This is a genomic window from Mesorhizobium cantuariense (genome assembly GCF_042647205.1).
GTDB lineage: Bacteria > Pseudomonadota > Alphaproteobacteria > Rhizobiales > Rhizobiaceae > Mesorhizobium > Mesorhizobium cantuariense.
This window is the reverse complement of record NZ_JBHRVD010000001.1, coordinates 6,294,829-6,405,156: the sequence shown is the minus strand read 5'-3', so window position 1 is coordinate 6,405,156 and position 110,328 is coordinate 6,294,829. Positions and strand designations below refer to the sequence as shown.

The 110,328-nt window shown below is 60.3% G+C and carries 117 protein-coding genes, 1 tRNA gene and 12 pseudogenes (3 of these 130 running past the window's edge); 93 read left to right on the top strand and 37 right to left on the bottom strand.

The genetic code is table 11. The features are described from left to right. Positions 1-4 carry the 3' portion of a tyrosine-type recombinase/integrase gene (locus ACFOJ9_RS31415; protein WP_378984906.1) on the top strand. 1,148 nt of this gene lie to the left of the window's left edge, so 4 of the gene's 1,152 nt are visible here — the last part of the coding sequence; its start codon lies beyond the left edge, outside the window; it ends in the stop codon at positions 2-4. Here ACFOJ9_RS31415 and ACFOJ9_RS31410 read toward each other — a convergent pair. Next, positions 1-545, bottom strand: the 5' portion of a protein-coding gene (locus ACFOJ9_RS31410) for a hypothetical protein (RefSeq protein WP_378984904.1). The gene continues 43 nt to the left of window position 1, outside the view; 545 of the gene's 588 nt are visible here — the first part of the coding sequence; its start codon is at positions 543-545; its stop codon lies off the left edge, out of view. The genes ACFOJ9_RS31415 and ACFOJ9_RS31410 overlap by 47 nt on opposite strands. Positions 546-669: 124 nt before the next feature. Here ACFOJ9_RS31410 and ACFOJ9_RS31405 point away from each other — a divergent pair, with 124 nt between their 5' ends. From ACFOJ9_RS31405 to ACFOJ9_RS31395, 3 genes are all read left to right on the top strand, one after another. Continuing rightward, on the top strand, positions 670-879 hold the full coding sequence (locus tag ACFOJ9_RS31405; protein WP_378984902.1) for a helix-turn-helix transcriptional regulator: 210 nt from the start codon (positions 670-672) through the stop codon (positions 877-879). After that, complete coding sequence (locus ACFOJ9_RS31400) at positions 876-1,154, top strand: hypothetical protein (protein WP_378984900.1); 279 nt, start codon at positions 876-878, stop codon at positions 1,152-1,154. The genes ACFOJ9_RS31405 and ACFOJ9_RS31400 overlap by 4 nt, the downstream gene beginning before the upstream one ends. Positions 1,155-1,279: 125 nt before the next feature. After that, on the top strand, positions 1,280-1,672 hold the full coding sequence (locus tag ACFOJ9_RS31395) for a hypothetical protein (RefSeq protein ID WP_378984898.1): 393 nt from the start codon (positions 1,280-1,282) through the stop codon (positions 1,670-1,672). A gap of 798 nt (positions 1,673-2,470) precedes the next feature. Here the strand turns inward: ACFOJ9_RS31395 and ACFOJ9_RS31390 are convergent. Further along, positions 2,471-2,779, bottom strand: coding sequence for a YegP family protein (locus tag ACFOJ9_RS31390; RefSeq protein WP_378984896.1), 309 nt, complete (start codon positions 2,777-2,779; stop codon positions 2,471-2,473). Between the two features lie 144 nt (positions 2,780-2,923). On the opposite strand from ACFOJ9_RS31390, the gene ACFOJ9_RS31385 reads away from it, so the two are divergent. The 25 genes from ACFOJ9_RS31385 (at position 2,924) to ACFOJ9_RS31265 (ending at position 22,561) form a co-directional block, all read left to right on the top strand. Beyond that, entirely contained in the window at positions 2,924-3,229 is a 306-nt protein-coding gene (locus tag ACFOJ9_RS31385) for an HNH endonuclease (protein WP_378984894.1), read from the top strand. 104 nt (positions 3,230-3,333) lie between these two features. Further along, a complete protein-coding gene (locus ACFOJ9_RS31380; protein ID WP_378984892.1) occupies positions 3,334-3,720 on the top strand; it encodes a hypothetical protein in 387 nt (128 codons plus the stop codon). A gap of 7 nt (positions 3,721-3,727) precedes the next feature. Further along, a complete protein-coding gene (locus tag ACFOJ9_RS31375) occupies positions 3,728-5,581 on the top strand; it encodes a terminase large subunit (RefSeq protein ID WP_378984890.1) in 1,854 nt (617 codons plus the stop codon). Between the two features lie 12 nt (positions 5,582-5,593). Beyond that, positions 5,594-6,892, top strand: a complete 1,299-nt coding sequence (locus ACFOJ9_RS31370) for a phage portal protein (protein WP_378984888.1) — start codon at positions 5,594-5,596, stop codon at positions 6,890-6,892. Then, the gene (locus tag ACFOJ9_RS31365) at positions 6,889-7,527 is read left to right on the top strand and encodes an HK97 family phage prohead protease (protein WP_378984886.1); all 639 of its coding nucleotides are present in this window, start codon (positions 6,889-6,891) and stop codon (positions 7,525-7,527) included. Before ACFOJ9_RS31370 ends, ACFOJ9_RS31365 begins: the two co-directional genes overlap by 4 nt. Positions 7,528-7,625: 98 nt before the next feature. Then, positions 7,626-8,903, top strand: coding sequence for a phage major capsid protein (locus ACFOJ9_RS31360; protein WP_378984884.1), 1,278 nt, complete (start codon positions 7,626-7,628; stop codon positions 8,901-8,903). Between the two features lie 51 nt (positions 8,904-8,954). Then, complete coding sequence (locus ACFOJ9_RS31355; RefSeq protein WP_378984882.1) at positions 8,955-9,182, top strand: hypothetical protein; 228 nt, start codon at positions 8,955-8,957, stop codon at positions 9,180-9,182. Between the two features lie 11 nt (positions 9,183-9,193). Then, complete coding sequence (locus ACFOJ9_RS31350) at positions 9,194-9,409, top strand: hypothetical protein (RefSeq protein ID WP_378988356.1); 216 nt, start codon at positions 9,194-9,196, stop codon at positions 9,407-9,409. After that, positions 9,372-9,902 carry a head-tail connector protein gene (locus tag ACFOJ9_RS31345; RefSeq protein WP_378984880.1) on the top strand — a complete coding sequence of 177 codons (531 nt, stop codon included), beginning with the start codon at positions 9,372-9,374 and terminating at the stop codon, positions 9,900-9,902. The genes ACFOJ9_RS31350 and ACFOJ9_RS31345 overlap by 38 nt, the downstream gene beginning before the upstream one ends. 39 nt (positions 9,903-9,941) lie before the next feature. Beyond that, positions 9,942-10,349, top strand: a complete 408-nt coding sequence (locus ACFOJ9_RS31340; RefSeq protein WP_378984878.1) for a hypothetical protein — start codon at positions 9,942-9,944, stop codon at positions 10,347-10,349. A 163-nt stretch (positions 10,350-10,512) separates the two neighbouring features. Continuing rightward, complete coding sequence (locus ACFOJ9_RS31335; protein WP_378984876.1) at positions 10,513-10,893, top strand: head-tail adaptor protein; 381 nt, start codon at positions 10,513-10,515, stop codon at positions 10,891-10,893. After that, on the top strand, positions 10,893-11,321 hold the full coding sequence (locus ACFOJ9_RS31330; protein ID WP_378984874.1) for a DUF3168 domain-containing protein: 429 nt from the start codon (positions 10,893-10,895) through the stop codon (positions 11,319-11,321). The genes ACFOJ9_RS31335 and ACFOJ9_RS31330 overlap by 1 nt, the downstream gene beginning before the upstream one ends. A gap of 65 nt (positions 11,322-11,386) precedes the next feature. Beyond that, positions 11,387-11,821 (top strand): phage tail tube protein, encoded by a 435-nt coding sequence (locus ACFOJ9_RS31325; protein WP_378984872.1) that lies wholly within the window; start codon positions 11,387-11,389, stop codon positions 11,819-11,821. 4 nt (positions 11,822-11,825) lie between these two features. Then, a complete protein-coding gene (locus ACFOJ9_RS31320; protein ID WP_378984870.1) occupies positions 11,826-12,164 on the top strand; it encodes a hypothetical protein in 339 nt (112 codons plus the stop codon). Continuing rightward, the gene (locus ACFOJ9_RS31315; protein ID WP_378988165.1) at positions 12,161-12,376 is read left to right on the top strand and encodes a phage tail assembly chaperone; all 216 of its coding nucleotides are present in this window, start codon (positions 12,161-12,163) and stop codon (positions 12,374-12,376) included. Before ACFOJ9_RS31320 ends, ACFOJ9_RS31315 begins: the two co-directional genes overlap by 4 nt. After that, positions 12,363-12,764 (top strand): HK97-gp10 family putative phage morphogenesis protein, encoded by a 402-nt coding sequence (locus ACFOJ9_RS31310; RefSeq protein WP_378984868.1) that lies wholly within the window; start codon positions 12,363-12,365, stop codon positions 12,762-12,764. The genes ACFOJ9_RS31315 and ACFOJ9_RS31310 overlap by 14 nt, the downstream gene beginning before the upstream one ends. After that, complete coding sequence (locus ACFOJ9_RS31305) at positions 12,754-14,682, top strand: hypothetical protein (RefSeq protein ID WP_378984866.1); 1,929 nt, start codon at positions 12,754-12,756, stop codon at positions 14,680-14,682. The genes ACFOJ9_RS31310 and ACFOJ9_RS31305 overlap by 11 nt, the downstream gene beginning before the upstream one ends. After that, positions 14,682-15,290: a hypothetical protein gene (locus ACFOJ9_RS31300; RefSeq protein WP_378984864.1), complete on the top strand. Its 609-nt coding sequence runs from the start codon at positions 14,682-14,684 to the stop codon at positions 15,288-15,290. The genes ACFOJ9_RS31305 and ACFOJ9_RS31300 overlap by 1 nt, the downstream gene beginning before the upstream one ends. 22 nt (positions 15,291-15,312) lie before the next feature. Further along, positions 15,313-15,876 carry a hypothetical protein gene (locus ACFOJ9_RS31295; protein WP_378984862.1) on the top strand — a complete coding sequence of 188 codons (564 nt, stop codon included), beginning with the start codon at positions 15,313-15,315 and terminating at the stop codon, positions 15,874-15,876. 17 nt (positions 15,877-15,893) lie between these two features. Further along, positions 15,894-16,316 carry a DUF6950 family protein gene (locus tag ACFOJ9_RS31290; protein WP_378984860.1) on the top strand — a complete coding sequence of 141 codons (423 nt, stop codon included), beginning with the start codon at positions 15,894-15,896 and terminating at the stop codon, positions 16,314-16,316. A 16-nt stretch (positions 16,317-16,332) separates the two neighbouring features. After that, positions 16,333-18,969, top strand: a complete 2,637-nt coding sequence (locus ACFOJ9_RS31285) for a phage tail protein (protein WP_378984858.1) — start codon at positions 16,333-16,335, stop codon at positions 18,967-18,969. Next, positions 18,966-20,561 (top strand): hypothetical protein, encoded by a 1,596-nt coding sequence (locus ACFOJ9_RS31280; RefSeq protein WP_378984856.1) that lies wholly within the window; start codon positions 18,966-18,968, stop codon positions 20,559-20,561. Before ACFOJ9_RS31285 ends, ACFOJ9_RS31280 begins: the two co-directional genes overlap by 4 nt. 64 nt (positions 20,562-20,625) lie before the next feature. After that, positions 20,626-20,844 (top strand): hypothetical protein, encoded by a 219-nt coding sequence (locus ACFOJ9_RS31275; RefSeq protein WP_378984854.1) that lies wholly within the window; start codon positions 20,626-20,628, stop codon positions 20,842-20,844. Positions 20,845-20,846: 2 nt separating this feature from the next. Then, on the top strand, positions 20,847-22,151 hold the full coding sequence (locus ACFOJ9_RS31270) for a hypothetical protein (RefSeq protein WP_378984852.1): 1,305 nt from the start codon (positions 20,847-20,849) through the stop codon (positions 22,149-22,151). Then, entirely contained in the window at positions 22,148-22,561 is a 414-nt protein-coding gene (locus tag ACFOJ9_RS31265; protein ID WP_378984850.1) for a hypothetical protein, read from the top strand. The genes ACFOJ9_RS31270 and ACFOJ9_RS31265 overlap by 4 nt, the downstream gene beginning before the upstream one ends. Positions 22,562-22,594: 33 nt before the next feature. Here the strand turns inward: ACFOJ9_RS31265 and ACFOJ9_RS31260 are convergent, their stop codons facing one another. After that, complete coding sequence (locus ACFOJ9_RS31260; protein ID WP_378984848.1) at positions 22,595-22,747, bottom strand: hypothetical protein; 153 nt, start codon at positions 22,745-22,747, stop codon at positions 22,595-22,597. Between the two features lie 210 nt (positions 22,748-22,957). Continuing rightward, complete coding sequence (locus tag ACFOJ9_RS31255) at positions 22,958-23,143, bottom strand: hypothetical protein (RefSeq protein WP_378984846.1); 186 nt, start codon at positions 23,141-23,143, stop codon at positions 22,958-22,960. A gap of 79 nt (positions 23,144-23,222) precedes the next feature. Between ACFOJ9_RS31255 and ACFOJ9_RS31250 the strand changes: the two genes are divergently transcribed. From ACFOJ9_RS31250 to ACFOJ9_RS31220, 7 genes are all read left to right on the top strand, one after another. Next, positions 23,223-23,723: a TIGR02594 family protein gene (locus ACFOJ9_RS31250; RefSeq protein WP_378984844.1), complete on the top strand. Its 501-nt coding sequence runs from the start codon at positions 23,223-23,225 to the stop codon at positions 23,721-23,723. Then, on the top strand, positions 23,713-24,012 hold the full coding sequence (locus ACFOJ9_RS31245) for a hypothetical protein (protein ID WP_378984842.1): 300 nt from the start codon (positions 23,713-23,715) through the stop codon (positions 24,010-24,012). Before ACFOJ9_RS31250 ends, ACFOJ9_RS31245 begins: the two co-directional genes overlap by 11 nt. Then, positions 24,009-24,383, top strand: a complete 375-nt coding sequence (locus ACFOJ9_RS31240) for a hypothetical protein (RefSeq protein ID WP_378984840.1) — start codon at positions 24,009-24,011, stop codon at positions 24,381-24,383. Before ACFOJ9_RS31245 ends, ACFOJ9_RS31240 begins: the two co-directional genes overlap by 4 nt. After that, positions 24,304-24,609, top strand: coding sequence for a dehydrogenase (locus ACFOJ9_RS31235; protein ID WP_378984838.1), 306 nt, complete (start codon positions 24,304-24,306; stop codon positions 24,607-24,609). Before ACFOJ9_RS31240 ends, ACFOJ9_RS31235 begins: the two co-directional genes overlap by 80 nt. 114 nt (positions 24,610-24,723) lie before the next feature. Continuing rightward, the gene (locus ACFOJ9_RS31230; RefSeq protein ID WP_378984836.1) at positions 24,724-25,059 is read left to right on the top strand and encodes a hypothetical protein; all 336 of its coding nucleotides are present in this window, start codon (positions 24,724-24,726) and stop codon (positions 25,057-25,059) included. Between the two features lie 139 nt (positions 25,060-25,198). Beyond that, positions 25,199-25,330, top strand: a complete 132-nt coding sequence (locus ACFOJ9_RS31225) for a hypothetical protein (protein WP_378984834.1) — start codon at positions 25,199-25,201, stop codon at positions 25,328-25,330. Between the two features lie 86 nt (positions 25,331-25,416). After that, positions 25,417-25,650 (top strand): hypothetical protein, encoded by a 234-nt coding sequence (locus ACFOJ9_RS31220; protein ID WP_378984832.1) that lies wholly within the window; start codon positions 25,417-25,419, stop codon positions 25,648-25,650. Here ACFOJ9_RS31220 and ACFOJ9_RS31215 read toward each other — a convergent pair. Next, positions 25,642-25,833, bottom strand: coding sequence for a hypothetical protein (locus tag ACFOJ9_RS31215; RefSeq protein WP_378984830.1), 192 nt, complete (start codon positions 25,831-25,833; stop codon positions 25,642-25,644). The genes ACFOJ9_RS31220 and ACFOJ9_RS31215 overlap by 9 nt on opposite strands. An 85-nt stretch (positions 25,834-25,918) precedes the next feature. On the opposite strand from ACFOJ9_RS31215, the gene ACFOJ9_RS31210 reads away from it, so the two are divergent. The 3 genes from ACFOJ9_RS31210 (at position 25,919) to ACFOJ9_RS31200 (ending at position 27,803) form a co-directional block, all read left to right on the top strand. Beyond that, positions 25,919-26,776 (top strand): ATP-dependent DNA ligase, encoded by an 858-nt coding sequence (locus tag ACFOJ9_RS31210; protein WP_378984828.1) that lies wholly within the window; start codon positions 25,919-25,921, stop codon positions 26,774-26,776. Positions 26,777-27,372: 596 nt separating this feature from the next. After that, the gene (locus ACFOJ9_RS31205; RefSeq protein WP_378984826.1) at positions 27,373-27,594 is read left to right on the top strand and encodes a DUF768 domain-containing protein; all 222 of its coding nucleotides are present in this window, start codon (positions 27,373-27,375) and stop codon (positions 27,592-27,594) included. Next, positions 27,591-27,803, top strand: coding sequence for a DUF768 domain-containing protein (locus tag ACFOJ9_RS31200; protein WP_378984824.1), 213 nt, complete (start codon positions 27,591-27,593; stop codon positions 27,801-27,803). Before ACFOJ9_RS31205 ends, ACFOJ9_RS31200 begins: the two co-directional genes overlap by 4 nt. Positions 27,804-28,181: 378 nt before the next feature. Here the strand turns inward: ACFOJ9_RS31200 and ACFOJ9_RS31195 are convergent, their stop codons facing one another. Genes ACFOJ9_RS31195 through ACFOJ9_RS31180 form a run of 4 tightly spaced genes read right to left on the bottom strand, consistent with a single transcriptional unit; the run spans position 28,182 to position 30,061 of the window. Beyond that, entirely contained in the window at positions 28,182-28,373 is a 192-nt protein-coding gene (locus ACFOJ9_RS31195; RefSeq protein WP_378984822.1) for a hypothetical protein, read from the bottom strand. 8 nt (positions 28,374-28,381) lie between these two features. Next, entirely contained in the window at positions 28,382-29,086 is a 705-nt protein-coding gene (locus ACFOJ9_RS31190; protein WP_378984820.1) for an SOS response-associated peptidase, read from the bottom strand. Between the two features lie 10 nt (positions 29,087-29,096). Then, on the bottom strand, positions 29,097-29,477 hold the full coding sequence (locus ACFOJ9_RS31185; RefSeq protein ID WP_378984818.1) for a hypothetical protein: 381 nt from the start codon (positions 29,475-29,477) through the stop codon (positions 29,097-29,099). Then, complete coding sequence (locus ACFOJ9_RS31180) at positions 29,477-30,061, bottom strand: hypothetical protein (protein WP_378984816.1); 585 nt, start codon at positions 30,059-30,061, stop codon at positions 29,477-29,479. The genes ACFOJ9_RS31185 and ACFOJ9_RS31180 overlap by 1 nt, the downstream gene beginning before the upstream one ends. 147 nt (positions 30,062-30,208) lie before the next feature. Between ACFOJ9_RS31180 and ACFOJ9_RS31175 the strand changes: the two genes are divergently transcribed. Continuing rightward, the gene (locus ACFOJ9_RS31175) at positions 30,209-30,478 is read left to right on the top strand and encodes a hypothetical protein (RefSeq protein ID WP_378984814.1); all 270 of its coding nucleotides are present in this window, start codon (positions 30,209-30,211) and stop codon (positions 30,476-30,478) included. A 104-nt stretch (positions 30,479-30,582) separates the two neighbouring features. On the opposite strand, the gene ACFOJ9_RS31170 is transcribed toward ACFOJ9_RS31175, so the two are convergent. From ACFOJ9_RS31170 to ACFOJ9_RS31155, 4 genes are all read right to left on the bottom strand, one after another. Then, entirely contained in the window at positions 30,583-31,023 is a 441-nt protein-coding gene (locus tag ACFOJ9_RS31170; protein WP_378984812.1) for a hypothetical protein, read from the bottom strand. A 49-nt stretch (positions 31,024-31,072) separates the two neighbouring features. Continuing rightward, positions 31,073-31,516, bottom strand: a complete 444-nt coding sequence (locus tag ACFOJ9_RS31165; RefSeq protein WP_378984810.1) for a hypothetical protein — start codon at positions 31,514-31,516, stop codon at positions 31,073-31,075. After that, on the bottom strand, positions 31,513-32,079 hold the full coding sequence (locus ACFOJ9_RS31160; RefSeq protein ID WP_378984808.1) for a hypothetical protein: 567 nt from the start codon (positions 32,077-32,079) through the stop codon (positions 31,513-31,515). Before ACFOJ9_RS31160 ends, ACFOJ9_RS31165 begins: the two co-directional genes overlap by 4 nt. A gap of 94 nt (positions 32,080-32,173) precedes the next feature. Beyond that, positions 32,174-32,362, bottom strand: coding sequence for a helix-turn-helix domain-containing protein (locus ACFOJ9_RS31155; protein WP_378984806.1), 189 nt, complete (start codon positions 32,360-32,362; stop codon positions 32,174-32,176). A 123-nt stretch (positions 32,363-32,485) separates the two neighbouring features. Here ACFOJ9_RS31155 and ACFOJ9_RS31150 point away from each other — a divergent pair, with 123 nt between their 5' ends. After that, positions 32,486-32,749 (top strand): hypothetical protein, encoded by a 264-nt coding sequence (locus tag ACFOJ9_RS31150; protein WP_378984804.1) that lies wholly within the window; start codon positions 32,486-32,488, stop codon positions 32,747-32,749. 91 nt (positions 32,750-32,840) lie between these two features. On the opposite strand, the gene ACFOJ9_RS31145 is transcribed toward ACFOJ9_RS31150, so the two are convergent. Continuing rightward, a tRNA-Ser gene (locus tag ACFOJ9_RS31145) sits at positions 32,841-32,930 on the bottom strand. 400 nt (positions 32,931-33,330) lie between these two features. Between ACFOJ9_RS31145 and ACFOJ9_RS31140 the strand changes: the two genes are divergently transcribed. The 3 genes from ACFOJ9_RS31140 (at position 33,331) to ACFOJ9_RS31130 (ending at position 35,088) form a co-directional block, all read left to right on the top strand. Next, positions 33,331-34,014: a 50S ribosomal protein L21 gene (locus tag ACFOJ9_RS31140; RefSeq protein ID WP_378984802.1), complete on the top strand. Its 684-nt coding sequence runs from the start codon at positions 33,331-33,333 to the stop codon at positions 34,012-34,014. A 98-nt stretch (positions 34,015-34,112) separates the two neighbouring features. Further along, positions 34,113-34,382, top strand: a complete 270-nt coding sequence (rpmA, locus tag ACFOJ9_RS31135) for a 50S ribosomal protein L27 (protein WP_091578900.1) — start codon at positions 34,113-34,115, stop codon at positions 34,380-34,382. Between the two features lie 118 nt (positions 34,383-34,500). Further along, positions 34,501-35,088, top strand: coding sequence for a GNAT family N-acetyltransferase (locus tag ACFOJ9_RS31130; protein WP_378984800.1), 588 nt, complete (start codon positions 34,501-34,503; stop codon positions 35,086-35,088). Positions 35,089-35,289: 201 nt separating this feature from the next. Here the strand turns inward: ACFOJ9_RS31130 and ACFOJ9_RS31125 are convergent, their stop codons facing one another. Then, a complete protein-coding gene (locus ACFOJ9_RS31125) occupies positions 35,290-36,159 on the bottom strand; it encodes an endonuclease/exonuclease/phosphatase family protein (protein ID WP_378984798.1) in 870 nt (289 codons plus the stop codon). Between the two features lie 134 nt (positions 36,160-36,293). Here ACFOJ9_RS31125 and obgE point away from each other — a divergent pair, with 134 nt between their 5' ends. From obgE to ACFOJ9_RS31100, 5 genes are all read left to right on the top strand, one after another. Further along, positions 36,294-37,325 (top strand): GTPase ObgE, encoded by a 1,032-nt coding sequence (obgE, locus tag ACFOJ9_RS31120; protein ID WP_127260464.1) that lies wholly within the window; start codon positions 36,294-36,296, stop codon positions 37,323-37,325. A gap of 4 nt (positions 37,326-37,329) precedes the next feature. Continuing rightward, the gene (proB, locus tag ACFOJ9_RS31115) at positions 37,330-38,523 is read left to right on the top strand and encodes a glutamate 5-kinase (RefSeq protein ID WP_378984794.1); all 1,194 of its coding nucleotides are present in this window, start codon (positions 37,330-37,332) and stop codon (positions 38,521-38,523) included. A 3-nt stretch (positions 38,524-38,526) separates the two neighbouring features. Further along, on the top strand, positions 38,527-39,813 hold the full coding sequence (locus tag ACFOJ9_RS31110; RefSeq protein ID WP_378984791.1) for a glutamate-5-semialdehyde dehydrogenase: 1,287 nt from the start codon (positions 38,527-38,529) through the stop codon (positions 39,811-39,813). A gap of 205 nt (positions 39,814-40,018) precedes the next feature. Next, a complete protein-coding gene (locus ACFOJ9_RS31105) occupies positions 40,019-40,651 on the top strand; it encodes a nicotinate-nucleotide adenylyltransferase (RefSeq protein WP_378984789.1) in 633 nt (210 codons plus the stop codon). A 68-nt stretch (positions 40,652-40,719) separates the two neighbouring features. Then, the gene (locus ACFOJ9_RS31100) at positions 40,720-42,009 is read left to right on the top strand and encodes an MFS transporter (RefSeq protein WP_378984787.1); all 1,290 of its coding nucleotides are present in this window, start codon (positions 40,720-40,722) and stop codon (positions 42,007-42,009) included. A gap of 4 nt (positions 42,010-42,013) precedes the next feature. Here ACFOJ9_RS31100 and ACFOJ9_RS31095 read toward each other — a convergent pair whose 3' ends face one another. After that, on the bottom strand, positions 42,014-42,865 hold the full coding sequence (locus tag ACFOJ9_RS31095) for a mechanosensitive ion channel family protein (protein WP_378984785.1): 852 nt from the start codon (positions 42,863-42,865) through the stop codon (positions 42,014-42,016). A gap of 242 nt (positions 42,866-43,107) precedes the next feature. Between ACFOJ9_RS31095 and rsfS the strand changes: the two genes are divergently transcribed. The 10 genes from rsfS (at position 43,108) to ACFOJ9_RS31045 (ending at position 52,778) form a co-directional block, all read left to right on the top strand. Next, a complete protein-coding gene (gene rsfS, locus ACFOJ9_RS31090) occupies positions 43,108-43,485 on the top strand; it encodes a ribosome silencing factor (RefSeq protein WP_013529073.1) in 378 nt (125 codons plus the stop codon). Positions 43,486-43,568: 83 nt separating this feature from the next. Further along, positions 43,569-44,051: a 23S rRNA (pseudouridine(1915)-N(3))-methyltransferase RlmH gene (gene rlmH / locus ACFOJ9_RS31085; RefSeq protein WP_378984782.1), complete on the top strand. Its 483-nt coding sequence runs from the start codon at positions 43,569-43,571 to the stop codon at positions 44,049-44,051. Between the two features lie 182 nt (positions 44,052-44,233). After that, positions 44,234-45,571: a murein hydrolase activator EnvC family protein gene (locus tag ACFOJ9_RS31080; RefSeq protein WP_378984780.1), complete on the top strand. Its 1,338-nt coding sequence runs from the start codon at positions 44,234-44,236 to the stop codon at positions 45,569-45,571. Continuing rightward, a complete protein-coding gene (locus ACFOJ9_RS31075; protein WP_378988162.1) occupies positions 45,572-46,903 on the top strand; it encodes a S41 family peptidase in 1,332 nt (443 codons plus the stop codon). Positions 46,904-47,186: 283 nt separating this feature from the next. After that, entirely contained in the window at positions 47,187-48,383 is a 1,197-nt protein-coding gene (locus tag ACFOJ9_RS31070) for a divergent polysaccharide deacetylase family protein (protein WP_378984778.1), read from the top strand. 30 nt (positions 48,384-48,413) lie between these two features. Beyond that, positions 48,414-48,935, top strand: coding sequence for an RNA pyrophosphohydrolase (locus tag ACFOJ9_RS31065; RefSeq protein WP_378984776.1), 522 nt, complete (start codon positions 48,414-48,416; stop codon positions 48,933-48,935). A gap of 78 nt (positions 48,936-49,013) precedes the next feature. Beyond that, positions 49,014-50,153, top strand: coding sequence for an alanine racemase (alr, locus tag ACFOJ9_RS31060; RefSeq protein ID WP_378984774.1), 1,140 nt, complete (start codon positions 49,014-49,016; stop codon positions 50,151-50,153). Positions 50,154-50,426: 273 nt separating this feature from the next. After that, complete coding sequence (gene rnk / locus ACFOJ9_RS31055; RefSeq protein ID WP_378984772.1) at positions 50,427-50,840, top strand: nucleoside diphosphate kinase regulator; 414 nt, start codon at positions 50,427-50,429, stop codon at positions 50,838-50,840. 2 nt (positions 50,841-50,842) lie between these two features. Continuing rightward, complete coding sequence (locus ACFOJ9_RS31050) at positions 50,843-51,400, top strand: nucleoside-diphosphate kinase (protein WP_378984770.1); 558 nt, start codon at positions 50,843-50,845, stop codon at positions 51,398-51,400. A 121-nt stretch (positions 51,401-51,521) separates the two neighbouring features. Next, positions 51,522-52,778: a D-amino acid dehydrogenase gene (locus ACFOJ9_RS31045; protein WP_378984768.1), complete on the top strand. Its 1,257-nt coding sequence runs from the start codon at positions 51,522-51,524 to the stop codon at positions 52,776-52,778. 12 nt (positions 52,779-52,790) lie between these two features. Here ACFOJ9_RS31045 and ACFOJ9_RS31040 read toward each other — a convergent pair whose 3' ends face one another. From ACFOJ9_RS31040 to ACFOJ9_RS31030, 3 genes are all read right to left on the bottom strand, one after another. Then, positions 52,791-54,815 carry a phospholipase D-like domain-containing protein gene (locus ACFOJ9_RS31040; RefSeq protein WP_378988159.1) on the bottom strand — a complete coding sequence of 675 codons (2,025 nt, stop codon included), beginning with the start codon at positions 54,813-54,815 and terminating at the stop codon, positions 52,791-52,793. A gap of 128 nt (positions 54,816-54,943) precedes the next feature. Next, positions 54,944-55,387, bottom strand: coding sequence for a hypothetical protein (locus ACFOJ9_RS31035; RefSeq protein ID WP_378984766.1), 444 nt, complete (start codon positions 55,385-55,387; stop codon positions 54,944-54,946). Between the two features lie 195 nt (positions 55,388-55,582). Next, positions 55,583-56,464, bottom strand: a complete 882-nt coding sequence (locus tag ACFOJ9_RS31030; protein WP_378988157.1) for a LysR family transcriptional regulator — start codon at positions 56,462-56,464, stop codon at positions 55,583-55,585. 378 nt (positions 56,465-56,842) lie between these two features. Here ACFOJ9_RS31030 and ACFOJ9_RS31025 point away from each other — a divergent pair, with 378 nt between their 5' ends. Together ACFOJ9_RS31025 and ACFOJ9_RS31020 are read left to right on the top strand one after the other, a co-directional pair. Further along, on the top strand, positions 56,843-58,339 hold the full coding sequence (locus ACFOJ9_RS31025) for a CoA-acylating methylmalonate-semialdehyde dehydrogenase (protein ID WP_378984764.1): 1,497 nt from the start codon (positions 56,843-56,845) through the stop codon (positions 58,337-58,339). A 332-nt stretch (positions 58,340-58,671) separates the two neighbouring features. Then, positions 58,672-58,989 (top strand): hypothetical protein, encoded by a 318-nt coding sequence (locus ACFOJ9_RS31020; protein WP_378984762.1) that lies wholly within the window; start codon positions 58,672-58,674, stop codon positions 58,987-58,989. 9 nt (positions 58,990-58,998) lie between these two features. Here ACFOJ9_RS31020 and ACFOJ9_RS31015 read toward each other — a convergent pair whose 3' ends face one another. Continuing rightward, positions 58,999-59,649, bottom strand: a complete 651-nt coding sequence (locus ACFOJ9_RS31015) for a GntR family transcriptional regulator (RefSeq protein ID WP_378984760.1) — start codon at positions 59,647-59,649, stop codon at positions 58,999-59,001. Positions 59,650-59,760: 111 nt separating this feature from the next. Here ACFOJ9_RS31015 and ACFOJ9_RS31010 point away from each other — a divergent pair, with 111 nt between their 5' ends. The 14 genes and pseudogenes from ACFOJ9_RS31010 to ACFOJ9_RS30945 form a co-directional block, all read left to right on the top strand. Further along, positions 59,761-60,654, top strand: coding sequence for a dihydrodipicolinate synthase family protein (locus tag ACFOJ9_RS31010; RefSeq protein ID WP_378984758.1), 894 nt, complete (start codon positions 59,761-59,763; stop codon positions 60,652-60,654). A 10-nt stretch (positions 60,655-60,664) separates the two neighbouring features. Beyond that, on the top strand, positions 60,665-61,114 hold the full coding sequence (locus ACFOJ9_RS31005; protein WP_378984756.1) for a GNAT family N-acetyltransferase: 450 nt from the start codon (positions 60,665-60,667) through the stop codon (positions 61,112-61,114). After that, complete coding sequence (locus ACFOJ9_RS31000; protein WP_378984754.1) at positions 61,111-62,364, top strand: NAD(P)/FAD-dependent oxidoreductase; 1,254 nt, start codon at positions 61,111-61,113, stop codon at positions 62,362-62,364. The genes ACFOJ9_RS31005 and ACFOJ9_RS31000 overlap by 4 nt, the downstream gene beginning before the upstream one ends. Positions 62,365-62,394: 30 nt before the next feature. Continuing rightward, positions 62,395-63,396 carry a 4-hydroxyproline epimerase gene (locus ACFOJ9_RS30995; RefSeq protein ID WP_378984752.1) on the top strand — a complete coding sequence of 334 codons (1,002 nt, stop codon included), beginning with the start codon at positions 62,395-62,397 and terminating at the stop codon, positions 63,394-63,396. Positions 63,397-63,730: 334 nt separating this feature from the next. Continuing rightward, complete coding sequence (locus ACFOJ9_RS30990) at positions 63,731-64,633, top strand: branched-chain amino acid ABC transporter permease (RefSeq protein WP_378984750.1); 903 nt, start codon at positions 63,731-63,733, stop codon at positions 64,631-64,633. 97 nt (positions 64,634-64,730) lie between these two features. Continuing rightward, a pseudogene (livM, locus tag ACFOJ9_RS30985) lies at positions 64,731-66,233 on the top strand (high-affinity branched-chain amino acid ABC transporter permease LivM); the annotation flags it as partial. Then, entirely contained in the window at positions 66,233-67,792 is a 1,560-nt protein-coding gene (locus tag ACFOJ9_RS30980) for an ATP-binding cassette domain-containing protein (RefSeq protein ID WP_378984746.1), read from the top strand. The pseudogene livM and the gene ACFOJ9_RS30980, both read left to right, overlap by 1 nt. Further along, the gene (locus ACFOJ9_RS30975; protein WP_378984744.1) at positions 67,792-68,520 is read left to right on the top strand and encodes an ABC transporter ATP-binding protein; all 729 of its coding nucleotides are present in this window, start codon (positions 67,792-67,794) and stop codon (positions 68,518-68,520) included. Before ACFOJ9_RS30980 ends, ACFOJ9_RS30975 begins: the two co-directional genes overlap by 1 nt. 111 nt (positions 68,521-68,631) lie before the next feature. Then, positions 68,632-68,979, top strand: coding sequence for a DUF6867 family protein (locus ACFOJ9_RS30970; RefSeq protein ID WP_378984742.1), 348 nt, complete (start codon positions 68,632-68,634; stop codon positions 68,977-68,979). Between the two features lie 137 nt (positions 68,980-69,116). Beyond that, positions 69,117-70,235, top strand: coding sequence for a branched-chain amino acid ABC transporter substrate-binding protein (locus tag ACFOJ9_RS30965; protein ID WP_378984740.1), 1,119 nt, complete (start codon positions 69,117-69,119; stop codon positions 70,233-70,235). Between the two features lie 299 nt (positions 70,236-70,534). Further along, positions 70,535-73,993, top strand: a complete 3,459-nt coding sequence (pyc, locus tag ACFOJ9_RS30960; protein WP_378984738.1) for a pyruvate carboxylase — start codon at positions 70,535-70,537, stop codon at positions 73,991-73,993. A 160-nt stretch (positions 73,994-74,153) separates the two neighbouring features. Further along, on the top strand, positions 74,154-74,330 hold the full coding sequence (locus ACFOJ9_RS30955; protein ID WP_378984736.1) for a GapR family DNA-binding domain-containing protein: 177 nt from the start codon (positions 74,154-74,156) through the stop codon (positions 74,328-74,330). A gap of 78 nt (positions 74,331-74,408) precedes the next feature. Then, positions 74,409-74,669: a DUF2312 domain-containing protein gene (locus ACFOJ9_RS30950; protein WP_378984734.1), complete on the top strand. Its 261-nt coding sequence runs from the start codon at positions 74,409-74,411 to the stop codon at positions 74,667-74,669. A gap of 229 nt (positions 74,670-74,898) precedes the next feature. Continuing rightward, positions 74,899-75,027, top strand: a pseudogene (locus ACFOJ9_RS30945) (IS630 family transposase); the annotation flags it as partial. Positions 75,028-76,046: 1,019 nt separating this feature from the next. Here the strand turns inward: ACFOJ9_RS30945 and ACFOJ9_RS30940 are convergent. After that, a complete protein-coding gene (locus ACFOJ9_RS30940; RefSeq protein ID WP_378984732.1) occupies positions 76,047-76,301 on the bottom strand; it encodes a helix-turn-helix domain-containing protein in 255 nt (84 codons plus the stop codon). A gap of 169 nt (positions 76,302-76,470) precedes the next feature. Between ACFOJ9_RS30940 and ACFOJ9_RS30935 the strand changes: the two genes are divergently transcribed. The 4 genes from ACFOJ9_RS30935 to ACFOJ9_RS30920 all read left to right on the top strand — a co-directional run bounded on the left by ACFOJ9_RS30935 (position 76,471) and on the right by ACFOJ9_RS30920 (position 80,849). Beyond that, a complete protein-coding gene (locus ACFOJ9_RS30935) occupies positions 76,471-76,863 on the top strand; it encodes a DUF6634 family protein (protein WP_378984730.1) in 393 nt (130 codons plus the stop codon). 162 nt (positions 76,864-77,025) lie between these two features. Then, positions 77,026-77,970: a metallophosphoesterase gene (locus ACFOJ9_RS30930; RefSeq protein ID WP_378984728.1), complete on the top strand. Its 945-nt coding sequence runs from the start codon at positions 77,026-77,028 to the stop codon at positions 77,968-77,970. A 12-nt stretch (positions 77,971-77,982) separates the two neighbouring features. Continuing rightward, the gene (locus tag ACFOJ9_RS30925; RefSeq protein ID WP_378984726.1) at positions 77,983-80,058 is read left to right on the top strand and encodes an AAA family ATPase; all 2,076 of its coding nucleotides are present in this window, start codon (positions 77,983-77,985) and stop codon (positions 80,056-80,058) included. Between the two features lie 26 nt (positions 80,059-80,084). Beyond that, positions 80,085-80,849: a metallophosphoesterase gene (locus tag ACFOJ9_RS30920; RefSeq protein ID WP_378984724.1), complete on the top strand. Its 765-nt coding sequence runs from the start codon at positions 80,085-80,087 to the stop codon at positions 80,847-80,849. A gap of 260 nt (positions 80,850-81,109) precedes the next feature. Here ACFOJ9_RS30920 and ACFOJ9_RS30915 read toward each other — a convergent pair whose 3' ends face one another. Continuing rightward, on the bottom strand, positions 81,110-82,495 hold the full coding sequence (locus ACFOJ9_RS30915) for a DNA cytosine methyltransferase (protein ID WP_378984722.1): 1,386 nt from the start codon (positions 82,493-82,495) through the stop codon (positions 81,110-81,112). 179 nt (positions 82,496-82,674) lie between these two features. Between ACFOJ9_RS30915 and ACFOJ9_RS30910 the strand changes: the two genes are divergently transcribed. The 4 genes from ACFOJ9_RS30910 to ACFOJ9_RS30895 are packed head-to-tail and all read left to right on the top strand — an operon-like array spanning position 82,675 to position 88,401. Beyond that, the gene (locus tag ACFOJ9_RS30910) at positions 82,675-84,138 is read left to right on the top strand and encodes a hypothetical protein (RefSeq protein ID WP_378984720.1); all 1,464 of its coding nucleotides are present in this window, start codon (positions 82,675-82,677) and stop codon (positions 84,136-84,138) included. A 45-nt stretch (positions 84,139-84,183) separates the two neighbouring features. Beyond that, positions 84,184-86,544, top strand: a complete 2,361-nt coding sequence (locus ACFOJ9_RS30905; RefSeq protein ID WP_378984718.1) for a VPA1269 family protein — start codon at positions 84,184-84,186, stop codon at positions 86,542-86,544. A gap of 37 nt (positions 86,545-86,581) precedes the next feature. Next, positions 86,582-87,616: a hypothetical protein gene (locus ACFOJ9_RS30900; protein ID WP_378984716.1), complete on the top strand. Its 1,035-nt coding sequence runs from the start codon at positions 86,582-86,584 to the stop codon at positions 87,614-87,616. Further along, the gene (locus tag ACFOJ9_RS30895) at positions 87,613-88,401 is read left to right on the top strand and encodes a hypothetical protein (protein WP_378984714.1); all 789 of its coding nucleotides are present in this window, start codon (positions 87,613-87,615) and stop codon (positions 88,399-88,401) included. Before ACFOJ9_RS30900 ends, ACFOJ9_RS30895 begins: the two co-directional genes overlap by 4 nt. Before the next feature lie 316 nt (positions 88,402-88,717). On the opposite strand, the gene ACFOJ9_RS30890 is transcribed toward ACFOJ9_RS30895, so the two are convergent. Then, the gene (locus ACFOJ9_RS30890; RefSeq protein ID WP_378984712.1) at positions 88,718-90,136 is read right to left on the bottom strand and encodes a peptidoglycan recognition protein family protein; all 1,419 of its coding nucleotides are present in this window, start codon (positions 90,134-90,136) and stop codon (positions 88,718-88,720) included. A 180-nt stretch (positions 90,137-90,316) separates the two neighbouring features. On the opposite strand from ACFOJ9_RS30890, the gene ACFOJ9_RS30885 reads away from it, so the two are divergent. Together ACFOJ9_RS30885 and ACFOJ9_RS30880 are read left to right on the top strand one after the other, a co-directional pair. After that, positions 90,317-91,942, top strand: a complete 1,626-nt coding sequence (locus tag ACFOJ9_RS30885; RefSeq protein WP_378984710.1) for a S8/S53 family peptidase — start codon at positions 90,317-90,319, stop codon at positions 91,940-91,942. A 26-nt stretch (positions 91,943-91,968) separates the two neighbouring features. Further along, positions 91,969-92,445 (top strand): annotated as a pseudogene (locus tag ACFOJ9_RS30880) (transposase); the annotation flags it as partial. 71 nt (positions 92,446-92,516) lie between these two features. Here the strand turns inward: ACFOJ9_RS30880 and istB are convergent. Beyond that, a complete protein-coding gene (gene istB / locus ACFOJ9_RS30875) occupies positions 92,517-93,287 on the bottom strand; it encodes an IS21-like element helper ATPase IstB (protein ID WP_095203403.1) in 771 nt (256 codons plus the stop codon). A gap of 22 nt (positions 93,288-93,309) precedes the next feature. Then, positions 93,310-94,847, bottom strand: a pseudogene (gene istA, locus ACFOJ9_RS30870) (IS21 family transposase). Positions 94,848-94,997: 150 nt separating this feature from the next. Between istA and ACFOJ9_RS30865 the strand changes: the two are divergent. Together ACFOJ9_RS30865 and ACFOJ9_RS30860 are read left to right on the top strand one after the other, a co-directional pair. Then, positions 94,998-95,252, top strand: a pseudogene (locus tag ACFOJ9_RS30865) (IS110 family transposase); the annotation flags it as partial. Positions 95,253-95,585: 333 nt separating this feature from the next. Beyond that, a pseudogene (locus tag ACFOJ9_RS30860) lies at positions 95,586-96,616 on the top strand (IS110 family transposase). 304 nt (positions 96,617-96,920) lie between these two features. On the opposite strand, the pseudogene ACFOJ9_RS30855 reads toward ACFOJ9_RS30860, so the two are convergent. Both ACFOJ9_RS30855 and ACFOJ9_RS30850 read right to left on the bottom strand, forming a co-directional pair. Then, positions 96,921-97,181 (bottom strand): annotated as a pseudogene (locus ACFOJ9_RS30855) (integrase core domain-containing protein); the annotation flags it as partial. Beyond that, positions 97,182-97,451, bottom strand: coding sequence for a hypothetical protein (locus ACFOJ9_RS30850; protein ID WP_378984706.1), 270 nt, complete (start codon positions 97,449-97,451; stop codon positions 97,182-97,184). It lies immediately after the preceding pseudogene. A gap of 324 nt (positions 97,452-97,775) precedes the next feature. Here ACFOJ9_RS30850 and ACFOJ9_RS30845 point away from each other — a divergent pair. Further along, positions 97,776-98,289: pseudogene (locus tag ACFOJ9_RS30845) on the top strand (transposase); the annotation flags it as partial. 62 nt (positions 98,290-98,351) lie between these two features. Here ACFOJ9_RS30845 and ACFOJ9_RS30840 read toward each other — a convergent pair. Beyond that, complete coding sequence (locus ACFOJ9_RS30840) at positions 98,352-98,849, bottom strand: Lrp/AsnC family transcriptional regulator (RefSeq protein ID WP_378984704.1); 498 nt, start codon at positions 98,847-98,849, stop codon at positions 98,352-98,354. Positions 98,850-99,500: 651 nt separating this feature from the next. Between ACFOJ9_RS30840 and ACFOJ9_RS30835 the strand changes: the two genes are divergently transcribed. Next, positions 99,501-100,703: an acyclic terpene utilization AtuA family protein gene (locus ACFOJ9_RS30835; protein WP_378984702.1), complete on the top strand. Its 1,203-nt coding sequence runs from the start codon at positions 99,501-99,503 to the stop codon at positions 100,701-100,703. Positions 100,704-100,854: 151 nt separating this feature from the next. Here the strand turns inward: ACFOJ9_RS30835 and ACFOJ9_RS30830 are convergent, their stop codons facing one another. Beyond that, positions 100,855-102,063 carry an ATP-grasp domain-containing protein gene (locus ACFOJ9_RS30830; RefSeq protein WP_378984700.1) on the bottom strand — a complete coding sequence of 403 codons (1,209 nt, stop codon included), beginning with the start codon at positions 102,061-102,063 and terminating at the stop codon, positions 100,855-100,857. Positions 102,064-102,385: 322 nt separating this feature from the next. After that, positions 102,386-102,946: a hypothetical protein gene (locus tag ACFOJ9_RS30825; protein WP_378984698.1), complete on the bottom strand. Its 561-nt coding sequence runs from the start codon at positions 102,944-102,946 to the stop codon at positions 102,386-102,388. A 101-nt stretch (positions 102,947-103,047) separates the two neighbouring features. Between ACFOJ9_RS30825 and ACFOJ9_RS30820 the strand changes: the two are divergent. The 3 genes and pseudogenes from ACFOJ9_RS30820 to ACFOJ9_RS30810 all read left to right on the top strand — a co-directional run. Next, positions 103,048-103,490: pseudogene (locus tag ACFOJ9_RS30820) on the top strand (IS66 family transposase); the annotation flags it as partial. Positions 103,491-103,497: 7 nt separating this feature from the next. Beyond that, positions 103,498-103,734, top strand: a complete 237-nt coding sequence (locus tag ACFOJ9_RS30815) for a hypothetical protein (RefSeq protein WP_378984696.1) — start codon at positions 103,498-103,500, stop codon at positions 103,732-103,734. A gap of 44 nt (positions 103,735-103,778) precedes the next feature. Then, positions 103,779-103,913, top strand: a complete 135-nt coding sequence (locus tag ACFOJ9_RS30810) for a hypothetical protein (protein ID WP_378984694.1) — start codon at positions 103,779-103,781, stop codon at positions 103,911-103,913. A 43-nt stretch (positions 103,914-103,956) separates the two neighbouring features. On the opposite strand, the pseudogene ACFOJ9_RS30805 reads toward ACFOJ9_RS30810, so the two are convergent. From ACFOJ9_RS30805 to ACFOJ9_RS30795, 3 genes and pseudogenes are all read right to left on the bottom strand, one after another. Beyond that, positions 103,957-104,085: pseudogene (locus ACFOJ9_RS30805) on the bottom strand (IS110 family transposase); the annotation flags it as partial. Between the two features lie 362 nt (positions 104,086-104,447). Then, positions 104,448-106,334 carry an IucA/IucC family protein gene (locus tag ACFOJ9_RS30800; RefSeq protein WP_378984692.1) on the bottom strand — a complete coding sequence of 629 codons (1,887 nt, stop codon included), beginning with the start codon at positions 106,332-106,334 and terminating at the stop codon, positions 104,448-104,450. A gap of 690 nt (positions 106,335-107,024) precedes the next feature. Beyond that, positions 107,025-107,159 (bottom strand): annotated as a pseudogene (locus ACFOJ9_RS30795) (transposase); the annotation flags it as partial. Positions 107,160-107,349: 190 nt separating this feature from the next. On the opposite strand from ACFOJ9_RS30795, the pseudogene ACFOJ9_RS30790 reads away from it, so the two are divergent. Continuing rightward, positions 107,350-107,616, top strand: a pseudogene (locus ACFOJ9_RS30790) (transposase); the annotation flags it as partial. Positions 107,617-107,926: 310 nt separating this feature from the next. Here the strand turns inward: ACFOJ9_RS30790 and ACFOJ9_RS30785 are convergent. From ACFOJ9_RS30785 to ectB, 4 genes are all read right to left on the bottom strand, one after another. Then, on the bottom strand, positions 107,927-108,064 hold the full coding sequence (locus tag ACFOJ9_RS30785; RefSeq protein WP_378984690.1) for a hypothetical protein: 138 nt from the start codon (positions 108,062-108,064) through the stop codon (positions 107,927-107,929). A 161-nt stretch (positions 108,065-108,225) separates the two neighbouring features. After that, complete coding sequence (locus tag ACFOJ9_RS30780; RefSeq protein ID WP_378984688.1) at positions 108,226-109,584, bottom strand: MmgE/PrpD family protein; 1,359 nt, start codon at positions 109,582-109,584, stop codon at positions 108,226-108,228. Between the two features lie 275 nt (positions 109,585-109,859). Beyond that, on the bottom strand, positions 109,860-110,222 hold the full coding sequence (locus ACFOJ9_RS30775) for a hypothetical protein (RefSeq protein ID WP_378984687.1): 363 nt from the start codon (positions 110,220-110,222) through the stop codon (positions 109,860-109,862). Positions 110,223-110,273: 51 nt separating this feature from the next. Beyond that, on the bottom strand, positions 110,274-110,328 hold the 3' portion of the coding sequence (gene ectB / locus ACFOJ9_RS30770; protein ID WP_378984685.1) for a diaminobutyrate--2-oxoglutarate transaminase. It continues 1,244 nt past the right edge of the window; the window shows 55 of its 1,299 coding nt (coding positions 1,245-1,299); its start codon lies off the right edge, out of view; its stop codon occupies positions 110,274-110,276.

Here is a 110,328-nt window from a genome sequence, read left to right as displayed (position 1 = left end):
ATAGCCTCGCCCACGAATCCCAGCGTGATCTGCGAAAAATGCACGGTCCGTTGCAGGTCTCCAGGCTTGCTAAACATTGGGCCGAACTCGAACGTCGACACCCCCACGGCCCGAACCAGTACGATCTCGGCGCGCGGATCCGGACCATAGAGAATAACCTGAGCAGACATGTGGTTTGGTGCATCTTCGTGTGCGCTGAATTCTTCTCTGGAGGCCGCCACAGATTCGATCATGTTCGCCAACGCCATGCCGAATGTATCGCCTAGCCCGCAGGCGGACACAAATGCGCTTTCCGCCACCCGCCTGGCGGCAAGGCTACGGTAGCCAGTTACCTGCTGAACGGCATCCTTCGGCCCGCCGCCGAGTGCTGTTGCAATGATCAGGTTCGCAGCGTCTTGGTACGTCATCGGCGTGTAGCCGCGACCGCGCTTTGCTCGCGTCCGCAAGCCGGCCTCTGCCAGAAAACGGTCGATCACGGTGACAGACTCGATGGGAACGCCCATCTGCTCTGCCACCACCTGCACAAGTTCCTTTTGACCGGCCATTCTGCACTCCTTCAGAAAAATCATAACGTTTTTCAATAATGTGCGCAATGCGCTATTGCAAATAAAATTTAATGCGCTATATGCATTATAACGGCAATGACGCCGGCTACGAGGGGAGCACCCAATGCAGAACGATAATGACAATCTACCACGACTGATGGCGCCCAAGGACGCAGCCATCGCCACCAGTCTCTCCAGGCCGCTCCTTTCGCTGATGGCGGAGGCTGGCGAGTTTTGCAAACCGGTCAAACTGGGGGCACGTCGAATCGCATACGTCCGCGCGGAGGTCGAAAGTTGGATTGATGCACGCATCGCGATGAGGTCGGCCGCATGAGCGAATATCTCAGACGCATCGAAGCAATGGACGGATTCCGTATTGAGAAGGAATCGCCAATTCTCGATTTACGACCGGGTTCGTCATTCGATAGCCGTGCATCGGATTGGCTCAATGCGGCTCAGCACTTGCTTGACTTCGCAATCGCTGACGAGCGCGATGAAGACGGCAGGGGCGGCGAGGAACTACATTTGGTTTTGACTGCTCGACAGGCCGACCATCTTGCCATGGGGCTCGGCATCATGGCAGCGCACTTTAGGAGGCCCGCAGCATAAATAACACCGCGAGCGATACTACATCCGGTGTCTTTTCCCTGAGCTGACGCCTATATACACGTAGCAAACCCTAGAACTTGAGCCCTGAGCCGCAGCGCACCACTGGTGCGCGCAAGGAGTCCGTTTTGACTAAATTCAAACCGACTTTTGATTTCAAAGCCTGCCGTGTGATTTCTTATGAGTGGTCCGACTTGCCTGATTTCTACTCAAGCGTTCGGTTCCTATGTGCCCCTGTGAGGAAACCCGCAAAGCGGTTTTATTTGGAGTTCGTTGTTCGTGACGACGATCCGGATTCAGTTTCCGAGCGCTACAAGAACTTCGTTCGCTCTGCTCGCGCCACTGGCCTGGACGACATCGGCGGCCGTTATTTCGCAGTGATGAACGGCGGCAACTCGGCCGACGACTTCGGCACGCTGGAATATGCCTCGGCCTGCCTTCAGTGTGACCGCGAGCGGTTCATGGGTGGGGCAATCTATTCCGCGCAATGCGCCATAGAGGAAGCTGCTCATGCAGATTGAGCCTCTGGTACGCTCCATCCGTCCAACCGGGGAAGAACCCTCGCCGAAGGGGTTCCAGAGAATCGCCAACTTCGATTTGGTGTTGGGCCCATTGGTGACCCTGAACAATCTACGCCTAGTCAAGACACCTTCTGGGGGCGTGCATGCTCATGCGCAACAAGGCGTCTGAGCGAGCAGAGACTAAACACGGCGTGCCCACCAACACCTCCGATGCAATCGACAATCTGTCGCTACCGAAGCCGCTATTCACACAGACAGTTCGGCCGAAATAGCTCGTGCGCACGACGCGCACGACGTTTGATATAATGAATCAGGATCAAAAATTGCGGGTGGCGGAGACGCCGCCCGTTTTGCGTTTCGGTGCGCCCAACTCTGTGGTGACCGACCCGTCGCGAGTGATCAGCGGCGGGAAACAATCATTGCCGCATCGCGCGTTTCCCGCTGCGTTGTGGCATTCGCTTAGCCGTTGGAGCGGTGCTGGCGTAGCCGGCAGGACGGTCGGCGCGGTGCAAGGCCGCGGACAATTGCTTATCAGCCGTTAGGTGGCCCGTCCAAAGATACGTCAGCCCATCCCTCATGAAGCACGTGGGTAAGTGTAAGCTTCATCATGAAACCGGTGTCTAATCTCTTCAACGTAACACCGGCTGCGTCAAAAGCACCAGCGAGTTTGGCTGCATCGCCAGATATGCGTCCCCGAACAGCACCGTTGGGTTCCTCATCTAAATTGAAGCTGACCCTTCCCCGCTCTTCACCACCGACAAATAGGAGCCCGGTTCCGGAATGGTTGCGAGGCATAACTCAGTCCTTGCCTATGTAAGAAGGAGCATTCGCAGCACCCTGCAAAAGAGCGATGCCATGTTTAGCATCGTCAAAGTTATTGTAGCCTTCACCGCTATCCGCGATGATCTTGTAATTGGATGCCAGGAAGCGCCAACGCCAAGAGCCGCGATCATCGATATATAATTCGAAGCATGGATAAACGCGGGTCGGCTTCGCAACCATACCCCCGAGTAGGCTCAACCCAAGAGTGGGTTGCTGTGGCAGGCGGCCCAGCCCATTTGCAGGCAAGTCGCTAAGCAAGCCACCGAGTCCAAACAATCCAGACATAGCCGTATCCTCGAATCGCAACATCGCTAAGGTGAACGGTACCATAGCACGGCCGAGGAGTCCATCTCGTGTCTCTATAGGTGGTGTCCGGATAGCGGAACAGAGCGAAAACGAGCCACTACATGTTGTGTTCGAAAGTCGTTGATGCCCTCTATCGCCCGATCAACGAAAGCCACAGAATATCGCCGCCTCTACTCAACTGCACGATGGCGCCAGTTGCGACTGGCCAAGCTTGCACAAGACCCGTTGTGCGAGTGGTGTATCGAGCGAGAGGTGATCGAGCCTGCTACCGAGGTGCACCACGCTGATGGTGGTCACAAAGGCGACGTCACCAAGTTCTGGTTTGGCCCATTCATCAGTACATGCAAGCCGTGCCACGCGAGCCGCGGCCAGCGAGAAGACAACGGGCAGCAGGTGATCACGTTCTCAGCGGACGGCTGGCCGATCTGACGGGCGGGGGGGTGGATCGGAAGCCTCGGCCGTCGACTCCAGTAACCGGTGCCCCCGCTTTCTGTGCGCGTCCACAATTGAGAATATGACCCCAAGGAAGTGCCATGGCGAGGCCAAGAACGCCTCTCGCCAAAGCGGCGGTTGAGGCTAGCGACAAGAAGAACCCGAAACGGTTCAAGCAGCGTAGAGAGCCAAAAGCTGGTGGCCCGCTAGGCACTCCGCCGAAGTGGCTGACCGACACCGATGCGAGCAAGGCGAAATCGGCCTGGCTGCTTTTTCAGCATGAGATTCCTTGGCTGACGCAGTCCCATCGAATGCTTGTCGGCATGGCCGCCAATATTCAGGGTCGGATCATGGCGGGTCAGGACGTCGGTGTTCAGGCAATGAATCTGCTTAGGCAGTGCCTCGGGCAGATGGGCGCGTCGCCAGCCGATGCCAGTAAAATTACGGTGCCAGATGACGAGGGAGAGAAAGACGACCTCCTCGACTGAGGTAGCGTTGGCCCGTGTTAGCCAATATGCCGAAGACGTCCTAGCCGGAGATACGATAGCCGGGCCGCATGTACGGAATGCCTGCAAGCGTCACTTCGCCGATTTAGCTCGTGGACGCGAGCGAGGTCTTTCGTGGGATGATGAAGCGGCCAATCGGGTATTCCGTTTTTTCGAGGAGCGGCTGAAGCTCTCCGAGGGCCAATTCGACGGCAAGCCGTTCCTGCTGCATCCATCTCAAGCGTTCAAACTCGGCTCGATCTTTGGATGGAAAAAGGCGGACGGTACTCGCCGATTCCGAACTGTGTACATCGAGGAAGGCAAAGGGAACGGTAAGTCTCCGTTTGCTGGCGGCGTTGGTCTCTATGGCCTCACCGCGGACAGGGAATCGGGAGCGCAGATTTACGCTGCGGCTGCCAAGAAAGACCAGGCGACAATCCTGTTTCAGGATGCCTGCAAGATGGTCAGGCAAGCGCCGGCACTAAGAGAACGTGTAAAATTCAGCGGCGGCCTAGGCAAAGAATTCAATATTGCCCACCACAAATCCGGTTCGTTTTTCCGGCCGATTTCCAAAGAGGCAGGCAAGACCGGCTCAGGCCCTCGTCCTCACTTCGCGCTCTGCGATGAGGTACATGAGCACCCCGATCGTAGCATTATGGAGATGTTGCAGCGCGGCTTTAAGTTTCGGCAAAACCCGCTTCTGTTGATGATCACCAACAGCGGCAGCGATCGCAATTCCGTCTGTTGGGAAGAGCGCGATCGTGCCGTCAAGGTGCTCGCAGGGACGCAAACCCCCGACGAAGATTTCACATTCGTGGGTGAGGTGTGGGACGGCAGCGATAGCGTTTTCGCTTATGTTTGCTCGCTGGACAAAGACGACGATCCGATGACGGATCCGACTTGCTGGATTAAGGCAAATCCGCTTCTCGGCACGATCCTGACAGAAGAGTACCTTGCCGGCGTCGTTGCCGAGGCGCGAGCCGTACCCGGCAAATTGAACAACGTCCTCCGCTTGCACTTTTGTGTGTGGACCGACGCCGATAAGGCATGGATGGCACGCGCGACGGTCGATGGCGTTATGTCGGATTGGCCATTGCCAGAAGGCGGCCCGCTCTTTCTCGGAATTGATTTATCCGGGACCAAGGACATGACCGTCGTTGCATGTGTGCAGCCCACAGGATTTAGGGAAGTCACGCGCGACGATGGTGTGGCAGTTAGCCTGCCCACATACGACGCTTGGATTGAGGCGTGGACGCCAGGCGATACTCTTGCCGCGCGCGTAATGGCCGATAAGCAGCCGTATGATATTTGGGTACGTGATGGATACTTGAACGCACCTGAAGGACCGCGGATTCGGTTCGACATCGTTGCGGCACGAGTGGCCGAGCTAGACCGCATTTATGAGATCCAGTCGATCGCATACGACAACTATGCCTATGCGGCGTTCCGGGACGAACTGGACGTTTTCGGCGTAGACGCTGAGCAGTTGCCTCACCCGCAGGGTGGTAAGGTAAGGGCACGACCATCCGAAGCGAAGATCAAAGCCGCCAAGGCGGCCGGCGAAAAGCCGCCACTCGGCTTGTGGATGCCTGGATCCGTGACCGAGGTGGAAAACCTCATCATCGACGGACGGATTAGACTGAGGAAGAGCCCTGTTTTGATGTCGGCTCTTATGGGCGCGACCTTCAATCATCCACCTGACCCGCACGGCAACCGATGGTTCGTTAAGACGCGCGCATCGGTCCGTATAGATTCTGCAGTAGCCATCGCGATGGCTTGCGGCGCCGCCGCTGACAAGCCGGCGATCAAGCCGCCGACCTCACCGTGGGACGACCCTGATTTTTCGTTGGCCGCAGCGGCCTGAATTGGCGGAACAATGAACATTTTAGGTCTCGATATCCGCCGCAAATCGACAAGAACTGCCACCAACGCGCTGGAATCGCGGGCAACCATCGAAAACCCTACAATCCCGCTGAGTGCCGAGAATTTCTTGGCCTTCTTCGGCGTCCAGTCGGCTAATTTGCCGGCTGTCACGATTGATCGGGCGTTAGCGGTGCCTGCTGTGTGGGCCGCCGTAGCGTTTCTCTCAAGGACCCTCGCGGCACTCCCGCGGCACGCGTATCGAGACACCAAGGACGGCGCCAAGCGCGTCGGCGGTCGGCTGGAAACGGTTGTCAATGCCGCTCCCAATGACGGCATTGGCTCGTTTGCGTTCTGGCAATGGTTCTGGCAGCAGGTTTTCACCGGCGGTCGCGGCCTGGCCTACATTGAGCGGACGCCTGGGGGCATTGACTCGCTGTGGCCAATGGATCCCGCAAAAACGACGATCAAGCGGGTTGGGCTAAAAGTCAGTTACGAATACGGCGGCAAGGCTTACGACGCAGCAGATGTGATCGATGTGCCTTTCATGCGACGTAGCTGCGGTCTCAGACACTATGGCCCGATCGCGCAGGCATCTAAAGCAATCCAGCTTGCGATTGCTATGAACGACTACGGCAGCAACTTCTTCGCAGGTGGTGGTGTCCCCCCCCTGGCGCTAGAAGGGCCGCTGCCGGCTGGCGCCGATGCGATGAAGCGTGCGCAAGCCGACATCAAGAGGTCGGTCGACGCCGCCAAGAATGCCAACGAACCGGTGTTTCCCATTCCGGCGGGCTACAAACTTACGCCGGTCGGCATCGACCCCGCCAAGGGGCAGATGGTTGAAGCACGGCGATTCCAAGTGGAAGAGATCGCACGCACATATCAATTGCCAACGGTGTTTCTTCAGGATCTCACCCACGGCACAATGGCGAACACCGAGCAGCAGAATCTGATGCTCGTGCAGCATCTCATTGGTCAATGGGCTAAGGCGCTTGAAGACGAGATCAATCTGAAATTCTTCGGCCGCTCGTCAGGCAACCGGTACGTGTCGCATGTGCTGGACGGGCTGCTCCGTGGCGACTTCGCATCTCGCATGGAAGGCTTGGCGAAGGCCGTCCAAAACGCGTTGATGACACCCAACGAGGCTCGCGCTCTCGAAAACCGGCCGGCTATGCCCCACGGCGATGAGTTGTTCTTGCAGGGTGCCACGGCGCCGTTGGGAACCGCAACCTACGGCCAGCAAAACAAGGTCGGTGCTGCGCCGGCCAACGACAACGCTCAATCCGACGACAAAGATGAGGCCGAGGCGGCATGACTGAGATTGAGAAACGTGGCGGCTCGCTCGGCGTAGAGACGCGTGCCGTTGACGGCAAGCGCACTCTGGTTGGGTATGCCATTGTCTACAACAGCCCCACCATCATAGGTGACCCGGAATGGGGATTTGAGGAGACGATGGCACCCGGTTTTGCCGATGAGGCAATACGCGGCGATGTCATGGCACTCCATTCCCATGATTTTGGTCGCGTGGTCGGTCGCACCAAGAGCGGCACCTTGCGCCTTACGAGTGACGCCAAAGGGGTATTGGCAGAGATCGATGTGCCGGACACTTCAAACGGCAACGATCTATGGGAGCTTGTTGAGCGTGGAGACATTTCTGGCATGTCGTTTTCCTTCAGGGCCACAAAGCAGGAGTGGGACGACACAGTGACGCCACCGCGGCGAAGAGTACTTAAGGCCGAGGTTTATGAAGTCTCGGCCGTGGCCTTTCCGGCCTATGCAGACACGACACTGGCGAAGCGCAGCCTAGAAGCGGCCAGAGCCGAAGTAGAGCAGGCCAAGAAGGACGCCGAAAAGCGCGCCGCCGACGCGGCTGCCGCCAAGAGGCGAGTATCCGAGCGGGAAGCCGTTCAGGAAATGAGAATTCGGGGCATCCAGCAGGGCGCCACGTAGCTACCCGGCAAAACCGGAGGGCGGACGACACGTCCTGCCATTCAACCCAGACAGGCTCGCTTCGGCGGGCCTTTTTTATTGCCCGAAAGGCTGACAAAATGACTCTCAAGGAATTGAACGAAAAGCGCGGCTCTCTCGTCGCGCAGGCGCGCGAAGCGCTCGACGCTATCAAGAAGAATACCGACGAAGCCCGCGCCGCTGAACTCGACGCTCGTCACGATGCGATTATGTCCGACTTCGATAAGATCGAAGCGACGATCGCCCGCGAAGAGCGCATGGCCTCTGCTGAGGCTCGCCTGAATGCACGCGCGGATGAAGAGCGCCGCAATCGTCGTCCGAACGGCTCTGACGCAGAACAGCGCGGCCAGGACGAGGGCGAGGCGCTCGAGTACCGCCATGTCTTCCACAAGTTCATTGCATCCGGCGGTGATCTCTCTGAGTTGAACGGCGAGGAACGCTCAGTTCTTCGTGCGGGTGTCGTGTCGAAGGACGTGGAAAAGCGCATCCAGACTGCCGGTACAACGACTGCTGGTGGCTACACGGTCCCCGTGGAACTGGCCAACGTCATCATCGAATCGATGAAGGCATGGGGTCCGATGTATGACGAGGACATCTGTACCGTCATGAGCACGGCCTCGGGCAACCAGATCAACCTGCCGACCGTTGACGACACCGCCGTTCCCGCCGTGAAGCACACGGAAGGCACGCCGCTTACGGATGACGGCGGCTCCGATGCCACCTTCGGCCAGAAGCGCCTTGACGCTTATCTGTATGACACCGAATTCGTTCGGTTCTCGTACGAACTGGCGCAGGATTCGATCTTCAATATGGAGTCTCTGCTCGGCGGTCTGCTGGGCAAACGCCTCGGGCGCATCGCGAACAACGAACTGACTGTCGGCGACGGCAGCGGCGATCCGAACGGTATCGTGACCGCATCCAGCCTCGGTAAGACCGCAGCGGCAGTTGCCGCAGTGACCTATGACGAGATCATAGATCTGGTCCACTCGGTGGACCCGGCCTATCGCCAGTCCCCGAAAGTGCGGTTCATGTTCAATGATCTGACACTTGGCGCCCTTCGGAAATTGAAAGATGGGGAGGGCCGATATATTTGGACGATGGGGGACGTGACGACTGGCGTTCCAGGCAACATCCTCGGCTATCGCTACTCGATCAACCAGGCCATGGCGAACCTCGCCACCGGCAACAAGACCATGATCTTCGGTGACTTCGGCGCCTACTTTGTCCGCAAGGTCGGTTCGCCGGTTATCGGCGTACTTCGCGAACGCTTTTGGCCTGATCTTGGCATCGCAGGGCTCATTCGCTTCGATGGTGAGCTTGGCGATCAGGCAGCCGTGAAGCACCTCATCCAGGCTTGATTGGACTAGGGCGGTCGCAAATGGCCGCCCCTCCCACGGAAAGAAAACAAGATGTCCGATTTTAGCGCAAAAGTTCACAATGCCCTTGGCGGCGACACTCTCGTCGTTGAATCCGGCGGCGCAATTCAGATCAAAACGGGCGGCAAGATAGTCCCAAACAGTGGCACGCAGGCCGCAGCCATTGCCAACATTACTCCGGCGACTGACGGTACGGCGGCAGGAACGGCGCTTAACTTGGTGCTCGCAGCCCTCCGCGGCGCCGGAATTCTCGCGCCATAATGCTAGTCCGCATGCTCGTCGACTTGTCCGGTACGGCCTATTCGTTGGGGCCTGGTGACGAGCGCGACTTCCCGCAGGATGAGGCGTTGCGCCTTATCGCTGCGGAGTTTGCAATCCCTGTGGCAGAACAAAAGATTGAGCGCGCAATTGCCGTGCCGATTGCTGAGAGGCGCGGGAGGCGCGGCAAGAATGTGGTTTCCACCTACGGTGACGGTAGCTCCAACTAGTGAGCCGGTCACGCTTGCAGAGGCAAGGCGGCAAGTTAAAGTCGATTTCACTGACGACGATACGTACCTTACGGACCTGATAGCCGTGGCGCGCAATCACGTTGAAAAATACTGCGGCCAGGTACTTGCAGGGCAGACCGTAGAGGTCGAGACGGACTCGTGGTGCGACATGCGCCATTTGTCGGTTGGGCTCGTGCAGTCCATAACGTCGATCGCTTACACGGACACCACAGGCGCACCGCAAACGCTGCCTGATACGGTTTACGAACTGCGCGGCGATGCGATCGTATTGAAGTACAGGCAGTCTTGGCCGAGCGTGCAACCGCGGTCGCTTATTACTGTCTCCGCAGTCGTCGGCCCTTCGAGCATTGAGCCTTCCGTCAAGCACGCAATGCTTGTTCGAATTGCAGACCTCTATGAGAGCCGCGAGAACCAAGACGAGTCCGGATGGACCACGTTCGACTCGCTGTTGAGCAATCACCGATATTACTGACAGCGGCCTAGGCCGCCAAAACAATCTTAGGAGGTCACCTTGACCGCACTTTCGATCACCGCAGCCAACGTGTTGGCTGGCGCGAACTCCACGCGCGATAATGGCACGGCGGGCGCTGCGGTAACTGCCGGCCAGCCAGTGTATAAGGCGGCTGACAACACCTACAAACTGGCTGACACCAACGATGCCTCCGCACTCGTGCGAAAGCCGAAAGGCATTGCCCTGCATGCAGCCGCAACCGGGCAGCCTCTTGCCGTACACCAGAAAGGCCCAATCACGATCGGCGCTGCGGTGACTCCAGGCGTCGCGTATTACCTCGGTGGGACGCCTGGAACGATCGTACCTGTTGGTGATCTTACGACCGGAGACCATCCGGCGCTTATCGGCATGGCAACCAGCGCTACCGAAATTTATGTCGACATCCAGACACCCGACGCCGCGCTCTAATGTGGGTGCGCTTTAGCGAGCCATGGGACTGGCGCTTGCCGTCGTCCACCGTGGCGTACAACGCGGCCGACTACAACGTGCCAGCGGCATGCGCCGAACTGGCCATTGCCGCTGGCGTTGCCGTTAGGTTGCGGAAAGCAACTAAAGACGAGGAGCCGACCGAATGGCCGTACGATCTGGTGCAGGCTCCCTCAACGCCAGAGTGACGTTTCAACGGCGCGGGACTACTTTGGATACATACCAAAATCCCGTCCTCGGCCCATTCGAGGACGTATTCACCATTTCCGCTCGTCTCCAGCCTAAGTTCGGCGGCGACGTTGAAGCCGTCACGGCGGCCCGTCTGGCAGCCCTACAGCCCTACAACCTTATTGTGCGTAGTTGCTCCGACACCCGCGACGTAACGCCTGCGTGGCGCGTCTACGATGCCCGCAAGGGGATGGTGGATGGGGTGCCTGTTCGGCTGTTCAATATCAAAACCAGCGTCAATCCGGATGAGCGCTCGCAGTATGTCGAGATGTTGGTGGTTGAGGGGGAAAGCTCCTAATGGCGGCACCTGCACACGAGCTTGTTGGCGTTGCGACCGCACGCTTGCGAGGCTATACGCCACTAACCGCATTTGTGGCGTATAGCCGTATATTCTACCGGCCACCAGCATCGCTCTCGCCGCCATACATCACGGTTGACGACGTCTCGACGCAGCGAGGTGGCATGGCTTGCGTAGATAGCCACACAGCCAATATGACGATCCATGTTTGGACCGACGACAGCAACCCGCTACCGGATGGCGCAGGCACTCTGCAAGATGCCCGCGCGATTGCGTGGGAAGTTGTGAACGCATTGCATCATTACCCGCTTGCACTGCCAAATAATCGCCTTGTCACATTGGCGCACACGGGCGAGCGAGTCTTCTACGACGCGGACGGCACGACCGGCCACGGCGTTGTCGACTTCGAGGCGATAATCGAAGCCTAGCCAACCCCGCCAACACACTTAAACTCACTGCCCGCCATGTGCGGGCTTTTTTTATGGAGCCTCACATGGCAGTTACACCAGGCCAGCAGACTGGCCGTCTTTTGCTCATCCAGATCGGCGACGGCGGCGGTCCGGAAGTTTTTACTAACCTCTGCGGCATCCAGACCCGCAGTTTCAATATGTCGGCGAATGACGTCGACACCACGATTCCTGATTGCCTCAATCCCGGCAACACGCCACAGAAGACTGGCGTTCCGGGCATCAAGAACCGCACGTTTACCGGATCCGGTAAGTTCGTTGCAGGTTCTGATCAGACCTCCTTCATGGCCTATGTGACTAACGCGACGGTTTTCAACGCGAAGGTAATTGTTCCCGGCTTGGGCACATTCACTGGCGCCTGGTACGTGACTGACTTCACGCTGAATGGCGAGCAGGAGGGCACGATGGGCTTCGACGCCACCTTCATGGCTGGCGGCGCCCTTACGTTTGTGGCGGAGTAATTAGATGGCATTGGAGGTCAACGGCGCACGAGGGGAAGTCGCACTTAAGGTGGGCGGCGTTGACCTCGTTATTGCGGCAACCATGGCTGGACTTGCCGCGGTGAGCACGCGGCTAGAGTGCAAGTCCCTTGCGGATTTGTTCGTGCGGCTGTCTGGCGTGGAGCCTGCGGCAACAATGGCGGCAATCGAACTGCTTACCGTGCGCGGCGATAAGTTCGCGGCGGTGGCGGCTCTGAAGTTGAAAGACTTCAGTGCTTGCTCGGAAGCGTTCGCGCTCGCGCTGGGCCATCACTTCGACGGTGAGCCAAAAAACGACGAGGCCGCTCCGGCAGCGGCGGAATAGAAAAGCCGTTTCCGTGGCGCGATTGGATGAAGGGCGCGTTTGGTGTCCTTCATTGGACGCCGGAAGTGTTCTGGAAATCGACCGTCACTGAGTACACGCTCGCCATTGAAGGCTTCAACGAAGCTAACAGCAGCAAGAAAGACGAAGGCCCGAGCGACGATGAAATGTCGGCACTGCTGGAGCGGTATGGGGGCGGCATTGGCAATCAATAACGGCCTCGCCGATCTGCAACGTCGCCTGGCAGCCATTCCCAAGGCCATTAAGGCTGGCGTGCAGCCAGCGCTAGACCAAGGCGCTAACGAGCTTGTCACCGCGCAGCGCGCCGTGGCTCCGCGCGATAGCGGCAAGCTAAAAGCTAGCATTAAGTGGTCAGTCACAGGTGATCTTTCCCGCCAGGTAACCGCAGGCGGCGAGACAACAACGAGACCTGCGCGTTCTGGGCAAGGCGAGTACGACTACGCACTAGGCGCGGAGTTTGGCACCAGGCAGTCTCCTGCGCAGCCATACTTCTGGCCTGGCTACAGGCTCGTCCGGAAAAGAATTCGATCGCGCATCAAGCGCGCCATCTCAAAGTCTGTAAAGGCCAGCTATGGCAAGTGATGATCCGCGCTTAGTCGTAAACCTCGAAGCGAGGATTAACGACTTCGAACGTCAGATGGCGAAGGCCAATAAGATCGCAGCCAGGGATATGGCGGCGATCGAAGGCCGCGCGTCGCAAATGACGTCGCGCCTGAACGCTTCCTTCAGTGGAATTGGTAGTAACGCCCTAACCTTCTTCAAGGGACTTGGTGCCGGTGCACTGGCTGCGATGGGACCAATTGCGCTATTCCAGCAGGCTCTGGGGGCCATCGACAACGCATCTCACCTAGTCGATACCGCCGACCGTATTGGGCTTACCACTACGGCACTGCAGGAACTTGGCTTCGGCTTTTCGCAGGCCGGCGTAGAAGCATCTGAATTTGAATCCGCAATGGAAAAATTCAGTAAGAATATCGGCGAAGCCGCGGTTAGTGGGAACTATCTCGGCAAGATACTGAAGGCCAATGGGATCGCGGTACGCGACCAAAACGGCCATATCAAAACGTCCGAACAACTTTTAGCCGACTACGCCGATCTGGTTAAAAACGCGACGTCCGAACAAGAAAAAATGCTGCTTGTTACCACGGCATTTGGCCGCGGTGGCGCAGACATGCTTGTTGGCCTCAATGACGGCGCGCAAGGCATCCTGAACATGAAGAAGGCCGCCGCTGATGCGGGCGGTGTTATCGATGAGCAACTGCTCCGCCGTGCGGAGGATATGGGCGACCGCTGGGATGCGGCATGGCGCCGTTTTGCGGTTAGTTCGCAGTCGGCGATCCTTACTGTGCTTGAGGGCATGGATGCCCTATCCGCACAGCTGAACAAGTTCCTTGTTCAGCGGCAAGCCGTTGAGATGGGCGACCTTGCCGGCTCGCTTGTTGGCAAACCTGGCGACGTTCTGACTGGCCCCGGCAAAGGGGGGAGGAACCTGGACCCCATCGATGCGCGCATTGCTGGCGCATTCGGTGGCCAAATCACCAAGGCAGATGACGCGTTGGTTGCGCAGCTTAAGGCGCGATACGGCGAGGCCGCGCATAAGGCAACAGTGGTGCCATCCAGTGGCAGCGCACCCAAGTCGCGCGGACCCAGAAAGACAACCGACGACCGCTTCGCCGAAGACCTTCAAGGCATCAAGGACCGCACAGCAGCCCTGAACGAAGAGTTCAACAGCCTCGGCCTAACCTTCGAAGCCCAAACCAAACGCAAAGTCAGCCTAGACCTCGAGCAAGAGGCGCTAAAGCAGGTCCGCGAGGAGGCCCGCAAAAAAGGCGACCAGGACTGGCAGAACGCGCAGCTTTCGCCGGCACAGGTTGCCGCGATCGACCAAGTATCGGACGCCTACGCCAAACAGGCGGACGAGCTCCGCAAGGCGCAGGACATGCAGGATCTTCAGCGCGACGTGCTGAAGGGTGTTTTTGATGACCTGCGGTCTGCCTTGGATGACGGCAAGTTGGACTGGCAGGACTTCGGGAAAATTGCCGAAGACGTACTCGACAAGATCATCGACAAGATCGAAAACGATTTGGTCGACTCCATTCTGCAAGCCGGTTCGGCGGGTGGCGGTGGCGGTGGGTTCCTTGGCAGCATTCTTGGTGCTCTGACTGGTGGCGGCGGCAGTGATCCTGGCATCATTTCCGCGCTTGGCTTGCGCGCCAACGGCGGGCCGGTCACGGCCGGCAAGCCCTACATTGTAGGCGAGAAACGCCCGGAATTGTTCGTGCCCAACTCGAGTGGGACAATCGTGCCGCGTGTGCCGTCGTTCGATGCTGGCGTCGGTGGCGGGCAGACAAACGTTACGTTCGCGCCGACCATCAACATGCCAAACGCCCAACAGGGCGCGGGCGAGGAAGTCACCAAGGCGCTCAAGAAGTTCGAGAAGGAATTCACACCGCGCGTGCTGAAATCTCTTCGCGACGCCAAAACAACGGGCATGATTTGATGGCTATCAGTCTTCCGGCAGTGCCCTTTCTGATTAGCTACCCGCAACTGGTGGAATCGGTGTCCGTGTCACGCAGCGGCACGCGGGCAATGTCCTTTGTCGAGTACGCAGACGCCTACTGGACCGTTCAAATGAAGACTGTGCCGCTTACGGCGGCGCAGCGCCTTCTTGTGGAGGCATTCAAGGACGCATCACGCGGCGGGCTTGTGACGGTCACCTACACGCCCAAGCACATGTGCATACCGCGTGCATATTGGGGTGACGCAGCCAACACCAAACTGACGAATACCGGCAATTTGGTTTCCATCACCGGTAACTCGCTGGTGATCAACGGCGTTGACAATGGTCTTACGCTTGCTGCTGGCGACCTAATCAGCCTGACGACGGGCAGCTATAACTCGTTGTTCCGGGTCCAGACCGGCGCCGTTGCTTCCGGCAACGCCTTGACAATCACAGTCGAGCCGACAGTGCCTTCGTACATCACGACAAGCGCCGTTGTGACGTTCAAGAATCCTGTCGCCAACATGCGCGTTATGCCTGGTTCGTTTTCGATCCCGGATGACTTCCTGCCGTCCGCGACATTTACGCTGGTTGAGATTCCGAAGTAGGCCACAAGCCACAAGGCGACACATGACCTTCCCAACAAGACTGCAGGACGTCCTCACGGAGGGGCGGGCCGTAATTCGTTCCGGCATCAAGATCGTATGCGGCACGGGCACCTATGGCTTCTGGAACGGCAAGGGCGACATCACGGTTGACGGTCTCGTCTATTGGCCGAACACGCTTATTGAGGTGTCTGAGCCGGTTTACGGGCTTGGCACGGCAGCGTCGACATTTACGCTAAGCCTTGTCGCGAAGCGCGACTCCGGCCTTACGCCCGATAAACTCCTGCTTGTCGAAAACGAGACATACAAGGACGCGCCGGTCACGGTTTTCGACTTCTATTTCGACCCCGATGATCGGACCTTCCTGCATGCCGAACCTGGCGCGTATGGCTTCATCGATACGATCGACCATTCGCGCGACAATGGCGAGAAGAAGCTTGTCGCCAACGTTCGTTCCGGCGCCATCGCCAATCACCGCGACGGCTATCGAACGGCGAGCCACGAAGACCAACAGTTGGTTTCGTCCGGCGATATGTTCTTTCAGTACGCGTCAAAAGTGCAGCACGAAACTTTCGATATCAGTTTCTAACCACCACTAGGACGCACATGCTCGAGCTAACCCGATTGAAAGACTGGGACCGACGCCTTGCGCGCTTGGTTTCCAGCATCACAGACGCGCCTGGTGTGTGGGGCGAGACGGATTGCCTGCTTACCGCAGCAGCCGCGATTGAGGCCGTTACAGGCCAAGACATCATGGCTCCGTGGCGCGGTCGCTATAAGAGCGAGGCTGGCGCAGCACGCCTTATGCGCAAAGAAGGCTGTGAGAACGTCGAGGACGTGCTCGGCACGTTCTTTGGGCTACCAACCATCGGCAGGCTCTTAGCCAGGCGAGGCGACGTCGGCGTTGTCGAGCAAAACGGCGTTCTTTGCGCGGGCTTTGTCTGCGACCGCGGCTTTCTGTGCCGCACTGAGTCCGCCCGCATCTTCCTTCCACAGACAGCAATGAAGACGGCCTACCGGGTCGGCTAAACGGGTGGGCTAATTTATGGGTTTTCTAGTCCCGCTGTTTGTCAGCATCGGCTCGGCAATTACGGGCGCATTTTCTCTTCTGGGTGGATCGACTATCTTGGCGGGCTTGGCCCGCTTTGGATTGGGTCTTGCCGCCAAGTATGCGCTTGGCGCGATGCTTGCGCCTAAGGCGCAGTCGCAGGCTTCACAGCTTGATACGACTTATGGCGAGGATCTCGCGCGCGCTGTCGCAATGGGCAAGGTCGGCACAGCAGGCCATCTCATTTATCGCAACGCCTACAGTTCCGGCAATCGCCGCGTGCAGGATGTTTACATCCTCTCAAACTTCCAAATTAATGATATCACGCGCGTTCGTTACAAGGGCGAATGGAAGATGCTTGGTGGCACGGTCGATGCCACGAAGGGCCGCCGAATCCAAGGCATCGATGCTGAAGTCTGGGTTAAACTCTACAAAGGCATGATGGACCAGACGGCGGATGCCGGTCTGATCGCCAAGGCCAATCCGAATGGACGCTGGACTACCGATCATCGCGGCGCAGGTATTGCCTACGCTATTGTCACTAACGTACTCGATCGCGAACACCTTACCCAGCCTTGGGAAGCGTTCTTTGAGATCGAAGGTGCGCCGCTTTACGACTGGCGGCTAGACACCTCAGTAGGCGGCTCTGGCTCGCATCGCTGGAATGATCAGACGACATGGGCGTTTAGCGAAAACCCCGTGCTGATGGCATACGCGCTCGAGCGCGGCATCTTCAACGGCACGGAAATGATGGTAGGCAAGGGCGCCTCGGCGTCCAGATTGCCGCTCGCCAACTGGTCGCAGGCGGCCAACATCTGCGATGAAAATGTCGGCAGTGGCGCTCGATACTCTGCGGCCCTGATTGCCGCAGCGGGTTCAGGCATCACCCACGATCAGAATTTGCAGCCACTGCTTGAAGCTAGTGCGGCGTCATGGATTGAGGACTCAGCCGGAGAATATCCCATTGCTGGCGCGGCGCAATCCATCGCCCTGACCTTCACAGATGACGATATCATGGTCGACGAGGCTTTCCGCTTCTCCACCAAGCGCACCAAGTCGGAACTGATCAACACGCTCGCCGGCACTTATCTGGAGCCAGAGAATTTCTACGAACAGACGCCGCTGGCGGTACGCATTGATGATCCGGCGTTGTCTGTTGATGGCGAGCGTCTTGCGGTGTCGGTGCCATATGGAGCGGTTAATCGCTCTGAGGTTGCCGATCGTCTTGCTGATATAGCCTTCAAGGCTAGCCGCTACCAAGGCAATGCCGACATTACGATTCATCCAAAGTACCTTGCCGACGCAAACGCAGGGCGCTGGATTGAGTGGGATTCTGCAGAATATGGAACCGTAACGTTCCAGATTCTGGAGAAGCGTCTGGGGCCTCTTGGTGACAAGGGTGCCCGCAACATCACGCTCACGCTGCAGGAAGTCAGCGACGGCATTTTTGATCCGACAGCTTATGAGACCGCTCCGCCCGATGCCATTGTGCCTGGTGTTGGCGACTATCAGAGCGAACTGCTAAATTTCCAAGTCGCCGGCATCGTGTCGACTTCCTCCACTGGTTCTAAAAGAGCAGGCATCCGGGCAACGTGGAACGATATCGAAGATGTCACGATCACCTTCGTTGATATCGAATATGGGCCGATCGCTGTAACCGGCGACGTTCCTACAGAGAGGGCACACAGTTCCGCGCTGGCCAACCAGACCGATCAGGATATGTGGGAAGGCGTTATGTCATCCTCGCTGTGGGCGGTGCGCTATATCCTGCGCTCGTCGCCGCCGCGGACGTTCTTTCCATCCGCATGGTTTGAAGTCGACACGCTTGAAGCGCGTCTCGGCGATGCCGACGTCTATTTGCCCGGCCTCGCCGACCAGATCAACCAGGCGACCGCCGCCCAGCTCGCCCCGCTCAATGTCAACATCCGGGACGTGATCAGTGACGCCCGCCGGGTCGCACGTGAGGCGTCGAACCAGGATGCCGGGCAATATCTGGACCGGTTGCAGTCGCTGACACAGGTCAAGTCGGTCTATCAAACGGTCACGGCCGACTACCAGCTGCTGGTGACGGCCGCGACCGGACCGGGGTCGGCGATCGTGCAGCGATTGGAAACGCTCGAGGCGACAATACCGGGGCTGGCGACTGTCTTGGCGGTCAATTCGGTCCAGCTTAGTGTGAGCACTCTCGGCACAACTGTCGATGCGCAGGGTAACACGATCGCATCACAGGGCGCCACGATCACAGCGCAGGGCGTGTCAATCTCTGGGCTCTCCGCTTCCGTTGGCAACATCTCGGCGTCCAGCCTGTTCCGCACCGCAGTCGTAGCGACCGAGACCGGCGCGCTTGCCACGGTTGGTGTCAGTGTGGCGGCGACTGCCGGCGGGGCGACGTCAACGGCAGCGTTGTTGCTCTCGGCGCTTGCCGGCGGCGACAGCATGCTTGGCCTCGTCGCCAGCAAGATTTACATGACCGACGGGACCAACAAGTTCTCACCCTTCGTGTTCACTGCCGGTGTTCTCTATCTCGAAAACATCGTCGTCGGCACGCTGAAATTCAACCAACTATCGTCCAACAACGGCAAGCTGGTCATTCGCGGCTCTGGCTCGCTGGCAGACATATCGATTTTCGTATGACACGCTTCTTTGCAGGAAATAAATCCGGCAGCGGTCCGGTCGTTAAGATCATGAAAAATGATGCCGACGATCCGTTAGCGATACCCAATGCGAACGTCGGCAAATTCGCATTCAATTCCGAGATCCAAACTATCGGCTACATCAAGGACATTTTCGCCGTCGATGTGAACTTCACGACGTATCCCGCCACGGGCGGGACGGCCAGCTCCCCCAACATCTACTATCTGCCATCTGGAGCGAATCGGGAAAACTGTCAAGTTAGAATCCGCAGCTGGATATTCAGTGGCAACAGCTTCCAGGTCTATGAATACTATGAGGCATACTTCGCCGCCACCTATGGCTTCACGTTCTTTCCGTTGTGCGAGGTTCGAGCCGCTCTCGACTACACGACGAACAAGTTTCGCGGTCCCTACGTCGATCTGCACGAGGGGGCAGCATCCGGGAAGGGTCAGGTCTACTCCTACACAGGTTATGGGAGTAGTACCTATAGTGTGCTCAACAGCGGATATGTCGGCGGAAGCACATTCAACCGTCCCTGCGTAACTGCATCCGCGACAAGCTCTGGCGCCACAATCTCCATCGCTCGCACGCTGGTTACTGTCTGGGATCTCCCCATGAGGGAAGAGGCGATCCCGACCTTCGTCGCGACGCCCGTGGCTGGGCAGGAGCCTATCCGCATCAACAGTAGCATGTGCAGGGTCGCGCGCCCTGGCTACACGATCGCAGATACAAATCTCGATCACTACATCCTTCACGAGAACAAGATCCCGGCGAAGATCCTGGCCGCCGGCGAGATCACCGTACCGACCGGTGGCACGGCGACCATCACCACGCGGCTACCGGTGACGAGTCAGACCTACATGGACTTTGTCGCCCGTCGTCAGTCGGAAACGACGTTCTGGCATCCGCCCTACATCAGCAGCATGAACGAGAGTCAGTCGCTCGACTTTACCTATGTCGTCTCCGGAAGCACCGTCGTCATCACCAGCGCATCCCAGTATAATCTTGTCGTTCGATACATCATCTGCGCCAACTCCGGCGCAGCGCCGACAACCGGCGGGTCCAACATCGGATGGCGAGGAACCGACGGGGTTGGCGCCTTCTACCAGGTGAAGCGCCCTGGATCGCACGACACTGCGTACAATTTAGATGACATCATGCTGGACACCCGCCTGGTCTACATGCCCATCCTTGCCGAGGGATTTCTCAACTGGTCCGGAGACTTTCCAACCGCGCTCTCCGGCGGCGACCGGTTCAAGGGTGTGCGCAAGACCAACATCACGGTCGCCAATCCAGATGGCCTCCTGCTCTTCCCGAAGGTGGGCGCGGTCTACAACGCACCACCAAATGCGAGCGACTACAATGAGCCCAGCGCCGTATGGGGAAAGCATGTCGTCTTCGTCAACGACTCGACGTGGGCAGGGCAGTCGACCGGAGAGTCGACCTGGATCAATATGCTGAGTGAGACCAGTGTCGACATCTTTGCATCGAACAACAATCCCTACCTGATCGCCGACAGTGGTGTCAGCTATCACAACGCTCAACTGAAGGGCGTCCGCTACTACATCTTCGGCATTCCGACCAGCCTCTAGTCCTCGCGCTCTTTTCATCATTCGCCCTGCACCCAGCGGGGTTTCCAGTCATGGAGAAACACCAATGTCCGACCCGAATCAGGTGAAGGTCCACCCGCTTGCAGCCCTGTCCGAGGCGAGCTTCGACAATGAGGTCCACCGCAACCGCCGCCTCGTGCTCGCCAGCGACGTCTACACCCTGACCCAGATGGTTGCGGAGCGTGACGAGAGGATCAAGGCGATCGAGGCGGAACTGGCTGACTATCGGGCCGATTCCGCGGTCCTCGCCGGCGAGACCAAATAGCCATGGCCGTTCCAATCTATAGCGTCGGCACGGCCACGCTGACCGCGGGGTCAGCCGCCATGGTCGGCCAGGGCACGCTCTGGCTCGGCAATGTTCGGCCCTACGACATGGTCATTGGCAACGACGGCAAGATCAATCTTGTCCTCACCGTCAACAGTAACACGAGCATCACGCTGCTCTTCAATTGGGGCGGCACGACGCAGACGGCACAGCCATATCGGATCCTCTACACCGCCGACGATCCGTTCACGCAGACGCTGGTGCGACAGGTCATGCAGACCTTGGCGGCCAGCGCATTGATCGCGCTTGGTGGGCTGACACCGACACCGCGACAGGGCGTGTACTTCGATCAGACTTCAGCTGCGGCGCTGTTCAGCCTGACAGATGCCGGCCGCGCGCTGCTGGACGATGCCGACGCGCCGGCACAGCTGACGACGCTAGGCTTCTCGGCATACTTCAAGACCTTGGTGGCGGCTGCCTCGTCGAGCGCGCTTCAGCCGTTGTTAGGTGTGCGCGAAGTCCCCACCACGAGCCGCACCTACTTTGTGCGCCCAGACGGCAACGACGCTATCAACAACGGGCTGACCAACACTGCTGGCGGCGCATTCCAAACGCTGCAGAAGGCGTGGAACACACTCGCCGGGCTAGATCTGGCGGCGCAGGCTGGCTTTATCGTAGTGGCCGACGGAACCTATGCTCCCCTCAACATGACGACTATGCCCATTGGCGGCACAGGGATCACCATCACAGGCAACACGACGACGCCTGCCAACTGTCACATCAGCACGACGGGAACGTGCATCCAGATCAACGCGCCGCTGCCATGCCCAATGACAATCACCGGCTTCAAGATGACGTTTGCTGGCGCCAGCCAGTCCGCGATCAAGATCAATGCGCCCGGTACAGTGACTTGCTCCAACATCAATCTGGCGGGAGGCAGCACAGGCTTTTCCGGTGCGTACTACGCAGGCGAGCGTGGATCCCGAATCATCATCATCGCCCTCGGCCAGGTTGTATCCGGCAGCATGTCGTGTTTCTGCCAGACAAATGGCGGGGTCATTCAGTTCGCCGGAAACTTTGCCGCCGCGCCGATAGTGCTCACCGGAACACCAGCCTGGTCCTGGGTCGGAGTGCTCGCGAACTCGGGCGGTGTGCTGGAGGCTAATGGCGTCGTGTTCTCCGGGACCGCAACGGGACAACGATATGCTGCGCAGGCCGGTGGAGGCATCAACACTAGCGGTGGGGGAGCCTCCTACTTCCCCGGAAATGTCGCGGGGACAGTGAGTAGCGGAGGATGGTACGCATGACGGAATATAATCCCTTCAGCTGGCACTGGATTATCGGTGGCGACGAGAGCAGCTTTTGGTCCAGCGCAAGCGGTGCCTACGTTGCCGCATTGCCAGACGACGCGGGCGTGACGCGCATCGCAAGCGAACAAGAGTTAAACGACGTTCTTGCACCCTATGGGTTGCCAGGACCTGTCACGCGTGTGCCGGTGTCAGTATCTGCACGACAGTTCAAGCTTCAGTTGCTTGCGGCTGGCTTGCTTGATCAGGTGGAAGGCTTCATCGCGTCTCAAGGCGAGGCGGTGCAGATCGCATATGACAACAGCGGCTCTTTCGTCCGCACTGAACCGATGATGGCCGCCGGCTTTGCCGCATTGGAGTTCAGCGAAGCCGAGGTCGACGCATTCTTTGTAGCGGCCGCAACGCTCTAGCGGGAAGGGTCTTTGCTGAGCGCTCCCCATGCTTCAGTACCCCAAGAGGTACCGCAATCCCACAATCGGCAGGTAGACCGTCCAGATACAGCCAAGCAGGGCAGCCAGGCAGATGCTCAAAAACGGCGCCCATTCCCGCCATGCCTTGAGCAGCCGCGACGTGTGGACTTCGAAGAACGTGTTCATTGCGCCCCCTCGGCGTAGACATAGAACCGCGTCAAACGCTTCGCTCCTCTGCGCCGACAATAGCCAGAATCGAACATGGGACAAGAGCCCGCAGGTCGACCAGAACTGAGATCAAGCCGTTTCGTCGACAGTGCGTGCCCTCCTAGTTCGGCCTGCGCTGCACATTCAGGATCATGTCGGCATCGTGATCGCCGTTCTCGGATCGCGCTCTCAGTGATACTCGGTTGTATGACCGCACTCGTCGGTGACGCGTATCCAGATCTTCCCCGGCTCGCGTCCGCTTGCGACCGTCCTACCCGTCGCTGACATCGCCGCCTCGATCGCGCTCGATGCGTCGATCTTGGTGTGCCTGAACACGGCGTTTCCGTTCAACTCATCCACGACATAGGCGGCCATCGGGTTCCTCCTGATCTCGCCACGGTATCCCGAAACTTCAACTGTCACAGACTGCCCGCGAGGGCGGAAAGGCAAACCCATGTCAGAACCACGCTGGCTCGCGAGAGCACGCGCGTACATCGGTACGCGCGAACTTCCGGGGCCGAAGACAAGCTCCATCATCACACGATGGCTGGAGGCGCTAAAGGCTCCGTTTCGCGATGACGAAACTGCCTGGTGCGGAACGTTCGTTGGTGCGGTTGTCAGTGAGTCCGGTCTGCCGCCTATCGCCAATCCATGGGGCGCGCGCCGCTGGCTTGCTTGGGGCTTGCCGATTAAGAGGCCGGTGCCAGGCGCTGTCGTTGTCTTCTGGCGCGGCTCGCCTTCAGGCTGGTCTGGTCACGTCGGTTTTGTGGTCGGCAAGGATCGCTCCAGCAACCTGATGGTCTTGGGCGGGAACCAAGGCGACATGGTGTCAATCAAGCCGTTCGCTCCAGCCCGAGTGCTTGGCTACCGCTGGCCATCTTCGGTGCCTCTGCCTGCGAACGATAACCTTCCGCTGGTCTTGAGTGACGGGAAGGTGAGCGCCAATGAAGCGTAGTGGTCTGCCAGCGAAGAGCAGCCGCACATTCAGCAAGCGCATGGTCTGCATCAACAGCGCGCTCGCCTGGGCAGTTCTTGTCTATTCGATCTATTCACAACAGGCCGCGGCAGTAGCGGTAAGCGCGTTTGGCTTTATCGCCACGCTCGGCGCCACCTATATGGGCGTCGGTCACATGGACCTTCGCCAGTTACTTTTCTTGCTCGCGCCAACGGGCGGCTACGGCATGCCGGTGGATCCGCCTTTGGGAGCGGAGCCGCATGAGCCGCCCAAGGATTTTGCGGGATGAAATGGCTTAACCTCATTACGGGCGGCTGGGGGTCGGTAATTGTGTGCGGCTTGGTGGCATTGGCAATCGCCACATCCTACGGCTGGACGTACCACGCGGGTAGTGCGGCCAGCACCGCCCGCTGGCAACTTAAATACGACCAGCGCGAAGTGGAGATCGTCGCCGCAACGAACGCTGAAATCTCCCGCATCTTTGAAGCCAACGCGCGGGCCAAGGCTCTCGAGGCCAAGCGTTTGGCCGATCTTTTGGCCGATAATGAAGCCTTAGAAAAACACATCAAGGAACTCTCAGATGAAGCGAACGCTGACCCTGATCGTGATCGCGTTTGCCTGTCTGACGGCAGCGGGTTGCGTATCGATTCCGTCCGATAGATTTATTGCCACGCCGCCAGTTTTGTCGGACCCAGACCGATCACTGCTGATTGCCTGCCTTGGTCCGGTTCGTTTGCCGAAAGGTGAGTTGAAACAAACGGACGTTGAGCGGCTTTGGATTTCTGACCGCAAGTCGTTGATTGAGTGCGGTCGGCGCTTGAAGGCGTTGCGTGATTTCTATCATGACCGCGATGCGGCCATCCGTGGCAAGGTGGCCGCAAAGTGATTGACGAGCGCCTAACCACCGGCATCGCAGCTGCTGCCACCACGAACGTTCTTTGGCTTCCATACATACAGGATGGCGCGTCTCTCACGCTTACCTTCCTCGGCATCGTGTGGCTTGCCGTACAAATCTATTACAAAGTTCGCGGCAAGTAGCGCACCCGAAATCATACCCAGAAATACCCAAGCCCGTCAGCCGAAAGGTTGGCGGGCTAGCGCCATTGTGCCCATGGTGAGAATTTTTGAAGTTGTTCATGGAAATTCCTCCGGTTTGAAGGAAGAAGACCGCGCAGGCATGATGAACTTTTTCCGAAGAGCGAAGTTGTTGGAACAAGCTGCCTCTCTGGCGGCCAGCCGAGCATCGGTGAAGAAGGGCGACATCTTCGCCCGGGTCGTCGAGCGCCGACGTGTTGCCGTTTCCCTAAACTCAAGATCGAGCAAAAATGCTGGTTGATCCCAGCACACTCCAGACACCAACCCCTCCGCCGCTCGTTGACCTATGCCCGCCCGAATGGGGCGGGCGGGCGAGGTTGCGATCATCCGAAACCAATGCAAAAAAGCCAGCGCTGAACCAGTCATGATCGCAAGCCGGCATGAAGACCATGAAATCCGAGGCGGAATTCAAGGCCGCATGGATGGCCATGAAGGAATGTGGCGACGAGGCTATCGCGAAGACCCATGACAATTTCTGCAAGATGACCAAGCAGCTCGGCGGCGCGAACTAATCGCCTAGCTACGCCATAAGCCCGCTGCCTCACGGTGGCGGGCTTTTTTGTTTGTCCGTGGAACCGGGCACCAGGCGGAAAGTTGGATGAAAAGCAGCGTCCCTTCCCTGGGTAGCGCTGCTGGCCAGGACGTTACAGCCTTGGTCGGCCCGCCACTGCTTCCTCAGTGGCGGGCTTTTTGTTTTCAGGCGTGGTACGACATCAGCAGAATGGAGCGGGGAGGGGAGCGCATGCCGGTCTTTGTCATCGCATTCGCCGTCCTGCTGTTCATGGCTGTCAGCTTTTGGGTAACCGTCGAGCTGGTAACACGATCAGCCTGAAACCAGACGTGGGCCGAGCGGTTTGTGCCCCGGCACCTCATGCCAGACGACTTGCCGCAAATCACGCATATCGACCTTTTGGCCGCATTGGGGGCAATTGTAGAAATGGTCGCGTTCGTCCGCTGGCGGTGTGCCGTGCCGCTTGCCGGGGATCGGCGGCCCAAGGTCGGATAGCTTCGTCATGCGGCGGCAACTCTGCGCCACGGCAAAAGTTCCGGAGTCACTTCAGCTCGCGCTAATTGAATCGCGGGTTTGGGATTGTCAGTTCATGCGATTGAAGTTTGTCGAGCCTCTGTTGCCGACCTTGGTAGAGAAGCCTCCCGAAGGCGACGAGTGGGTTCACGAGGTAAAATTCGACGGCTATCGATCGCAGATCGTCATTGACGACGATGTCCGTATCTTCACCCGAAACGGGCTCAACTGGACGACCAAGTATCGCAATCTGGTCGGCGCGGCCAAACGCCTTGGGCTCGACAGCGCAATCATCGATGGTGAAATCGTTGTCCTCAACGAGGCTGGCCTGTCCGACTTTGCCGCGCTGCGCAAAGCAATTACGCGCCGTCAGCAAGACCTCTATTTCGTCGCTTTCGACCTCCTGCACCTCGAAGGTCACGATCTGCGCGACATGGACCTGGAGGACAGGCGAGAGATTCTGGAAGGCATCATCGAGCCGGACAGTCAGATCCAGTTCAGCCAGGCGTTGCCGGGTGATGCCAAAGCGATTTTCGAGTTGATCGACAAAGCCGGCATTGAGGGCATGGTCTCGAAGCGCCGCGATAGCAAATATCGCAGCGGCCGGTCGACCAACTGGCTCAAGATCAAAAGCTATGCCGTCGAGGAATATGACATCCTCGGCGTCGAGCGCGAAATGGGCAAGCCGGCTTTCGCCTTGATGGCCGATCGCGCGACCGGGAAGTATGTCGGCTCGGCATTCATCAACTCGCGTGGCGCAATCCGCGACCGGCTATGGAAGCGTGTCCAGGAACACGCGGGGCCGGCGCCCCAAGGCATGAAGCGGCCGGCGACACAGTGGGTCAAGCCGGGTCTTGTCGGTCGCGTGAAGCATCTGCGTGGCGAGGCAGATTTGCGGCACGCTTCACTGCAGGATTTCCGGGAGGAAAGCTAGTTGCCATAGGGGCGTTATGGTCTGAAAGCGCCTGCTTTAAATTCTCAACGCCGGTATAGCCGGACGTGAAAAGCGTGAAGATGCGGATGGCCAGGTTCTGGCGATCTAGGCTATCCGCCTCAATGCCGCGGGCCTTGCAATGCTCGTCTAGAATGGTGGTCAAAAACGCGAGTTCGTCGGGTTCTACAACGCCATTGTGCATGTTTTTCGCTCTCCCTTGAAAGAGGAAAACGCCAAAATAATCCCAGTCAAGACCGCTCGCAATAACGTGTCGGATTCGTACCAAACGCTGGGACAAAAAGGTCGCTCGCCTTCAAAACCTAAAGGATGCATGACGTCTGGCCCCGCAATAAAAAATGATGTCCGGCATCAGGAAATTTTTCCGGAAACATTTCTTCAAGTCGGCACTTTTTGGCGCATCAGCCAAGGAGGCCACAATGAAGACAAGAAAGGTGGATCGGGAAAAACTCGAACGAGCGAACCGTGAATGCAGGCTGGTCCTCGACGCCGAGCGGAAGGCAGCTGAGGGCGTTACGGCTACAAGGGAGGCCGGACAATTCGCCGGAACTCATTGCACGATCCGAGCTTGAAATCTAATGAGCGCTCGCGGCCTAAATTTCGTCGATCAATGGATTGCCAACAACATCCCAGAGTCGACCAAGGCCGACGTCATCTCGGTCGACGAACTTACCCATAAGCTCTTTGCCGATGCGAAGGCCATCGGCATCAAGAGAGAGGAGATCAGCGAAGAGGTCGACAGCCTCTATCGCACTATCCTCGATGCCATCGTGCACTACGATGCTGGCGTGCCAGAATGAGCGCTCGCGGCCGCAAGTTCCTCGACGAGTGGATTGCAAATCATCTGCCGATTGCCACCACGGGCGACCCCATCGCTGCCAGCGACCTGGCCGACCAGATGATGAAAGCCGCCGGCGAGGTTGGAATTAAACCCGACGAGATCAATGACGAGGTCTGGAGCGTCTTCGAAGTGATTTTCGAGGCTATGCACCGCCAACGGCAACCCTAGCCGCCGAACCCATCGGGCCTCTTGGAAACCGACTTTCGACTCGGGATAAGCGGGCACGAACCGGCTTGACGGAACATTAGCCGTCTCTAAAAGTTGGTGCGTGCGGCAGGTGATGCCCTCCATCGCCTGCTGAAGATCGGGCCTCCGATCGGCCCGCGCTGCCCGCAAGCGGCGCGGGCTTTCCCGCCTAACGCGGTAGGTAGGCATCACCATCGGCTCTGTGCGCAAAACAGAACCAGTGCGGCGGCTGTCTTGGCTTGCTGAATCCCCAGCCTGCGACCTTTCCACAGCCTTGATGCTCGCACACATGGCCAAGGACACCGCCATGTTCACGTGGCGCCGGCGTCATGCCTTCGGCAAGCCTGGCGGGCTCGTCACTCATCCGTAACGCTTGCCGAGTGGTGGCGCTTTTAGCGCGTCAAGCTGATCCTGAAGGCGGCCATTCAGCACCATCATTTCCTTCAGCGCCTTCATGACATTGCCCTTATGGAGAGCGACGAACTTGTCGGCGACGGCCTGCAATGCCGCCTCTTGCCTGCTGTCCAGGCTGACTATTTGGTCCATGGTCATGCCCTCCTTTAAAACAGGGAGCCTTGCGCCGGCGCCGGTATCGGAAATTTGATTTGCGTTGCCGGCTTGTCGACAATCACCAGCGCATCATCCGGAGCCGTCCGTTGAAGCTTTTTGGCCTCGGACCACGGCGCCGTAAGCCAGGTCTCGATTTCGTCCTGGCGGGTCAAGATCACCGGCATCGCCTTTTCATGGATCGGCGCAATGAGGGCGTTCGGCTTCGTGGTCATGAAGCCATAAACCTCGTGATCGCCCGGACCTTCCTTGACTTTGCGCACGCCATGCCAAGGCGTCCACAGGCCAGCGAAGAAGAACAGCGGCCGGTCCTGGTTGAGTGCGAACCAGTAGTTTCGCTGGATGCCAGTTTCGGGATCTTTGTCGCCGGGCGTAGGCGAGGGCTCCGCGAAGCTGGTCACGGCCACGACGCAGCGATTTTCGACGCCAACAAAGGATTGCCAGTGGCCATATTGTGGATTGCGGATGTTGGTGGTGCCAGAGTCAGCGTTGCCCTTGACGCGTTCGAGCGGCGTCGGCATTCCCCAGCGCAGATTGGCGAGCTCGCGCTGACCGTCCGCCGCATTGCGCACCACGGGGCCGAATTGGTTGGGGTAGAGGTCCAGCGACGGCTCAAGGTTGCCGAAGATGTCGCGTATCGTCCGCGTTAGCTGCCGGATCGCTTCCTGGCTGGTAGTGATGTTGTAGAGGTTGCACATCTCGTTGCCCCTAGTTTCGGAGGATATCCGGCACGCTCAGCGGCCCTAGCTCCAGAATGCGTTCATAGTCACCCGACCGGCGCCAGACACCCATGGCTCGGCCGTTCTCCCGGTCCTTCCTCGGATCGAACATGACGCCGCAGAAGTGGTCAAGGAACACCTTGGCGGCCGCGCGATCGGCAAAGCAGTGCAGCCGCCAATTTTCATATTTGCCGCATGACCAGATCGCCTGCACCTGCCGGGTTTGGATTTTGACGCCAAGGGCATCGCAGAATTTCGCGATGATTGCGAAGTTCCGGTCAGTGCAAATGTCATCCGGCAATGCGACCTGGTGCGGCCAATCCCGATCGATGGCCGTCGGTGTCGGGATGGATCGACCGCGCTGGCCCATCAATGCGACGTTTGTTTTTCGGTCGCAGCCTCAATTGCATCGATCGCTGCCAGCACGGCCAGCCTTTTCGGCTCGATAGGCTCCTCGGGATGGAAATGAGCGTGTTTCAGGCGGGTGAAAGCTACCGTTACGTCTGACACTAGGTCGCGCATCTTTATCGATTCGAAATCGGCGGCGACTCTCCATGCCAAGATGGCATCGTTGCCGTCAAAGACTTCCTTCCTGGCGTCGTCATCAACATAGTCGCGCAGCATCCTGAGCGCCGTTGCACGGTCGGCAAGCTGCGTTTCCGGATCGATCAGCAAATCCAATGACATGTTTGTAGGCATGCGGGCTTCCGGCCATCCGGCGCAGCAGGCATTTCTGGCTGCGGTGTAAGCATCAGACCAAGCCTGGGCAGCATCGCCTTCATCTCCTGTCAGATCATCATCTGGGTCGGCACTATCCCAGCCTTCCATCGCAAAGAACCCATCAGCCGCTTCCTCTGCTGTGAAGCCGGCATTCTCCAATGCGGCCTCCGCCGCAGCGATGCCGCGCGAAATTTCCTCGGACGTTGCGCCCGGAACGGTCAAAAGCAGGTTCATATCTGCCTCCAGTTGCTCCTAAGCGCCGCAGTGAACAAAAAGAGAACACAAGAGTCAAGGGCCTCTTGACCGAGAGGAATATGTTCCTCATTTCAAAGCATGCCCGATCAACCGGAAAGGTGGCACAAGGGTGCGCCATGGACCTTGATGCATGCCCACGATGCGGGGCAGGTGGCGCTTGTCCGTTGTCGGCATTGCAACATTAAGCGCTATTTCAAGCCGGGCGAACTGAGGGAAGTTTACGGCAACGTGCCGATCGAGGCGCTACGTGGCAAAATGCGCTGTCAGAAATGCCGGAATACCGAACACATCGACGCGGAACTCCTCCACCTCGTCGGGCTGGAGGCGGTGCAAGTCCGCTATAGGCGCCTGGCCGAAATCCGATTTGTGCGGCGGGTCATCTGGCGCGACGAGTAGAAGCTAGATCCAGCCCATCCACTGGCAAAACCCTACCGCGCCTAAGATGACGACGCCGAACGGCAGAAGACGGAGGATGAGCTTGGTATCTCCGGGGAAGCGGGTCATGCAGGCGCCTTCTTCTCAGGCGACCTTGGGGTCGGGGTTTTTGGCGTCACGACAGCAGCGACTGGCGGCGCGGGCGGCGAACAGTCGTATTGAACCTCAAACTGCGGCTGAACGATCAGGAAAGCCTTCTTTGATACGCATGTCCGTCCCGTCGATGCCAGATATTCAACAGCGGCCTGCTCGAAAAGAATTTCCGGGGGTGTCGTGTTCATCATCGTTAATCCGGTCAGCGCGCCTTGCCCCATGGCGTTGGCGATCGATGACGTGATCATCAGGCGGCTTTCGGCCGGTTTGTCATAGACTAGATATGACGTCTTCTGCGTCGGGCTGGTGTAGCTCAGTGGCTTGATGCCGGTGTAATTATCCATCGCGTACTTCATGCCAGCACAGCCCGATAGTCCAGCAGCGACCAATATTAGTGACAGCTTGTACTTCATCGTCCCCTCCCAAAACCCCGCATCAACTGGCGCGCGACGGTAAGAGAAGTCAACGGGCTTTTCTGGCTTCGATTTCGGCTCGCTTCTTGGCTCGATACTCCGCTATCGCCTTTAGCTTCTCGGGATCGTCGGTACCAAAGTCCCGCTCGACAACGTCTACCCCATCGCCGCGAAGCCGCTCCTCCTTGTCGACCCTATTTTCGATAAGCTTGCCGAGCCACACTTTTTCCTTGCCGTCTGGTCTGGCCATCGCGAATCCGGCTGTGACGCCGAAATAGTGGGCATAGAACTTCTTCACCAACGGAACGGGACGACCTTGGTGGAAAGAATCCCAACGCGGGAACCCTTTGTGTTCAAGAGCAGGAAGGACTTCGCGCTTCCACCGTGAGGCGTTCTGCTTTCCGACGATGGCGACAGCTATTTCTAGGTCGGTGGCGAAGAGCGGAAGCTTATCGAGTGCGGCGTTGGTGACTGTGGCGGGCTCGGTGGTCATTTGGTGGGCGTCCATTCCTGCATTCGTGCAACACGCTCTTGCCGCAGTAGTTTCTTGCGGTCTTCGGTCCAGTAGGCCGGGTCGCGGTTTTTGTGGTCTAGCGGCTCTGCCTCCGCGGTGGCGCGTTGAACGTCCTTGACCTCCTCCAGCGCAGCGGCGCGCTTTGCGGATCTCGATGCAACTTTGTCCCGCGATGCCTGGCGCGTTGCCTCCAGGCGGCGCTCGCGTTCGGCTGTCTCGCGCTCCTTCCGCAGGCGTCGCTTTTCGTCGCGTTTTCGTTGCTCTGTTCGCAGAATATCCTTGTAGGAGGCATCCGATGTGTAGAACGCGATCGCGCTCGCGCTCGCGCTGGCGCGCTTAGTCGCAGTAGCTGGCGCTCGCATGATCTGCCAAATGTCGAGGAGATCCTGCTCTGAGAACAGCGCGTTTCGACCATTCATGGAGCAACAGCCATACCGCTTTCCGAGCGTTATCACGCCGCGTTGCGTCATCCTCAGTCGGATGGCCGCTTCCTTCGCGGTGTAGATCGTTCCTAAAAGTGTTGCTGCAGGGATGTTGGTCATCGGCGTGACGCTATCGCCGCAGCGATCGGTGGCAATCGTCGGGACAAGATAAAAAGCAAGGGAGCGGTCTACAGCTGCGAGTTTTCCACAACTCTTATGTCCGCAGTTTCACGCCGGTGCCGTTGATGAACTCGATACCAGCCGCCTCGAGGGCGATGCGGATGGCGGCGACCGTGCGAGGCTGCAGATCTTCGCCGCGCTCCAGTCGGGTAATGGTGTTTGTGGATACGTGGGCGGCCTCGGCCAGTTCTCGTACGCCGATTTGAAGGGCGGCACGGGCCATTCTGCACTGCACAGGTGACAAATTCGCTACTCCGTTGCGATTTCGCCTTGACGTGGCGAATATGCGTTATAATGTGGACACAGTAGCGATTTCGCCACTGCAACGCAACAAGGAGCCACGCACATGCTTAATGAGGATACGTTCAAATTCGAAATCGGTGCCTGGGTGACGCACGTGGACCATCCGATGCCGTCGCTGGTTATGGAGCGGCAAATGGGTAGGCCGAAGCGCGGCGACCCGATCGAAGTCTATGGCGTACGCTCGTTCGCGTTCGAAGATCAGAACCGCGACCGGCTTATGTTGGGTCAGTTTCTCAAGCCGATCGACAGGGCGGCTTGGGATGTCTGCTTATTCAACACCGGCTCGGATGTTGACGAACCGGCCTGATCAGCCGGACCAACGCCTCGCGCGGGCTTTTTCGTGTCGGTTAGGTCAAGCGGACACATCGGCCCGAAAAATGTAACAAAATCAATGGCATTGGCGGAGAGGGAGGGATTCGAACCCCCGATGGGCTTGCACCCATGCCGCATTTCGAGTGCGGTGCATTCGACCACTCTGCCACCTCTCCGCGGTCATGGTCGGCCGTTGCCGGCGCGGCGCACTAGATAACGGCTGAACGGGCAGGTTACAAGGCCAATCCGTGAGTTATTTGGCTTGCCGGACAAGCGGCGGATTCGCGGCGGGTCCGGTGCAGGGAGACTGAAGCAGATTGTCGGCCTGCCACGCATCCTCATGCCAGACGACAGCGCGGTGCGGTGCTGCCGACATGGGGCCAGTGCTGCCCGCCAATAACAGTCCGGCGCGGCTGTTTGCCTTGACTCGCACCCAACCTTGGGTTACGGACGGCGCGCAATCGGCGTGGAGGGTTCTTCCGCGCCGCTTGTTTTTTGAACCCGCAGACTGACAAAAAGACGGCTGAACCGCCAGAGGCGGTTCATCAAGGCCGACCGAACAGCGAAAGGCAAAAAATGTTCGCAGTCATTAAAACGGGTGGCAAGCAGTATCGCGTTGCCGCCAACGATCTCCTGAAGATCGAAAAAGTCGAAGCCAATGTCGGCGATATGGTCGAGATCGGCCATGTTCTCGCGCATGGCGAGGGCGAAAATGTCACGTTCGGCGCGCCGTTCGCCGACGGCGCGGTGGTCACCGCCGAAGTCGTCGAGCAGGGCAAGAACCGCACCGTCATCGCCTTCAAGAAGCGCCGCCGGCAGAATTCGCGCCGCAAGATCGGCCATCGCCAGCTTCTGACCACCGTGCGGATCTCCGAGATCCTGCTGGGTGGCGCCAAGCCGACGAAGACGGCGGCGGTCAAGGCACCGAAGAAGGAAGCCAAGGCAGAGGCCGCCACGGAAGCGAAGGCGGAAGCCGCGCCGAAGAAGGAGCCCAAGGCCAAGGCAGCCGAGACAAAGGCAGCCGAGACCGCGGCAGCACCGCTGTTCAAGGCACCGAAGGGTGAGCCGGACGATCTGACCGTGATCAAGGGCATCGGCCCGGTCGCAGCCAAGGACCTCAACGAGCAGGGCATCATCACCTTCGCGCAGCTCGCCAAGCTGACCGACAAGGATGTCGCCAAGATCGACGAGCACATGCCCTTCAGCGCCGACCAGATCAAGGACTGGCGCGAGCAGGCCAAGGAATTGGCGGCGAAGTAATTTTTCTGGCGATTGGGTCGCCGGATCGGACTTGAAACGGAACGCGAACGCGTTCATAAGGCCTTTTAGGCGCCTTACGGCGCAACGGAGTTAGTTAGATGGCACACAAGAAAGCTGGCGGCTCGTCGCGCAACGGTCGCGACTCGCATTCCAAGCGTCTGGGCGTGAAGAAGTTCGGCGGCGAAGCCGTCATCCCGGGCAACATCATCATTCGTCAACGCGGCACCACGTGGCATCCCGGCGTCAATGTCGGCATCGGCACGGATCATACCCTTTTTGCGCTCGAAGCCGGCGCCGTGATGTTCAACAAAAAAGCCAACGGCCGAACCTACGTATCGGTCAACCCGATTACCAAAGCCGCGGAGTAGCCGGTTCCGCACTAGAACACCGGCGCCCATCTCGGGACCGGTGTCTGGCAAAGCCAGGAAAAGGATCAGGGGAGATGGGTTTCCATCTCCCCTTTTTCTTGTGCCTGGAGGACTTCAAATGGTTGCCGAAGCGGAAGACTCAGAAGACGAAAGTTACGCGATAGACTGCCCGGTGCTGGTCACCGAGCGACTGGTGATGCGGGCGCCCCATGAAGGCGACATCGCGCAACTGGCCGAGCTAGCCGACAACCGTCATGTCGCCGAAATGCTGGCCCGCATGCCGCACCCCTATGGCGAGGCCGAGGCGCGCGCCTTCCTCGCCATGGCCAAGTCGCGCCGGGCCGGCATCGCCTATGCCTTGACGCTGGCCGGTACCGACACTTTCGTCGGTTGCGCCGGCCTCAACACCACCGATCGCGGGCTGGAGCTCGGCTACTGGATCGGCGAGCCCTACTGGAAGAAGGGCTATGCGACGGAAGCAGCGCATGCGCTGGTCGATCTCGCCTTCCAGAGGACGTCTATCCAGGTGCTGCATGCCTCGACGCGGGTCATCAACCCGGCCTCGCGCCGTGTCATCCACAAATGCGGGTTCCAGTATGCCGGCCAGGGCATGCTGAACTCGATCGTCGCCGGCCAGGTGCCGGTCGAGCGCTACCGGCTCGACAGGAAGACGTGGACGAGCCTGCGGAACTGGGTGCATTTTTGATGTGTGCCGATATTCAGGTGAGGCCGGCCTGCAAACGCTGATTTTCTGCGCTTCCGGTGCTCACGTACTTTAAGTACGCTCCGCTCCGGTTCTCGAAAACCAGCGTTTTCGGCTCGGCCTGACCTGAATCTCGACACACCTCGGCGCTGAGCTTTGGTCAAAGTCAAAGGTTGGGAAAAAGATTGCAGGACAAATCTGGGGTCAGCCCAGTTCGACCCAGATCGGCAGGTGATCCGAACCGACCGCTTGCCGGTCGACCCATAGACGCTGCAGGGATCTGGCAAGCGAAGCGCTGGTGAAGATGTAGTCGATGCGCTTGTGGCGATCGGGATTTGTGGGTTGTTTGGGATCGACCCAGCTGACGAGATCGTCGCCGGTAACATTGAGGCGCACAGCGGCATCGACGGCAAAGTCGGCGGTCAGCGGCATGCCGAATTCGTGGTCCGGCCGGCCGGCGAGTTCGACATATTCGGGCGATCCGGCCAGCATGTTGAAATCGCCCATGCCGACAAAGGCTTCGGGATGCGGCAATTCCGGCAGGCCGATCTCGGCGACGCCGGACAGTGCGCCGCCTTCGAGCGCATAGTTCAACATGCGTTGGCGCAGGAACTGGATCTGGCTGGTGCGTTCGACGGGGCTGCGGTGATCGAGATGGATGGAATAGAAGCGGATGAAACCAAGCGGCGTCTCGATCAGCGCTTCCAACGCACCACGCTGGAAGTTCATCATCTCGAAGCTGCGGCTACGCGGCAAAAGCAGGTTGCGCGACAGATGAATGGGCGTTTTCGACAGCACCATGTTGCCGAGCTGGAAGGTTTTCGTGACGGCGCGGCCGTTGTCGATGTGAGAGCCGATATTGGCCTCGAAATTGCTGCCATAGACGGCGAAATAGTCTGGCAGCGCCTCGCCGATCTCGGCGACCATGTCGCGGCCGCCGTTCCTGGGATTGTTGCGGGTCACTTCCTGCAGAGCGATCACGTCGGCCCCGCGCACGGCGTCAGCGATGCGCCCGACATCGTATTGCCCGTCGAGACCGATGCCGTACTGTATGTTGTAGGTTACAAGCTTCATTCCGACGTCTCTCTGGCCAACCCCACATGGCCATTGTCACAAAACGGCCTCGCCCTTCGCCGCGCCTTGGTTTAGAGCAAGGCCCAAGGTTTAGAGCAATGCCGCAAAGCCACTAGTAGAAACTGTACAATCCCATGAAATTTCTCGATCAAGCCAAGGTCTACATCCGCTCCGGTGACGGCGGTGCCGGTTCGGTGTCGTTCCGGCGCGAAAAATTCATCGAGTTCGGCGGACCGGACGGCGGCGATGGCGGCCGTGGCGGCGATGTCTGGCTGGAGGCGGTCAACGGGCTGAACACGCTGATCGACTACCGCTATCAACAGCATTTCAAGGCCAAGACCGGCGTCCATGGCATGGGCCGCAACATGACCGGCGCCAAGGGCGCCGATGTCACGCTGAAGGTGCCGGCGGGAACGCAGGTGTTCGAAGAAGACAACGAGACGCTGATCTGCGACCTGACCGTGGTCGGCCAGCGCTTTCTCCTGGCCAAGGGCGGCAATGGCGGTTTCGGCAACCAGCATTTCAAGACCTCGACCAACCAGGCGCCGCGCCGCGCCAACCCCGGCCTGCCGGGCGAAGAGCTCAACATCTGGCTGCGGCTGAAGCTGATCGCCGATGCCGGGCTGGTCGGGCTGCCGAATGCCGGCAAGTCGACATTCCTCGCCGCCGTCACCGCGGCCAAGCCGAAGATCGCCGACTATCCGTTCACGACGCTGCATCCCGGCCTCGGCGTCGCCCGCATCGACGCGCGCGAATTCGTCATCGCCGACATTCCGGGCCTCATCGAAGGTGCGCATGAGGGCGTCGGCATCGGCGACCGTTTCCTTGGCCATGTCGAGCGCACGCGCGTGCTGCTGCATCTGGTTTCGGCGCAGGAGGAGAATCCGGGCAAGGCCTACAAGACCGTGCGCGCCGAACTGGAGGCCTATGGCAACGGTCTGACCGACAAGGTCGAGATCGTCGCGCTTTCCCAGGTCGACACGCTCGACGCCGAGGCGCGCAAGAAGAAGGTCGCCTCGTTGAAACGTGCCGCCGGCCGCGCACCGATGCTGTTGTCGGCCGTCACCGGCGAAGGCGTCGAGGCGGTGTTGCGGGCGCTGATGTCGGTGGTGGCCGAGGCGCGCGCGCAGATCGCTGCCCCGGTCGAGACACGCTGGGACAGATAGGACGATGCAGTCGCTGAAAAAATATCGGCGCATCACCGTCAAGATCGGCTCGGCGCTGCTTGTCGACCGCACGACGGGCCTCAAGCGCGACTGGCTGGCCTCGCTCGCCGACGACATTGCCGTGCTGGCCCAGGGCGGCGCTGAAATCCTCGTCGTGTCGTCAGGCGCCATCGCGCTTGGCCGCACCATCCTTGGCCTCGGCAAGCGGGCCCTGAAGCTCGAGGAAAGCCAGGCGGCGGCAGCCGTCGGGCAGATCGCGCTGGCCGGCGCCTGGTCGGATGCGCTCGGCAAGGGCAGCCTGAAATCGGGCCAGATCCTGCTGACGCTCGGCGACACCGAGGAGCGCCGCCGCTATCTCAACGCGCGGGCGACGATCTCGACGCTGCTCAAGATGAAGGCGGTGCCGGTCATCAACGAGAACGACACGGTGGCGACGTCCGAAATCCGCTATGGCGACAATGACCGGCTGGCGGCTCGTGTCGCCACCATGATGGGCGCTGATCTCCTGGTGCTGCTCTCCGACATCGACGGCCTCTACACGGCGCCGCCGGCGCGCGACCCCAACGCCAAATTCATTCCGGTGGTCGATCGCATTACGCCCGACATAGAGGCAATGGCGGGCGCCGCCGCTTCCGAGCTGTCTCGCGGCGGTATGCGCACGAAGCTCGATGCCGGCAAGATCGCCACCGCCGCCGGCACGGCCATGATCATCACGTCGGGCACGCGGCTGTCGCCGCTGATGGCGATCGAACGCGGCGAACGCGCCACCTTCTTCCGGCCCAGCTCCAATCCGGTCAAGGGTTACAAGACCTGGATCGCCGGCCAGCTCGAACCGGCCGGCCGGCTGACGGTCGATGCCGGCGCCATCGGCGCGCTTCTATCGGGCAAGTCGCTGCTGCCGGCCGGCGTTAAGCTGGTCAGCGGCAATTTCTCGCGCGGCGATACGGTGGCGATCCTGTCGCCCGAGGGCCGCGAGATCGCGCGCGGGCTGGTTGCCTATGATGCCGCCGATGCCGTAAGGATCGCAGGCCTGAAGACGGCCGAGATCGAAACGGTGCTCGGTTACGAGGCGCGTTCGGCTATGATCCACCGCGACGACCTTGTGGTGAGCCATTCCGGCGACCAAGTACGGGCCAGCGACCAAGTAGGGGTCAGCGACCAAATAGGGGCCGGTGACCAGGTAACCAGCGGAGGATGAGCCATGCTGAAATTGCATGAAAAATCCGGGGACGACACCGTGGCAACGATGGCCGATATCGGCCGCCGCGCCCGCGCTGCCGCCCGACCGCTGGCCATTGCCACGACCGCCGCCAAGAACGCCGCACTCCTCGCCATGGCAGAGGCGATCGTCGCTCGTGAGCCGGATATTCTCGACGCCAACGCCATCGACATCTCGAATGGCCAGGAATCCGGGCTTTCCGCCTCCTTCATGGATCGGCTGAAGCTCAATCCGGCGCGCATTCGCGCCATGGCTGACGGCATCAGGGAAATCGCGGCGCTGCGCGATCCGGTCGGCGACGTGATCGCGCAATGGGACCGGCCGAATGGCCTGCATATCGAGCGCGTGCGCACGCCGCTTGGCGTCGTCGGCGTCATCTATGAGAGTCGCCCGAACGTCACGGCGGATGCCGGCGCGCTGTGCCTGAAGGCCGGCAATCCGGTGATCCTGCGCGGCGGCTCGGATTCGCTCAATTCCTCGGCCGCTATCCATGCCTGCCTGGTCGAAGGGCTGAAGGAAGCCGGCCTGCCGGAAGACGCCATCCAGCTGGTGCCGACCACCGATCGCGCCGCCGTCGGCGAGATGCTGAAGGGCTTAAGCGGTACGCTGGACGTCATCATCCCGCGCGGCGGCAAAAGCCTCGTCGGCCGGGTGCAGAACGAGGCGCGGGTGCCGGTCTTCGCGCATCTCGAAGGCATCTGCCATCTCTACATCGACCGCTCGGCCGATCTCGACATGGCGGTGAGGATTGCGGTCAACGCCAAGATGCGGCGCACCGGCGTCTGTGGTGCCGCCGAGACGCTGCTGGTCGACCGCACGGTTGCCTCCACGCATCTGGTGCCGATCCTCGACGCCCTGCGCGCCGCTGGCTGCGAAATCCATGCCGATGCCGACGTGCTGAAAGTGTTTTTCGATGCCAAGCCGGCGACCGATTCCGACTGGGTGACCGAATATCTCGATGCCATCATCGCGGTGAAGCTGGTCGACGGTATCGGTGGTGCGATCGAACACATCGAAACCTTTTCCTCGCATCACACCGAAGCGATCGTCGCCGAGGATGCGCAAGCGGTCGAAAAATTCTTCAACGAGATCGATTCGGCGATCCTGCTGCACAACGCCTCGACGCAGTTTGCCGACGGCGGCGAGTTCGGCATGGGCGCCGAGATCGGCATCGCCACCGGCAAGATGCATGCGCGCGGACCGGTCGGCGTCGAGCAGCTGACTTCGTTCAAATACCGCGTGCGCGGGTCGGGACAGGTGAGGCCTTGAAGCTTTTCGTCGATAGAGCCTGAGGCCTTGCGCCAAGCTACCCCCCTCTGTCCTGCCGGACATCTCCCCCGCAAGGGGGGAGATTGGCTGATATTTCTGATTTCGCCAATCCTCAACGCTGCAAGATTTACGCCTTCGGCGAAATTGCTGATCTCCCCCCTTGCGGGGGAGATGCCCGGTAGGGCAGAGGGGGGTGCCTAGCGCAATGCTATCTCCTTCCCCACCCGTCGCCCCATCCCACTATCTCAAAATGCCGCATGCCGAGAAAGGGCTGGCCGTCGGCCTGTTCGGCGGTTCGTTCAATCCGCCGCATGCCGGCCACGCGCTGGTCGCCGAGATTGCGCTGCGACGCCTGGCACTCGACCAGCTGTGGTGGATGGTGACGCCGGGCAATCCGCTGAAGAACACCAGGGAATTGGCGCCGCTCGGCGAGCGGCTGCAGCTGTCCGAACAGATCGCCAAGAATCCGAAGATCAAGGTCACCGCCTTCGAAGCCGCCCATCACGTCCGCTACACCGCCGACACGCTGGCGCTGGTCAAGGCGCGCAATCCGGGCGTCGATTTCGTCTGGATCATGGGTGCCGATAGTTTGCGTGATTTCCACCGCTGGCAGCGCTGGCGCGAGATCGTCATGACCTTCCCGATCGCCGTCATCGACCGCCCGGGAGCGACGCTGTCGTTCCTGTCGTCGGTCGTCGCCAAGACCTTCGACTATGCCCGCGTCGACGAGGGCGATGCGCCGCGGCTGGCCCGCATGAAGGCGCCGGCCTGGACCTTCATCCACGGCCCGCGTTCGCCGCTGTCGTCGAGTGCGATCCGCAAGCTGGCGAAGGGGTGAGCCCACTCGCCCGGCCATGTCGCTTTTATCGCTCCCTTTGCCCGTTTCATGGGCAATCCTGAGCAGGCATGTCGATTCCCAGGAAAAACCGCAGCGAAGCCGAGCAGGGCGCCGAGCCCACGCCGCTGATCGCGATTGCCAGCGTCATCGTGTCGATGGCGCTGATTGCTGTCGGCAACGGGCTGATGTTTGCCTATATCCCGGTCCGGCTCGGCGCCGAGGGCTTCGATCCGACCTGGGCCGGGCTGATCATCACCGGACTTTCAGCGGGCGGCCTCGCCGGCTGTATCCTGACCGGACCGCTGGTGCGAAGGGTTGGCCATGCCCGTGCCTTCATGGTGCTGTCGGCGCTGATCGCGCTGGCCAATGCCGCTGTCGGCGCCGGGGTCCATCCGCTGCTGTGGATCGCCGCCCGCGCGCTCTACGGCTTTGCCATATGCGGCCTGTTCATCGTCGCCCAGAGCTGGCTCAACGATGCCATTGCCAACGCCATCCGCGGCCGGGTGATGGCTTTCTTCTACGTTGCCTATGTCGCCGGGCTTGGCGTCGGCTATGCGACGCTGGCGCTGGTCGATATCAGGACGGCGGATGCGCCGCTGATCGGTATCGTCTTCACGGCGCTGTCGATCCTCCCCGTGGGGATGACGCGGCTGGCCCAGCCGCCGGCACCGCAGGCGGCCTCGGTGGCGCTGCGCCGGGCCTGGCGGATTTCGCCGGTCGGCGTTGCCGGCATGCTGGCGGTTGGCGGCCTGTCGATGTCGATCGCCGGCTTTGCGCCGATCCATGCCACGGCCAAGGGCTACAGCCAGGCTGACGTCGCGCTTCTGCTTTCGGCGATGCCGGTCGGCACGCTGATCCTACAGATCCCGCTTGGCTGGATTTCCGACCGCACAGACCGCCGCTATGTGCTGATCGTCGCATCCGCGCTTGCCATGGTCGCCGGCCTGTTTGCGCTTGGGTTCGATGGCGGCGCGCTGGCGGCGCTGGTGGTAATTTATATCGTTTGGGATGGCGCCTCGGAATCGATCTATTCGCTTTCCAGCGCGCATGCCTCCGACCGCGCCGGCAAGGAGGACATGGTGGCACTGTCCAGCTCGCTTTTGTTCGCGTGGTCGCTTTCTGGCTTCATCGTGCCCGGCATCGTGACTGCGCTTTCGGCCGTCTTTGGCACGCAGGCGTTCATCTATGTGGCGATCCTCATCGCCGCTGCCTTCTGCCTGTTCGTGCTTCTGCGCGTGTTCACGACGCGTCCGGTTCCCGCCGGTGAAACCGGCAGTTTCGCGCCGATGACGGCGCAAGCGCCTTTGCCGGTCGAACTTGCGTTCGCGCCGGACGAGCAAGATCGGCGCAAGGGCTAATGGATCATTGCCGCCGGGCTTCCGGCGATGGCGCTTCCGGTGGCGGCAGCGGGATCGATATGCCTTCCGAGTCGAATTCCTGCTTGGCGCGCTTGGTGAGATCGGCCTGGGTGGCGAAGAAATCCGCCGACGATGTCCAGTAGCGCAAGGCAATCGAAACGGTGCTTTCGCCCAGTGTCGCAACGAAAGTGATAGGGGCCGGCTCACGCTTCACCCGCCGCTCGGCGCCGGCAATGGCAAGCAAAGTCTTCTGAGCGCGGTCGATGTCGTTCCAGGAGCCGATGCTGAGCGTGATGTCGCTGCGGCGCACGCCGTTGCGCGAGTAGTTGCGTACCGGCTGGTTCCACAGCGTCGAATTGGGCGCCAGGATGTAGACGCCGTCGGCGGTCCTGAGCATGGTCGCGAACAGGCCGATCTCCTCGATCGAGCCGGCAATCGAACCGACCTCGACGGATTCGCCAATGCGGAACGGCCGCAGCGCCAGAAGCATGATGCCGGCGGCGATGTTCTGCAGCGTGCCTTGCAACGCCAGGCCGATGGCAAGGCCGATGGCACCGATCGCGGCAATGATCGACGCCGTCTGCACACCGAATTGGCCGAGAACCATGATGGTGACGAGGATCAGGATGGCGTAGCGGACGATCTTGGAGAAGAAATGCCGCAACGTTGCGTCGAAACCATGGATGTGGCCGAGACCGGCAAAGATCGAACGTTCGGCAAGGCCGGCGACGATGTACCCGACAACCAAAAGGATGACGGCACCGATGGCCGAGAAGGAGTAGGAAACGATCAGCGTGCTCAGCTGTGCGAGGCCGGCCTGGACGATGAGGAGGGCGTTTTGCGGGTCGATCGGCATGACAAAATTCCGGTTGGTCGGTGAGCCGATAACCCGTGCGGGCGGCGTGGGTTCCGATCTTTTCCGGCGTGCGGCGGAACCACAGGACTAACAATACGTTCGTGCGAGGCAGGGTTCCGTCTTGAAACTGTCAGGGAACTCTGCCTATCTAAGTGGTGTCACCTGCTTTTGAGGGTGATTTGGTTGTTCTTGCTGCGAAAGGAAATACACTGAGAACAGCACTGCGGAAGAAGGCCGATATCATGCCTTCGCCGGCCAGGATCAGCGTAGACGACGCCGTGTCCCGCGCCATCAAGACAGTCCTTGCCAGTCTGGAAGACTCCAAGGCCGAAAACATTGTCTCCATCGACATCCAGGGGAAATCGAGCCTCGGCGACTACATGGTCGTCGCGTCAGGCCGATCGCACCGTCATGTCGCGGCTGTCGCCGATCACCTTCTCAAAGCGATCAAGGATGCCGGTCTCGGCACTGCGCGCGTCGAGGGGCTGTCCGGCGCCGACTGGGTCCTGATCGATTCTGGCGACATCATCGTCCATGTCTTCCGTCCCGAAGTCCGCGAATTCTACAATCTCGAAAAGATGTGGCAGGCGCCGGATCTCGAGGAAGAGACACTCCACTAAGCCGTCGTTGTTTTGATGCATGTCGTTGCCCCAAAACCGGTTCCTACTTTGGTGACATGCATTAGCGGCTTATAGGGGCGAGGATGAAGATATCAGTTCACGCCGTGGGCCGGATGAAAGCCGGCCCCGAGAAGCTGCTCGCCGACCGTTATTTCGAGCGTTTCGCAAAGAGCGGCCCGGCGGTGGGGCTTGAATTTGCCGGCATTGCCGAGATCGCCGAGGGGCGCGGCCAGACCGCCAACGAACGGCGGCGCGAGGAGGGCCAGAAGCTGCAAACGCAGTTGCAGCCCGGCACCGCGCTGATCCTGCTCGACGAACGCGGCAAAAGCTTTTCCTCGGAAGACTTCGCCGGGCGCCTCGGCCTGTTGCGTGACGGTGGCCGCAAGGCGCTGGTCATCGCCATCGGCGGCGCCGACGGCCACGATCAATCGCTGCGCGATCAGGCCGAACTGGTGATGTCGTTCGGATTGCTGACCTGGCCGCACCAATTGGTGCGCGTGATGCTGGGTGAGCAGCTTTATCGGGTGGCCACTATCCTCTCGGGACACCCCTACCATCGCTCGTAAACCGGTAAATTGGTGCGACCTGCCCGGATTTCCGCCCCAATGCCGCGCAAGATTGGACCTTTGGTTTTATGCATGTCGTTTTCCCAAACCCGGGACCACCTTTGGGCGACATGCATTCGGGAACGGCCGTTCAAACATGGTTGATGGTTCGTTAACGAAGCCGCAGATAGAGTCGACGCCGGATGTCTGAAGGCTGGAAATCGAGAACGGGCTCATGGCGCGCGCGCTGCGGCATCGCGGCGGCGGCGCTTGTGCTGTCGCTGCATGCGGGGCGGGCCGAAAACACGCTCGATATGGCTCCCGATCCGGACCAGAGCCGGGCCGAATACGAACGGGTCTCGAAGGAGATCACGCTGTCGTCCGAACGGTTGGCCAAGCTCTCCGCCGACATCGCGACGATCAAGAAGGATCACGCCTCGATCACAGCCGCATTGATCCAGTCGGCGATGACCGAGCAGAAGCTCGGCCAGGACATCGAGGACATCGGCGCCAAGCTGGAAGGGCTGAAGGGCCAGGAACAGAAAATCCGCGCCTCGCTGGTGGCGCGGCGTGACGTGCTGGCCGAAGTGCTGGGCGCGCTGCAGCGCATGGGGCTGAACCCGCCGCCGGCGATCCTGGTCAAGCCGGAGGACGCGCTGTCGTCGGTGCGCAGTGCCATCCTGCTCGGCGCGGTGGTGCCGGAACTGCGTCAGCAGACCGATATCTTGCTCGCCGATCTCAAGGAGCAGTCGCGGGTCACGGCCTCGATCGAGGCCGAACGGGCTCGGCTGACGGCTGCGGTTGGGGACCAGACGGCGGAAAAGAAGCGGCTCGGCATGCTGCTGGAAGCCAAGCAGAAGCTCGAAGCCGACACACAAACGCAAATGGCCGCTGAAAAGCAGCGCTCCGAGGCGCTGGCCGCCAAGGCCGGCAGCCTGAAGGAGTTGATCGCCTCGCTCGAAGCGCAGGCCGACAAGACCCGCAAGGCTGCCGATGCGGCCAGGGCCGCCGAGCAGAAGACGGCGGATGGCGACAAGACATCAGCGCCGGCGGAACTGGCGTCGTTGCCCGTGCCGGAAGGCAACCAACTTGCCGCCGCGGCGCCCTTTTCGGCGCTGCAGGGACAGATCGCGCTGCCGGTGACCGGGCGCATCAAGCGGCGATTCGGCGCCGATGACGGTAACGGCGCGGTGATGCTTGGCGACATGGTTGCGACACAATCGGGAGCCATCGTTACCGCGCCGGCGGATGGGAATGTGCTTTATGCGGGGCCGTTTCGCTCTTATGGTCAACTCTTGATCCTTAACGCAGGCGACGGCTATCATGTCGTTTTAGCGGGGATGAGCAGAATCAGCGTCGCGACCGGCCAATCAGTGCTCGCAGGAGAGCCGATCGGCGCGATGGGTGAGGCCCGGGTGGCGAGCACCTCGGTTTCGAAGAATGGAAATGCCACGCCGGAGCTCTATGTCGAGTTCCGCAAGGATGGAAAACCCGTCGATCCGGCCCCATGGTGGGCGGACCGTTTTTCTGGAAGGACGTGAATAATGCGGAAACTGTCGCTTCTGTTTGCCGGTGCGCTGATGGGCGCGTCCGCCATGAGCCTTGTTTATGGCACACCCGGCTCGGCAGCGAACGCTGCAGGGTCGGAGACCTACAAGCAACTGGCGATCTTCGGCGATATCTTCGAGCGGGTGCGGGCACAGTATGTGACACCGCCCGACGACAAGTCGCTGGTCGAGAACGCCATCAACGGCATGCTTGCCTCGCTTGACCCGCACTCCTCCTACATGAACGCCGAGCAGGCGCAGGATATGCGCGTCCAGACCAAGGGCGAGTTCGGCGGCCTCGGCATCGAGGTCACCATGGAGAACGATCTGGTCAAGGTGATCACGCCGATCGACGACACGCCGGCCGCCAAGGCAGGTGTGCTGGCCGGCGACTATATCGCCAAGATCGACGGCGAAGAGGTTCGCGGTCTGACCCTCAACGACGCGGTCGACAAGATGCGCGGCCTGGTCAACACGCCGATCAAGCTCACCATCCTGCGCCAGGGCGCCGACAAGCCGATCGAACTGACGGTCGTGCGCGATATCATCAAGGTCAAGGCAGTCAAGTTCCGGGTCGAGAACGACATCGGCTACATGAAGATCACCTCCTTCACCGAAAAGACCTATGACGACCTCGAGAACGCCATCGACACCATCAAGAAGCAGATTCCAGACGACAAGCTCAAGGGCTACGTTCTGGATCTGCGCCTCAATCCGGGTGGTCTGCTCGACCAGGCGGTGAGCGTGTCCGATGCCTTCCTCAACCGCGGCGAGATCGTCTCGACGCGCGGCCGTGATCCCAAGGACGTCACTCGCTTCGACGCCAAGCCCAAGCAGGTTGACGACATCAACGGCAAGCCGATGATCGTTCTGGTCAATGGCGGTTCTGCCAGTGCGTCGGAAATCGTCGCCGGCGCGCTGCAGGATCTGCGCCGTGTCACGGTGGTCGGCACGCAGTCCTTCGGCAAGGGTTCGGTGCAGACCATCATTCCGCTCGGCGAGAATGGCGCGCTGCGGCTGACGACGGCGCTCTATTACACGCCGTCCGGCAAGTCGATCCAGGGCAAGGGCATCACGCCCGACATCAAGGTCGACCAGCCGCTGCCGCCGGAACTGCAGGGCAGGGACCTGACGCGCGGTGAATCCGATCTCAAGGGCCATATCAAGGGCGCCGACGAGAGCACGACCGGTTCGGGGTCGGCGGCCTATGTGCCGCCGGATCCGAAGGACGACCTGCAGCTCATCTATGCCGAGCAGCTGCTGCGCGGCCAGAAGACCGATCCGTCCTTCCCGCCCAATCCGCAAAAGGCCGTTCTCAACCAGTAAGGGCCTAGAGCGGCGCATGCGCCGCTCTATCTTTTTGTTTAAGCATCGGGTTTTCCCAAAACCGGATTCCACTTTTGGGCCCGATGCTCCGGTGACCGACAACAGGTCTGGCCGCCTGATGGAAGCAATGCGATGCTGCCGGGACCGAAAGGTTCCGGCAGTTTGATTCGGGGGCAAGGCGAAGCCCTCAAACACGGCGCCAGGGGTGCGCCAGGATTGAAGAATTCGCGCATGTCTTTTCGAAGCGGTTTCGTCTTCGAAGCCATGCGCCCGGGGATTAGGCTTGGCTGATATCGGCAAGGACATTGAACGCCCGCTCGGACAGGCTGTCCGGTCGCCGCGCGCCGCCGGCAAGGTCAGCGGCGGTGCGATCATGGCGACCGCGGTCGTGCTGGTGGTGGTTGGCGTCTCCGGCGCGATCGCTCTGAGAGAGAAACCGTTTCGAAAGCCGCAAGAGGTTGCCGTTTCAACACCGAAAGTGACAGCGGCGGCCGAGCCTGCCGCCGTGCCGTCCGCTTTGGCCCCGGTGGCGGCACCGAAGCCGGAGGCTCCGGCCAAGGAGACGTCGACAAAGACAGGTGGGCCGCAGATCATCCATGTGCAGACGGAGGAGGGCGATGGCCCGCCCAGGGCAGCGATCGTCATTCGCGATCCGTCGACCATCGGCCAGAACCTGAAGATCGCGCATATTCCAGACAAGGCGCTGATCGAAGCCAGTGAAACCGGGCCTTTGCCCGTGCGTGCCGCCGATGGCCGACGGCCGTTCGACGTTTATGCGCGGCCCTGGTCGGGCGGTCGCGGCGCGCGCGTAGCGATCGTCATCGGCGGGCTTTCGGTTTCGCAGACAGGCACCCAGGCGGCCATCGCCAAGCTGCCGGCGGAAGTGACGCTGGCCTTCGCGCCACAAGGCAACAGCATCGGCCGCTGGATGCAGGCAGCCAGGCAAAGCGGACACGAGATCGTCATGCAGGTGCCGCTCGAGCCGTTCGACTACCCGAAGGTCAACCCTGGCCGCAACACGCTGACGGTGGCGGCGAGCGCGGACGAGAATTTGAAGAACCTGCACTGGGCGCTGTCGCGGACGACGAACTACACCGGCGTCATGAACTATATGGGCGCCCGCTTTTCCGCCGACGCGGCGGCGATGGAGCCGTTCATGGCCGAGCTCGGCAAACGCGGCCTCGCCTATATCGACGACGGCTCGTCGGCGCGCAGCCTGGCGCCGGACCTGGCGCTGAAGGACGGCGTGCCCTTCGTCGCCGGCGACACGGCGATCGATGCGGTACAGGATCGCGGCGAAATCCTGAAGAAACTGGACAGTCTCGAAGCGACCGCGCGGGCCAAAGGCACTGCCGTCGGCATTGGCTCGGCCTTCGACCTGACGGTCGACACCGTGTCGTCCTGGGTGGCCGAGGCCAAGAAGCGCGGCATCGAGATCGTGCCGATCTCAGCGGTGGCCATCGATCCGCAAAAAGGCTAGCCATCGGAAAACAGATTGGAAGATTGACCGATGGCAAAGACAAAGAAAGTCGACCGCGAAACGCTGCCTTATCGGCCCTGTGTCGGGCTGATGATCCTCAATGCCGAAGGCCTGGTCTGGGTCGGGCATCGCATTGCCGAGCCGGACAGCGAATTTGCCGGCACGACGCAGCTTTGGCAGATGCCGCAGGGCGGCATCGACAAGGGCGAGGAGCCGTTGCAGGCGGCCGAGCGCGAGCTCTATGAGGAGACCGGCATGCGTGGCGTCTCGCTGCTGGCCGAAGCGCCCAACTGGATCAACTATGATTTGCCGGACCATCTCGTCGGCATTGCCTTCAAGGGCCGGTATCGCGGCCAGACGCAGAAATGGTTCGCCTTTCGCTTCCACGGCGACGTCAGCGAGATCCAGATCAACCCGCCGCCCGGCGGTCACACCGCCGAGTTCGACAAATGGGCATGGCGGCCGATGCAGGATCTGCCCGACCTAGTCGTGCCGTTCAAGCGCCATGTCTATGAGGACGTGGTGGCGGCATTCCGGCATCTGGTGCAATAGCTGCGACACAACAACCGCGGTTGCCGCGCCGACCCGGCGGTCCTATTGATGTGTCTATACACTATGCGAAGGGTCGCCATGAACGACGCCCCCACAAGGTCGCTGCCCGAAGAGGTCACCGCTACAAGCGAAGTGGCGGCTGGGGCTGTCCTCACCATCGATCTCGGTGCGATCCGTGAAAACTATCGGCGGCTGAAAGCGCGGTTGGGCGATGTTCGCTGCGCTGGCGTGCTCAAGGCGGACGGCTACGGCGTTGGCGCCAGCCAGGTCGCGGCGGCGCTGCTGCGCGAAGGGTGCGATACCTTCTTTGTCGCGCTTCTGGGCGAAGGCGTCGCCTTGCGCCGCTCGATCGGGCCCGGCCCCGCCATTTTCGTGTTGAACGGCATTCCGCCTGGTGCCGAGCCGGACGCCGTGGCCGCAGACCTTTGCGCCGTCATCAACAGCGTGGGGCAACTGGCGGCTTGGCGTGTGGCGGCTAGCCGCGCCGGCCGAAAACTGCCGGCCGCGATCCAGGTCGACAGCGGCATGTCGCGGCTCGGCATGGCGCCCCGGGATGTGGAACGCGTTGCCGCCGATCCGCATGCCTTCGACGGCATCGACATCCGCTTGGTGATGAGCCATCTTGCCTGCGCCGACGAGCCGGAGCATCCGGCCAATGAGCGGCAGCGACTGGCATTCGAGCGGCTGCGCAAGATGTTGCCGGAGGCGCCGGCCTCGCTCACCAATTCGTCCGGCATCTTTCTTGGGGCACGCTTTCACTACGATCTCGCACGCCCCGGTGCCGCGCTCTACGGCATCAATCCGACGCCGGCCAGGCCGAACCCGATGCTGCCGGTGGTACGGCTGGAGGCCAAGATCGTCCAGACGCGCATGCTGGAGGCTGGCGTTGGTGTCGGCTACGGCCACATTTTCCACACGACGGCTCCGCTCGCTGCCGCGACGATCTCGCTGGGCTATGCCGATGGCTGGCACCGACGCGCGGCGTCCGCAGCCTGGTTCGAGGGCGCGCGCCTGCCCTTCCTCGGACGGGTGTCGATGGATTCGATCATTCTCGACATCTCCGCCTTGCCGCCCGGCAAGCTCCGCGAGGGTGATCTCGTCGAACTGCTCGGTCCCTCACAAAGCGTCGAAGACGCTGCCGGCCATGCCGGCACCATCGGCTACGAGATCCTGACCAGCCTCGGCCCGCGCTTTCATCGGCGCTATGTCGGCGGTTGAGCGGTTTGGCCGCGCTTGACAAGCGGACGCCTGTCGGCAAGGCTCCGGGCATGAGCAACCTCGCTTATATCAGAACCTTGTTCAGGGTCTGCCCGATCGCGGGATCGTAGCCCCGGCGCGGTCGCCTTTTGGCGCCTGTCCGAACCGGGGCATTTCTACCTGACATCATCATTCTCAAGCCACACAGCCCTCGCGGCTGCCGGCTTTCATCGCCGCCGTCCAGCACGGCGGCAGGCGCGCATCTGTTCGATGCGCCAATTCACGAGGTTTGCCATGCAACATGCAACTGGATTGCGTCCACCGAGCCGGCTTCTGGTCAGCGATGCCGACCACAACAGGCTGACGGGCCTGGCGCGGGCGTCGCTCGACCGCGTGCCCGAGACGGCCGAAGAGCTGCTTTCGGAGATGGACCGGGCCATCACGGCGGCAGCTTCCATGCCGGCCAACGTGGTGCGGATGGGCTCGACGGTGACAATCCGCGGCGATGGCGGGGAGCGCATCACGCTGGTTTATCCCGGCGATGCCGACATCACTGAAAACAGGATCTCGGTGCTGACGCCGATGGGGACGGCGCTCATCGGCGCCACCATCGGGCAGACAGTGCGCTGGAGCAGTCGTGGCGGCCGGGAAATGTCGTTGATTGTCGAAGCCGTCGACACGCCCGCGTCCGGCCAGCAGCGGTCCTGATCATGGAGGCGGTGATGACAGGCACGAATTGTCGGCTGACGACGAAGGACTTCGCCGTCCTCGAGATCATGCTGGAGCGTCGGCGGGCTTTCGCGGATCCGATCGTTCCTATGCTTGCAGACAAGCTCTCCAACGCCGATGTCGTTTCGATCGATTCGGTCGAAGCCGATATCGTGACGCTGAACAGCAGGGTGGTGTTTCGTATCGATGCCTGTCCTGCCGAGACCCGAACCCTGGTGCAAAACGAGGTGCGCGGGCCGGTCGGCTCCAGCCTGCCGATCACGACCAGGCGGGGGCTCTGCATGCTTGGCATGGCAGAGGGCCAGACGGCATCGATCGAACAGGCCGACGGCAGGCGGGAGTCGATCCTGATCGCGGCCGTGCTTTACCAGCCGGAGGCCGCGCGGCGGGCCGTCAGGGAGAAATCCCAAGCCGAGGGGCGACGACCGCATGGGCTCACCCTCGTCTACAGCGCCGCAGCCGATTGGCGGCCTCTTGGCGAGAGGGCCGGAATGCGGCAGACAGAGGGGGATGACGACCCCGGTCCCACGGCGGCGTGAACGGGCAACAGTGCATGGCCTTGAAAATCGGCATCGATTTTCGCCGGGATCATGCGCAAATCGGAAATGCGGCCGCGTCCACGGCGTCCTCAAGGACGCGCGGCGCGGCAAGGAGTGAACGATGAAGATCATGGTGCTGGGCGGTGGCGTCATCGGGGTGACCACGGCGTACTTTCTTGCCGAGGCCGGCCACGAGGTGACGGTTCTCGACCGCCAGAAAGGCCCGGCGCTGGAAACCAGCTTCGCCAATGCCGGCGAGATATCGCCCGGCTACGCCTCGCCCTGGGCCGGACCCGGCATTCCGCTGAAGGCGATCAAATGGCTGCTGATGAAGCATGGCCCGCTTGTGGTGCGTCCGGCCTTCGACCCGCATATGTGGACATGGCTCATCAAGATGCTGCGCAACTGCACGGCCGAGCGCTATGCGATCAACAAGGCGCGCATGGTGCCGCTGGCCGAATACAGCCGCGACACGCTGAAAGCGCTGCGCGAAGCGACCGGCATCGCCTATGACGAGCGTACCCAGGGTACGCTGCAGTTGTTTCGCACGCAAAAGCAGCTCGACGGCACCGGCGGCGATGTCGAGGTGCTGAAGAAGTATGGCGTCCCCTACGAGATCCTCGATCAGGACGGTTGCATCGCGGCGGAGCCGGGCCTGGCCGGGGTGCGCGAAAAGTTCGTCGGCGGCCTCAGGCTGCCGCACGACGAGACCGGTGACTGCAAGATGTTCACCGACAGGCTGGCCGAACTCTGTGTGGCGCGCGGCGTCAAGTTCGAATACGACGTGACGATCTGGCGTATCATCCGCAGCCGTAACCGCATTGCCAATCTCAGCACCAGCAAGGGCTGGAAAGCCGCCGACGCCTATGTGATGGCGCTGGGCAGTTATTCGGCAGGGTTCATGCGCCGGGTGAAGCGGCCGATCCCGGTCTATCCGGTCAAGGGCTATTCGATCACCGTGCCGATCAAGGATGCCGCCGCGGCACCCGTGTCGACGGTGATGGACGAGACCTACAAGGTGGCGATCACGCGGCTTGGGAACCGCATCCGGGTTGGCGGCACCGCCGAGATTTCCGGTTTCGACCTCAGGCTGCACGAATCGCGGCGGCGCACGCTGGAACACTCGGTCGGCGATCTCTTTCCGGGCGCCGGCGCGATGCGGGACGCGACCTTCTGGTGCGGGCTGCGGCCGATGACACCGGATGGTCCGCCGCTGATCGGCCGCACCGAGCTTTCCAATCTCTATCTCAACACCGGCCACGGCACGCTCGGCTGGACCATGGCCTGCGGCTCGGGCAAGGTTCTGGCCGACATCATCTCCAGCCGGGTGCCTGATATCGATGTCCGCGACCTCGCGCAGGAGCGCTATTTTCGGTAGGGCATGTGTTGGTCAGAATGCTTGTCTGACCCAGTCCTCGTCGAACAGCAGCCGATAGGCCCACGGGATCGTCACATTGGTGGCGACCGGGTTCGAGTGAGCGACATAGTCGTCATAGATCGGCTTCATCCTGGTGTAGAAGGCCGGATCGAGCACCATCATGCCGTTCTCCGAGTCGTGGAAGAAGCTGCGGTTGTTGAGGTTGACCGACGAAATGGCGACCAGCCTTTCGTCGATCATCATGATCTTGGAATGCAGCACGACATCCGGCGCCTTGAACTCGCGGATGTTGATGCGGTCGCCATATTTCTCGACGAACAGCCTGTTGAGCGCGGTGAGGAACTTGCCGCCGATATCGCCCTTGAGATCGATGCGGCCGACAATGTCGATCCTGACGCCGCGGGCGAGCGCCCGGTCCGCAGCCTGAGCAAGTTTGGGCGTCAGGTTGAGGTAGGGATTGACGATCTGGATATGGTGCTGGGCGGCGTCGACCAGCTCGACGAAATAATCCTCCAGCGCATGGCCATCCTCGTAGGGCACCGAAATGAAGTGCCGCGCCGTGCCTGACGGGCGGGCGCCGTTGGACCGGACCGGAATGGAGAAGGGACGCGCCAGATTGGTGTCGGCGTCGCGCAGCCACACTGTCGAAAGATGCGCGGCGAGTGTCTCGACCGTGGCCGGATCGGCGAACTCGATGTCGAAATCGCTCCAGTTCGAATAGTAGTTCAGCGAGAACCCGTCGGTCTTGCCGTATTGCTCAAGATCGGGATAGCGCGACAGATCGATCGGCTGGTGGAACAGGAAGCCGTCATGGATGTTGCGGCCACCGATGATGGCGCGCGACCGCCGTGGATCGTCGGCAAGCGTCGCCAGCATCTTGACATGATGGACCTTGTGCAATTGCGAGATCTGCTCGTCGATCGGCGCGCCCCGGTCCGCCCGCCATCGATATTCCTGCAGCTCGACATTGGGGAATTCGGCGGCCAGCCGGTGCAGCATGGCGTCGTCCTTGTCGCGCTCCAGCACGTCGGTGACCATGATGCGCACCTTGGTGCCAAGCGCTGCATGATGGCGGATCAGCCGTTCGATGATGCGGCCGGAGAAGTCGGCCTTGAACTCCAGCGACGACAGATAGATCAGTTTGAGTTTTGGGGCATTGGAGAAGTCAAGCGGCAGCTCCGGGTCGCCCTTGTCGATGGCGCTGTCGGACAGCGGCGCTCCCATCAGCGCCTCGACCTTGGCGTTGAAGCCGTCGCGCGACTTACGCAGCAGGCGCGGCTTTCCGATCGACAACGCACAGGTCTGCGACAGCCAGCGGCTGGCGTAGAAGGCGCGGCTGAGCGGATCGAGGCCGGTGGGGTCGGGCGTTGGACAACGCTCGTAACGACTGTCGAAGGCAGCAAGCGCCGGGTCGGCGGTCTCTTCGCGCCGGATGGTGAGCGGTGCGCCGGCCGGGACAAGGCTGGAGCGGATTCTTGCCGTGCAGCGGTTCAGGCCGTCACTCGGGAACAGGCTGACCGTGCCGTCCTCGCCGGACAGGCGAAAGCGGAATGCCGTGCCCGTGGCAATGGTGCGTGAACCGCCGCCGGCACGGATCGCCAGCGTGCCGTCGCAGGTGCCCTCGATGTCGGCCGGTTGCTTTCCGGCCTGGCGCAGCACGATCTCGACGCTGCGCGCCTGCAGGCCGGAGAAATCGAAGATCCTGGGCGCCGAAGGCCGCGCTGCTGCATCGATGTAGAGTGTCTGCCGCGACACCCGCCAGCGTCCGTCGAAGTGGCCCTCGCCGCTGCTGGCGCCGGCCGGCGGCAGATGCGTTTCGGCAACCGGCCCGGCCAGTTGCTGCAATGTCCGGTAGCTCGCCTGGAAATCGCTGTTGCGGATGTCGTGGCGATCATGACCGAAAGGGCCGGTGCCGTTGGCGCGGTCCATCGCGCCGAGCTGGTGGTGGGCGAGCAGCGCCAGGAACCGCTTTTCGTAGTCGCTTGTGCCGGCGTCGCCGAAAAACTGCGCGGCGGCGACTTGCGGCCCGGGCGTCATGGCTGACAGCGAGGGTCGCGTACAGGCCGTCTGGCCTTGCAGGAGATCGCAGGCATTGCGGCCAGCGCCGGCACAACCGGCAAGGGCGGCCAGTCCGAACAGAGTGGCGATGACGAATGCGGGGTCTCTCACCCGGCCGCTCCGGCCTTCAGGGCGCTCAGTTGCGCCGGGTCGCGCGGCGGCATGAAGCCCTGCGGGAAGACCTTGCAGACGGGAAGGGCGAAGGTGGCGATCAGTAGTTCGGCCTCGCCGCGCATTTTGCGCGGCGCTGTTTTGTCGTTGCGGATCGCCTTTGCCGAGGCGACGAGGGCGCTGTCGCAGTCGCAATGGTTGTGGCGGGCGATGTAGCAGGCGTCATGCGTCCGGCAGGCAGCATCGAGGCGGTTGACCGGCCGGGCCGACAGATCGCCGGTGCGGGTGCCAGGGCCGCAATAATTGCCGAAGACGAAAGGCGAAGGCCGCGCCATGGCATTGCGGATCGGTTTGGGCAGTTCGGCCTCCGGAACCTTCGTCCACGGATTGGCGCAAGCGGAAACGAAAAGCAGCGGCAGGATGGCAAGAACGGCTCGCATGTCTATCCGCGCCAGCTTTCTGAAAGATGTCCCTACGCGGCGACCGCGCGCCTGATGCCACACTCGCCGGTTTTGTGGCAAGGAAAAGGCGGCACGGCTAAAGCGCAGCGCGTTTGAACGGATTCATGCGATGCGCTTTAGCGTCTTTGTGCATGTCGTTCTCCCAAAACCGAGATCACTTTTGGGCGACATGCATCAGACAAACAGGTTTCGCTCCCGCTCCACCGCCTTGGTGATGAAGCTGGCGACGATCTGGACGCGGCGCAGGGGTCTCACCGATTCATGATAGACCAGCCAGTAGGCACGGCGGATGGGCGCGACAACATCGACGGACACAAGTTCCGGCATCGAGCGGGCGACGAAGGTGTGCAGGATGCCGATGCCGGCGCCCGACCGCACCGCTTCGGCCTGGCCGAGCGCCGAGGAGATGGCGAAGCTGGTGCGCCAGTCGGCGCTGAACTCCGCCGCGTAGTCGAGCGAGGGACTGACGATGAGGTCCGGCACATAGCCGATCAATGTGTGCTGGCCAAGCTCGGCGGCGGTTTGCGGCAAACCATGCACGTCAGCATAAGCGCGCGAGGCAAACAGGCCGAGCGAGTAGTCGACCAGCTTACCCGCCACCAGCCGGCCCTCCGTCGGCCGCTCGACGGTGATGGCGATGTCCGCCTCGCGCCGCGACAGCGAAAAGGAGCGCGGCACCGGCACCAGCTGGATCGTCAGTTCGCGGTGTAGCGCGGTCAGCGCGCCGAGGCGCTTGGCCAGGAAGGCGACACCAAAACCGTCCGGCGCGCCGATGCGTACCGTGCCGGAGACATCGTCGCCTTCGCCGGCAACGGTCGAACGTGCGGCGATCATGTCGCCTTCCATGCGCTCGGCAATGTCGAGAAAGCGCTCGCCGGCAGGCGTCAGCTCGCTGCCGGTGGTCAACCGGCGAAACAGCTTTGTCCGCAGCGCATCCTCGAGTGCGGCGATGCGGCGCGAGACAGTGGCGTGGTTGAGCTCCAGCCGTTTGGCCGCGCCAAGGATCTGGCCGGCGCGCGCCACGGCAAGGAAGATGCGGACGTCATCCCAGTTCATGGGGATGGTCCGGATGATAGTCATCGACGTTGCGTTCCGTGGCGCCCCCCTCTGTCCTGCCGGACATCTCCCCCTCAAGGGGGGAGATTGGCAGCTTCGCAGGCAGCTCTTCGCTAACGGCCTCGATGATTGGCGAAGCCGAAGATGACGGCGGAATCTCCCCCCTAGAGGGGGAGATGTCCGGCAGGACAGAGGGGGGCGCGAAGGAACTCAATCTCACAATCCGAATAGCGGAAATCGCATACCACCATTTGCGGGAATTGATGCTCGCCCGTCAATCGTTATCTACTTTCCGCACAACGGTTGCGTTCTCCGTCGCGTTGCCATCCGCCGGCCAAAGGCGGACAATGCGGCATCACAAACAAAGGGAGAGAAATCATGATCGACTACGGTCATTTCATCGGCGGCAAGCATGTCGCCGGGACCAGCGGCCGCAAGCAGGATGTCATGCAGCCGATGGACGGCTCCGTGCGCGGCACGGTGGCGCTGGCTTCGCAGGCGGAATTGCGCGCGGCTGTCGAGAATGCCAAGGCAGCACAGCCGAAGTGGGCGGCAACCAACCCGCAGCGCCGCGTGCGCGTGCTGATGAAATTCCTCGACCTGGTCGCCCGCGACTATGACGAACTGGCCGATATCCTGGCGCGTGAGCATGGCAAGACGATTGCCGACGCCAAGGGCGACATCCAGCGCGGCCTCGAAGTGGTCGAGGTCTGCATCGGCGCGCCGCACATGATGAAGGGTGAGTTCACCGACGGCGCCGGCCCCGGCATCGACGTCTATTCGATGCGCCAGCCGCTCGGCGTCGTCGCCGGCATCACGCCGTTCAACTTCCCGGCGATGATCCCGCTGTGGAAGATCGCGCCGGCCATCGCCTGCGGCAACGCCTTCATCCTGAAGCCGTCGGAGCGCGACCCGGGCGTGCCGATGCGCATTGCCGAACTGTTCCTCGAGGCCGGCCTGCCGGCGGGCATCCTCAATGTCGTCAACGGCGACAAGGACGTCGTCGACGCCATCCTCGACGATCCCGACATCAAGGCCATCGGCTTTGTCGGCTCGACGCCGATCGCCCACTACATCTATTCGCGCGGCACGGCCGCTGGCAAGCGCGTGCAGTGCTTCGGCGGCGCCAAGAACCACATGATCATCATGCCCGACGCCGACATGGACCAGACCGTCGACGCGCTGATCGGCGCCGGCTACGGCTCGGCCGGCGAGCGCTGCATGGCGATCTCGGTCGCCGTCCCGGTCGGCAACGACACCGCCAACCGGCTGATGGAAAAGCTGATCCCGCGCGTCGAAAGCCTGAAGGTCGGTCCTTCGACCGACTCTTCCGCCGATTTCGGCCCGCTGGTGACGGCGCAGGCACTGGAGCGGGTCAAGGGCTATGTCGACACCGGGGTCAAGGAAGGCGCCAAGCTGGTCGTCGACGGCCGCGGCTTCTCCATGCAGGGCTACGAGGATGGCTACTATATGGGCGGCTGCCTGTTCGACAACGTCACCGCGGACATGCGCATCTACAAGGAAGAGATCTTTGGGCCGGTGCTCTCGGTGGTGCGCGCGCCGACCTATGAGAGCGCGATCAAGCTCGCCAACGACCACGAGATGGGCAATGGCGTCGCCATCTTCACCCGTGACGGCGATGCCGCACGAGACTTCGCCTCGCGGGTCCAGGTCGGCATGGTCGGCATCAACGTGCCGATCCCGGTGCCGATCGCCTACTACACGTTCGGCGGCTGGAAGGCGTCATCCTTCGGCGACCTCAACCAGCACGGCCCGGACGCGTTCCGCTTCTACACCAAGACCAAGACGGTGACCTCGCGCTGGCCGTCCGGCATCAAGGACGGTGCGGAGTTCGTCATCCCGACGATGAACTAGCCGGACGATTTCTCGGCTGCGCGTCCTCGCCTTTGGCTGCGGGCACGCGGCGGGCCAATAACCGGAACAGGAACGGGCGCTCAGTGGCGCTCGTTTTTGCATTGGGCGCCACTGATGATGTCGAGGTCGGTGGAGGCTGAACGGGTGCTTGTTTTCAGATCGGGACCTCACCATATCGACTCCAGGGAATGCGATAAAATTCCCTGATGACAGACCGGAAACCAGAAGGAGTGACGTGATGAAGACGTCGAATCCGGCCTGGATCGTCCCGGCATATTGAGGCTGCCGATGTGCCTCCCTTTGCCGGAACGCCAAGGCGAAGGAGGTGCCAGATGGCACACAAATTTTCGTTTCGATGGATCAGGATAGCTGCGATCGGCGCTGCGCTGGCGCTGTCGACGCTATCCGCGCAGGCGCAATTTATCTGCGGCGGCCACAGTGATCTTGTCGCGGGACTGGCGCAGGCCTTTCAACAGAAGCAGATTGGCTACGGTGTGATCGGGCAAGCTGCCATCGTCGAGATCTATGTTTCGGCAAGCGGGACATGGACCATGCTGGTAACCGACGTGCAGGGCCAAAGCTGCATCTTTGCGACCGGTGACGGATGGGAGAATACCGCCACCGTCACCGCGACGGCGCAAGGGATCTGAACCGCCCGCTCAGCGCGTTGCCGCCACCTCGGCGTGGCCGCGCAGCAGCGACATCAGGCGCTTGGCGTCCTTGGCCGCGGCCTCCTCGTCGCCGTCGAGGATCGAGCGGATCAGCGCGACATGGTGCTCGGCGGATTCGGCAAGGCCGGTGTCGGCCTTGTAGCGGAACCAGAAGCGGCGGCTGTGGGTCTGCAAGGGCGCGGCCAGGCGGGCGGCGAACGGGTTGTCGGCGGCCAGCGCCAAGGCTTCGTCGAGTGCCTTGTCGGCCTGGATGAAGGCAAGCACGTTGCCCGAGATCACCGCCTTCTGCATGGCGAGCGCTGCTTCGTGAAACAGGTCGGCGGCCTCGCGGGTGACGAAGCGGGCGGCCGAGCGGGCCAGCACCACCTCGACGCCCCGGCGCGCGTCGAGCACGCGCAGCCAGTCTCCGGGATGGAGCGGCGCGATCGCGATGCCGGCGCGCGGCCTGATGTCAAGCAGCCCTTCCCAGGCCAACCGCTGGATCGCCTCGCGCACCGGTGTCCTGCCAAGCCCGAGCCTGTCGATCAGGGCGCCCTCGGTGACGAAGCTTGCCGGAGCCAGTTCGAGCGTGACGATCATGTGCTCGAGCACATGGTAGGCCCTTGTCGCGGCGGGCTCGGTTGGGATGCTTGCTTCCATGGATATCAAACGCACTCTCCTGATATATCTTGAATATATCATAACGGAATCCGCATTGACAGGCAGTTTCTTAACAGATATATGGCTGATATATCAGATGGAGCAATGATCATGTGGACCGGAGTTTTTCCTGCCGTCACGACCAAATTCACCGCGGATGATCGTCTCGATCATGCCGAGATGGAGCGCTGCTTTAACCTGCAGATGGAGGCCGGCTGCGACGGCATCATCGTCTGCGGATCGCTCGGCGAAGGGCCGATGCTGTCGCCCGACGAGAAGCTCGAAGTGCTGAAGACCGCGCAGAAGGTCGCCGGCAAGAAGCCCGTACTGCTGACCGTAAACGAGGCCGGCACGCGTGAAGCTGCCAGCATCGCCCGGCGCGCCGCCAAGGAAGGCGCCAACGGCCTGATGGTGGTACCGAGCCCGATCTACCACACCAATGCGGAAGAGACGGTCGCGGCCCTGCGCGCCGTCGCCGAAGCCGGCGACCTGCCGGTCATGATCTACTCCAACCGGCTCGCCTACCGGGTCGACGTCACCGTCGACCAGATGGAGGAGTTGGCGTCGGACAAGCGCTTTGTCGCGATCAAGGAATCCTCGGACGACATCCGCCGTTCGACCGAGATCATCAATCGTTTCGGCGACCGCTATGATTTGTTCACCGGCGTCGACAATCTCGCTTTCGAGGCGCTGTCGGTCGGCGCCATCGGCTGGGTGGCCGGACTGGTCACCGCGTTTCCGCGGGAGACCGTCGCCATCTACCAGCTGATGAAGCAGGGCCGCCGCGAGGAGGCGCTCGCCATCTACCGCTGGTTCCGGCCGCTGCTCGATCTCGATGTCTCGACCTATCTGGTACAAAACATCAAGCTTGCCGAAGTGTTCGCGATCGACACAAATGACCGCGTGCGCATGCCGCGCCAGCCGCTGTCGGGCGAGCGCCGCAAGGCCGTCGAGAAGATCGTCAAGGATGCGCTCGCGGTGCGGCCGAAGCTGCCGCAATTCTGAGGAAGGTTATATGCCGCATCGGATCCATCTCAAGCGCGTCGAAAGCGATGGGGATTGGGCGGCATATCACCATATTCGCAAGCGCGTTCTTTGGGAGGACCGGGGTTTGGATGGCTATGACGAACGGCATCCCGACGACCGTCTTGCGGGCAATCATCCATTGCTCCTCATACGCGACGGCGTGCCGGTAGGGACCGCGAGGCTGGACGTTGCCGGTCCGGGCCTCGGCATTGTCAGGCTTGTTGCCATCGAACCGGATCTGCAGCGGCGTGGCCTCGGCCGGATTCTTATGCAGGAAGTCGAGACCTACGCAGACCGCCTTGGCTTGGAGCAGCTTGAAGTCAATGCCGCCAAGGAGGCAGAAGGGTTTTATCAAACCCTTGGTTGGGCGGTCGCCCAGTCCGACCGGAAAAACCCTCTGATGACAAAAGCCCTCAGCTCTGGAGACATCCGGTCGTGACGGCGCCAACCGAGACATTGGACATCGCCATCATCGGTGGCGGCATCATTGGCATCTGCGCCGCCGCCTCTCTCGCCGAGGCCGGACGCAAGGTCACGATCTTCGATCGCACGGGCATCTGCGAGGAGACGAGCTCGGGCAATGCCGCTGCCTTTGCCTTTTCCGATGTGCTGCCGCTGGCCCACAAAGGCATGATGCGGCAATTGCCGAAATGGCTGGCCGATCCGCTCGGACCGCTCAGCATCCCGCCCGCTTATCTGCCGAAGCTTCTGCCCTGGCTGATCCGCTTTTGGCGCGCCGGTGCGCCGCGAAAATACGAGGCGAGCCTTGCCGCTCAAGCCGGCATGATGAAGCTCGCCGAAGCGGAATGGATGGGCTTGCTCGATCGTTCCGGCACGCGGTCGATGCTGCGCGAGGACGGTTCACTGGAGCTCTACGAAAGTGAAGCCGAGTTTCGGGCCGGGCTGCCCGGCTGGGCGGCGCGTGAACGTTTCGGCATCGGCTTTCGCCATGTCGAAGGCGAGGAACTGGCTGCCTTGCAGCCGGGGCTGTCGCCGCGCTTCGTCAAGGGCACGTTCGTGCCGGGATGGAAGACGGTCGCCGACCCAAAACTGCTCGGCAAGGCGGTATGGGCCTATGCAGAGGGGCTGGGTGCCCGCTTTGAAAAAGCTCGGATTGAGCGCGTCACGACGGATCGGGACGGAGCGACGCTGATGCTTGCCGACGGCACGACCAGGCAAGCTCGACACCTCGTCGTCGCCGCCGGCGCCTGGTCGCATCTGCTGGCCAGGCAACTCGGCGATCGCATTCCGCTGGAAACCGAGCGCGGTTACAACACGACACTGCCGACGACCGCCTTCGACGTGAAGCGGCAGTTGATCTTCTCCGGCCATGGCTTCGTCATCACGCCGCTCGAAACGGGCCTGCGCGTCGGCGGCGCCGTCGAACTCGGTGGCATCGAGCGGCCGCCCAACTATAACAGGTCGAAGGCGCTGCTGCAGAAGGCACAGAAATTCCTGCCGGGGCTCGATCCCTCGGGCGGGCGCGAATGGATGGGGTTCCGTCCCTCGTTGCCGGATTCAGTGCCCGTCATCGGTCATGCACCGGGAAGCAGATCGGTGGTCTATGCCTTCGGCCATGGCCATCTCGGCCTGACCCAGGCGGCAGCCACCGGACGGTTGATCCGCGAGCTCGTCCTGGGGCAGACTCCGCCGATCGATCTGGCCCCCTTCAGCCCACAACGATTTTGATTTTTCGGGTTTGATTTTTCGAGGAGCGTCATGGCCAAGAAATCCTTCTTCTGCATAGACGGCCACACCTGCGGCAATCCGGTGCGGCTGGTCGCCGGCGGCGGCCCGCTGCTGCAGGGCTCGACGATGATGGAGCGGCGCGCACATTTTCTGGCCGAGTATGACTGGATCCGAACCGGGCTGATGTTCGAGCCGCGCGGCCATGACGTGATGTCCGGCTCGATCCTCTATCCGCCGACGCGCGAGGATTGCGACATCGCCATCCTGTTCATCGAAACCTCCGGCTGTCTGCCGATGTGCGGTCACGGCACGATCGGTACGGTGACGATGGCCATCGAGCATGGGTTGATCAAGCCGAAGACGCCGGGCGTGCTCAGGCTCGACACGCCCGCCGGCCTGGTCATCGCCGAATACAAACAGGTCGGCGACTATGTCGAAGAGGTGCGTATCACCAATGTGCCGTCCTTCCTCTACGCCGAGGGCTTAACGGTCGAGTGCCCGCAGCTCGGCGAAATCACCGTCGATGTCGCCTATGGCGGCAACTTCTACGCCATCGTCGAACCGCAGGAGAACTATCGCGACATGGCCGACTATTCGGCGGGCGACTTCATTGCCTGGAGCCCGGTGGTGCGGCAGCGGCTCAACGAGAAATATTCCTTCGTGCATCCCGAGAACCCAGGCATCAACCGGCTGTCGCACATGCTGTGGACCGGTGCGGCGACCAATCCTGAGGCCGACGCCCGCAATGCCGTGTTCTACGGCGACAAGGCGATCGACCGCTCACCCTGCGGCACCGGCACCTCGGCGCGCATGGCGCAGCTTCATGCCAAGGGCAAGCTCAAGGCCGGCGACAATTTCGTCCATGAATCGATCATCGGTTCGCTGTTCAAGGGCAAGGTCGAAAAGGACGTTACCGTCGCCGGCAAACCGGCCATCATTCCCTCGATCGGCGGCTGGGCGCGGATGACCGGATTGAACACCATCTTCATCGACGACCGCGATCCGTTCGCGCATGGTTTTGTGGTCAAGTGAAGGGCAACCTGACCCAAGGGAAAGAAACGGAACGAAAAACGGACCGTGTCAGTAACGCAACGATTCCTCTCATCACCTAATTTTGACGACGATTTCTTCGAAATGGGGTGCATGATGTGATCGAATCGTCAAAGACATTGCGTTATGCCAATGGTAGGGTCCGCGATAGTCCAGGGGCCGGATGGGGAAAAACGGGCAATCGGGCGGCGTGTCGGCAAAACACGCAAGACGATTGAAAAATGACGTTGCAATCCGGGCTCGAAACTTTACGACTAGGGGAAATACGAAAAGGAATGCGTCTGCATGGGCGACATTCCAGGGGAGCCATGTACACATGCAGTATTTTGTCCAGCAGCTTATCAACGGGCTGACGCTGGGATCGATCTATGGGCTGATCGCGATCGGCTACACGATGGTCTACGGCATCATCGGCATGATCAACTTCGCCCATGGCGATATCTTCATGGTGGGTGCCTTCACGGCGCTGATCGTCTTCCTCGCACTTGGCGCGCTGTTCTATTCGGTGCCGGTGGTGGTGGCGCTGCTGGTCATGATGATCGTGGCGATGCTGCTCACGAGCCTCTACAACTGGACGATCGAGAAGGTCGCCTACCGGCCGCTGCGCGGTTCGTTCCGGCTGGCCCCGCTGATCACCGCGATCGGCATGTCGATCGCGCTGTCGAATTTCGTCCAGGTAACGCAGGGGCCGCGCAACAAGCCGATCCCGCCGATGGTCAGCCAAGTCTACAACATCAACGGTATCAGCGTGTCGCTGAAGCAGATCATCATCGTCGTCGTCACGGCGCTGCTGCTGGCGCTGTTCTGGTATCTGGTCAACAGGACTTCGCTTGGGCGGGCGCAACGGGCCTGTGAGCAGGATCGCAAGATGGCGGCGCTGCTCGGCATCGATGTCGATCGCACCATCTCGATCACCTTCATCATGGGTGCGGCCCTTGCCGCCGTCGCCGGTACGCTGTTCCTGATGTATTACGGCGTCATTGCCTTCTCGGACGGCTTCACGCCTGGTGTGAAAGCCTTCACGGCGGCGGTGCTGGGCGGCATCGGTTCGCTGCCGGGTGCGGTGCTCGGCGGGCTGATGATCGGCTTCATCGAGAGCATGTGGTCGGCCTATTTCTCGATCGATTACAAGGACGTCGCGGCGTTCTCGATCCTGGCGATCGTGCTGATCTTCCTGCCTTCCGGCATATTGGGCCGGCCAGAAGTCGAAAAGGTCTGAGACCATGGCCGTCACCGTATCTCCGGAGCGCGACAGCGTCGCCACCCCCGTGCAGCGCGCCACGCGCGAGGCACTTTATGCCGGCGCCATATCGTTCGGCCTGTTCGTGCTGTTCATCGGCCTGAAGACGGGTCAGAATATTTCCAATGAACTGGTCCTGACGACGCGCTGGGGCCTGCTTGCCGCCGTGGTGATCGCCACGGCTGTCGGGCGGTTTCTTTATGTCGCTTATGGCCAGCCCTTTCTGGCCAACCAGAAGATCACCGACGTCGCCACCGGCCTGCTGCCGGCCAGCGTGGCGTCACGCTTCTTCCAGTTGCCGGCCTTCATCGTGGCCATCATCGCCGCGGTGCTACTGCTCGTGTTCAACAACTCTCTCGCCGGATGGGTGGGAGCTGAGCCGGCCGGCTATCTGCAATTCCTGCGCGCCCTGGCGATCATCTATGTGCTGGCTTGCGTGATCTATTATTTCAGGGCGTTCATCCATGCCAACTTCACCAAACTCGGCATTGCCGCGCTGGTGCTGTACCCGATCCTCGTGGTCGCGATGCTGTCGCTGAACGCCTGGTCCATAACCGGCGGGCTGCAGGGTTCGCTGAAATGGGTCGACAATTTCGGCATCCAGATCCTGATCTATGTGATGCTGGCCTGGGGCCTGAACATCGTCGTCGGCCTCGCCGGCCTGCTCGATCTCGGCTACGTCGCCTTTTATGCAATTGGCGCCTATGCGTATGCGTTGCTCGGCACCCAATACGGCCTGTCGTTCTGGATCCTACTGCCGGCAGCGGGTGCCATGGCCGCCTTCTGGGGTGTGCTGCTCGGCTTCCCGGTGCTGCGCCTGCGCGGCGACTATCTGGCGATCGTCACGCTGGCTTTCGGCGAGATCATCCGCCTGGTGCTGATCAACTGGCGCGAGGTCACCAACGGGTCGGCCGGTATCTCCGGCATTCCCAAGGTCAGCTTCTTCGGCTTGATGTCGTTCAACGTGTCAGACCCGAACTACATCGCCAAGGTGTTGGGCATCGCCCAGTCGGGCGCGTATTACAAGATTTTCCTCTATTACCTGATCCTGGGCCTGTGCTTGCTCACCGCCTTCGTCACCATCCGGCTGCGGCGCCTGCCGGTCGGCCGCGCATGGGAAGCGCTGCGCGAGGACGAGATCGCCTGCCGGTCTCTGGGCATCAACACGACGACAACCAAGCTCACGGCTTTCGCCACAGGCGCCATGTTCGGTGGCTTCGCCGGCTCCTTCTTCGCCGCGCGGCAAGGCTTCGTCAGCCCGGAATCCTTCGTCTTCCTGGAATCGGCCATTATCCTCGCCATCGTCGTGCTCGGCGGCATGGGCTCGCTGGTCGGCATAGCGGTTGCCGCAATGGTGATGATCGGTGGCACCGAGGCGCTGCGTGAACTCGACTTCCTCAAGCAGATCTTCGGGCCAGACTTCACCCCGGAACTCTACCGCATGCTGCTGTTCGGCATGGCCATGGTCATCGTCATGCTGTGGAAGCCGCGCGGCTTCGTCGGCAGTCGCGAACCAACCGCCTTCCTCAAGGTGCGAAGAGCTGTCTCTGGCTCCTTCACTAAGGAAGGACACGGCTGATGAATGCGAGCACGATTCAGGGGACCAATCCGGGCATGAACGACGCCATCCTGCAGGTCGACCACCTGTCGATGAAGTTCGGCGGCCTGGTCGCCATCGGCGACCTGTCCTTCACCGCCAGGCGCGGCGAGATCACCGCGCTGATCGGACCCAACGGTGCCGGCAAGACCACCGTGTTCAACTGTATTACCGGCTTCTACAAGCCGTCGGAAGGCATGATCACGCTCAACCGCAACGACGGCTCGACCTATTTGCTCGAACGTCTGCCCAACCATGAGATCCCGGCGCGCGCCAAAGTGGCGCGCACCTTCCAGAACATCCGCCTGTTCTCGGGCATGACGCTCCTGGAGAACCTTTTGGTTGCGCAGCACAACAAGCTGATGAAGGCATCGGGCTATACGATCCTTGGCCTGTTCGGCTTCAGCAGCTACCGCAAGGCCTCGGCCGAATCGGTCGAGCTTGCCAAGCACTGGCTGGAGAAGGCCGATCTTGTCGACCGTGCCGACGATCCGGCTGGCGACCTGCCCTATGGTGCGCAGCGCCGCCTCGAGATCGCCCGCGCCATGTGCACGGGTCCGGAGCTTCTGTGCCTGGACGAGCCGGCGGCCGGTCTCAATCCTAAGGAATCGGCGGCGCTCAACGAACTGCTGATCGACATCAAGAGCACCACGGGCACCTCGATCCTGTTGATCGAACATGACATGTCGGTGGTCATGCAGATATCCGACCATGTCGTGGTGCTGGAATATGGTCGCAAGATCTCGGACGGCAGTCCGCAATCGGTGCGCACCGATCCGCGCGTCATAGCCGCGTATCTCGGCGTCGACGACGAGGAAGTGGAGTCGGTCCTCACCGAAGTCGGCGACGAAGACGTCATCGAACAGCTCGATACAGGGCCGGATGCCGCGCACGGCCCGGGAACATCGTCGTCGTATCTCGCCGGGCCGGTAACCGACACGGTCGGCCACAGTTCGGGCGAGCGGGTCACGGTGGCCAAGGGCGCCTCGAAGGCCGGCCAGGTCGATGCAAGGTCGCTCGCGGCGGCAAACAAGGCGGCCACGCTGGCTGCGGTACCGGCGGCGACCCCGGCTCCGGCGGCGAAGGCAAAGCCTGCTCCGAAAGCCGCATCAAAGGCGGCCACCGGGACGGCGGTGAAGTCGACCGCGACTTCCACCCCGGCAGCCAAGGCTCCGGCAGCGAAGGCCGGGGGAATCTCCAACCGGTTGGCGGCGCCTCGCGGCGGCAAGGCCGACAACCTGACCCGCATCAAGGGCATCGGTACGGTCAACGAGAAGAAGCTCAACGATCACGGCATCTTCCACTTCGACCAGATCGGCGCCTGGAAAAAGGCCGACGTCGACGCCGCCGAAGCCTATCTCGCCTTTGACGGACGCATTGCGCGCGAGGAGTGGGTCAAGCAGGCCAAGCTGCTCGGCCAGGGCAAGGACACGAAATTCTCGCGCCGTGTCGATGCGGGCAAGGTGGCGACCAGCCATGCTTCCGGAAAGAGTAAGACCGCTGCCAAGCCTGTGGCGGGCAAGCGTGGAGGGGGCAAGTGATGGCCGCGACAACGCTGCTCGATATCAAGGGCGTGCAGACCTATTACGGCAACATCCGGGCGCTTAACGGCGTCGACGTCTCGGTGAAAGAAGGTGAGATCGTGGCGCTGATCGGCGCCAACGGCGCCGGCAAGTCGACGCTGATGATGACCATCTTTGGCGCGCCTCGGGCTCGGGCCGGCACCATCACCTTTGCCGGCACCGACATCACCCAGATGCCGACGCATGAGATCGCGCGCATGCGCATCGCCCAGTCGCCCGAAGGCCGACGCATCTTCCCGCGCATGACGGTGATGGAAAACCTGCAAATGGGCGCCAGCCTCGACAACCTCAAGCACTATGACGAGGACGTCGAGAAGGTGTTCACGCTGTTTCCGCGGCTGAAGGAGCGCATCGCCCAGCGCGGCGGCACGCTGTCGGGCGGCGAGCAGCAGATGTTGTCGATCGGACGTGCGCTGATGGCGCGGCCGAAGCTGCTTTTGCTCGACGAGCCATCGCTGGGTCTCGCGCCGCTGATCGTCAAGCAGATCTTTGACGCCATCCGCGAATTGAACCGTACGCAGGGGTTGACCGTGTTCCTGGTAGAGCAGAACGCCTTCGGTGCGCTCAAGCTCGCCACGCGCGGCTATGTCATGGTCAACGGCAATGTGACGATGAGCGGCACCGGCAAGGAACTGCTCGCCAATCCGGAAGTGCGCGCCGCCTATCTCGAAGGCGGACATCACTGAGTTTGGAGCGGAATGTGTGCATGCGGTATTCCGCTCCAAGTTGTTTGTTGTCGCATGATCTTTGTCCGAAAAGTCTGCAACTTTTCGGGATCGTGCTAAGGAGACTTCACCATGCAGGGCATTCTCTACGAGGAGCCGTCGATCTGGCAGTTTTTCTTCGTCACCTGTCTGCTCGGCGGCTGGGCGGCGTGGATGACGGGCAAGGCCAGCGCCCAGACATGGCGCAGCTTCATCCATCTGTTCGCCTATATGCTGGGCCTCGGCATCGGCATCCGCTTCATCCATCACGCGCTGTTCGGCGGGACGATGTTCTCGCTGCACTACTACATCGTCGACACCCTCGTGCTGATGATCCTCGGCTTCGTCGGCTATCAATACACGCGCACCAACCAGATGGTGACACAATATAATTGGCTCTACGAAAGAGCTTCAATCTTGAGCTGGAAACCGAAAGGTTGACGTTCATCATTAACGCCGCCTCGGAATTGAATCGGCGTGACAAGTGCCTGAAAATCGGCAAACTATGCTTTCTGCGATAAGGGTGGGCATCGCATGAAAGCTTCATCCACGCCCACTCCGTTAATGGGAGCGTTTAAATGAAAAAGTCACTTTTGTCCGCCGTCGCCCTGACCGCGCTTGTCGCGTTCGGCGGTGCCGCGTGGGCTGACGTCCTGGTCGGCGTCGCCGGCCCGATCACCGGTCCGAACGCCGCCTTCGGCGCACAGCTTCAGAAGGGTGCGGAAGCGGCTGTCGCCGACATCAATGCCAAGGGCGGCGTCAACGGCGAGCAGATCAAGCTCGAAGTCGGCGACGACGTCTCCGATCCGAAGCAGGGCATCTCGGTCGCCAACAAGTTCGTCGGCGACGGCGTCAAGTTCGTGGTCGGCCACTTCAACTCGGGCGTCTCGATCCCGGCATCGGAAGTCTATGCGGAAAACGGCATCGTCGAGATCACCCCGGCCGCCACCAACCCGAAGTTCACCGAGCGCGGCCTGTGGAACGTGTTCCGCACCTGCGGACGCGATGACCAGCAGGGTATCATTGCCGGCGCGTATCTCGCCGCGAACTTCAAGGACGCCAAGATCGCAGTCGTTCACGACAAGACCACCTACGGCCAGGGCCTTGCCGACGAAACCAAGAAGGCGATGAACGCCAAGGGCGTGACGGAAGTCATGTATGAAGGCATTAATGTCGGCGACAAGGACTTCTCGGCGCTGATCGCCAAGATGAAGGAAGCCGGCGTTTCCATCATCTATTGGGGCGGCCTGCACACCGAAGCCGGCCTGATCATCCGTCAGGCGGCCGACCAGGGCCTCAAGGCGACGCTGGTTTCCGGCGATGGCATCGTGTCGAACGAGCTGGCTTCGATCGCGGGCGACGCGGTTGCGGGCACGCTCAACACGTTCGGCCCAGATCCGCGCCTGATCCCCGCCAACAAGGAACTCGTCGAGAAGTTCCGCGCGCAGGGCTTCGAGCCGGAAGCCTATACGCTCTACGCTTACGCTGCCGTGCAGGCGATCGTGGAAGCAGCGACCGCTGCCAAGTCGAACGACCCGCAGGCAGTTGCCAAGGCGCTGCATGAAAACGGCCCGTTCAAGACCGTGCTCGGCGACCTGTCCTATGACGCCAAGGGCGACCCGACGCTGCCCGGCTACGTCATGTACGAATGGAAGAAGGGCGACGACGGCAAGTACACCTACATCCAGAAGATGTAAGCTCGTCAGTCTCCAGACTTTACGGATGCCCGGCGCCTCGCGCCGGGCATTTTTCTTTTTAAGCCGCCTTCACTTTCAGAGGGCCGGCCACCGATACACTTAGGCGTTTTAGCCGGGAAATGATCGTGCGTACCGGCGATGCCAGCACTTTCCTTGCGCGTTCAAGTGGATGCGACCGTCTCTGACGTAAAGATTCCATTTCAATCGGTTTAAACGTGCGTCAATTTTGTTTGCACTGCAGCATTTTCACGCTAATCATTGCGCCGATTTCTCTTCCTTCCGTTGCTGGAGCCCAGTCCTTGGCCATCACGAAGATCCTCGTCGCCAATCGGTCCGAAATCGCCATTCGCGTCTTTCGCGCGGCCAACGAACTCGGCCTCAAAACCGTGGCGATCTGGGCCGAGGAAGACAAATACTCCCTGCATCGCTTCAAGGCCGACGAGAGCTACCAGGTCGGACGTGGGCCGCATTTGACCAGGGACATGGGACCGATCGAAAGCTACCTGTCGATCGAGGAGGTGATCCGCGTCGCCAGGCTTTCAGGCGCCGATGCCATTCATCCCGGCTACGGCCTCTTGTCGGAAAGCCCTGAATTCGCCGATGCCTGTGCCGAGGCCGGCATTACCTTCATCGGGCCGAAGCCGGACACGATGCGCCGGCTCGGCAACAAGGTCGCGGCGCGCAATCTCGCCATCGAAGTCGGCGTGCCGGTGATTCCCGCCACCGATCCGTTGCCGGACGACATGGACGCGGTCAAGAAACTGGCCAAGCAGATCGGCTATCCGGTGATGCTGAAGGCATCATGGGGCGGTGGCGGCCGCGGCATGCGCGCCATCCGTGCCGAAGCCGACCTTGCCCGTGAAGTCACGGAAGGCAAGCGCGAGGCGAAAGCCGCCTTCGGCAAGGACGAGGTCTATCTCGAAAAGCTGATCGAGCGCGCCCGCCATGTCGAGGTGCAGGTGCTGGGCGACACACATGGCAATGCCGTGCATTTGTTCGAGCGCGACTGCTCGATCCAGCGCCGTAACCAGAAGGTCGTCGAGCGGGCGCCGGCGCCGTACCTTGAAATGTCGCAGCGCGAGGAGCTCTGCGGCCATGCGCTGAAGATCGCCCGCGAGACCAGCTATATCGGCGCCGGCACGGTCGAGTTCCTGCAGGACGCCGATACCGGCAAATTCTACTTCATCGAGGTCAATCCGCGCATCCAGGTCGAGCACACCGTCACCGAGCAGGTGACCGGCATCGACATCGTCAAGGCGCAGATCCATATCCTCGACGGCTTTGCCATCGGCACGCCGGAATCGGGCGTGCCGGCACAAAAGGACATAAGGCTGAACGGCCATGCGCTGCAGTGCCGCATCACCACGGAAGATCCCGAGCACAATTTCATCCCGGACTACGGCCGCATCACCGCCTATCGCGGCGCGACAGGTTTCGGCATCCGCCTCGACGGCGGTACCGCCTATTCCGGCGCGGTCATCACCCGCTTCTACGATCCGCTGCTGGAGAAGGTGACGGCGTGGGCGCCGACGCCGGCCGAGACCATTGCCCGCATGAACCGGGCGCTGCGCGAATTCCGCATCCGCGGCGTCGCCACCAATTTGACCTTCCTCGAAGCGATCATCAACCACCCGAGCTTCGCCGACAATTCCTACACGACCAAGTTCATCGACACGACGCCGGAGCTGTTCCAGCAGGTCAAGCGCCAGGACCGCGCGACCAAGCTCATCAACTATCTTGCCGACGTTTCGGTCAACGGTCATCCCGAGACGCGCGGCCGGCCCCAGCCGAAGGCTGACGCCGCGGCGCCGGTAGTGCCCTACCTCAACGGCAATGTGCCCGGCGGCAGCAAGCAGAAGCTCGACGTGCTCGGCCCGGAGAAATTTGCCGCCTGGATGCGCGACCAGAAGGAGGTGCTGGTCACCGACACGACGATGCGCGACGGCCATCAGTCGCTGCTGGCGACGCGCATGCGCACGCATGACATTGCCGGCATCGCCGGCACCTATGCGCGTGCATTACCGCAGCTTCTGTCGCTCGAATGCTGGGGCGGCGCCACCTTCGACGTCGCCATGCGCTTCCTCACCGAAGATCCATGGGAGCGGCTGTCGCTGGTGCGCGAGGCAGCGCCCAATCTGCTGCTGCAGATGCTGCTGCGTGGCGCCAACGGCGTTGGCTACACCAACTACCCCGACAATGTCGTGCAGCATTTCGTCAAGCAGGCAGCAAGCGGCGGCATCGACCTGTTCCGCGTCTTCGACTGCCTGAACTGGGTCGAGAACATGCGCGTCGCCATGGATGCGGTCGGCGCCGAGGGCAAGCTGATCGAAGCGGCGATCTGCTACACCGGCGATATCCTCGATCCGGCGCGGGCGAAATACGACCTCAAATACTATGTCGGCCTGGCCAGGGAATTGCAGGCGGCCGGCGCCCACATTATCGCCGTCAAGGACATGGCCGGCCTGCTGAAGCCGGCGGCTGCACGCGTGTTGTTCAAGGCGCTGCGCGAAGCGACCGACCTGCCGATCCATTTCCACACCCATGACACGTCAGGCCTGTCGGCGGCGACGGTGCTGGCGGCGGTGGACAGCGGCGTCGATGCCATCGACGCGGCGATGGATTCGCTGTCGGGCAACACCTCGCAGCCATGTCTCGGCTCCATTGTCGAGGCGCTGAAGGGCACCGAGCGCGACCCCGGCCTCGACCCGCAATGGATCCGCAACATCTCCTTCTACTGGGAGGCGGTGCGCAACCAGTACGCCGCCTTCGAAAGCGATCTGAAAGGGCCGGCGTCGGAGGTCTATCTGCACGAGATGCCGGGCGGACAGTTCACCAACCTCAAGGAACAGGCGCGCTCGCTCGGGCTGGAGACGCGCTGGCACGAAGTGGCGCAGACCTATCACGACGTCAATCTGATGTTCGGCGACATCGTCAAGGTGACGCCGTCGTCCAAGGTCGTCGGCGACATGGCATTGATGATGGTCAGCCAGGATCTGACCGTCGCCGATGTCGAGAATCCGGACAAGGATATAGCCTTCCCGGACTCGGTCGTCTCGATGCTGCGCGGCGATCTCGGCCAATCGCCCGGCGGCTGGCCGGCGGCGCTGCAGAAGAAGGCGCTGAAGGGCGACAAGCCGATCACGGTGCGGCCAGGTTCGCTGCTCAAGGCAGCCAACCTCAAGGCCAGCCGCAAGGAGATCGAGGACAAACTCGAGCGCAAGCTCTCGGAGTTTGAATTCGCCTCGTGGCTGATGTATCCGAAGGTGTTTACCGATTTCGCCGGCGCGCAGGAGACCTACGGTCCGGTCAGCGTCTTGCCGACGCCGACCTATTTCTACGGGATGAAGCCGGAAGACGAGATCTTCGTCGACATCGAGAAGGGCAAGACGCTGGTGGTCCGATGCCTTGCCATCGGCGATGTCGACGAAAAGGGCATGGTCACCGTGTTCTTCGAACTCAACGGCCAGCCGCGCCGTGTGAAGGTGCCCGACAGGGCGCATGGCGCATCCGCCGCCAAGGCTCGCCGCAAGGCCGAGCCCGGCAACGAGGCGCATGTCGGCGCGCCGATGCCGGGCGTCGTCTCGGCGCTTTCGGTTGCCGCCGGCCAGGCGGTCAAGGCCGGTGACGTGCTGCTTTCCATCGAAGCGATGAAGATGGAGACGGCGCTGCATGCCGAGCGCGACGGCACGGTCGCCGAGGTGCTGGTCAAGGCCGGCGACCAGATCGATGCCAAGGATTTGCTGATCGCATTCGGGTGAGAAAAGGCGACTGTCGAGCCCAGTCTGTCCGCACCTGGCGGCAGCCTTTCATGCCGCATCGATAACGGCTTGACCCGCCGCCGCTGGTCGGGCATCGAACCGGCTCAAATTTGCCGCAGCAGTTCCCGAGTCGCGGCGCAGTAACGATGTGGAGAAAAACATGGCCGACGATATCACCGATACCAGCCAGACTGTTGCCGCCGGCCAGCTGCGTGCCTTCATCGAGCGCATAGAGCGGCTCGAGGAAGAGAAGAAGACCATTTCCGACGACATCAAGGAAGTGTTCGCCGAGGCCAAGGGCACCGGTTTCCAGTCCCCCCTAAAGCTTGTCGCCTAGAAACGAAATCAATCACTTAAGCAGGCGACAGTTCGTCGAGCTAGACGACACGCCGACGATCATAGAAGGTTCACCGACATGGCAGACGAAATCGCCGAAACCAGCCAGACCGTAGCCGCCGGACAACTGCGCGCCATCATCGAGCGCATCGAGCGACTCGAAGAAGAAAAAAAGACCATCTCCGACGACATTAAGGAAGTTTACGGGGAAGCGAAGGGGACGGGTTTCGACGTGGCCGCCATCAGGCAGCTCATCCGGCTCCGCAAGAAGGATCAGGCCGAGCGGCAGGAAGAGGAAGCGATCCTCGATCTGTACAAAGCCGCGCTCGGCATGGTTTAAGTTCCACTCACCTGTGGAGCGATTTTGTCGCGCCATTCTGCGTGGTGTGGGATGCCCACAGCTGCTGGGTTGCAGTTCAAGGTGCTGGTTGAAGAGGCCAGCATCTGAAGGCGCAAGCCCTAGGACCGATCTTCGCGAACTTGATGTTGAGGCGGTGGTGTCGACGAGAGCTGCCGTGTGTGGCGACATCTCGCTCTAGCGTTGCTGTATCCTCGAGGTGAATAGGAGGCAACGTTACCGTTCCACCGGGTCGGTGGCGCTTAGCAAAATGGCAAGCAAGTGAGTTCCGGAACCGCCTCGGACCTTCATCGTGGATCTAACGCTGCATCGGCTAAAGGAGGAGTTGGCCGTGCGCGGACCTCGGGGTCCCTCGAAGGATCAGGGGCGATTACAGTGAAGGGTGATGGTGGGATGAAACCCCGGACTCTCCATTGAACTGGAGCAAAGATGGGTCTCAGGTCATGGGGCGGAAGGGCTCGATAGCGTATGATGGACGCTGACGCGCTCGGCTGCTGCATCTCAGGCAATGTAGGTCAGACGACAACTGCACCCGAACTGCAGATGGCTGGCCGTAGCAAGTGTCGTCCCGCTGTTTCTCGCCTTTTGCCCTGCGTTGCAAAGCGCGGCGGCCGCTGCATTGACCGGCTGCGACTGTCCGACCGAAGACGCTTCCCTCAACGGACCGTCAGGATAGATGCTTGTCACTATGTAAAACGAGCCGACGGCTCGGTGCACGTCGTCGGCATCGTGTGCGAATGCGACAGGTGCATGAGCGGCCTGCAGCGCCCAGTGACAGCACCCTTTCAATCTTTCGCGACGATGGTCCTCGATGCAATCGGAGAGGATTATGGTTGCTACGGCTAGGCATTCGCTTACTCCTTGGCCTTTGCCTTCTCGTGCTCAATGGCTTCTATGTGCTGGGGAAGCAATTTCAACCAAGTGCTGAGGAACCGCTGATTGCGAGGGTAGTCCATCTTGTATGGGCTACCCCGTTGAGGCGCTCATAATCGAAGGCTCCTGCCGTACGGAAGAGGAGGTCTTCGTACTCGGCCACCACATCGGGATCCTCTAACGCTTTGAGGTGATGTCCGCTTCGGCTGATGAAGTTCCGCAGAGTTTTATAAGAACCCGTTCCTCACTCGAAAGCATGGCTCCTAGCAAAATCCGGTCGTGTTTTGGCAGTCGCTGCTGTTGCTCTTACATAGAAGCATTCCCCGCGTGACGATCCTTATGACCGATGAGAACCTGGGATTTTGTTGGCGCAAGGTATCTCGATGGGACGCTTCGTTCGAAGCTTGAGCGTCATCAGTTTCGCCTGCCTTCAGTGTCGATCACAACGTCTTGGCCTTGGTCAGCCAAGCGCCAGGCTGTCCATAGCTACAACAGGTTCTGCCTACGTAGCGCGACACCTGGACCGCGCTCCGGAGTTGATGGAAGAAACTCCACACCTTCTTTCTCGAATGCGAGCCGAAGTTTTTCTACCGCGTCAAGTGCGATTCCTTTTCCGCCTGACTCGATACGAACGACCGTCCTGCGGCTCACGCCTGCGCGCTCGGCGACTTGCTCCTGGCTGAGGTTCAGTAGCGCCCGCGCTGCACGCAACGCCCGCAGAGTGTCAGAAATTGAATCCATATAGCAGCAAGTCCGCCCCCGTTTTGCTTTGTCAACAATTGGCGCGTGGAGTGACATAGTGATGGACTAACGCGGGCGAATCATGCACAAAAAGTGACATTGCGCGTGTGCACTGCGAATCGACAGGATCCCGGATCGAATCCTTCGTTCCCCAGGACTTGCAGGTCTGATGGCGCTGGAAAGCAGGATAGGAGAGCCAACCGTGTACTATTTTGGAAGCAAGAATGGCGATGTGGACTACGACGGCATCAGGCGAGAAATCGAAAGGTTAGAGAAGCTCGTCGTCGACCTCTGGTTGGTGGCCTCGCCGTTCGACTGCCGCCGCCTGTTTAGCGAGAAGACGTTGTCAGACGCTCCGCTTCTGGAGGACTGGCGACAGGCTGTCCGCCCCGGGCCTTGCCTAGTCGGCTTCTCCACCGGGCACCCGCTTCTGCCCGGTTGCGGGCGGCCGATCATGACCTCTGATATCTGGCTTTTCTCCGAAGAACTGCGGCTAGCTCGATCAATGTCCCGATGGTACCGCCTCGGGAATCCTTTCCGCGACATGTCGAAAGACAACTGAGATGGCATGCCCGTCCCAGGAGGGGAGCACAGTCTCGCGTCCCTTAGTTGCCTGGCTCGCCCACAGCGAGTGCTCGTGGCGAGCGGGAATCCTGCGGATCAAGGATTCAAGCCTTTGCGCTGCACGGTGCCGCTCGAGATGGCAGGGCGTTTGGGGGCTGACATGAAACTCTGGATCTGGTCTGACCTCCATCTCGAGATGCAGAACCCTACCTTTGTGGATAAGGCACCTGATGCCGACGTCATCGTCTGCGCAGGTGACCTCTGCCTTGCCGATGAACTCGGCGATTACGCGCGATGGCTTATCGAGCGGTACGGTCTGCCGATGGTTTTCGTGCCTGGCAATCACGAGTTCTACAGCAATCGTGCAGTCCGGCCGCGAACGAAGCCTTCCAACCATCTTCTGATGAAGGAGGTGGCCGAGGCATCGCGTTCCTGGCGGCGTCGGCTTTACGTTCTTGATGACGACATCGTGGAACTCGGCGGCGTGCGGTTTGTCGGCGGCACACTGTGGACCGATTTCGAGATGGATTTAGTGAACGATGCCGGCCTCCGGCGGCGGATGCAATCGGCACTGACGCAATTGGTGGACTTTTCGAGAATCTGGCTGGGCAACGGCGAGTTGCTGATGCCGCAGGTCATGCTCGGTTTTCACTGGTTGACGCGCGGCTTCATCGAACGCGAGTTGGCGATCCCTTTCGAAGGCAAAACGGTCGTCGTCACGCATAATCTGCCCCATCCGAATTGTACTCCTTCGGCTTACGTCGGCCGGGAAACCAATTTTCTGTTTGCCTGTGCGAAGGAAGCATTCGAGGGAATCCTGAATTCGGATGCGGCTCCCGCGCTCTGGATTTGCGGTCACACGCATAATCCAAGCGACGTCAGGGTCGGCCGGACGCGGATCGTCTGTAATCCGATGGGGTATATCAGGGTCGCCAGCGAGCGCGACAACGGCTTTCAGTGGGACCTCGTGATCGACACGGATGACTTGTTGTCAAGACGCGGAGCGCCGAACCCGCAGGTCGAATTTCCTGCCGCTTGGGATGCTCGCAGTGATTTCGCCGGAGACGGCCGCGCTGTGCCGCCTGCTGTTCAACAATGCCCGTGATCGGAGAACGCGATGCCCGGTTCCAAACCGAAGACTGCTGTCGCCAAGAAATCGAACGTCATCAAGACTGATCTCTTGGCACGGGCCTATCTTGATATCCTCGCCCGCGAGGTGGGCGTAAACTCGAAGCCAATGCTGCGCGCTGGGTCAGGAGACCCCTCCGATCCCGTCGAAATCCTTCTCGATGACTTGATGGACACGCCAGCGAATGAACGCGTGTCAGTTCGCCCTGACCTCGCCGCCGTGGCAGTGCTGACGGCCCGCGCCGTCGAGACCGAGCCCGGGCTGACGCGGATTTTGCGGCGAGGCGCGCCGATCGTCACTATCGCAACCCATACGCCTGACCGTGTCGCACCGGTCCGTAAGGTGATTGAGGCTTGCGCCCTCCCGGACGAGCGCTCCGTTGTGACCAGCGTCCGCCAATCGAGACCGGGACGGGACGAAGCATTGATTGTCGCCAGGGACGGAACCGAAAAGAGCCATAAGCCCGATTCCGGCAACGACTCGGTCGCTGACGCGATGCATGCGCGCTCGACGATCATTGGCGTTGCGCCAGATCCAAGGCGGCAGTTGCCGCGCGATCTGATGCGCTCGGCGGAGTTCCATCTGGTCCTGCCGGAAATCGATCAGAGTGCCCTGTTGCTCGTCATTGAGGCAGTCACGGGTAAGCGTCCGGGGCGATCGATCGATCCAGCTGCCATCCGCCTGCTCGACATCGCCGATCTGGTGCTTGCGCTGAGGCCGGACCGCAGCCCGGATGATTGCATCGTAAGGCTCGAAGATCTCGTCGCGGGTAAGGGAGAGTTCCATTCAGACGGAGCGGCGCTCGAGGACCTCGACGGCTACGGAGCAGCAAAGGACTGGGGCCTCGAGCTGGTCGCCGATTTCGCGGACTATAAAGCGGGCCGCATCAGCTGGGACGAGGTGGACCACCGCGGGCTGCTGCTGTCCGGTCCTCCCGGCGTCGGCAAGACGAGCTATGCTCGGGCGCTCGCAAAGTCGGCACGCGTGCCGCTCGTCGCGACCAGCGTCGCTGACTGGAATGCGGCGAACTACCTCTCGGGCACGCTACAGGCGATCAAGGACGTTTTCGCGCGAGCGCGCCAGCTGGCACCCTGCATCCTGTTCATTGATGAGCTCGATGGCATTTCCGACCGATCGCGCTTGAGCGGGGACTATGTCGAGTACTGGTCCCAGATCGTCAACTTGTTCCTGGAGCTGCTGCAGGGCATCGAGGAGCGGCCAGGCGTCGTGGTCATTGGCGCCACCAACCTGCCCGAGGTCATCGACGCTGCCGTAAAAAGGGCGGGACGGCTGGACCGTGAGATTGCGATCGCAAGGCCGGACGTGAAGGCGCTCGCCGGGATCTTTCGACATCACCTCGGCAACCAGTTGCCAGAGGCTAACATGATGCCAATCGCCTTAGCGGCGCGGGGTGCCACCGGAGCCGACGTAGAAGCATATGTGCGCAGGGCGCGAGGTGCTGCAAGACGCGGCCGCCGCCCGCTTCAGCTCAAAGACCTTTTGGCGGAGGTCCGCTCGAATAGGGAGCCTCCGTCGCTCGAAGAGCGGCGGCGCCTTGCCGTGCACGAAGCCGGCCACGCAGTTGCTGCCACTTTGCTCGGATGCATGGAGGTCATCGGCGTCTCGATTGGCGATCGCGACGGGCTGACCCAAATCGTCAAGGTCGACGGCAGCACAAGCCCGAAGCACTGCGAGGACATCATGGTCATGCTGATGGCAGGTCGCGCCTCCGAAGAGCTCGTGCTTGGCAGTCCGTCCGCAGGTGCGGGTGGCGCGCCAGGTTCAGATCTTTCCCATGCGACGGAACTGGCAAAAAAAATCGAACTCAGCTTCGGCTTTGGCGAATACGGCCCCGTGTTTCTGCCCGATGGTGCGCATGACCCTCTTACCACGGTTCCGGGACTGTTCATCGCTGTAAAGACGCGTCTGGAGCGTGCGATGGCGGACGCTGTGGAGCTACTAACGAAGCACAGGACGGCTCTGGATGCAGTTACGGACGCGCTCGACCGGTCAGGCTACTTGTCTGCCGACGAGGTCTCGCAACTCGTTAGCAAAACTCCCTGAGTGAATGAACCAAGGCGTTGAGTCCTATGAAAATCTGGACGTTTTCCGATCTCCACCTCGAATTTGCGGAGTTGCCACGGCCCCTCGCGATTCCGGATGCCGACATCTGCGTGGTCGCTGGCGATCTCTGCCGAGCGCCGGCCAACGGAGTTCACTGGTTGGCCGAAAACATTGCTCATGCGATGCCCTGTGTCTATGTCGTCGGCAACCATGAATTTTATCGAGGGTCGATCCGGGAAGGATTGGAGGACGGCCGCAGTGCCGCCGCAGGATTCCCGAACGTCCATCTTTTAGAAGACGATTTCGTCCTCATCGACGGCATCCGCTTCCTCGGCGCCACGTTATGGACCGATTACCGAATCCAAGGGCATCCGGAACTCGCCATGGTCTACGCGCGCGAACACATGAATGACCATCGACTGATCGGGAAGCAGCAAGATCCTTGGCAACGTTTCCTACCCCAGACGGCATACCGGATGCACCAGAATTCGCGTCAGTTCATTGATGCCGCGCTGAAGGCCGATCCAATCAAGACCGTCGTCGTAACGCACCACTTGCCACACGCGCGATCCATTCCTCCGCGGTTCGAAAGTGATTGGTTGAATGCCGCTTATGCGAGCGACCTGTCCAACGTGATCGAGGAAGGACGTCCTGCGCTCTGGGTCCATGGACATACCCATGACAGTTGTGACTACGCTCTGGGAAGTACGCGCGTCGTCTGCAATCCACGAGGATATGATAGCGAGAACGAGGCGTTTGATCCGGGTCTCGTTCTATCGCTGGAAAGATAGACTATACAACCGGGTGCATCACCCGGTTGTCGGACAGCACGGATATGGGGTCGACGGAGCGCTCGGCATACTTGGTTTTCGAAACGGAGACTGCCATCCATGTCGACTCCACGGCACGCAAAAACTAGGTGGGCCACCTTTCGGGCCGTCCAGTGGCTCGCAAATCGGGAGAGGCGGCTGTCTCCAGCCGTTGGTGAATTTTGTTGAAGGCATCACCAAAACGATCGATGCGGATGGCTACGGCGCGGAGAACCGTCCTATCAGATACCCGCCTGCAGGTGTTCCTGCCACTCCCGGAACTGCCTCAGCGCACGCCGGATTTCCGACCTCTTCGCTTTCGCCAGGCCTTCCCGCTCGAACGCCGTCTCTAGCGCATAGGCTTCCGCGCCCAGGCACCGAAGGTCCCGACCGCCGAGAAGCTGGCGGGCTCGTTTCACCCTCCATTTTGCATTCGCGACCATTTGGGAAGGCATCCTTTTCTCTTTGGTCAGCCATTGCCCGAAGTTTCCTGGAACGTCGGGTTGGCTTTCGCCGCGCTCCCTTCGCAGGATTTCCTTTCCAAGCATTGCGGCCATAGGTGCTGGGACAGCGTTCGCTATCATCTGGTCCACATCTCGGCTAAGGCAGCCGCTCCAGTCCCAATCTGCGGGAAACCCTTGGATGCGGGACGTATCATTCTGGGTGAGTATGTAAGCCGTAGCTGCAGGAGTCGGATCGTCAGGATGGGGGTTGTCAATATAGCTGGAACGCGGCCGCTCCCGAGAGGTCCGGACGATGGACGGAGCTGGCTCATCTAACGTGTAGACGCCGCGCGCGTCGTGAAACGGTCGGAAATATAGTCCGCTCACCTCACTGTAATTAGAATCGTTCCGATGAGGCGCATAGGTCGCGGGCTGCGGCCTCCTGGCATTCCGTATCGTAGGGCTCGGTTCGTCGACCGACCAAACGCCGCGTCGGTCCAGAGCGCGAGGGTGGCTGTAGACGTGGTCGCCGAAAAGGTTGCCGAACACCGCCCTGAGCGGCATCGGTTCTGGCGTGGCGGCCTGCTGGATTGAAGCTAACAGAAAGCCGTCCCTCTCGCCGAGACGTCCCACGACGATCAGGCGCTTCCGCTTCTGCGGCACGCCGTATAAAGCCGCGTTCACGACCAACTGGGTCAGGCCGTATCCCGCGTTCTTCAGCATGTCGCGAGCATCTGCCCAGGCTGCGGAATTGCGCGCTCGCTGAACGTTCTCCATCATGAACCATTCGGGGGCGGTCGAGCAGACATATAGCGCGAAGGTCCTGGTGTGGTTAGCGCGTTCGCCCTCGATCCTAGCACCCGCCGGAGAGAAATCTTGGCAGGGCGGCCCTCCGGCGATCATGTCCGGTTTCAGCTTCGCAATCTCCGGTGCGATCGAAGCGACGTTGCCCAGGTCGGCCACGACGGCGTGATAACCTACGTTCCGGTTATATATGTCGACCGCGCTCTGCATGTGGTCATAGGCCCTGACCACCTCGAAGCCGGCCCTCTGCAATCCCAGGGACATGCCCCCAGCCCCGGCGTACAGTTCCACAACTCTCAGTGGCGGGCCTTTTCCAATTTCCAGCTTGGCCTGCTCTGTTGGCGAACTCCCGAGATCGAGCCCAACGGTCTCCAAAAGCATCAAAATTTCCACCCCGCATTCTCGAAGGGTCGTTTGGCGTCGGAGAGTTAAAAGAATGTGACGTCGTGTGTCATTTGACAGGCGGTGTCGGAAAGGGCTCGTTTACGACGTGTGCCGGTGGTTCCTTAAGCCCCGGCATCGTAACCCTCCCGACCTGACCATCAGTTGGGCGAGGGGCCATGGACGAGTCCGAAGTCGGCGAAGAAGAGCCCGGATACTTTGTTTTCGACGTGCCGGTCTCCGTCTATCGGGACGTTCATGCCGACAAGGCTCGTACGAGGCCAGACAGGGTGCTGCATCCCGTTCTGGCAATCCGGTTCGCGAGCGGCCAGGTGGCCATCCCGGACGAGACGCTGGGATGGGTGAGAAATCTAATCGACGGGTACATCCCTACGGCGGATATTCGCCGCAAGCTCAACACCGTGGGAAGGCTCCACGAGTTCGCCCAGTTGACGGTCGGCGAACAAAAACTAGAGGTCATCATTGACAATATAGTCTGGGCGTATCTCCGGGCGAGGGCGGAAAACCCGCTCGACCCGTCCCGACGGCGGTTCACGCACTGGAAGCCCGTCCGATTTGATTGGGTTCAAACCGAATTCAGGGACCTTCTGGAATTCGCTAGATTTTGCGGCGATTTCACGGGCAAGGCATCGATCATGGGTGCTGCCTTCAAGTCGTCGTCCAAAGTTTGGGTGACGATGAAGCGCGCATCCGCGCCCGACGATTTCCTGGCCCATCTCGAGGCGGATCGGGAACGTTGGAACATCATGCTTGGAGACGACATGGTCCCGGCTCCGCCTTCCGCTTTGCGACGAATCGCGGCCAGCGCAAACGTCCCAAAGAACGGCAACGACACAACACTCTCGTCTGAAGAGGTCGATGCCATCATCGATCTCGAAAAGAACTTTATGCTGAAGGCGCTTTGGATTTTCCTGGCCTTCGTTGGTCCCCGCATATCGGAACCGCTGAACATGTGGGTGTGCGACTTCTTGAACCCATCCGACGCAAGAAAGTTCTTTCGCACGGACCTTGTTGGTCCCGTCGCGATCTTCGCCGATCCTCGGAAGTCCAAATATGTCGGCCATTTCGACTCACGGCGCGCGATCCAAACCCGGTCCGAATACCTCGCCTCGAAATATGGGCTCAAACCGCGCCCCGATTGTGAGGGAAAGCGGAAGAGGGTCGGCTGGAAAGGCATGATGACGTTCAATTCCGAATGGTTGGTCTCTCACGGCACGTGGAACTGCCGGAAGCGCGCAACGCAGTTTGCTGGATTGCTTGACGAGATCCGCGAGTTCCACGTCGATCTCGCCACCTCGAAGAACTCGCACCCCTATCTCTTCGTGAACGCCGTGAACCGCGAGTTTCTGGGAGAGCCACTGCAGATGTCGAACGTGGAGAAAGCGTTTGCGCGTGCATGCAGACGGGCAGGCATCGAACCGAACACCTCCGGAGCCTCTCTGCACGGAATGCGCCACTACTACAAATGGTACGCGCGAAATATTCTCGAGCTGGAGGAAGACATTGTCCAGCTGATGCTCAGACACATCAGCATCAATAGCCAGCGGGACTATGGAAAGCACGCAGCGGACATTTACGACGCGATGAATAAGGTCAGCAAACGGACCGCAGAGCGGGTCTGACAGCGAAGATTTCACTATCGACAATAACAGACGGGGCACCGAACGATGAATCTGGAATTTCGGAATGACGACAACCTCATGCATTCGGACAAGGCACCAGGTACCTACTTCAACGGCACCGACCGGATCGTGCTTCTTCGCGCGCCCGACGCGGACGAGCTGAGGCGGCTCTGGGAGGAGTTCGACCGAGAGATCAGGTCCGAACTAAAGGACCTTCTCGTTCGGCCGTACGGCGAGATCGCCCAGAAGTTCGGAAAATTGGGCTTTAGGGGAAGCAACGCGGTCGAGCGTGAGGACCGGCTGTTCGGGATGCTCACGCAGAGCGGCGAGAAGTCTGCCCATTTCAGCAAGCCGAGCCTCTTCGCGGCCGCAGCCGCGCTCGATCTCGTTCCTGACCTGAAACCAAACGGTCAGCCAAGAGAGCGTATGAAGCGCGGGGAGGGCAGGATTCTGGATCAGGTTCTCGCGATGCCGCGCGATGCCCAGAAGGCGATTATCGAGGTCATCCTGAATGATCACGAGAATGTCGATGAATGGATGCTTGTTACCCAAGGCAGTGAGGTCGGATGGCAGGCACTTCGAAGCCGCGTTCACCAAGCCACTGACGCAACGGCGTTCCTGGAGCAACTGGCGGCTGATACCGAACGCGAGATGGGAGAGCTCGAGCACCGCGTCGTCAGGCACGCCAGTGCCGAGGAGAAGATTCGTTTTGCGCCCAGGTGGTTCTCGCAGTTCCTTGCGCAGCGGAAGATATGGGTTTGGCCGGCCCGGTATGCATCCCGAATAATCTACCTGTATCCAGCCCGGTTTACCCCGTTGGTCGCCAGGATGTCGGTCTCGTCGGATCACCGAGACTTCGCGGACGCAGTTTTCCGCTATCATCAAGGGCAAAGGAAGACGGGAGCGGCCGTGGCGCTCCAGGCATTTGCGGCGGCGGCCCTCTGCGGAAATACGTTCGAGGCAGGCCAGAGATCATTCAATTGGTATCCCATGGCAGCCTTCAAGGAGAGAATCCCGAGTCTGAACGCTGCAAACCTTTTGTCGGCATCGCTGAACGCAGTTTACAAGCTGGCGGTGGAGCACGGGGGACAAAGCGTCAAGAAACGCGAGGAGGCGCATCTCTTCGTCAACGGGGCGCGCCTCGCCAAGGTCGGTGTCGATGCCTTCAACTGGACTCTGAATCCGACCTCATACAACACGCAGCTTGCATCCAAGATGCTAGAACGGCCCGTCATAGCCATTCCCTCGCACGTGAAGTCGTGGGCTGCGCAGCTGAGGGAGCTATTGCCCGCATTCGGGAACAAAGCCATCACACAGGTCGAAAACGCCCTCGATCTCTGGCTGATCTACTTAATGACGCTCGAGCCCCGGGAAGCACCGAAGGATTTCCAGACGATCTCGCGAACGGACCATGTCCGCGACTTGAGTGGCCGCAACACCTACACCTTCTGGAACTTCCTAAATGCGTATTTCAAGGGCAAACCCGCAGACCTTCCCAATCGTGCGATCTCCAAGATGCGCCAAGGCTTCGCGCTCGCCGCGCTGCAAGGCCGCTTCGAAGCGGGGAATCCGTTCGACACCAAACAAGATAAGATTGGTGGCGGCTACACAAAGCGCGCCGATGTCACTCACCGGAAGCCATTGGAACTCGAAGCTTGGGAGCTGATCGTCCGAAAGAACCGGGAAGGAGACTACGCTTTCGCCCGCAGCCTCGGCCCGACCCGATGTCACCATACGCTCAGGAATCTGGACACGGGAGAATACCAGCACGTCTTCTGGCCGGCCGAGGCCATAGTGGTCGACATTCTTTTGAACTCCGGCATGCGCCACGTAAGCGGTCGATGGGTCGATAGCGGAGAAGGCGACGAGAAGGTCATCGATCGCGAATCGATGACAATGGTCCCGAACCCTCATCCGGCAGCTACATTGGGCCGTAAGGATTCCTTCCTCCAACTCGTTGATCTGCCTGGAAAGAAATCCCGTAAAATCATCGGCCAACGAGTCAGCATCAACAAGTCCGGGTCTCCCTTCGTCATCCCATGGACCGATGCTGCTATTGTCGAGGCGTTCTATAGGATGCTTGCCCTCCAGACCAAATACAATCCTATCCATGAATCGGTAAAACCGATCAAACCCAAGACTCGCGAGATCACCCGGGCCAATCCGGAGCTGTTCGCGGACATCTTTCCGCTCTTCCGCGACCCAGGCAACACACAGGATCTGGCGATCAGCGACTCCAAGGTATTGGGATATTGGAAACAACTGCTTCACCACTGTCAGGATGATGTGAACAAGCTCTTTGGTTACGATTATCCGCTCATCACGGACGACGGATTGGTCTTCGACTTGCATGCGTTGCGCGTAACGATGGTATCAAATTTGCTGGAGGCGAGGTGTCGGCCTTGAGGTCGTACGTGACTTGGTTGGCCATGTTACGGCGATGATGACCTGGCACTATAACGGGATGCGTAGCGCCAAGCTCAACACGAGCGTTCAGGCAGCAATGGAAGCGCGTAGTGAGGCGCACGATAGGCTTGCGGCAAGAGACAAGGATGCGATCGAGGAGTATGCGAAAGACGCTGTCGTTCCAGATTTCGTCGAGCACCATGTCGGTGTCGGCATGCTGCGCGAGTACGGCCAACGCCAGGACCTTTCACCGTTCGAAATCTTTCTGCACGGTATATGTCCGGGGGGCTCTTGCTCGAGCGGCGGCGAGAAGGGGGCGGGCGAGCGATTCTTGGCTGTATGGCGCGAACGCGCGTGTTCGGGGTGCCGTTACCGTGTCACGGGGCCGAAATTCCTACCGGGTATTCAGAATCGCATCAACAACCTCATGGCGGAGCTGCGCCTAGCCGAGCAACGCGCTCAGGAAATCAGTCGGACGATCGAAGAGAAGGAACTCCAGACGGGCAAGCAAGATAAGGCCTTGCGCACGATTCAGCGTTCGGAGAGCCGATTCAAAAACAGACTGAGCGAGGAGCTGGCAAAGGAGCTGAAGGTCCAGAAGATGGTGCAGGAAGTGCGCGAGATGGCTTTCGCCGAGGGCAATTCCGCCGACAGTCTGCTGCTTCCCGTCGTGCCCGGGTTCGACCCCGCGGCTCTCGGTTACGGCTTCACCCAGGTACATGAATTCGAGCTTTTTCACACGCAGGTGAAGGAAATGCGGTTGCTTCCCGCATCGGTGGCAGAGGTGCCTCAGGGTGTGGAGGCGCATATGAAGAAGCTGCTGAAGATGGTGCTGCGCGTGAACAGTCTCGCGGAACTCACGGCATCGCTTCCAGATCGTGAAGAGACCGATGCCTTTATCAAAATCGGCGATGTCCTGCTTGAACGCTATCCCGAGCCGAGCGAGTTCCAGCAACTGATAGAAGGAGCGGTCAAGCTCGATCAGCCGACGCTGGAAAATGTTCGTACAGAAGTCCGCGCCGCCATCGCCAGCATGCCCAAAGCCGCCCGGCAAATCGAGTTCGCAGCATGATCCAGCAGACAGAGACCGAGGGCGTAACTGCCGACTCCTTGATGGGCCGACTGCAAGAAGAAGCGAAGCGGACGGGTGATCCCCGTCCCGTGGCAACGCTCGCCCGCGTTGTGGAGGCATGCGATGAGATCCTCTCTGGGGCAGCGGCCAGACGTGCGAGGGCCGCCAAGGAGGATCCGCAAATATTCGATCCGGACTTCGTCAAACTGAACCCAAGGATTATCGGGCTGTACGTCCGTCTCCGCGCAAGGCTCGACAAGGGTGCGACGGAGTGGACTGGTCCTCACCCGTCGACTATCCGTAGCTGGAAGGAGTTGGTGCAATATATCCAACTGCGAGCGGCGGAAGCCCATCGACCGGGCAGGCCAAAGAGGCCTGCCCCAAGCACCCGCAAGACGGATCAGATCATTGACGGCATCGAGAACATGCATGACCGCGCTCAGCTGCGTGAGATGATCGCGAAGGGCCGTCAGGCAAAACGGGAACTCGACATAATGAGCGAGGCCATTCGGAAGTATCCTGAAATTGATATCGATGCCCTCCGGGACGGGCGATCATTCGCAACCAAGGTGCAAGGCCCGCAGGCGCAGTCGGCGATTGGGCCTGACGACGTGAAGCTGATCCGCAAGCTCGTAGCCAGGCTACAGGACAACGACCAGATTGATGAGTTCGACCTGATCTATCGCAGCGGGCGGCTGAAGAGAGACGGCGGCCTCGATCTAGTACTGCCTGAGGAAATGAGACTTCTGGAGCGGCTAGCGGGTTTGGAAAAGGTATCGGGATGACATTCTGGTCAGAAATCCAGCTAGGCTCTTCGGCTTCGCTGACAAGGACGACGTAAAGACATGAAAAAGGCTTCCGACACTCTAAGAAGCGCTCGGTGGTTCGCTCCCGACGATCTCAAGGGCTTCGGCCAATTCCGAGGGAGGCCTCAACATCTCCCGTCAAATGCACTCGGAGCTTCTTGGCCTGCTTCAGGATTCATGAGTTCAAGGCCCAGATCCCAGATTTCGAAGGAAATGCTCGGCGGAATCTGGGTTGGTTACCCTGTTGCTATCAGATGAGAATAACTCATCCGCTGACTGGTCGGTGCAAGCCCTGTCAGGGCTGACCACTGGGCGGGGTGGGCGCTACGCCCGCAAATATTCTCTGCTGAGAGAAAAGATAGTATTCCAGCTTCTCTCGTTTCCAGTTTTCGGGGCTGTACATCATCCCACATCTCATGTTGTGGATGCCGGTGGCCTGCTTGAACGCTCCTTGGTCCATCTGCCGCCCCGTGAGTACGCCGTTCCTGTAGCTCAGCCCATCACCTGATGAGCCAGAGCCGTTCGACGAGAAGAACCTGAACCCGACCACATCCTTGCCATATCCCTGCACAATGTTCGCCTTAGCGTCCAGATAGCCGATGAAGCAGACCGAATGGCCGCCATGGGGATGATCGTAACTGATGAATGATCCGGGAGAGAGCTGGGAGAAATCAACGATCTCGCCCATTCCGAACAGGGACAACGCCTTGCCGACGCTGTGACATCCCTCGTTCTCCCAAACGCAATTCTGCAGGGTCATGCCGTTTAGCCCGAACATTTCTCTATCGCTTAAGTAGCTGTACGCCTTCGGGTCACGAGTGCGATCACAATACATGATGATCGCTTTGAGAATGATTTCGAACTGCGAACTGACACACATCGTATAGGGTGGGTTACTCGCCTTTACCAAGTGTTTGTCGAAATTGAAGTTGTTTGTGAAATTGCTATGCAAATTGTAACCCCTATGACCAAAATCGGCATACACTTCATGTACGGCATCGATGACATCCGAATTCATGTACAAATCATCGTACATGACGGCTGAGGAAACCATGTCCGATTTGGTGAGAAATATCTCCGGAATCTCCCAATCGTCACCGATCTCGATCGTTTCGTCTTCGCGGGAATATTCCTGCGGTAGATATCTCGGTTTCTTTCTCAGGATCACCAGCTCCCTTCCCGCCAAGTCAGCCAGCTCTTCTTCCACAAGGTTCTTGAATTCCAGCCACTTGCTGCCCTCTTCGGAGCCGTTAAGCAGCAAGACAGGACATCTCTTTCCGGTCCACTTGTGATGAGTATAGAGACTGTCTACCCCCAAATTGTAATCGTGGAGAAGTCCTGCTGCCAGCGCAGCCGCGCGCTCATTGGCGGCGGTCTGGTCAATGCCAACGTTCATGCAAATCTCAATGCCTATCGTCTTGGAATTCCCCGGGCCTGCGTGCCAGCCTATTTCGTCACTCGGGAGACTCTGCCAAATCTCCTGGTCATCCACGGTGTAGTGCCAAGATATCCAGTGTTGCTGTCCGTTCAGCATGTAATAGCCAGTAGTGGCGACAAATTTCGCGTGCGCGTGCGCGTCTGCACCTTTGCTCGCATTGTCGGTGTTGTGAATAGTCACGCCTGCGACGTTCAAATGCTTCCCCGGTCTGTTTTTGCGGCCAGGCGGAATTATCATTTGGCGGATGTTCAGAAATTTGGTCGGTGTCGATGCCATGAAATTCTCCCAGCTGCCGGAAGCATGATAGCGTTGACGCTGGTCCCATGTTATCATTAGCGGATACTTGTGCAAGGCGAGTATTTTGTTTTGGGATCGGCGTTGTGCCTTTGACTGGTTTGGTCGGCCCCTAATTGAGCTGACTCCTAGTCGTCCTTCAGGTGCCAACTCGGGGGCCTTATGATCGAGCACAGTGGGAAGTTGCTTATCAAGGTGCTGGGCGCACCCTATTCATCGTTGCTTTCAGGGCCTAACCGCCTGCAGATTGCGAATTACACGCTGGAGCCTTTGTTTCCCGGCGCCCAGACATTAAGAACGTTTTCGAAGAGCAGGAAGTCGGATCATTGGCTTCTAGCTATTCCTGAAAGTATAGACCCATATATCAACCCTTGGGATGTCGCGCATCGCGTAGCCAAGGCGGCCAAGTATACTCTCTATGCCGAGCCAGACATTCTGCACACGCGTCACTCGCCAAGCCCTGTTGAGCCGTCCAATGGTTTGAATCGACATTGGCCGCCATCAATCGCAGTTAGTCCTGGATGGCATCTCGGACCTAACTACACTGGCTTCAGATCGTCGACTGCGAAAAAGTATGACGGGAAAGGCATTAGGATTGCGCATCTCGACACGGGCTACTCTCCGACACATCGCTCGAGGCCGGTCAATCTCCTGACATCCCTTTCGGCAAATTTCTACGAGGGCGGCAAGGATGCTGTTGATCACGGGACGGCTATCGGAAACCCGGGACACGGCCCAGCGACGCTTGCTCTGCTAGCTGGTAACGAACTTGACATGATTTTTGGTGGGCATCGCTTTCAAGATTACATTGGCGGTGCGCCTATGTCTGAGGTTGTGCCAGTAAGAATCGGTGCGTCAGTGATTCATTTTTTTACGAGCGCCATGGCTCTTGGAATTGACTACGCCCTTGCTCCTCGCGGAGACCCCAAGAACAGATGTGATGTCATAACGATAAGCCACGGCGGTTTGCCGTCACTGGCTTGGGCTGCTGCAGTAAACAACGTTTACGAGGCGGGCATCGTTGTTGCGGCAGCATCCGGTGATAACTTAATCGTGGCAGGTATTGACCTACCGGGTCATGAGACAATTTGGCCGAGTCGGTTTAGGCGGGTGATAACGGTTTTGGGTGCCACATATGATAAGCTGCCCTATGTGACCGATGCCCCATTAGTGCTGCAGGGGAGCTATGGACCACAGAGTATCATGGACAAGGCGATCGCAGCCTACACGCCGAACGTCGTCTGGGTGAGATTCGATACAGCAACTGGTTATGATATGGACGGTGGAGGCACGTCAGCGAGCACTCCACAGGTAGCTGCCGCTTGTGCACTTTGGCTCCAGAAGAATAAGGCCGACTATCCAGCGAATTGGAAACGGGTCGCCGCTTGTCGTTATGCGCTATTTAGCGGTGCCTACAAGGGCAGCAATCATTCTCGGAGCAGGGGAAGGCTCGGGAAGGATCCGGATACGTATCTCGGAACCGGGATACTCGATGCGCCCGGAATGTTGAATGCGCCAGTGCCAAAAAGCCTTCAGAAGGAACCAGTAGATGAGGTGGACCTGACCTTCTGGCAGGTCGATATGCAAATGGGCGAACCAAAATCTTGCGAGGAGATGATGTATGCAGTCGAAGCGGCACAGCTCTTCTATCGAAATTCGAGTTCCGATTTGGTCCGACAGGCGCTGCTGGGCTCACAGGAGCCTGGTTCCACCAGATCGACGAGACTAAGGGATCTGGTTGGCGTTAGTGCGGAATGTTCGGTGTCGCTCAAAACTCGCTTGGAGTGACCTGCCACTGAACATTCATCCGGCGGCGATTAGTTTCGGTCAAAACGGCCGAACAGCAAGCAGAAGCGATGGTGCTGAAGACGCGAGGCCTTCTGGTTCGTCAGCGAACCCAGGCGATCAATGCTCTGCGCGCTCATTTATCGGAATTGGGCATCATCGCCAGCATCAGCTCGGCGAAAATTGCGGGGCTGATCGAGATCGTGCGCGATGAGACCGATACTCGCTTGCCGAAAGCTGCCCGTTTGGCTTTATCGGCCATCGCCGATCAGATCGAGGCGCTGATGCGACAGATCGATGATCTCGAGCGGGAGATTGCTCGTGAGGCGAGACGTGACGAGGATATGCGCCGGATGGCAACGATACCAGGTGTCGGAGCGATCACCGCGGCTTCGATCAAGGCGCTTGTTCCAGACCCCGGCGGGTTCAAATCCGGGCGTCACTTCGCTGCCTGGTTGGGATTGACGCCGAAATCCCATTCCAGCGGAGGCAAAGAGCGGCTGGGAGGTGCGCATTCCAGCGATCGTGGGCAGCCATTCCACGCCATGGTGGGCACGTGGAGCCTGACCGACGGTTGCTATGAGTTCACGGGATTCTTGTCGGCGTCAAGAGCCTGTTTGCCGGCGATTTTGCGCATGCTTTCGCCGGTCATGTTGAGGCGGTGAGCGTTGTGAACGAGCCGGTCGAGGATAGCGTCGGCGAGGGTGGGATCATCGCCGATGACTTCATGCCACTGATCGACCGGTACCTGGCTTGTGACGATGGTGGACGCCCGTCCGTTGCGGTCTTCGAGCATCTCCAGAAGATCGATGCGCTGGCTCTGGGTGAGGACCGAGATGCCCCAATCGTCCAAGATCAGGAGCTCGACGCGAGCGAGGGATTTGAGGAGGCGCGCGTGGCGACCATCGCCGCGTGCCAACGCCATGGCTTCGAACAGCCGCGGCACGCGCTGATAGGAGACCGAGCGTCCATCCCGGCAGGCCTTGTGGCCGAGGGCGCATGCAAGCCATGATTTTCCCACACCGCATGGGCCGCAGATCGCCAAGTTGTTGTGGCGAGCGATCCAGTCGCCGGCGATGAGCCTGGCCAGGAGGGCCCGATCGATGCCGCGCGGGGTGCGCAGATCGATATCTTCGACGCAGGCATTCTGGCGCAGGGCGGCGAACTTGAGGCGGGTGGTCATGCGCTTGGTGTCGCGTTCCGCCGCTTCCCTGTCGGCCATGATGCCGACCCGCTCCTCGAAGGTCAGGGCCGCAAGATCGGGTGAGGTTCTCTGTTCCTCGAAGGCCTTGGCCATACCGGCCAGCCCCAGGGCGACGAGCCGTTCATGGGTGGGATGTACGAGCATTTTTCTCTCCTGTTGATGAGGGTCAGTGGAAGTAAGCGCGGCCACGAATGTTGGCGTGGCGCAGGGGCTTTGGTTCTGGCTCCGCGTCCGTGAAGGCACGATCCAGGCCGGTCTTGAGGATGGATCGGATGGAGCCGACAGAGCGGGCCTGGATGGTGTTGCCGCGTCGGCAGGCTGCTTCCAGCCGGACAGCGCCATAGGGCTTCTGCAGGGCCAGGATACCCATGCAGGTGCGGAAGCCCTGCTCGGGATGAGGCCGGGCGGCCATGATGGCCATGGTCAGGGCGGCCGTGGATGGGCCTATTTTCTCGGCGGCGGCGGTGATCCGGGCCGGCGTCCAGAAGGCGTGCCGCCGATGGGCGCTGGGCATATGATCGGCAAGCGTGGTGTGGTTGCGACGACCGGGTGACTTGGGCGTGGCTAGCAACCCGTTCGCCCTTGTAGAAGGCCTCCACGGTGCGATCGGCGATGCGGACATCGACGAGTTCGCGGATCAGGCGGTAAGGCACGGAATACCAATTGCCGCTGGCCTCGACATGATAGTCGGGCGCCACCCGGCAGCGCTTCCACACAGCGAAGGCATAGGGTTCGGCCGGCAGCGGTCTCAGCGCCGGGGCGTCCACGGAGGCAAACAGTTCAGCTCGGCTCATGCCATAGGCCCGCATGATCCGCCCATTGAGATCGGCGACCAGTTCACCAATCGCCTGGTTGAGCTCGACCAGGCTGAAGAAGCGGTGATTACGAAGGCGCGCCAGCACCCATCTCTGGGCGATTTGCACCGAGACCTCGACTTTTGCCTTATCCCGAGCCCGATACGGCCTGGCTGCGAGGATGGTGGTGCCGTAGTGCCGGGCCATGTCCTGGTAGGTGCGGTTGATGCCGGGATCGTACCGATCTGGATTGGTCACAGCCGCTTTGAGATTGTCGCACACAGTGATGGCCGTCGCTCCGCCAAAAGAGGCGAACATGCCGACATGGCAGCCGATCCAGTCGGCGAGCCCTTCGCTGGGCCGGGCTTCAGCATATACATAGCTCGAGGCCCCCAACGCGCCGACGAACAGCTTCATCGCCTGGGCTTCACCCGTTATCGGGTCGATGACATCGATGGTGTCGCCAGCGTAATCGACGAAGACCTTCTCACCGGCGGCATGGCGCTGGCGCATCGTCGGCGACACACGCTGCTTCCAGGCCTCGTAGTGCTCGCAGAACCACGAATAACCGTAACCGCCCGGATGCTCGGTCCGATATTCCTGCCACAGCAAAGCGCGTGTCACCGCCGGGCGCCGCAGTTCACGATCGACATGGGCCCAGTCAGGCTCAGGGCTGCGATCCACTGCCGTCGCGGCTGGCTGGCCCGGAAACAGCCGTCGTTCCAGTGCTGTGTTTCGCCTCGCGCGACGGCCAGCCCAACCCAGCTGCCTGAGCCCGACGCAAGTAGTCGCCCACGGACCCTTTGCTGATGCCAAGCGAGGCAGAAATTACCCGGCTGCTCAGCCCACTCTCGTACTTCAGTCGTAATAGTTCGCGTATGCGGCGCATCGACAATCTTTCGGTCGGCATCTGGCTTCCTCGTTAAAAAACGAGACAAGCCATAGCTCGCTCAGACTGTCGGTCGAGGCCCCTTCACCCGCGCTTCAACGGTGCCCACGATCCCGTGGAATGGCTGCCCATGATCCCGTGGAATGGCTGCCCATGATGGCGTGGAATTCGCAGCTGGGAGGAATATCGAAGATGGGCAATCCGGAGCTTCGCTCTCTACTGGTGCTCGGTGCAACTTCTGTTTTGCGACACGCGCGGGGCAACGCCAAAGCGCCCAAATGGCTGAGCTCGCTTCTGGCGCGCCGGCCTTTTAAGGTCGTGGCCGTCGCGCTCGCCAACAAGATGGCGCGGATCATCTGGGCGCTTCTGACCAAAGGAGGGACATACCGGGGTCTTGAAGCGGCAAACAGCACAGCGAACGCTTGAGCCGAAGGACAACCCGAACGAACTGACAGGCGCGGTAGCCGGCAGAGGTGAGGTGCACGAAACAGACGATGATTCCATGGGACGAAATCCCGAGGCGAGAGAGGCCGCGTGACTCAATGCGCTGACAGCGCGTTCGTTTGATCAGCCCCTCGTATCGCGGACTTCATTGAGGCCAGCGGTCCTGAACCGCGCTGAAAGGCCGGACATATGACCGCACCGTACCGGTGTGATGAGCCGTCTGAAGAAAGCACTTGCCTGAAGGGCCAATGGTATGGACCCCGCCCTCCAGGCGAGGTGAAATCTCGAACGTCAACTGCAACAAAGGAGGATGTCATGCAGGTCGTTCGAATAGGTCTGGATCTTGCGAAATATGCGTTCCAGCGTCACGGGGTCGACTGCCGCGGAAAAGTCGTCGTGCGAAAGACGCTGCGTCGCGATGCGGTAGCCTGCTTCTTCGCCAATCTGCCCCGATGCCTGGTCGGCATGGAAGCCTCGAACGGCGCGCATTACTGGGCAAGGGTGCTCACCGAGCTTGGCCATGAGGTTCGGCTGATCAGTCCTCAGTTCGTTACACCATATGTGAAGTCCAACAAGAACGACCGAAACGATGCGGAAGCCATCTGCGAAGCGGTCGGCCGGCCTTCGATGCGCTTTGTGCCGCCGAAATCGACTGATCAGCTGGCGGTCCAGGCCGTTCATCGCATTCGTCGGCGTCTGGTCGCCGATCGAGTTCGGCTTGTGAACCAGATTCGCGGCCTTCTTTCCGAGCACGGGATCGTCATTCCCCGCGATATCTCGCAGCTGCGGCGCGGCCTCGCCGTCATCGTGGGAATGATGATGTCGGACTCAGCGAGATGGTCCGGTCGCTGATGAGGGAGCTGCAGACGGAATTGGCCGAGCTCGACAATCGCATTGCAATTTATGATCGGCGGATACGGGAAATCTTCCGCACCAGCGAGCAGTGCCAACGGCTTGGGAAGATCGAAGGCATCGGCCCCGTGACGGCAACCGCCTTGATCGCTGCCGTAGGCGATAGAACCTGCTTCAAAAATGGCCGTCAGTTCGCGGCCTGGCTTGGCCTGGTACCCAAACAACGATCCAGCGGAGGGCGAGCCCGGCTATTCGGCATCAGCAAGCGGGGCGATCGCTATCTGCGCACATTGATGATCCATGGGGCTCGTGCTGCGCTTGGCAAAGCAGCCGGCAAGCAGGATCCACGAAGCCTCTGGCTCAGTAAGCTGCGGCAAAGACGACACCCCAACGTCGCGGCTGTCGCGCTCGCCAACAAGAATGCGAGGGTCGTGTGGGCCATCCTCTCGGGTGGCACATTCTACGAGCCCGCACAGTCGGTGAAAGCAGCTTGAGGCGAAGCGGCAAACGAAAGGAAAACAACAGAAGGAGGTCTCACCCCGGCAATTGCAGCAAAATGGCAGGAGATGGTGAAACGGTCATTCCGTCGCTTCCCGAACCTGGTGTGGACCGGCTTGGCTTCGGCCAATGTCTAGGGGCCGATGAGGTGGAAGCGCGCGAAAATCCATCGGGGCTCGCGGCGAAGACGTTGTCCAGCCGCATGAGGAAGCCGGATATACGTCAGCAGTTGTGACCGACGATCTTGATCCAGCCGACCTGTTGCAATCGGGCGGGGTCCATATACGTTCCACATATGAGTCACGCCGCCATGGCTGGTTCATCCAGCATGGCGTAGTAGCGTTCCTCGGCTTCGGCCGGCGGGATGTTGCCGGCGGGCTCCAGTAGCCTGCGATTGTTGAACCAGTCGACCCATTCCAGCGTCGCGAACTCGACGGCCTCGAACGAGCGCCATGGTCCGCGTCGATGGATCACCTTGGCCTTGTAGAGACCATTGATCGTTTCGGCGAGAGCATTGTCGTAGCTGTCGCCGACGCTGCCAACCGAAGGCTCGACGCCGGCCTAGGCGGATTCAATCGGTCGTCGCAACAGTCTCGATCTTACCATTTGCCAGGACTTGGTCGAGCGCTTCTGCGGGCGGAACTCAAGGATCTCTTGATCCAGCCATATGGAGACATTGTCGAGAATCTGGGACTGCTGGGCTTCAGGAAGAGCAGTGTCGAACAACGAAAGAATAAGCTTTTCGGCATGCTTGTGCAAAGCGGCGTGAAAGCCTTGTTTCGAGCGGCCGCTGTCCTGGATCTCGTCCCCGACAGGAAGGCGAATGGGCAAGAGAGACAACGTCTGGCACCGGGCGAGGGAACCATTGTTGGCCAAGGTCCTGGCAATGCCTCGGGACAGTCAGAGGGCCATCATAGAAACCATCGTCGAAGACCATGAGAACTTAGACGAATGGATGCTGGTCACGCAAGGCAGCGCTGTTGGGTGGGGCGGGTTGCGCAATGTGGTCAATGCGACCACAGACGTGGCCGCATTCTTGGATCATCTCGCGGACGAGACCGATCTGTTGATGGGTGACGACGATCAGCGGACCCTCAGGTTCGCCAACCCTGACGAGAAGATCGAATACGCCCCCACTTGGTTTGCGCAATTCCTCGGACGGTCAGTTGGCGGCGTGGTACCAAAGGCCGCCTCTCGGCGCGCTTCGCAGCTGTCTGTGTCCGGGTTGCAGATGGCCCACCCCAGCGCATCCGCGACATGGGCGCTCAGCATCTGCCCGGCGAGGAGGTCTGGGTGATCGGCGAGCACCGCTCGACCGACGAGCGCAAATATACTACCTCTCCAACTCGCCCGCCGACACCCCGCTCAAGCAGATCGCAGGCACCATCAAGGCGCGCTGGCTCTGCGAACAGGCGCATCAGCAGCTCAAGGAGGAACTTGGCCTCGACCACTTCGAAGGGCGCTCATGGACGGGCCTGCACCGGCACGCGCTGATGACGATGATCGCTTACGCCTTCCTGGGCGGGAGGGGAAAAAGAATCCTCGGCCCGCCGCCTCAACCGCGTCTACCCGCCGTCAGGCAAGCCATCCTCACCGCGCTCGCGCAGCCGCCCCAATCCGTTGTCCCCACTGCCGCAGAACCCTCTCCGCTAAGAATCTGCCAAAGTAGTGCTAGCTGCCACAGCGCAATTGGTCGCATCAGTTCTCAGCGCGTAACTATACATTGACAATCTATTTTGCTACTATCAAATCTGGTGAAACGATATTGCGCACGCGTACAGTCTGTTCGTTTTTGGCAGCTCGAGTCACGACGTACGTGAAGTACTTTTCGACTCCAAGGGAGGGACAAAGAAACTTCTCCACAATGTCACTGTACCGGTCCATATCCGCAACCACCAACTTCAAATGGTAGTCAAATGTGCCCGTTATTTCATAACACTCGACCACTTCCGGAATGTTCTGCACGTGGCGCTCAAAGAATTCATACGTTCCGCGATTGTGTTTTGAGAGAATTACGTGGGCTAAGACGATCTGTACTCTCTGTAGTTTTTCAATAGCAATCTCTGCCGTGTAGCGACGGATAATCCCCGCTTTCTCGAGATGCTTGACCCGCTGCCAACAGGGCGAAACGGAGATGCCGACCAAACCGGCGAGGCTCGTAACAGGGAGTCGGCCGTTCTCCTGGAGTACATCAAGAATCCGGTAATCGATGCGATCGAGCTTGCTCATCTCGCCATCTTTATTCGACGATAGCGCCTTAGGCAATTCGACGGTAGCGCCGACGCGTTAACCCTGATCGTAAACGCTGCGCGTCTTGACGTCGAGGGTCAACCTCAAAAAGGGTCGGAATTCTTGCTTCTTACGGGAGGCAGGTCCCGTAAGCAGTAATCCTGTCCACCGGGTCCCAGGGAAAACGACCGCGCAACCGACACGTTATGTCCGGTTTGTCGAGAGGCGACACAGAGGTGTTCGGCTTCTATTCTTACTTAACCCGTTGAACAGCATTGCAAAAATTTCCTCTTCGGCTTTTTTTGCGCATTGGCATGAATTTTGAACCTCCTCGTGGCGAGCGGCAGGAACTGCCGTATTTCAGGTCATGAGTGACGTCGCGATTGATGGCACGAAGGCACCATCTGCAGCTCTGCCTGCTGGGACGCGGCTTAGAAGTTGCATTTTTTTGGGAACTAACTGGAGTTTTTCGCAGCGATGGACGAGGTTAGGATTTTGTCACCGACGGCGATCTTGGGATATGGCTTCCCGGAGGCGTCCTTCCAGGAAGGTCTCCGAAGAGACCCACACGTCATCGGGGTGGATGCGGGTTCGAGCGATTCCGGGCCATACTCCCTTGGGGCTGGGGACTCATTCACCGATCGAAACGCCGTGAAGCGCGATCTGCAGATTGTATTGAGGGCAGGGATTTCGCGGGGGATACCCGTCATTATCGGGTCGGCGGGCGGGGCGGGGGCCAGGCCGCATCTCAACTGGGCCGCCGACATTATTCGGGAGATCGCGTCCGAGGACGAGTTCAGTCTACGGTTCGCGACGATCGATTCCGAACTCGACCAACAAACCGTCAAGCTCGCCCTATGTGAAGGTAGAATTTCCTCCTTGGGCGGCTCCCCCGCACTAACGGAGCATGACATAAGGAAGAGCAAACACATCGTCGCGCAGCTTGGAATCGAGCCGATTGTCCGCGCGCTGAAGCTCGATGCCAATGTCGTTCTTGCAGGCCGCACGTATGATCCTTCCGTTTTCGCTGCGTTCCCTGTGATGCACGGATTTGATCTCGGGCTTTCGCTGCATCTGGGGAAGCTCCTTGAATGTGCAGCGATTGCCTGCACACCCGGCAGCGGCAGTGATTGCATGATTGGCACCCTTCGCCGAGATAGTTTCGAGCTGGAGCCGCTCAACCCGCTGCGAAAATGCACGGCCGCCTCTGTCGCGGCGCAATCGCTTTATGAAAAAAGCGATCCGTGCCACTTGCCGGGCCCGGGCGGCATCTTGGATCTGACCGACGCTCGCTTCGAACAAGTGAGCGACCGTTGCGTCCGGATCACCGGAAGCAAACATATCGAAACGGCGTATGCAGTAAAGCTTGAGGGTGCCAAGCGGGTGGGCCACCGCTATCTCTCCATCGCCGGGGTGCGCGATCCGGTTTTCATCGCACAGGCCGACACCATCATCGATGCTGTGCGGGAGCGCGTTGGCGACAACTTCAAAGACGTGAGCCCCAAGGACTACAGACTGATTTTCCGCGTCTACGGTCGCGATGGCGTCCCTGGCTCGGTCGAACCCATCCGCGAAGCGCCGCATGAGGTTAGCATTGTAATTGAGGCCGTGGCCGATACGGCGAAGCTGGCAAAATTGATCTGTGGTTTCGCTCGATCTACGATGCTTCATCTCGAATATCCCGAGAGAATCTCGACAGCGGGCAACCTCACCTTTCCCTATTCACCATCAGATCTCGATGCGGGAGAGGTATTTGAGTTTAGCATCTACCACCTGATGCAGGTCGACGACAGCACGATCTTTTTTCCGACCACCATAGAGAACATCGTCCACGCGCAAGGAGCAGCAAAGTAAGCGTTAGGCTGATCAATATCGCAACCTGCACGACTGGCAGGCAACTTAAATCAGCTTCGGATCCCACCGCTAACCGCTCCGATTCTCGCAAGTCGGAATCGGGTTCTGTCGCAAATCCTGACTGTGGTCACGAGGAGACGTTTTGACGCTATCATTCAGGCGGTACGATCGACCAATCGATTAAGTCGACGGCACGCTGAAGTATCGCCTCGGTCTGAGCAAGGCTGGGCGAAGCGGCGATGACATATCCCAAAGAGTCTCGCCAATCGCCTTTCCTGTCGATCGGCATCTTGGGTTTAGCATGTAATTTGACCTCGGCGACACCTGGTACACCAGCTGCCTGACTGTCGCCACCGATCCAATCGAGCGTGCCATCGCGATCAGGAATTAGGTTCCGCCAGGCCGCAATGTGCGAATGCCTTCTGCGCAAATCGCATTCATCGCCGATGACAAGCTTGATGTGCTCGGTGACGAGATCGACACCGTAAGCCAGCTGAACCGTTTGAGAACCGGCAGCAAGACGCGGATTGACTTCAATGACGACTGGGCCACGCTTCGTCAACCGGAGTTCGAGGCCCGTTGGCCCCCAGCCAAGGCCGAGCGCTTGCAAACAGCTCAGCGAAACATCCGCGATACGCTTATGCTCGTCATCAGTTAGTGGGGCTGGGAAGGTGCCCTCACGAAAGACGAAATGCGGCGGGGGGCCGAAGGCAGCGGCCTCAATCCCGATGATCTCATTTCCCATTGTATGAACTATATAATGGGGGCCTTGTGCGAATTCTTCGACCAGTATCCTCGGCGAAGCCCGCCATATGTGCTTCCCGCCCAACAGATAGGTCGTATGTTCGGCTAACTCGTCGACATTGCGGCACAATCGGACACCGCTGCTGCCGATGCCTACGGCTGGCTTAAGAATCACCGGCAGGCCGATCTCCGCGGCAGCGCTTTCTACGTCCGTCGCATTCGCTGCCAAGCGAAAAGCAGGTATAGGAACGCCGGCCTCGGCGAGGAGCTGACGTTGAGCGAATTTGTCGCAGCACCGTTCAACCGATGCGGGGTTCGGTCCCGGTAGATCGAAATGCCGGCAGAGCTTGCCAACTGTCGCATAGACAGACTCTCTGGCGGACGTAATGCCGACGATGTCATAGGTCGCACGCAACCGGGAACATTCGCGGATCAGCGCATCGAGATTGTCTGTATCAACACGGATAGCCTCTATGCCTTCTGCCGCAAGATAGTCGTACTCAGCTGGATCAGCCGACAGGGTAATTGGATGAAGACCAAGACGCTGGGTCGCTTGGACGTATAGCGGACCGTTGTTGCTTGTACCTTCAATCAAGATGAGCGCTCTTCTTGTCATTGGCTGTTAACCCCCGACGTTGCTGTGCGGCGGTCCGAGCGTGAATCGGCATCAGCTTCTTCAGCCGTGCTTGACCTCAGGCTTTGCGGTGACGCCGCCGTTAAACTGCTGCTGAACGTATCACTGCCCGCGATTTGGGGTCGTAAAGATTCTATAAATTTAGTTGAAGGACCCTGGCAACGTGGTTACGAGCGGTGTGGCACGGAGGGTCTCGACGAATTTCCGAAGGTTGCGAAGTTCAACGGCACCGCGTTAAGTCAGGGCATGAGGGCTCTTCGATTTTCTGGGAGTTCTCGATGTTCAAGGGCCGTCATTCGACCGATCAGTGATCCTGCAGTGCGGACGTTGGTATCCGAAGGAGGCCTAGGGCAAGCAGTGCCGCGATCTCGCGGTCGTCATGGGTTGCGCCAGAGCGCGGATTTCCTCGATGAAGGCCGGCGGATAGCGGAGCGAGTCGGCCCGGTTGGGCGACAGGCGGAATTCTACCGTCTCGGTCGCCCCGCCCTGCCAGCGGATGTGCAATTTGACCTGCTTTGGTGCCGGCCCCCTGGGCAACGGTAATATCCTTGATCGGCAGGCGCAGCATGCGCTTGCCGTCGCGCGGGCTGGTGGTCGGAGCGCACCACAGCCGCGGAAAGTCACGCCCGAGCTGCATGATTTGCTGCTTCTGTTCGGCGGTGACGGCGCGCAGTGTCTGACGTTCGAAGCCGGCCATCTCGGCTTCGAGGTCGAGCACCCACTGCAACGCGTCGTTCAAGCGTTCCAGGGTGGCGGCGATCAGGCGGTTGGCCGGATCGATGGCCTCGTAGCGCCGTTCGCCCAGATCAGCGTCGTACCGGGCGCGTTCGATCTGCCGCCGGCCATCGCGCCGCGATGGCCGCATCTCGTTCTTCCAGGCTCATCAGCGCCGCCGGTGCCAGTTCGATCGTCAGCGGCATCACAGCGGTCACCACACGCCGCGCTGATGGCGCTGTCGAGCCCGGTGTCGCCTATGCCGGCGAGGCGGGCCAGGACATGTTGCCGTCGCGGCTCAAACTGTGGCTGCGAAGGGACTTCGCCCTAGGCCTACGGTGTCGAAACTTCGCCGCCTCGACCATCGTCGGCAAGCGTCGCGCTCTGGAGCGAAGTCTGGACGACATCCTGGCCACATCGACATCGTGCGATCTGGCCCGCGACATCCAGAGCAAGTTCAGGCGGGCTCGTGATCAGCTTCTGACCTTCGCCAGTTGGCCGGATTGGTCGAGGCGACCAACAACTGATGTGAACGGGCGCTGAGACCCGCCGTCGTCCAACGCAAGATCACCAACGGCTATCGTGGAATGTGGGCCGCACAGGGCGAGGCCGACATTCGAACCGTCGTCGAGACCGCACGCCTCACCCCGGGCACGAACGTCTTCAAAATCATCCTTCAAACCGTCAGCGGCTGATATCGCCATGACTGAGCCCGCGACCTTGATCTTCCGAGCCTCTCTTCGGGCACGGCTTTATCGGGACATCGAGGTGTCGAGTTCGAGCACGCTAGCAGATCTGGCCGAAGCCATCGCAGCGGCTTTTGGCTTCGACATGGACCACGCCTACGGCTTCTATTCGAAGCTGACGGGAAAGCTGTTTGACTCGCCCCGGCGGTTTGAACTTTTCGCCGACATGGAGGGGCGGCTGCTCGCAGCGTAAAGCGCACACGCCTCATCCCCGCCTTCCAGAAGGTGGGATCGGCCATGACCTTCCTGTACGACTACGGTGACGAGTGGCGCTTTGGAACAGGGCAGCCGCAGCCCAATGCCAGCTACCCGCAAATCCTCAGCAAGATCGGCAAGACTCCCCCTCAGTACCCGGACATTGAGGACGAGTGACAAGGCATTGTGCCGCATTGAGCGGGTGACGGGGTGGGCAATTACCAGCGATCCGCTCAATGACCCGGCGCATACCCTGGCCGACGCGTCGACCTCACCGAAGAAGCGAACCCCTCCCCTCCCGGCCCGCGTCTGCAATCGCGATGGCGTTCCTCAGCTTGGCGACATCGATTCCGACAAATGCTTCCCTTTATTCCGACACGGCTCGTCCTGCTGTGGGGAGGATCGGCTCGGATCGCCCGAGCAACCCTCGGACGCGCAGTGCAGGGCGATCCGCCTCATCTGCAGAGGCGGATATACGGTCTTACGGACCATGCGCCAAGCAATTCGCCGTTCTCGCCACATGGCGATTGACCCTCGATCCCATCTCGCGTCCCAATTCTGCTCCTTGCAACAAACCGGTCGGAAGGACTCAACACTTTTATACGGATTGGCCAGAATGGGCCATTTGTTTCCTTGGCATCGAGACGAATGCTGCCCGAACAGCAAAACAAAAATAGGTCCAATGCCGCGAAGGACGGCAAAGGCTTTGGGTCATTCCGCTTCCGCCAGCGGATTCGGCAACTTATGCTCGACTCGGCCGTCACGATAGCGCTCCAGATGCATCCGGAGCACCGAGCGGGTCGGCCAGGGATCCTCAAGAAAAGCCGTGCGTTCCTCTAACCAGAATGCATCCGACAACATGCGCGGCCTCAACGCATCAAAAGCTGCCTCGGCTTCTTCCCGTAAGACGCGCCAAAAGCTCGTGCCCGTCAGCAGATACTGTTCTTTAAGGCATAGTGCGACCTCATGAAGATGGCAGATGAAGCAGGCATCGATCACCAATGAGCGCACAAGACTGATATCGTCACCTGTGGTGGATAACAGCTCCTTGCGACTGAAGGGCTTCAGGCTGTGCCCGCGTTCGTTGAATAGGGGGGGGAAAATGAAGCCGTCGCCGAAATCACGGATCAGTAGTTTTCGCGGACGGCCGGTTTCATCAAATAGGATGACGCTGTTTTGCTGATGCGCCTCAAAGGCAATTCCGTAAAGCAGATACATGCCGAGCGTCGGCCGGATGACGGTGCGCGCATATGCGTGGAAGAATGAAAGCACGGTGGTGTCGCATTCATCTCCGTTCCTGGCGATCAGTTCGCAAACGAGTGGACGACCGTCGATCGGACTTGGTGTCAACAGCGCAGCGACAGTAACTGGCAAAAGTCCGTCATCGCGTGCCAGGGTGTCGGCGTTGCGATAGACAACCGAAAGAAAGCGGCCTGGATGCTCGTCGCCCGTCTCGGGGTGATGAAAGATTGCGCCCAGCTCTTCGGTGAATATTTCCAAACTCTCGTAAAGATCCATTTCCGTGGATAGGATGTCGGAAACCAAGCTGCTGAGACGCGGTCCCATGTGAATCGACTTAGCCGGCAAAGTACGATGTTCGCTAGTCATCCAGATCGCAACCGGCAGCTTGATAAAGGGCCTCGGTTCCTGTGTGTCCGGCAGCATCGTGCGGAAGGACATAGACGGCAGCGTCAGGATGTCCGGGCCATCCGGGTCGAATACACCGGAAGCGATCTCGGACGCGAATTCACGGCGTACAAAATTCTCAAGGTGCCAGCTATGGACAGGCAGAGGAAGCCAGTCCTCTGGCGACTTTCGACGTCGCTTCAGACCTTCGGCCCAGTCGTGCCAGAGGTCGGGAAAATGTTGCGAGAACCAATCCGAATAGCTGCCGATGTGGGGCCTTTTCTCCACATAAACCCATTCCTTACGCAGCGCTGTGACGCGCACTCGCACACGAGCACCGAATTCTGGCGACAACGCTCTCACGTCCCTAGGTGAGAGGCCCGGCTTGGCCTTCGATGTCGGATAAAAGGGGTGACCTTCTAACGCGCCCCACTGATCGAGAGTCATGGCCGCCAGGTGCGGCGGCAGGCTCATAGTAAGATAGGCGAGCAACCCTGGCGCGCCTGCTTTAGCTATTCTCCCTCGTAGCGCGGCGCTCCAGTGCTCCCGATGGCTACGTGCCAGAACGTCGTTGCGCACACTGTTATCGATGTCGCGCAAAAGATTATCCAAGCCGTCCGGCGCAGGCGAAATCGGCAGGGCGGGCGCGACCTGACTTATTAGACTGGCGGGATCACAGATCCGGTGTCGGCCATGGGTTCCGTCTAGCACTTCGATGGGACCACGATTTTGCAATATTCCGGCAGGTGCGCGACGCAGGTCAGTGAAATGCAATACTCGGCGCGACTGCCAAAGGGGGAGCCAAGCTTGGTGGCCATCGCACGGCCACAATAATCCATCTCGTTCAAGAAGGCCCTCGGCGAACAGGCAGCGTACCAACCGGTTGAGCCCGTTGCGCGATGCATTCTTCCAAAGCTGCGCGTCGCGTGCCTGAGCTTCGCCTTTTGCCGCGGAAGGCATTCTCTCGTCCATTGGACTCCCTCTGATCAAGTACTTCGCAAATGCGCGCGGGGCGCTTTCTGCCACCCGCCGCCGGTAGCTCCTGCTGCCTCGATACAAGGAGAAGTCAAAAGTCGTGCCAACTGTGCAGAAGGAGCGTCATAAAAATGTTCCGCATAACATCCAAAGGCTTAATGAGAGTGCATCAGCAGCCAAGCCGAACGACCCGTGTCACGGACTCGACAAAACCGATGGGGTCGGTTCGGTTCCCCGGCAACAGTGGGCTGGATTCCTCCGAGTGAACACGCCTCTTAATTGCGGGTGATTATCAACCGGCGCGCGTGGTTCCCATTGCCGGGGTCATGGTGGTGTTCGGGTCTCTAGCACTTTCCGGTGCAGGTATGAGAATTGCTCGCGCAGCTTCCGCCTGGCGACGAGCATCGGGGCGATGATCGCGGCTAGATCGGGCGTGCCCCTAAAGGAGTTCGCGGATCCGATCCTCGAACTTAACGGTACCCACCACGCCGAGCTTGAGGCGGAAGTTGCCTAGCCCGCTTGATGCACGGCGATGAGCTTTCGGCGGCCTGAAGCGGCGATCTGGTTGCCTTTGCGGTGTGTTTTCCCAAGCCTCATCAGGCGCCGGCGGTGATCCTTCGTGATGGAAGGCGAGGGTTTGCAGGTTGAGGGCAGCGGGTTTGTTTCGGGACGTCTGCGCCCCATTGTTTATGTCGCGAGTTGCGGGATGCGACCGAGGACGATGCGCAGGATGCGCTGGTCCGGGCAGGATGTTGGCAGGTTCAGGCGGATTCGGGTTTTCATCTCGACCACGCGCGCGGCGATCTTGATGAGGCGCAGTCTATCGGCGTAAGCAACCAAATCCTACGTCATTTCAACCGCTTGCACCACATCCGCCAACGCCCATGAATTTTTCAGGCTACTAGCCGCGGACGTCATTGGCGATCGCCTTTTCCTCCAGCAGCTTGCGCGTCCTTAGAGGGCGTGGCGCTTCTGGCTCGTTAGCGTCCTTCACGCGCACGGAGTGAAACAGGATCGCGCCGGATGGCACACCACCGCCAGCCTCAACATGCCGCCCAACATCACGCCGATCTTCCTGCCCTCGCGTGCAACCGAATTGAACCCGGTCGAGAATGTCTGGCAGTACATGCGGCAGAACTGGCTCTCAAATCGCGTCTTCGACAGCTACGATGCCATTATCGACGCAGCATCCGATGCCTGGCACAAACTACTCGCCGCTCCCGAAACAATCACATCAATCGGGATGCGAGAATGGGCTTATGTCGGTCAAACCCAATGAATCTTGGTAAGTCCGGGCGGCGCGCCTACGCGCCGATTGACTCGGGCTGGCGGGAAGGGATTCCCGAATCGGCGGTTTCTGACTCGATCGAGCGATCCCGAAGCTGCCGCGCGGCTGAAGGCATGCCCAGCCGCATCAGGAAGCCGGATGTACGTCAGCAGATCGTGACCAACGATCCTTATCCAGCCGACCTGTTGCAATCGGGCGGGGTCCATATACATCCAATATACAGGTCTCGATCAGCGATGCGATGACCCTTTTTCGGTTCCTCGGCGCGCGCAACCTTCGGCGCGGCGAGACTAAGCATTGCCTAGGTTACGGCAGTCGTTGCACCGAAAGGGCTTCCGATCGCCAGGAATTCGCGACGGTCAATCGCCCCGGCGTTGGCGCTCTCGGCAATCGTCGTCACAAAATCGGGAATGCGGTCGCCACTGTCACTGACCATCATCTTTGATGTCTCCTATTGGGTTCCAGTCCCTGATACGCTGTTGCTTTCCGCGGCTCTCCTAGCCAATCATAGACGTTGGCCAGCGAGATAGGATCGAAAAGAATTTACGGCCGTCTCGGTATAATTCCGGCCAAAATCGGTAAATCTGGCTGCCGCGAGGATCAGCGATCGAGTGGCGCAGCGGTCAAGCCGATCAGATGGCTAAGCCCTTTGCTGTCCAATCCATCGAATGACAATGCCATCGCCTCCATCTCGTCGGCCCTGCCCTTACCGATCAGACCATCGGTGAAATTGACGTATTTGCTGTGGAACTCTTCCACGCTCATGGGATTGTCGCGATCGCCTTTCGGCGTGCGCGGCTCCGACATGATTTCACGACCGTCCTTGAGGTAAAGCGTCACGTCGGCCCAACGCTTGCCAACGCTGATGCGGGTATAGTGCTCGGTTTCGACGAGCTCGATGGCGTTGGAAATGCGGCGGATTTCCTCATCCTGCAGAACCTCCGGCAGAAGCTCCTGCGGCCCTATCTTGCCGCGCACGATCATTGTCGCGACAGGGAACGCGATCGAATAGCTCATCTCGTCCAGCGTCTTCGGATTGTGACCGGCAAGCCGAACGGCATAGTGGAATGTCTGAATACGGACATGGTTGATCTCCCTGCTGGAAAGGTTGTTGTCACGCATCAGGTCGCGCGCGGCATCGATTGATGGATGAGCCCAGCGACATACGGGATAGGGTTTGTATGAGGTGTCTTCAACGACGCGCCAAGCCTGTCCGAGATCGCGCCACCACGGCTCGGCGGCTTCTCCCTCGGCGGTGATTGCCGGTGCTCCGGTGAAGCCGAGTTCGGCCATATAGGCCGCCATAACGCCCGACGGCGCGCCCCAGCCGACGCCGTCGCGCAGCATGGTCGGGAAATCGATGCAGCGCATCATCTGGCTGCGGGGGCCGTGATATTCTGCGATGCCCGCCGCATGGCGCGTCTGCTCCTGGCTGAGCCCCAGGAGTCGGGAGACACCCGCCGCCACGCCGACCGCGGTCCACGCCCCGGAAGTATGGTAGTCGGAGACGGTGCCGTGAAGCGTCAGGCCGGCGCGGTAGGCAACCTCATAAGCGACGGCCAGCGCAACCATGAATTCTCTGCCCGAGATTGCGGCACCCGAGGCCCTGAGCGAATCGGCAACGGCGAGCAGCGCAGGAAACACCGCCGAACCGGCGTGACCCTTGCAGGGGCTGTTGTTGTCGTGGCCATCGATGGAATCGATGGTGAAGGCACCGGCAAAGGCCGCCCCCGCCGGGCTGACCGGGCGCCCGTCGAAGATCATCCTGGCCGCGCCGACTTCAGGTGACGAGCGCCAAAGCCGATCGGCGATCTTCCTGGTGATCGAAGAGATCTCCGTGGTCGAGCCCACCGCCGCGACACCGAGCGTGTCTGCAAAACTGCGCCTGAGGATGGCACGGACTTCTTCGGGAATGGCATCGTAGGTCAGGCTGCCGGCAAATTCCGAAAAGGTGGTCATGTTAAAAACCTCTCACAATTTCAATTCAACAGGCGCTGCCTGACGGTTCGCTTGCGATCCAAGGATCGCGGCGCAGCGGCTCGTATCCGGAAATGCCTTGAGCGAATAGCAGCCCTGGTGATGCGATCGACGTGCCGGATCTGGTCGTTGGTGAGTACCAGCGCTCGACCGCGATGCGGCGGCGATCTTCCTCTTCGGGGGCTGGGCGGCTTGACCATATAGCATACCCCGCCGCGCCTGTTGCGAGCAACGTGCGGATCAAAGTCTCGCCTCGATCAATCCGTCGTCGCCCGCCGGCGCCGACGCAAGGATGCGATCGAAGTAGGACCGACGACGTGGATTCGACATCTTCCTTCTGAAGCATCTGGACCCAGAACCGTCAAGACCGGCCTCCTGGATGACGATAATCGGACAGCGTCGTCCAGCTCTTGGCCGCGCTTTCTGAGCTGCGAAAACCCCACCAGCAGTCCGGCGACATCGCCGCTACGCACCGCGCGCTTAGAAATCCTTTTTCGGTTGCCCGGCGACAGCGAAGTGATCAGCCAGGCCGATCGGCTCAATTCCATCGAAACGAAAATTGTGTCAAGATCGGTGCAGATGGCGGTCGGTACTTCGGTTTGGTAAGCTGCTGTAGGCATTGTCGTCTCCAGAAGGGGGGTGAACAACTCCAATCTGTCAAGGAGCAGGCGCTATCCACCCACCGCTGGTATCTGACAGTCGCCGCTGCGGTCCACGGCCCTGTTC

Coding starts and splice junctions, on each gene's coding strand:
- ACFOJ9_RS31260 (WP_378984848.1), bottom strand. CDS start 22,747: ATGAACACGTTCTTCGAAGTCCACACGTCGCGGCTGCTCAAGGCATGG.
- ACFOJ9_RS31050 (WP_378984770.1), top strand. CDS start 50,843: ATGGAGGCGGTGATGACAGGCACGAATTGTCGGCTGACGACGAAGGAC.
- ACFOJ9_RS31140 (WP_378984802.1), top strand. CDS start 33,331: ATGTTCGCAGTCATTAAAACGGGTGGCAAGCAGTATCGCGTTGCCGCC.
- alr (WP_378984774.1), top strand. CDS start 49,014: ATGAACGACGCCCCCACAAGGTCGCTGCCCGAAGAGGTCACCGCTACA.
- ACFOJ9_RS31165 (WP_378984810.1), bottom strand. CDS start 31,516: ATGACCACCGAGCCCGCCACAGTCACCAACGCCGCACTCGATAAGCTT.
- ACFOJ9_RS31045 (WP_378984768.1), top strand. CDS start 51,522: ATGAAGATCATGGTGCTGGGCGGTGGCGTCATCGGGGTGACCACGGCG.
- ACFOJ9_RS31265 (WP_378984850.1), top strand. CDS start 22,148: ATGACGGAATATAATCCCTTCAGCTGGCACTGGATTATCGGTGGCGAC.
- obgE (WP_127260464.1), top strand. CDS start 36,294: ATGAAATTTCTCGATCAAGCCAAGGTCTACATCCGCTCCGGTGACGGC.
- ACFOJ9_RS31300 (WP_378984864.1), top strand. CDS start 14,682: ATGGCTATCAGTCTTCCGGCAGTGCCCTTTCTGATTAGCTACCCGCAA.
- ACFOJ9_RS31100 (WP_378984787.1), top strand. CDS start 40,720: ATGTCGATTCCCAGGAAAAACCGCAGCGAAGCCGAGCAGGGCGCCGAG.
- ACFOJ9_RS31185 (WP_378984818.1), bottom strand. CDS start 29,477: ATGGGCCAGCGCGGTCGATCCATCCCGACACCGACGGCCATCGATCGG.
- ACFOJ9_RS30965 (WP_378984740.1), top strand. CDS start 69,117: ATGAAAAAGTCACTTTTGTCCGCCGTCGCCCTGACCGCGCTTGTCGCG.
- ACFOJ9_RS31155 (WP_378984806.1), bottom strand. CDS start 32,362: ATGGCCCGTGCCGCCCTTCAAATCGGCGTACGAGAACTGGCCGAGGCC.
- ACFOJ9_RS30900 (WP_378984716.1), top strand. CDS start 86,582: ATGACCTGGCACTATAACGGGATGCGTAGCGCCAAGCTCAACACGAGC.
- ACFOJ9_RS30925 (WP_378984726.1), top strand. CDS start 77,983: ATGCCCGGTTCCAAACCGAAGACTGCTGTCGCCAAGAAATCGAACGTC.
- ACFOJ9_RS31330 (WP_378984874.1), top strand. CDS start 10,893: ATGGCGGCACCTGCACACGAGCTTGTTGGCGTTGCGACCGCACGCTTG.
- rsfS (WP_013529073.1), top strand. CDS start 43,108: ATGCCTTCGCCGGCCAGGATCAGCGTAGACGACGCCGTGTCCCGCGCC.
- ACFOJ9_RS30825 (WP_378984698.1), bottom strand. CDS start 102,946: ATGCGGCCATCGCGGCGCGATGGCCGGCGGCAGATCGAACGCGCCCGG.
- ACFOJ9_RS30930 (WP_378984728.1), top strand. CDS start 77,026: ATGAAACTCTGGATCTGGTCTGACCTCCATCTCGAGATGCAGAACCCT.
- ACFOJ9_RS31095 (WP_378984785.1), bottom strand. CDS start 42,865: ATGCCGATCGACCCGCAAAACGCCCTCCTCATCGTCCAGGCCGGCCTC.
- ACFOJ9_RS30840 (WP_378984704.1), bottom strand. CDS start 98,849: ATGAGCAAGCTCGATCGCATCGATTACCGGATTCTTGATGTACTCCAG.
- ACFOJ9_RS31215 (WP_378984830.1), bottom strand. CDS start 25,833: ATGACGAAGCTATCCGACCTTGGGCCGCCGATCCCCGGCAAGCGGCAC.
- ACFOJ9_RS31345 (WP_378984880.1), top strand. CDS start 9,372: ATGTGGTTTCCACCTACGGTGACGGTAGCTCCAACTAGTGAGCCGGTC.
- ACFOJ9_RS31385 (WP_378984894.1), top strand. CDS start 2,924: ATGCCCTCTATCGCCCGATCAACGAAAGCCACAGAATATCGCCGCCTC.
- rlmH (WP_378984782.1), top strand. CDS start 43,569: ATGAAGATATCAGTTCACGCCGTGGGCCGGATGAAAGCCGGCCCCGAG.
- ACFOJ9_RS31200 (WP_378984824.1), top strand. CDS start 27,591: ATGAGCGCTCGCGGCCGCAAGTTCCTCGACGAGTGGATTGCAAATCAT.
- ACFOJ9_RS31240 (WP_378984840.1), top strand. CDS start 24,009: ATGAAATGGCTTAACCTCATTACGGGCGGCTGGGGGTCGGTAATTGTG.
- ACFOJ9_RS31130 (WP_378984800.1), top strand. CDS start 34,501: ATGGTTGCCGAAGCGGAAGACTCAGAAGACGAAAGTTACGCGATAGAC.
- ACFOJ9_RS30780 (WP_378984688.1), bottom strand. CDS start 109,584: ATGACCACCTTTTCGGAATTTGCCGGCAGCCTGACCTACGATGCCATT.
- ACFOJ9_RS31180 (WP_378984816.1), bottom strand. CDS start 30,061: ATGAACCTGCTTTTGACCGTTCCGGGCGCAACGTCCGAGGAAATTTCG.
- ACFOJ9_RS31195 (WP_378984822.1), bottom strand. CDS start 28,373: ATGACCATGGACCAAATAGTCAGCCTGGACAGCAGGCAAGAGGCGGCA.
- ACFOJ9_RS30785 (WP_378984690.1), bottom strand. CDS start 108,064: ATGATGGTCAGTGACAGTGGCGACCGCATTCCCGATTTTGTGACGACG.
- ACFOJ9_RS31210 (WP_378984828.1), top strand. CDS start 25,919: ATGCGATTGAAGTTTGTCGAGCCTCTGTTGCCGACCTTGGTAGAGAAG.
- ACFOJ9_RS31380 (WP_378984892.1), top strand. CDS start 3,334: ATGGCGAGGCCAAGAACGCCTCTCGCCAAAGCGGCGGTTGAGGCTAGC.
- ACFOJ9_RS30915 (WP_378984722.1), bottom strand. CDS start 82,495: ATGCTTTTGGAGACCGTTGGGCTCGATCTCGGGAGTTCGCCAACAGAG.
- ACFOJ9_RS31250 (WP_378984844.1), top strand. CDS start 23,223: ATGTCAGAACCACGCTGGCTCGCGAGAGCACGCGCGTACATCGGTACG.
- ACFOJ9_RS31170 (WP_378984812.1), bottom strand. CDS start 31,023: ATGAAGTACAAGCTGTCACTAATATTGGTCGCTGCTGGACTATCGGGC.
- ACFOJ9_RS30905 (WP_378984718.1), top strand. CDS start 84,184: ATGAATCTGGAATTTCGGAATGACGACAACCTCATGCATTCGGACAAG.
- ACFOJ9_RS31270 (WP_378984852.1), top strand. CDS start 20,847: ATGGCCGTTCCAATCTATAGCGTCGGCACGGCCACGCTGACCGCGGGG.
- ACFOJ9_RS31225 (WP_378984834.1), top strand. CDS start 25,199: ATGAAGACCATGAAATCCGAGGCGGAATTCAAGGCCGCATGGATGGCC.
- ACFOJ9_RS31020 (WP_378984762.1), top strand. CDS start 58,672: ATGGCACACAAATTTTCGTTTCGATGGATCAGGATAGCTGCGATCGGC.
- ACFOJ9_RS31175 (WP_378984814.1), top strand. CDS start 30,209: ATGCATGCCCACGATGCGGGGCAGGTGGCGCTTGTCCGTTGTCGGCAT.
- ACFOJ9_RS31040 (WP_378988159.1), bottom strand. CDS start 54,815: ATGACGCCCGGGCCGCAAGTCGCCGCCGCGCAGTTTTTCGGCGACGCC.
- ACFOJ9_RS31370 (WP_378984888.1), top strand. CDS start 5,594: ATGAACATTTTAGGTCTCGATATCCGCCGCAAATCGACAAGAACTGCC.
- ACFOJ9_RS31235 (WP_378984838.1), top strand. CDS start 24,304: ATGAAGCGAACGCTGACCCTGATCGTGATCGCGTTTGCCTGTCTGACG.
- ACFOJ9_RS31245 (WP_378984842.1), top strand. CDS start 23,713: ATGAAGCGTAGTGGTCTGCCAGCGAAGAGCAGCCGCACATTCAGCAAG.
- ACFOJ9_RS30890 (WP_378984712.1), bottom strand. CDS start 90,136: ATGGCATCGACACCGACCAAATTTCTGAACATCCGCCAAATGATAATT.
- ACFOJ9_RS31065 (WP_378984776.1), top strand. CDS start 48,414: ATGGCAAAGACAAAGAAAGTCGACCGCGAAACGCTGCCTTATCGGCCC.
- ACFOJ9_RS31390 (WP_378984896.1), bottom strand. CDS start 2,779: ATGTCTGGATTGTTTGGACTCGGTGGCTTGCTTAGCGACTTGCCTGCA.
- ACFOJ9_RS31105 (WP_378984789.1), top strand. CDS start 40,019: ATGCTATCTCCTTCCCCACCCGTCGCCCCATCCCACTATCTCAAAATG.
- ACFOJ9_RS31005 (WP_378984756.1), top strand. CDS start 60,665: ATGCCGCATCGGATCCATCTCAAGCGCGTCGAAAGCGATGGGGATTGG.
- ACFOJ9_RS31205 (WP_378984826.1), top strand. CDS start 27,373: ATGAGCGCTCGCGGCCTAAATTTCGTCGATCAATGGATTGCCAACAAC.
- ACFOJ9_RS30935 (WP_378984730.1), top strand. CDS start 76,471: ATGGCGCTGGAAAGCAGGATAGGAGAGCCAACCGTGTACTATTTTGGA.
- ACFOJ9_RS30950 (WP_378984734.1), top strand. CDS start 74,409: ATGGCAGACGAAATCGCCGAAACCAGCCAGACCGTAGCCGCCGGACAA.
- ACFOJ9_RS31010 (WP_378984758.1), top strand. CDS start 59,761: ATGTGGACCGGAGTTTTTCCTGCCGTCACGACCAAATTCACCGCGGAT.
- ACFOJ9_RS31320 (WP_378984870.1), top strand. CDS start 11,826: ATGGCATTGGAGGTCAACGGCGCACGAGGGGAAGTCGCACTTAAGGTG.
- ACFOJ9_RS30995 (WP_378984752.1), top strand. CDS start 62,395: ATGGCCAAGAAATCCTTCTTCTGCATAGACGGCCACACCTGCGGCAAT.
- proB (WP_378984794.1), top strand. CDS start 37,330: ATGCAGTCGCTGAAAAAATATCGGCGCATCACCGTCAAGATCGGCTCG.
- ACFOJ9_RS30830 (WP_378984700.1), bottom strand. CDS start 102,063: ATGACAAGAAGAGCGCTCATCTTGATTGAAGGTACAAGCAACAACGGT.
- ACFOJ9_RS30895 (WP_378984714.1), top strand. CDS start 87,613: ATGATCCAGCAGACAGAGACCGAGGGCGTAACTGCCGACTCCTTGATG.
- ACFOJ9_RS30970 (WP_378984742.1), top strand. CDS start 68,632: ATGCAGGGCATTCTCTACGAGGAGCCGTCGATCTGGCAGTTTTTCTTC.
- ACFOJ9_RS31190 (WP_378984820.1), bottom strand. CDS start 29,086: ATGTGCAACCTCTACAACATCACTACCAGCCAGGAAGCGATCCGGCAG.
- ACFOJ9_RS31255 (WP_378984846.1), bottom strand. CDS start 23,143: ATGGCCGCCTATGTCGTGGATGAGTTGAACGGAAACGCCGTGTTCAGG.
- ACFOJ9_RS31285 (WP_378984858.1), top strand. CDS start 16,333: ATGGGTTTTCTAGTCCCGCTGTTTGTCAGCATCGGCTCGGCAATTACG.
- ACFOJ9_RS31335 (WP_378984876.1), top strand. CDS start 10,513: ATGGCCGTACGATCTGGTGCAGGCTCCCTCAACGCCAGAGTGACGTTT.
- ACFOJ9_RS30910 (WP_378984720.1), top strand. CDS start 82,675: ATGGACGAGTCCGAAGTCGGCGAAGAAGAGCCCGGATACTTTGTTTTC.
- ACFOJ9_RS30815 (WP_378984696.1), top strand. CDS start 103,498: ATGACTGAGCCCGCGACCTTGATCTTCCGAGCCTCTCTTCGGGCACGG.
- ACFOJ9_RS31035 (WP_378984766.1), bottom strand. CDS start 55,387: ATGCGAGCCGTTCTTGCCATCCTGCCGCTGCTTTTCGTTTCCGCTTGC.
- ACFOJ9_RS31220 (WP_378984832.1), top strand. CDS start 25,417: ATGAAAAGCAGCGTCCCTTCCCTGGGTAGCGCTGCTGGCCAGGACGTT.
- ACFOJ9_RS31405 (WP_378984902.1), top strand. CDS start 670: ATGCAGAACGATAATGACAATCTACCACGACTGATGGCGCCCAAGGAC.
- ACFOJ9_RS31280 (WP_378984856.1), top strand. CDS start 18,966: ATGACACGCTTCTTTGCAGGAAATAAATCCGGCAGCGGTCCGGTCGTT.
- ACFOJ9_RS31030 (WP_378988157.1), bottom strand. CDS start 56,464: ATGAACTGGGATGACGTCCGCATCTTCCTTGCCGTGGCGCGCGCCGGC.
- ACFOJ9_RS30800 (WP_378984692.1), bottom strand. CDS start 106,334: ATGGACGAGAGAATGCCTTCCGCGGCAAAAGGCGAAGCTCAGGCACGC.
- ACFOJ9_RS31125 (WP_378984798.1), bottom strand. CDS start 36,159: ATGAAGCTTGTAACCTACAACATACAGTACGGCATCGGTCTCGACGGG.
- ACFOJ9_RS30885 (WP_378984710.1), top strand. CDS start 90,317: ATGATCGAGCACAGTGGGAAGTTGCTTATCAAGGTGCTGGGCGCACCC.
- ACFOJ9_RS30810 (WP_378984694.1), top strand. CDS start 103,779: ATGACCTTCCTGTACGACTACGGTGACGAGTGGCGCTTTGGAACAGGG.
- ACFOJ9_RS31150 (WP_378984804.1), top strand. CDS start 32,486: ATGCTTAATGAGGATACGTTCAAATTCGAAATCGGTGCCTGGGTGACG.
- rpmA (WP_091578900.1), top strand. CDS start 34,113: ATGGCACACAAGAAAGCTGGCGGCTCGTCGCGCAACGGTCGCGACTCG.
- ACFOJ9_RS31290 (WP_378984860.1), top strand. CDS start 15,894: ATGCTCGAGCTAACCCGATTGAAAGACTGGGACCGACGCCTTGCGCGC.
- ACFOJ9_RS31400 (WP_378984900.1), top strand. CDS start 876: ATGAGCGAATATCTCAGACGCATCGAAGCAATGGACGGATTCCGTATT.
- ACFOJ9_RS31365 (WP_378984886.1), top strand. CDS start 6,889: ATGACTGAGATTGAGAAACGTGGCGGCTCGCTCGGCGTAGAGACGCGT.
- ACFOJ9_RS31080 (WP_378984780.1), top strand. CDS start 44,234: ATGTCTGAAGGCTGGAAATCGAGAACGGGCTCATGGCGCGCGCGCTGC.
- ACFOJ9_RS31305 (WP_378984866.1), top strand. CDS start 12,754: ATGGCAAGTGATGATCCGCGCTTAGTCGTAAACCTCGAAGCGAGGATT.
- ACFOJ9_RS30990 (WP_378984750.1), top strand. CDS start 63,731: ATGCAGTATTTTGTCCAGCAGCTTATCAACGGGCTGACGCTGGGATCG.
- ACFOJ9_RS31355 (WP_378984882.1), top strand. CDS start 8,955: ATGTCCGATTTTAGCGCAAAAGTTCACAATGCCCTTGGCGGCGACACT.
- ACFOJ9_RS31275 (WP_378984854.1), top strand. CDS start 20,626: ATGTCCGACCCGAATCAGGTGAAGGTCCACCCGCTTGCAGCCCTGTCC.
- ACFOJ9_RS30980 (WP_378984746.1), top strand. CDS start 66,233: ATGAATGCGAGCACGATTCAGGGGACCAATCCGGGCATGAACGACGCC.
- ACFOJ9_RS30920 (WP_378984724.1), top strand. CDS start 80,085: ATGAAAATCTGGACGTTTTCCGATCTCCACCTCGAATTTGCGGAGTTG.
- ACFOJ9_RS31025 (WP_378984764.1), top strand. CDS start 56,843: ATGATCGACTACGGTCATTTCATCGGCGGCAAGCATGTCGCCGGGACC.
- ACFOJ9_RS31015 (WP_378984760.1), bottom strand. CDS start 59,649: ATGGAAGCAAGCATCCCAACCGAGCCCGCCGCGACAAGGGCCTACCAT.
- ACFOJ9_RS30975 (WP_378984744.1), top strand. CDS start 67,792: ATGGCCGCGACAACGCTGCTCGATATCAAGGGCGTGCAGACCTATTAC.
- ACFOJ9_RS31350 (WP_378988356.1), top strand. CDS start 9,194: ATGCTCGTCGACTTGTCCGGTACGGCCTATTCGTTGGGGCCTGGTGAC.
- istB (WP_095203403.1), bottom strand. CDS start 93,287: ATGCTCGTACATCCCACCCATGAACGGCTCGTCGCCCTGGGGCTGGCC.
- ACFOJ9_RS31160 (WP_378984808.1), bottom strand. CDS start 32,079: ATGACCAACATCCCTGCAGCAACACTTTTAGGAACGATCTACACCGCG.
- ACFOJ9_RS31360 (WP_378984884.1), top strand. CDS start 7,626: ATGACTCTCAAGGAATTGAACGAAAAGCGCGGCTCTCTCGTCGCGCAG.
- ACFOJ9_RS30940 (WP_378984732.1), bottom strand. CDS start 76,301: ATGGATTCAATTTCTGACACTCTGCGGGCGTTGCGTGCAGCGCGGGCG.
- ACFOJ9_RS31325 (WP_378984872.1), top strand. CDS start 11,387: ATGGCAGTTACACCAGGCCAGCAGACTGGCCGTCTTTTGCTCATCCAG.
- rnk (WP_378984772.1), top strand. CDS start 50,427: ATGCAACATGCAACTGGATTGCGTCCACCGAGCCGGCTTCTGGTCAGC.
- ACFOJ9_RS30775 (WP_378984687.1), bottom strand. CDS start 110,222: ATGCCTACAGCAGCTTACCAAACCGAAGTACCGACCGCCATCTGCACC.
- ACFOJ9_RS30955 (WP_378984736.1), top strand. CDS start 74,154: ATGGCCGACGATATCACCGATACCAGCCAGACTGTTGCCGCCGGCCAG.
- ACFOJ9_RS31110 (WP_378984791.1), top strand. CDS start 38,527: ATGCTGAAATTGCATGAAAAATCCGGGGACGACACCGTGGCAACGATG.
- ACFOJ9_RS31295 (WP_378984862.1), top strand. CDS start 15,313: ATGACCTTCCCAACAAGACTGCAGGACGTCCTCACGGAGGGGCGGGCC.